The sequence below is a fragment of the Peptococcus simiae genome (assembly GCF_046097595.1).
GTDB classification, from domain to species: Bacteria; Bacillota; Peptococcia; order Peptococcales; family Peptococcaceae; genus Peptococcus; species Peptococcus simiae.
Map to the genome: position 1 here is coordinate 1 of NZ_JBJUVG010000001.1, position 115,343 is coordinate 115,343.

Sequence of the window (115,343 nt, forward strand, 5' to 3'; positions counted from 1 at the left end):
ATGATTTACCTTGTTTGGCCTGTTTAGTTTATTAAGCGCATGAGCATCCGCTCATGCGTTTTTTATTTGCCATTATCCGGTTTGTTTCTCTGTAGACCGCCGCATCCACCACCTGGCGGTGGTGGCCGGCTGGTGTCGCTGGCGCGACTGCTGACGCACCAGCTCCGGTCTCAAGGAAAACCCGCAGTAACGAACTTACTGTAAAAATTATATTTACCTTGTTTGGTCTGTTTCATTTATTAAGCGCATGAGCAATCGCTCATGCGTTTTTTATTTGCTTTTTCCGGGTCACCTTTCTGCAGGCCACCTGGTTTGGCTATTGCCTGCTAATACTGCTAGGAAAAACTGGCTATTTTGCCTAATTGGTAATAGAATAAACATACAATACTTTACCCGCAAGTCTTGGAAGGTGGTTGTATGAAAAAAAGATGGATTTTTTTCCTGGCCTTGCTGGGGCTAGGCCTGGTGTTGGCAGCTGTGACTATGTTTGCCGGTGTTCTTGCTGATAAGCGGGCCGAGCGTGCAGAAGCGACCAATATGCCTGCTGCTGAAAAGGCTGCTGTGGAAGAAGTGGCTGTGGATTTTATCAGGTCCTGTTTTGTTGAAGGATCCAATCAAGCGGATCCTGAACCCTATTTGGCCCAAGAGGCCAGCGCCCTTCGCCGGCTGCTGACGATTCGCCAGGCCATACAAGTGGGCAGGAGTGAAAGAAACCCGTCCATAACTGATTTTCAAGTAGAAGACCTTTTGTCGAAGCCCCTTGCCGGAGACAGGGCAGAGGTCCAGGTGAGGGCTACGAGCTATTGGGGTGACCCTGACCTTCCGGAGGAGCGGGGTGGACAGGAATGTCACTACCGATTAGAATTAGTCCGGCGACAGGACCGGTGGCAGGTTTTAAAAGCCCTGACAGATGACACAACAGCCGGCTTTACCCACCCGGATTTTTTCTGCAATCCCGAGGCCTTTGAAGCCTACGATATGACTCATTATGATCAAGACATCCAGGACCTGGATCTGGAAGCTATCCTTGCAGACCTGGATGGGGCATAGGCTAGGTGAATGATAAATGGGCTCTTGAGAAAGGGTGTAGCCGGTCAGGCTGCGCCTTTTTTGATGGGAAATCCCTTGGCTGCAGGATTCGGATTGATTTGCGCCTTGCAGGATAGGGGGCGGTAAGGTATTCTAGGGTATAGATGGAGGTGAGTGTATGACTTGGGGTATTATTGGAGCCGGCAAGGCCGGGACGGTTTTGGGCCGGTACCTGGCTGCCTATGGGCTGGCGCCGGTTGGGTATTACAGCCGGACTAAAGCCCATGCGGACCGGGCGGCCGGCTTGACCGGAAGCCGGGCCTTTACGGACCTGGCGGGCCTAGCCGCGGCCTGTGACCTTTTGGTGGTTGCCACGCCGGACGGCGTCATCCCGGCTATGGCGGAAGCCCTGGCCCCCTACCTGGGCGAGGGACACATCCTGGCCCACTTGAGCGGGAGCCTGTCCCATGCGGTCCTGAAACCGGCAGGGGCAGCCTGGCAGGCGGCCAGTCTCCACCCGATCATTGCCTTTTCGGCGGTGGACATGGACCTGGCCCCCCTGGAGGCGGCGGTCTTTAGCCTGGAAGGTGACCGGGCGGCCTGCGACCGCTTGCGGGCCCTGATGGAGGCGCCCGGTAACCGACTGGTTGAAATCAGCGCAGGAGATAAGACCCGCTACCATGCGGCCTGTGTCATGGCCAGCAACCTGGTTTGCGGCCTTTACGGGGAAGCGGCCCGGCAGCTGGAAGCCTGTGGCTTTGCCCCGGACCTGGCCCGGGCCGCCCTGGCCCCTCTCTTTATCCATAATGCCCAAGCCCTTGCTGACCAAGGCCCGGCAGCGGTGCTGACCGGCCCAATGGAGCGAAATGACCTTTCGACCGTTAGGGCCCACCTGACAGCGCTGGCTGACGATTCCCGGGGTCTGGCCGTCTACCGCAGCTTATCCCTAGCCGTATTGCCGCTCCTCCGGGACCGGGACCCCGGGCGGGATACGACTCACCTGGAAAAGGAGTTGAGGAGCAATCATGCCAACAACGGTTCAGACCTTTGCTGAAGCCAAAGGTAAGAAGAGACCCTTGACGATGCTCACTTGTTACGATTATTCCACTGCAAAACTCATGAACGATGCCGGCATAGACAGTATCCTGGTCGGCGATAGCCTGGGCAATACCATCCTGGGCTACCCCAATACCCTGCCGGTGACCATGGAAGACATGATCCACCATTGCAAGGCGGTGACCCGGGGCGCCCCGGACCTCTTAGTGGTCTGCGACATGCCCTTCCTGTCCTATGAAACCAGCGTCTATGACGCGGTGACCAATGCCGGCCGCCTGATCAAGGAAGGCGGTGCCGACGCAGTCAAGCTGGAAGGGGGCCGGGCGGTGGCCGAGCAAATCCGGGCCATTGTGGCCGCTGGCATCCCGGTCCAGGCCCATATCGGCCTGACGCCCCAGTCCATCCATGCCTTGGGTGGCTTTAAGGTCCAGGGAAAGAACCTGGATGCCGCCCTGGACCTCATTGCAGATGCCAAGGCCGTCCAGGCCGCCGGGGCCTTCAGCGTGGTCATTGAATGTGTGCCCGCCCCCCTGGCCAAGGCCATTACTGACTTATTAGATATTCCCACCATCGGGATCGGCGCCGGGCCCGACTGTGACGGCCAGATCCTGGTCTACCAGGATATGCTGGGCATGTACACCGACTTTGTGCCCAAGTTTGTCCGCCCCTTTGCCCATATTGGAGAGGCCATGACCCGGGCCTTCCAGGACTATGCCCGGGCCGTTCGCGACCGGTCCTTCCCTAATGCATCTGAACAGTTTGATATGGACCAAGCCTTGGTGGACCAAGCCCTGGCCCAAAGCCAGGAAAGCGAGGCCCAACATGACTGATTTTCCCATCCCTGTTGTCCATTCCCTTGACGATTTACGCAGCCTTATGGCCGATTGGCGGAAAAGCCGGTGCAGCATCGGCCTGGTCCCCACCATGGGCTACCTCCACGAGGGCCATGTGAGCCTGATTGACCGGGCTGCCGCCGATAATGACCGGGTGGTCGTCAGCGTCTTCGTCAACCCTACCCAGTTCGGCGCCGGCGAAGACCTGGAGGCCTACCCCAAGGACCTGCCCAGAGATGTGGCCCTGGCCGCCCGTCATGGGGCTGCCGCCGTCTTTGCTCCGGCCCCGGAAGACATGTACCCGGCCGGCTACAGCACCTATGTCAATGTGGAAGGGGTGAGCGCTGAGCTCTGCGGCCGGTCCCGGCCCATCCACTTCCGGGGGGTGGCAACGGTTTGCACCAAGCTCTTCCTCCTGACCGGGGCCGACCGGGCCTATTTTGGGGAGAAAGATGCCCAGCAATTGGCCGTCATCCGCCGGCTGGTGGCCGACCTGGCCATTCCGGTGCAGATTGTCGGCTGTCCCATCGTTCGGGAGGCCGACGGTCTGGCCAAGAGTTCCCGGAATGTCTACCTGACCGCCGAAGAGCGGGCGGCGGCCCCCATCCTCCACCGGGCTCTGGAAGAGGCCCGGGAAAAGATCCAGGCCGGGGAAAGAGACGCCCGGACCATCATTGCCTTCCTGGAGGACCGGATCAGCGCCGAGCCCCTGGCGGAGATTGACTACATCCAGGCCGTCCACCGGGATACCATTGTGCCCATCGACCGGCTGGAAGGGCCCATCCTGGTGGCCCTGGCTGTCCGTTTCGGCAAGGCTCGCTTAATCGACAACTTCAGCCTGGACCTCTAAGCCTGCGGCCAGCCGCCTGACCATAAAAACGAAAATATGTTCCGATTGACTTGCTACCGGACTTTCCCCTGGGTTATAATAAAAGCCTAGGAGGGGAGTCCGGTGCGTTTTTTTTATAATGAATCCATGGATCCGTATTTTAATCAGGCCTATGAGGAATATATTTTTAACCACTACCGGGAGGGGGTCAACTTCCTCCTCTGGCGGAACGGGCCCGCTGTGGTTTGCGGCGCCGGCCAGTGTGTGCCGGCCGAAACCAACCTGACCCTGGCCGCCCGGGAAAAGGTGGCCGTTGTCCGGCGGCCAACCGGCGGCGGCGCTGTCTACCATGACGCCGGTAATGTCAACTACACCTTTATGGCCCCGGCTAGAGGCAAGCACATTGACTACGCCCGCTTTTTACAGCCGGTGGTGGCCATCCTCCGGGCCCTGGGCATTGAGGCCCGGATGGATGGCATTAGTGAACTCATGCTTGGTGATTATAAAATCAGCGGCAATGCTCAGAAAATCGCCGCCGATCGGGTCTGGCACCATGGCACCCTGCTCTACGATACAGACCTGGATAAGCTCCGCCAATTGGCCAATGGCAAGCGGGTCTTTGTCGATAGCCGGGCCACCGCCTCCCGGCCGGCCCCGGTGACCAATATCCGCCAGTGGATGGCCGAGCCTTTTACTGATACCGAGGCCTTCATGCAGGCTTTCCTGGCCGAGTTGGACCGGACTTACGGTCCCCTGACCAGGGTTGAATTAAGCCCGGACGACCTGGCCGCCATCCGCGACCTGGCCGAGCAAAAGTACCGGACCTGGGCCTGGACCATTGCCCGGGGCCCGGCCTTTACCTTCCGCCGGATGTTCATCTGGCGGGGTGCCCCCTTGACGGTGACCTACCGGGCCAAGCGGGGCTGTATCGAAACCATTTCATTTGAGCCGAACCATCCGGAAGCGGCCCTGGCCTTACGGGGCGTCCGGGTGAAGCGGCATGACCTGGCCCGGGCCCTGGAGGCCTTCCCAGACCTGGATGGCCTGGCGCCGGAATTATTTTAGGAGGGGAAGAGATGGAAACAGTAAAAATGCCACAATTAAGTGACGATATGAAGGATGCCCTTTTGTGTGACTGGCTGGTCGAGGAGGGCGCTGACTTTGCTGCCGGCGAAGCCCTTTTCGAAGTCGAGACAGACAAGGTCGTCGCCCAAATCGAATCGGACCGGGCCGGGACCCTGGTCCTTCAGCTGGTGGAGGCCGGTGACCGGGTGGCCTATGGGACCGACCTGGCCGAGGTAAACTACCATGACTGAAAAACCCGCCTGGCTCAAAGTTCGTTATAAGCCGGCTTCAGTGGATCGTTTGACTGCAAACTTACAGGCCAAGGGCCTGCATACCGTTTGCCAGGAGGCCCACTGCCCCAACCGGGGGGAATGCTATGAGAGCGGCACAGCCACCTTTATCCTCCTGGGCGATGTCTGCACCCGGAACTGCCGCTTCTGCCAAGTCGGCGGCGGCCGACCCCAGGCGCCGGATTCGGAAGAACCGGCCCAGCTGGCCGAAACCGTCAGGGACATGCAGCTGGACCATGTGGTCCTCACCCAGGTGACCCGGGATGACCTGGCCGATGGCGGGGCCGCCCATATGGCCCGGGCCGTCCGAGCCATCCGCCAGACCAACCCGGCGGTCAGCATTGAAGTCCTTATCAGCGACCTGGGCGGCGACCCGGCCGCCCTGCAAACGGTTTTAGATGCCAAGCCGGACGTCCTCAACCACAATGTGGAAATGGTCCCCCGCCTTTACCCGACCATCCGGCCCGGGGCTAAGTACGACCGGTCCCTGGAAGTCCTGGCCCGGAGCAAGGACCGGCTACCGGACGGCCTGACCAAGAGCGGCTTTATGCTGGGCCTGGGCGAAAGCGATGATGAAGTCCGGGCCCTCCTGGCGGACCTCCGCCGGGTCCGGTGTGATATTGTGACCATCAGCCAGTACCTCCAGCCCAGCCCGGCCCACCAGCCCGTTGACCGCTATGTGACCCCGGAAGCCTTTGAAGCCTGGGCCGAAGCGGCCAGGGCCCTGGGCTTCCGCTATGTCGTCTCCGGCCCCCTGGTCCGGTCATCCTACCGGGCCCTGGCCGCCTATCGGGCCGGGAGGGAGGCCTAATGCGTTACCTAGACAGCCCGGGCCTGGACCCCTACCGGCACTTTGCTACCGAATACCACTTCGCCACCGCCGTACCCCTGGAAGAACCGGTGGTCATGCTCTGGCGGACAGAACCCACCCTGATGATCGGCAAGTACCAAAACACCGCCCAGGAAATCAATACCCGCTATGCCGCTGACCATGGCCTGCACATTGTCCGCCGGCCCTCCGGCGGCGGGACTATTTATACAGACCCCGGGGCCGTCCAGTTTGGCTACATTGTCCCCGACCATTCAGAGCAAATCAGCTTTGACCACTTTATCCGGCCGGTCTGTGCGGCCCTGGCCGAACTGGGCGTCCAGGCCGATTTCAAGGGCCGGAATGACCTGACCGTTGCCGGCCGCAAAATCAGCGGCAACGCCCAGTATAAGATCAAAGGGACTACCGTCCACCATGGGTCCATCCTGGTGGATACGGATATTGAAGTCATGACCGCCGCCACCACCGTCGACTACGAAAAACTGGCCTCCAAGGCCATTTCCAGCGTTCGCGACCGGGTGGCCAACCTGTCCGAATTTCTCCCGGCGGGTACCACCATTACCGATGTCATGGCCTGTCTTCGCCGCCATCTCTGCGGCGGTGGCCCGGTCATCGCAATCAGCCCGGCGGATGAAGCCGCCATTGCCGACCTGGCGGCCAACCGCTTTGCGGCCCCGGACCATACCTATGGTAAAAACCCGGCCAGCCAAATCGTCAAAAGCCGCCGCCTGGCCGGTGGCCGGCTCCGTCTGGCTCTGAGCCTGGACAAGGGCCTCATCAGCGATTGCCAGGTCGGTGGGGATATTTTCGCCACCGAAGCCGCCGACCGGCTGCCGGATGTCCTCCGGGGCCTGCCCCTGGAAGAAGGCCCCCTGCGCCGGGCCCTGGTCGCCGCCCAGATGGACCGGGCCTTCTACCGGATTAGCATTGATGACCTCATTGACCTCTTATTGAGTTAATACAAGCCGACCGGCATAAAAATACCCCTAACGGATCTGTCCGCTAGGGGCTTTTTTGAGCCGGTCGACTTTGACTTTTATTTACCGAATGACATCTTCTTTTTTGACCTGGGCAATGACCATGACCAGGGCCACCGCAATGAGGGCGGCATTCCCTAAAAAGGCCATATGGAAGCCCTTCAGGGTGGCCAGGGTGGTCCCCAGGTTGCTATTGGCCATGGTGACCATGGTCATAATACTGATAATGACCGCCGTCCCTAAAGAGGCAGCCACCTGGCGGAGGGTGGCGGAAAAGGCGTTCCCGTGGCTAATGAGCTGCTGGGGCAGGGCGTTTAAGCTCCAGGTGTTCAGGGGGCTCATGACCAGGGTGATCCCCACCACCCGGGCGGTATAAATCATGGACAGGTACCAGAAGGGGGACTCTGCCGTAAAGGTCAGGAAGAGGAGGGTGGCGGCCAGTTGGACGATAAAGCCTGTAATGGCCAGCCCCCGGAGCCCCCGCCGGTCAAAGAAGGACCCAATGGCCGGTGAGGCAAAGATAGAGAAGATAAAGGCCGGCAGCATGACCAAAGAGGACTTAAAGGCCGAATAGCCCAGTACCTGCTGGAGGTAGATCGGCGTGGCAATGGTCCCGGCAATCATCCCGGCGTTGACCAGCATACTGAGGAAGGTCCCGATGCTGAACTGCCGCTGGCTAAAGACATCCACCCGGAGGAGGGGGTGGTCAATCCGTTCCTGCCGGCGGAGGAAGAGCCAGGTCACAACCAGACCAAAGGCCGTCCCCCCGATGACAATCGGGCTCAGCCAGCCCCGGGTCCCGGAAATGGAAAAGGCATAGAGGAGGGCCCCAAAGCCCAGGCTGGATAAAAAGATGGAAGGAATATCCAAGACCGGCCGGGAGGTTTTGCCCCCCTTGGGCATAATGACCAGGGACAAGAGGATATCCCCCAACAAAAAGGGCACCAAGACCAAAAACATCCGGTTCCAGCCATAGCTATCAATGACCAGACCGGCCAGGGGCGGGCCAACCGCCGGCGCCGCACTGAAGATAATTCCCACATAGCCCATGGCCACCCCCCGCTTGTGGGAGGGGAAGATGGCCATAACAAAGTTAATGATGAGGGGCATCAAGATCCCGAAGGCCATCCCCTGGAGGACCCGGGCCGCCGCCAACTGCCAAAACTGGCTGCTGACCCCGGCCAGGAGGGTGCCGGCGGTAAAGATGGCCATGGCCGTTAAATAGAGCTGACGGAAGCGAAAGCGCTCGGTCAAGTAAGCGGTGATGGGGATCATAATCCCATTGGTTAAAAGGAAGATTGTCGTAAACCACTGGCCCTGGCTAGCGGTAATCCCCATGGTCCGCATAATGGACGGCAGAGCCGGCGATAAAATCGTTTGGTTCAGAGAAGCGATAAAAACCCCTAAAAGGCCCAGGCCCAGGGATAATTTCTCATCTTTACTGAGGGAAAAATGACTCAAATAAAAGACCCCTTTCTCATCCTTGGATGCATCTAAAAAATACAGCTAAAAAACCTTACCTCGGCTGCCTCCGGGTAAATTAAAGCAAAAAAAACAGCCCTATCTACTCAGCTTCCTGAGTACCAGCGCAGCTATGGTTATTCACCTACCGGCCGCGGCAGTCCGCCGGCCAGTAGCCTTATCTGTCAGCAATATATAATTATATCGAATCACCGAGAGAAGGTCAAGGGACGCACGAAGGCTTCTTTTCTTGTCATCAAAAGGAGACTTTACAAGCTCCAGTAGGGCTGCCAAAATGTGGGTATATAGATGGTATTAAAATGGCTTTGTTTAAAAAGGAGGAAGACAAATGGGTATATCTATAGGCTTAATGCTTGTCGCCGGGATTGTGCTCCTCGGCGTCTTACTGGTCATCTGGGGGATCGGCGTCTACAACCGTCTGGTCAAGGAAAGGGAGCTGGTCCGCAATGCCATGGGCCAGATTGCCGCCCAGATTGAGAGCCGCTGGGACGCCCTCAAAAGCTTAATCGAAGCGACCCGTCAGTACGCCGGCCATGAAGCGGACACCTTTAAGTCCGTCACTGAGGCCCGGAGCCGGGTCACATCCCAATCCACCGTCGCTGATGTCGAGCAGGATAACCAGCTCTTCGGCCGGGCCATGGCCAATATCAACGCTGTGGCTGAAGCCTACCCGGACTTAAAGGCCTCATCTGTTTACCAGCAGTCTATGGGCGCCGTCGACAAGTACGAAAACCAGGTCCGCCAATCCCGGATGGTCTACAACGACACCGTCACCAAGTACAACCGGACCATCCAGCAGGTCCCGAGCAATATCATTGCCGGCATCTTCAACTTCAGCCAGGAACGCTACTTTGAAAATAGCCCTGAAAAGGCAGAGACCCCCTCATGGAACGCTTGAGGGAACTCTGTCGCCGTAGCCTGGCCCTGGGCCTGGTTGGCCTCTTGACCCTCGGCCTCCTGGCCCTGGGGGCCCAACCGGCCCGGGCCAATGACCTGACCGACTGGCAGCTGTCCGTCGTCCTTCAGCCGGATGGCAGCGCCCAAGTGACCGAACGCCGCCAACTGACCGTTGATGAGGGCACCGAGGCCTACATTGCCCTGGGCCAGCTCCAGGGGGCCAAAATTACCGACTTCCGGGTGGAAGAAAACGGTCAGCCCTTTACCGACCTTGGCACCGCCTGGGATGTCAATGCCAGCCGGGAAGAAAAGGCCGGCAAAAGCGGCATCATCGAAAAAGAAGACGGGGTGGAACTCTGCTGGGGCCTGGGCGCCGACGGGGACCATACCTACACCGTTCACTACACCGTCCACGGCATTGTCCGCCAACTGACCGACGGCCAGTCCATGTTCTGGACCTTCTACAATTCGGATACCAACACCCCGCCGGAGCGGGCCAGCCTGGAAGTCCGGGCCCCCTTTTCCATGACTGCGGACAATACCAAAATCTGGGGCTTTGGTTTTGAAGGCCAGGTCAACTTTGACCAGGATGGCCGGGTCATCGGCCAGGCCCAGTCTCCCCTGAGCCCGTCCAACCACATCACCCTCTTATTCCAGTTTCCGGATAACCCCTTCCAGCCCGGCCTGACCCAGGACATGACCCTGGCTGACCAGGAGGCCCAGGCCAAGGAAGGTTCCTCTTACGGCAGCAGCGAAGAGGAGGGGGGCGGCGGCTTTATGGATGGCCTGGGAGCGCAAATCCTGGCCATTGGCGGCGCCTTCGGCTTCTTCCTGTTGAGCAGCCTCTTCCGCAAGAGCGGGCAGGGCGGCAGCACCGGGTCCAACAACCCCTTCCGGATTGATGTCAAGGATGTCCGGGCCCGGAACAAGGACAAGTACTACCGGGACATCCCCTATGAGGGCCCCCTGGAAGACATCGTCAATATGCTCCGCCCCTTTGACATGGCCCAAATCGAGGACCTCTTCAATGCCTACCTCCTGACCTGGTTGGCTGAAGGGCGGATTGGCCACCAAACCGTTGAGCGGGGCGTTTTCCGCAAGCGGGACGAGACCACCATCGTCGTAGACGCCGGCTATACCGGCAACCGGGCCCTGCCCCGCCTGGAGGCGGAATTTTATGACATGGTTGTTTCCGCCGCCGGCCAGGATGGCATCCTGGAGGCCAAGGAATTTGCCAAATGGTCCCGGCGAAATGCCGGTGACCTGGAAGCCTGGTGGGACCGGGTGGAAAGCCACTCCCGCCGGGCCATGAACCAGGCCGGCTATGTGACGGTTTACGAAAGCCGGAAATTCCTCTTCCGGACCAGCCACATCGGCCTGACAGAGGGCGGGGCCGGCCTGGTCGACCGGCTCATCGCCTTCAAAAACTACCTGGAGGACTTCACCCTCCTAGATGAACGGGAAATCACCGAAGTTGGCCTCTGGCAGCAGCTCCTCATCTGGGCCGGCCTTTACGGCATGGCCGATGAAGTGGCCAAGGCCCTGGAAGACCTCTATCCGGAGCTCGCCCGTCAAGTCGATATCGATTATACCGACATCATCCTCTTACACCACTTTTCTGCCGGCCTGGGCGATGCCTACCGGGCTGCAACCGCCCCTGACCTGACCGCCTCATCCGGCGGCGGAGGCTTTACCTCCATTGGCGGCGGCGGTGGCGGCTTTGGTGGAGGCGGCGGCGGGGGAACTCGCTAGCCGTCCGCGCCCAACCGGATACCTGAGAGGCCGCAAGGCCTCTTCTTTTATACATTTTACGCAACATCTTACGCAGACCCATTTCTCATAAGGAGGTTTATCCTTGACACAAGCATATGAAAAATACGGCTTTACCCTGATCGAAGACCGCCCCCTCCCGGAACTGGCCGGCCGCGGCCTCCTGCTCAAGCACCAAAGCGGGGCCCAGCTTTTGGCCATCCTCAATGATGACGATAACCAAACCTTCGGCATTGGCTTCCGGACCCCCTCGGATAATTCCACCGGCGTGGCCCATATCCTGGAGCACTCCGTCCTCAACGGCAGCCGGAAATACCGGACCAAGGAACCCTTCATGGACCTGGTGAAAAGCTCCCTGGCCACCTTCCTGAACGCCATGACCTTTTCCGATAAAACCATCTACCCGGTCTCCAGCCGCAATGATAAAGACTTCACCCACCTTATGGATGTCTACCTGGACGCCGTCTTTAACCCGGCCATCTATGAGACCAAGGAAATTTTCCTCCAGGAAGGCTGGCACTACCACCTGGAAAAGCCCGAAGGCCCCTTAACCTACCGGGGCGTCGTCTACAATGAAATGCGGGGCGCCCTGTCCGGGGCCGATGCCCAGGTGCAAAACGCCATCCTGGAAGCCCTCTACCCGGACACCGTCTACGGGAAGGAAAGCGGCGGGGACCCCTATGAAATCCCCGACCTGACCTACGATCGGTTCCTGGACTTCCACCGCCACTACTACCACCCCTCCAATGCCTACATCTTCCTCTACGGCCAGGTCGACCTGGACCGCCGGCTGGCCCATATCCATGAAGAATACCTGTCCCATTACAGCCCCCTGGATGTGGACAGCCGCCTTCATCTCCAGGCCCCCTTCCAGGCCCCTAAAGAGGCGGAAGTCACCTATGCCGCCGCCCCGGAAGAGGACAAGGCCGGCAAGGATCAACTGGCCTACGCCCTGATTTTCGGTACCCGGACCTCCCTGCGGGATATGTTCCTGGCTGACCTTTTAACCGATGCCCTCATCGATAGCCAGGCCGGCCCCATCCGCCAGGCCCTCCAGGAGGCCGGCATCGGCGCCGACGTCCAATCCTTCTCCTCCGATGGCATCCAGATTCCTTTCGGCATCATCGCCAAGGATACCGATGCCGCCCGGAAAGAGGACTTCGTCCGGGTCATCGAAGACACCTTCCGCCGCCTGGCTGACGGGGGCCTGAACCGGGACCTCCTCCTGGCCTCCCTCAATAAAATCGAATTCGCCTACCGGGAATGCCAGGGCTTTGGCACCCGGGGCGTCGTTTACTACATCAATGCCTTTGAAAGCTGGCTCTATGACGGGTCTCCCTTTGATGCCCTCCACTATGAGGCCCCCCTCAAGGCCCTCCGGGAAGACATTGAAGCCGGCCGCCTAGGTGAGGAAATCCGCCGACGGATTTTAGACAACCCCCATAAGGTCATCCTGACCGCCCGGCCGGAAGCCGGCAAAACTGACCGACGGGATGCCGCCGTCGCCGACAAGTTGGCCGCCTACAAGGCCTCCCTATCCCCGGCGGAAATCCAGGGCCTGGTTGATGAAACCCACCGGCTCATCGCCCGGCAGAACCGGGCCGACACCCCGGAAGAAAAGGCCACTCTGCCTGTCCTCACCCTGGATGACGTCGACGCCGGCATCCCCCGAGTGCCCACGGAAATCGTCCCCCTGGAAGAGGGGACCCTCCTGACCAATGACGTCTTCGCCTCCGGCATCCTCTACCTGAATATCTACTTCTCCGCTGCCCACATCGGCGCCGAGGACCTCTGCGACTACGCCCTCCTCACCGCCCTCATCGGCAGCATGGATACCGCCCGCTACACCTACCGGGACCTCTCCACCCAGGAGTACCTCATTAGCGGCGGGCTCAGCATCAGCCCGGCCATTTACAGCGACTTCAAAGACGGCAGCCGCTGCTACCCCAAGCTGGCCGTCAGCACCCGGCTTTTGGGCACCGACCACCTGGATGCCGTCCTGGACTTAATCTATGAAGAACTCTACCAGACCAAGCTCACCGACAAGGCCCGGCTCCATGAAGTCATCAAAATGCTCCGCCTCCGGACCGAAGCCGGCCTCCTCCGGGTGGGCCACCAGGTGGCCGCCGCCCGGGCCATGAGTTATATCTCCGCCCAAAGCGCCTACGCCGAGCGGATCGCCGGCCTGGACCTCCTCTTTGCCCTCCAGGACCTGGATGACCACTTCGATGAGCAGAGCGACGCCCTCATCGACCGGCTCACCGCCCTCTACGCCCGCCTGGTTGACAAGCGCCAGGTGGTCCTGGGCCTGACCGGCAGCGCCGAAGACATCGCCGCCGCCCGGGGACCGGTCCAAGACTTTATCCGCCGCCTGCCCGTCAATGAGGCCCCCCGGGCCGACTTCCTGCCGGCTCCGGTTGTTAAAAACGAAGGCCTCAAGACGGCCGCCGGCGTCCAATACGTGGCCCAGGCCGCCCCGGTACAAGCCCCCGGTGGCTATACCGGCAGCTGGGAAGTCCTGGCCAACCTCATCAGCAATGAATACCTCTACAATGAAATCCGGGCCAAAGGCGGCGCCTACGGCCAAGGCATCCGCTTCTCCCGGAAGGGCTACATGAACCTTTACTCCTACCGGGACCCCAACCTGGAAAAAACCGTCGACGTCTACACCGGCCTGCCGGCCTGGCTGGCCCAGCTGGACATGGACGCCGCAGGCCTGGCCCCCTTCATCATCGGCACCCTGGATAAGTTCAACCCCCAGCGGACCCCTGCCGGTAAGGGACTCCTGGTCCTCCGTCTCTTCATCAGCGGCCAGACCTACGAAGACATCGAAGCCAGCCAAGAGGAGGCCCTGGCCACCGATCCCGCCAGCCTCAAGGCCCTGGCCCCAGCCCTGGCCGAGGCCCTGGACCAAGCGGTTATCTGCGTCATCGGTGGCGGCACCGCCATCGACCGGGCCAAGGACCACTTCGACCAGATCCGTAACCTGGAAGGCTAAAGGATGGTTTGAAGACGAACCACTTGCCATCAAAGGCAGAAAAGCACGTCCGCATCTTTGCGAGCGTGCTTTTTTGTGTGTCAAAAAGAGGGAGGGCTAGCGGTATAGGGCTGCTTTTAAATATCAATGCTAGGATAACTGAGCACCTGAAGGCTTCGACATGGCCTCTTTTTCCTGTGTCCTTCCTCAAGGTTTGGTTGGTTCACTCGCCTAATCGATGCTTGTCCCTGTCATCATCTCCTTACATCAAGATTCTAAAAAAGCCTTTACTTGAACTCCTTTTATAAATGATGAAATGAAATGGATCCCCGGTTTTAATTCGACCATGGTCGGGTATGTTTTTATCGGCCCAATCATTGACCTATTCGGCTAATGGGTCTCATAAATAACCCTATAGTTGGGTCCGGTAAGTGCTGTTTAGCACAAACTGCCGGCGGTTATAGGATAAGTAGACACAATCATTGGAATGATCCTCACTTCAGGAAAGGAAGACCCTCATGAATGTGAACTTGAAAGATAGCTACAAACTCTACATCAATGGCGAATGGCGGGAGGCCGAAGGCGGCAAAACCGTTGCCACCAGCAACCCGGCCACCGGAGACCACCTGGCCAATATCGCCGAAGCCTCTGAAAAAGACGTTGATGATGCCGTCAAGGCCGCCCGGGAAGCCTTTGCCAGCTGGCGGCACACCCAGCCTGCCGAACGGGCTGCCATTCTGAACAAAATTGCCGATATTATCGAAGAAAACGCCGAACTCCTGGCCACCGTTGAAACCATGGACAACGGGAAGCCCATCCGGGAAACTTCCAGCATTGACATCCCCTTTGCCGTCGAGCATTTCCGTTACTTTGCCGGGGCCATCATTGCTGACGAAGGCAAGGCCAGCGTCCTCCAGGGCCGCTACCTGTCCCTGATCCTGCGTGAACCCATCGGGGTGGTCGGGCAAATCGTCCCCTGGAACTTCCCCTTCCTCATGGGCGCCTGGAAGCTGGCCCCGGCCCTGGCCGCCGGCGATACCGTCGTCTTTAAGCCTTCTTCCACCACCAGCCTGTCCATGCTCGTCTTCACCGAACTCATTGCCGACCTCCTGCCCAAGGGCGTCTTAAACGTCATCACCGGTAAGGGGTCCACCGCCGGTGACTTCGTCAAGAACCACCCCGGCCTGGATAAACTGGCCTTCACCGGCTCTACCGAAGTCGGCCGGGACATTGCCGAAGCCGCTGCCAAGCGCCTCATTCCCGCTACCCTGGAATTGGGCGGTAAGAGCGCCAACATCATCTTTGACGATGCCGATATGGACAAGGCCCTGGATGGCGTCCAGCTGGGCATCCTCTTTAACCAGGGCCAGGTCTGCTGTGCCGGTAGCCGGATCTTTGTCCAGGAATCCATCTACGAAGACTTTGTTAAAAAAGCCGTTGAAAAATTCCGGGGCTTAAAAGTCGGTAACCCCTTAGATAAGGACACCGCCATGGGGTCCCAAATCAACGCCGGCCAGATGAAGAAAATCCTCGAATACATCGAAATCGGCAAGCAGGAAGGAGCCAAGGTCGCCTGCGGTGGGGAACAACTCACCGGCGGTGAATATGACAAGGGTGCCTTCCTGGCCCCGACCCTCCTGGTCAACGTCAGCAATGACATGCGGGTGGCCCAGGAAGAAATCTTCGGGCCGGTTGGGGTGGTCATCCCCTTCAAGGACGCCGACGATGTCATCCGCATGGCCAACGAAAGCGTTTACGGCCTGGGCGGCGGGGTCTTCACCCAAAACATCACTCGGGCCCTGAAAGTCGCCCGGGAAATCGAAACCGGCCGGATTTGGGTCAACACCTATAACCAAATCCCCGCCGGGGCCCCCTTCGGTGGCTACAAGGAAAGCGGTATTGGCCGGGAAACCCATAAGATGATCCTCGACCAGTACAGCCAGGTCAAAAACATCATGATCGACCTGTCCGATGCCCCCAGCGGCTTCTACGATGCAGATAGCGAAGATTGCTGCATTGTGAACGGCTAAGCCCCAGCACCCATACCCCTTAAAAGTTTCCGCCTTCGGGCGGGAACTTTTTTCTGTTGGGCCCGCCTTGTACTTGACCGGCCCATCCGCTAAAATAGAATACAATGAAAGCAAGTGCCGGCCTTTCCGGCTGCCGCTTAAAGGAGCTGCCTATGATAGAAGAGAAACATTCCCCCGGCCTGGGGAATTATAAGGAAGGGATTGTCCTCTCTGTCTGGACCCTGGCCCTCAACCTCCTCCTGGGCGTCATCAAACTGGCCGCCGGGATTTTGGGCCGGTCCAGCGCCATGATTGCCGACAGTATCCATTCCTTTTCCGACTGCGCCACCACCGTAGCGGTCATTGCCGGCCTGAAAATAGCCTCCAAGTCAGCCGATGCCGACCACCCCTACGGCCATGAAAAATACGAACTCATCTTTGCCAATATCCTGAGTATTATCCTGGGCGTCACCGCCATCAAAATCGGCTACGATGCCCTCCAGGTTATCCTGACCGGCAGCTATGGGGTCCCCGGCTGGGCCCCCCTGGCCGCTGCGGTTTTTTCTATCCTGGTCAAGGAAGCCATGTACCGGGTCACCCTCCGCAAGGCCAGGAAAATCGGGTCTGTCGCCATGGAGGCTGACGCCTGGCATCACCGGTCCGACGCCCTGTCCTCCGTCGGGGCCTTCGTCGGCATTCTCGGTGCCCGCCTGGGTGCCCCCATCCTAGACCCCCTGACCGGGTTGGTCGTTTCCCTCCTGGTTTTAAAAGTCGGCATCGACCTCTACCGTAAAAGCGTCTTCGGCCTGGTCGACTCTTCTACCGATGAAAGCACTGTTGCCGAAATCAACCGGCTCCTGGAAGGCGTCGATGGTATTCTGGCCGTCAGCAGCCTAAAGACCCGGGTCTTTGGCGCCTCCGCCTATGCCGACGTCACCATCAAGGTCGACGGACAGAAGAGCGTAGAGGAGGGCCATGACATTGCCACCCTTGCCCACAACCGCATAGAAGCCAACCTGCCCCAAATCAAACATATCATGGTTCATGTTGAACCCATGACCCCCAACCATGACGCATAGGCCGGCCTGCCGGTCTTTTTTCTTGCCCCCGGGGTTTAAGGCCGCCGGGACAGGTTCATATCAATAGATATCAATCACCAGATAGAAAGGGAGGGGAGACCTTGTCTGACGAATCCTGCATCATTACTGAGCCCCGGCGCAAAAGCGCCCTCGTTACGGCCATTATCCTATCCAATGTCATCACCATGCTCAATGCCGGCTCCGTGAATATCGCCATGCCGGTTATGATGGAATCCTTCCAGGCCAACTTGAACCAGGTCCAGTGGATCATGCTGGCCTATATCCTAACCCTGGCCTGTGCCATGCCCCTGGTCACCGCCTTGAGTGACCGGTTCAGCTACCGCCGGCTCATCCTGGCCAGCCTGATTATGACCGCCATCCTATCCCTGGCCTGCGCCCTGGCCGCCAACCTCTGGGTCCTCATCATCCTCCGGGCCTTAAACGGCTTCTTCGCCGGTATCATCATGAGTTCGGTTATGGCCCTCATCTACCGCTATATGCCCAAGAATGAACGGGCCGGCCGCTATGCCACCGTCCTCATCGTCCAGAGCATTGCCTTTGCCATTGGCCCGTCCTTTGCGGGCCTCATCATGCAATGGACCAGCTGGCGGGTCATCTTTGTCCTGCCCGCCCTCATGGTCCTGCCCACCTACTTTGAAGCCCGCCACGCCCTGCCGGTTGAAAGGGTCACCGGCAAGGCTCCGCTGCAAATTGGCGGGGTGGCCCTGGTGTCCCTGGCCACCGGCATGCTCCTTTTGGCCTTTACCTTCTTAGAATCCTGGGGCTTCGCCAACTGGCGCTTCTGGGCCATGATTGCCGGGGCCATCGGCCTGGTGGCCTACTTCATTATCCATAACCGGAAAAACCCCCACCCGGCCCTGGACTTCAGCCTCTTTAAGCTGTCCAGCTTTGCCCTGGCCGTCTTCCTATCCATGATCCTGTCCACCGTCATCGGCATCACCGCCTCTGTCCTGGCCGTTTACGTCCAGAGCGTCCGCGGCTATGCTCCCTTCTTCTCCGGGGTCGTCCAGTTCGCCCCCTCCATCATCATGGCCGGGGCTAATACCCTGGCCAAGCGCCTCTATGGCAATGCCTCCACCACCGCCATGGTGGTGAGCGGCTTCTGTGTCGCCGCCCTGGGCAATGCCCTCATGAATACCGTCGGCATGGACCGGTCCCTCATTATCCTGTCTGCCATCCTGACCATCCGCTATGTGGGCATCGCCTTTGTCCGCCTGCCCATTTCAGACGTGGGCATGAGCGCTGTGCCCCAGGATAAGGTCAGCCATGCCTCGGCCTTTATCAACTGGGTCAACCAGCTCTCCCAGGCCATTTCCACCAATATCCTGACTGTTATCTTCACCTTCCGGGCCAATACCCTCTTCCACCAGTACGGCGGCAGCGGCCAGGCCCTGCCCGGCAAGGAAGGCTACGCCGAAGCGGCCCTGTCCGCCTTCCACACCGTCTTTACCATCATGGCCGGGCTCATGCTCCTAGGGGCCTTTTTCTCCCTCTTCATGGTCCGGGCCGCCAACCGGGACAAGGCCCGCCACCGGGCTGCCGAACAAGGCTGACCCGCTTGTATTGACAAAGAGATACCGCCTGTGCTATTTTTACTAAATGACAATTACCCCACGCTAATCCACCACCACTACAGGGAGGATATATGAAAAACCAAGCCATCGCCTTACTCTGTGCCGGCTGCCTGGCCCTCAGCGCCTGTGCCGGCCCGGCCGCCTCGCCGGAAACCAGCAGCCCGGCCCCAACCGAAGCGGAAGCCCCCCAGGCCATGCCCATCGAATATACCGATTCCGGCTACACCAATGCCCCCATCCAGGCCGATGCCGATATGTACGCCATGGATACCGTCATGCACTTCCGGGTCTATACCGAAAATAAAACAGATGCGGAAAAAGCCATTAACGCCGCCATGGATGAAATCAAACGCCTGGATGCCCTCCTGTCCACCAACCATAAGGACGCCGAACTGGCCATCTTAAACAGCAAGGGCGAGGTAGACCTCTCCGATGATTCCGCCTACCTCTACGACCGGTCCCGGGAAATCAGCAAGCTGACCGGCGGCCACTTCAACGTGGCCATCTATCCCCTGGTCAAGGCCTGGGGCTTCACCACCCAAAAATTCCAAGTCCCCGACCAGGCCACCATCGATAAGCTCCTGCCCCTGACAGATATGTCCCTGGTCCACTTCGATAAAGATAAAAAGACCATCCGCTTTGACAAGGAAGGGATGGGCGTCGACTTTGGCGGCATCGCCAAGGGCTACGCCAGCCAGCGGATCATGCAAATCTTTGCCGATAACAAGGTTGTCGGCGGCCTGGTCAACCTGGGCGGCAACACCCAGCTCTTCGGCACCAAGCCCGATGGCGCCGACTTCAACGTCGCCATCCAGGACCCCAAAAATGAAGAAGACTTCGTCGGCATCGTCCAGCGGAGCGACTGCGCCATCATCACCAGCGGCATCTACCAGCGCTACTTTGAAGAAAACGGCCAGCGCTACCACCATATCATCGACCCCGCCACCGGCAAACCGGCCGATAACAGCCTGGCCTCAGCCTCCGTTATCACCGCCGACGGCACCACCGCTGACGCCCTGGCCACCGCCCTCATGATTATGGGCAAGGAAGGGGCCATCGCCTTCTGGCAGGCCCATAGCGACCTCTTTGACATGGTCCTGGTCGATAAAGACAACCGGGTCTCCATCACCCCCGGCCTGGTAGAGGACTTCACCACCCCGGACCGTCCCGCCCCGGAGGTTATCCCTGCCCATGCCTAAGTCCAATAAAAAATGGCTCATCGCCATTATCGCCATCCTGGTCATCTCCGGCATCGCCGCCTACGGCGTCAGCCACTGGCAGACCGGCGGTCACATCGCCAAAGTCTACCTCAATGACAAGGTCATCCGCACCATCGACCTGGACAAGGTCAAAAAGACCTACACCTTCCGGGTCGATGGCCCCGACGGCCACTATAATATTATAGAAGTCAGCCCCGGTGCCATCCGCATCAAGGAAGCCAACTGCCCCGACCAAATCTGCGTCAACCAGGGCGCTATCAGTAACGGCGTCGAACCCATCGTCTGCCTGCCCCATAGGCTCATGATTAAAATCGATGACCAGGTGGTCGCTGACCATAAGCATGACCACGCCGGCCATGACCACCGGCACGATGACGACAGCCAAAGCGCCGAAAAAGCACCCACCATTGACAGCGTGACCAAATAGGAGGACCCATGACCGTCAAAAGATTGGTCACCATCGCCATGCTCACCGCCGTGGCCCTGATGATCTTTGTCATAGAAGCCCAAATCCCGCCCATCCTGCCGGCCATTCCCGGCATCAAAATGGGCCTGGCCAATATTGTTTCCCTCTTTACCCTCTTCTGGCTGGGCCGGAAGGAGGCCTTTATGGTCCTCATCGTCCGCATCCTCCTGGGGACCATCTTTGCCGGTACCGGCGTTACCCTCCTTTACAGCCTGGCCGGCGGCCTCCTGTCCTTGGGCGTCATTGCCCTCTTTTACCGGGCCTTCTCCCTGGAAGCCCTCTGGATTCCCTCAGCCATCGGCGGCGTCCTGCATAACATCGGCCAGCTGGCCTGCGCCTGCTGGATCATGCACACCTGGGCCGTCCTGGCCTACCTGCCCGCCCTCGTCTTCGCCGGCACCCTAAGCGGCCTCTTCACCGGGCTCATCGCCGGCCGGCTCATCCGCCACCCCGCCTTTCACAAAAATTTCCAGGATTAACCCCAAGCGAATCGTATTTTACGGTTCGCTTTTTTATTTAGGCAAGAACCCGCCCTCTTGCCACCGGCCTTTAACCAGGTCCATAAATAATATTGATAGGAAAAATAAGGCCCTTCTTCTACAAAATAAAGGGTGGAAATATTAAGCTTCTACACCTTTAGACCCGGACCCATCCGGATAATAAATTAAGCTAACAATTATCCTATGACCAGGCGTCATTATGAAAAGGAAAAGAAAGCCTTTGATAAGCCAAAAAATAGCCTCGTCATTTCCAGGGAATAGAAATATCCGGATATCAATAAAAAAGAAACTGGCGAGGAACTGAAAAATTCCTTAAACAAGTTGACAGAAAAGGAATTCCTGTAAAAAAAGGTGTAAATATGAAAAAAAAAAAACATATTATATATTTGAGGCGTATCTAAGAGGATAGTATACTCAGATTAGTTAGGTTAAATAAAAGTACTTTTAGGATGTCTGAAAGAAGTGAAAGTTAACTGAGAGAAGATAAGCTACAAACACTAAAAACTATCATGAACTTTATAAGGCCCATCTTAAAGAATAGAGGCCATAGGTAAGGTGTGGAGAAGGCTGACTTAAGTTCGGGATAAAGGTAAAACCAACGATCGGTGATACCCGGGAGGTGAAAAAAGGATTTATAGAGCTAGTTAACTATATTCCATAGAAAAATGTAGCATTGTAAAAAGGAAAAGAGTGGTTAGAAACAATGAAAAAAAAGATAAAGAAGGGCCGCCTGGCTGTTCTGGTTGTCTTACTCCTACTCGTGTCCCTTTCTCCGGCATTTGCGGAAACAACAGTACCTTTTCCGCAAAGCGACGCAACCGGTGACCACAAATGGCGGGTAGAAGAATGGTGGCAAAGTGGACAAAACAGAGAGAATTACGCCTATGTTAACTACATTGATGGCGAAATTCGGTTGCGAAATTCATTTTTTGATGAACCTGCAGCGAATTATGTCAATATCACGAGAAAAATTGACGAAAAAAACCACCAAATTCACTGGGCCGTTGAATTTAATAAGGCGGAAAAATACGCCGGTGGTTATGCAGGATCAGGTATTCAGCATGGATTATTTTTACCTAGGTATAAAAGTATATCTCCTATAAAAGTACAAACAATCCATAATGGAAATGATAAATATCAAGAATACACCTATCATGTTAATAATTTCAACAATGAAAAACCTGCCGGGAACACAAATAATTTTTATACCGATAATTTCTTTAATAATGGGTCGGGGAAAAATGTTCACTGGGGCATGGACATCAAAAACGATACATTAGGATTTTGTACGATTGGTCGTGGGAAATGGGCAAATAACCATGCAGACCAAAAGGGTTGGTATAGGGACCTGGACAGGATGTTTGGGACGTCTATGGCAGACTCCATGTTTTCGGGGATGATGAGAAGTAATATCCACGATAAAGAATGGATGCACGCCGTTTGGACCTTTACCACCACCCACGACGCCGATACAGATTTAAATAATGTCCCGCTTCTTGCGAGAGTATCAAGTAAATTAAGGAACTTTGTCAACCACCAAGTCCATATTGTAGGACCTGTCGGGGTCAAAGGCTATATGAATCTTACCTATGACAGGAATTATTGGGTAAAAGACAAGGCCAACCTTGACGAGGCAGAAAGAAGACACCTACCATTAGAAGTGCAAGAAGATAACGTTAAGAAAGCGCCGGAAGTCATTAAAGGTTTAGTTGATAATCCAAGTACAAAATGACATTAGAAGAACAAGGCAAGGGAAGAGACAAAAGATATTTTGTCAACGTCACCTATGCCGATGGCTCCCATGACAAAATTGATGTTACCAAAAACGTCAAAGAAAAGCGGAAACTCATCCCGGGCTCGGAAAACAATCCGCCGGAACTACAAAACTATTGGGTTGGACAAGAATATGTTAAGGTCTTCCTGGATGGAAATACCGGCGATGTAAAACGGGATGACAAGAAAAAGCCGGAAAAATTCTATTATATCCTAAAAAACACGCCTATCACCCGTGACCTGTTAAAAGAAGTAGGGGAAAAGGAAAACTATAAATTCCTCTACTGGTCCTTTGACAAGAACGGTAATGATAAAGACATCTTCAAAGACCCCAATACACCGCAGGATAAAAAGGACGACAAATTTACCGTAGATCGTGAAAAAACCATTTACGCCGTCTACCGTCCAAACCTCCAAATCGTCCTCCACAATAACAAGGGCGGCAATGAAGAGAAAACCAGGGTCATTGATGTGACGCCGGACATGTTTAGAGACGGGGTTAAGATTCCCTCTGCCTTCTATTCCGTAGAAGAAGAAAGAGAACACCCGGACAGCCTGGGAGGCGACTTCAAAAAAGATGACCATACCTTTATGGGCTGGACCCTTGAACAAAATTTTGGCGATAAAATCCAGTTTGGCCCCCATATTCCCCATGATGCCAACTTTACAGCCTCTAGGCACTTTGGGAAATATTCCTTAAGCGAATTAAAGCAAGGGCTTAATTTGAATGCAAACACGCAAAATGGTGCAGGCACCTACAAATACCCGGTCTACTTGCCTAATGGCTTTAAGCTCACCTTTGACGGCCAAAAGCCGGAAGACGTCATCAAAGAAGCAGCAAAGAACGAGGGGAAAATCGACTTATACGCCAACTACCGCCCCTATATTACGGTAACAGCCTATAAGTACTTTAAGCAATACGACGCTGATAAAAAAGAATACTCAGATGACCCTGCTATCAAAAAATCAGCCGTCGACATGGGGCTGATTTTTAGAACAGCGGTCACCGACTATTCGGATCCCACAGTCCACTCCGGGGCCAACTACCATACTTTGAACCCGGTGAACTACAACAACCAATCTGTTTTAAAAAGATACGACCCCAACAACTCACCAAATCCCACCTGGAAAGTTCCCGGCTTCGACAAACACGGCCTGAGACTTTCCTATGCCTTGGTTGAAGTGCCGGACAAAACCAAGTATGACAACTTCGGGAACAACTGGGCAAACCTTGGGGTAGAAGTTTTCGCCAGAATCCCGGACGGCACCGGCAAATTGAATATGGACCCCAGAGCACCAAGAGCACCGCAACAACACAACGGAACCGGACTTATTGACTACAACGCTCCCCAAGGAGAAAAAGAAGTTGTGCCCAAGATCCAATCCGTCAGCATTAGAAATGGGGACGATATTGACGCCTACACGGCAGCGACAACACGTTACACTGTGCATAGGGATAACAAAAAATTCGAACCAATAGGTTACAATATAACCGTTTATAATGTACCTGTAGCCGTGCCCAAGCCCGAAGTGGATGAAATCACCCACAAAGACAAGTTCTTCACTATGAAATATGAAGAAAACACAGTCAAGGGCAAGTCTCCTGTTGATAAAGTTGAATTTATTTACAATGGAGCGTCCTACACAGCGGAAAGGGAATACACACAGGGACAAGGCAGTGGAACAACTGAAAAGACCTACAAGGACACCTGGACTGTTAAAAAAGATGGACGGACACAAGATGTATTTAAGGCTGAGTTTATCGACGACAAGAAAAAACTAAAGATTTCCTTCAAAGATGACAAGGATTTCTTCAAATACTACAAAGATCCCTACAATGAAGACAACGACGCCCAACTGCAAAAAGACACCTTATTGGTAATCAACTATAAGGGTAGTGCAAAATCTGCGGAAACGGTGGTCTACTTCAGAGCATTGATCGATGCCAACAAGTTGGTCAATATCGTTCAAGAACATAACGAGTATAAAGAGGGCGCGAATAATGAAGATTGGTACACTGTTGTAAAGACCCAAATTTCCAACCCGGTTCTCAACGAAGCAAAACAAGGGACCAGGTACCTTTTAGTGACGGAAGACTTCATAGAAACCAATAACCTAACCAAAAAAAGTGCATTAAAAGAGTATATGAAGCAACACGATAAGGACTTTAAAGCCGATAACACCCACAAAGAAAAAAGTCAACAGACCTATTTCAACTTCCAAGGCGACACCTACACCCTGATGGAACAAAAACAAGCGGGTCAATCCATCACCTTCAGGATACCGAAAGAGGCCTCGGAAGCATTGCACAACAAGAAGCTGAGAATTATTTCCATCGAAGAGAAAAAGAATCCTGCCCTTTCCGATGCCTTTGTCGTTTTAGACACCAAGGCAGAATTTGATGGAACTCCAACAGCCGCCACCGGATCCTACGGCATGCGGGTTAACCTAAAAGGCGCCGTCAAGCAAAGCGACTTTTACGATAATCTCAAGCTGGCCATAAAATCCGGCCCGGCCGAGGAAACCGTGTCCCTTTACAGGCCGGCCTTTGACCTGCAGGATATTATTCAAAAAAGCGACACACTTACCCTGTCCTTCCGTGACAAGTTTGGTAACTACGCAAAGACAAGCGTACAACCGACAGCAACGACCCAACTGCAAGTCAAAGTTGTCCGTCCTATGAAAAATTCAAACGTTCTTTACGTTAATGGCATCACATCCGGTGCAAAAGCAACCGCAACCTTAATCAAGCCCAGCGAAAGCCCCCTTGTTGTGACAAGCCACCAAGATGGAAAATTCGTCTTTAATAAAAAATTCGAAAAGAACGATCGAATTAAAGTGGAAGTTACAAACGGACAGGGCAAAACCAATCCCTACATGGTCGTAGTAAAGTAAGGAGGAAGCTAAGATGAAAAAAAGAATAGTTGCCTTGGTTATGGCGCTTTTGCTTATGTCTTCCTCTTTTGCTGGTGCAAGTCCTTACGACGACTTGAGCAAAAATGGCACGACCATCACGCAAATGATGAAGATGGCAAAATTCGTCGGCAAAGACAGGTCTGCCGACCGAGTATCCGGCTGGACCAATTACCAAGTAAAGGTTAAGGTGACCGCCGAAGACGGTGTTTGGGACCTTTTAAAAGACAAAAAGCTTAACTTAAAGCTAAAGTACACCTATGATGGCGTCCTGAAAGACCCATCCGGAACGAATACATCTTTTGAGACCAATGCTCCTACCGAACGAGATGCAAAGATTTCACTGCCAAAAGACTTAACCGACCTGGACGCCTTAAACCTGGTGGCAGACTTTGAGAACCCCAACGATTCAAACTATGACCCGGATTGTCCAGTAGTCTTGGAAGAAACAACAGGCCTTAGTGATGGAAGTATCATCACCAAAGAAATCCACCTCATGAAAGCACCTGTGACCAAGATGAAGGTAAAATACACCGGACTCTATGGGAATGACTTAACCGTCAATGAAATCAGAAGATACATTCCGGTAGGTATCTTTGTCCAATTTAACCAAGAGGGCGCAGACTATGTTCAACTGCCCCAAAAACAAGGGCCCTTCAATCCCATTCGGGAAAATGAAAACATAGGGAAACTTGTCCTGGATAAATATGGGGCAAAAGACAAAGAGTTAAAATTAAACCTTGGTCTTTTGTACAATAAAAAAATCAACCCGGCAACAAAGGATAAAATCGTCAACGACGTCGACGGTAAGGGCTTTATCTTAAAAACCGATTTAACGAAAAAGACAAGTGACCTAGTTCAAAACGGCGCCATCAACCTTGAAATCGCAGCCGTGCCTGAAATTGCTGAAGTACCATTGGACGGAGACAATCCAAAGGATAAGCCCAGTACCGACTATGTAAGACTTACCTTTGACACTGCGGGTAAACAAGAGAAGACAAACAAAGAAGTCCAAGGGAAATTCACCAACGAAAGTTATAAGGACAAAACCAAACTCTATCTTGATGTCAAAAAAGACACCGAATGGAGAAAGATCAAAGCCTTCCTTGAAGCCTACACCGTTGAAGGGAATGGCAAAGAAGAATTTGCAGACTGGAAACTTGCAGATAGCAGCCAAAACACTTGCCAAGCCCCCAGTGAAACCGATCCAAAAAAAATGGAACCGATTCCAAATTGCAAAGTCGATACCTTTAACGATAGCGACAGAATCGGCGAAGATAAAACCTTCAACGCCCTGTATAAGTATCGTGTAAGCTCAAAAGACGTGGAAGTATCCTTTGACGGAGCCACAGTAAACGACGATGCCAACGCACCGAGAGACGGCGAAGAAATCGTAAAAGGTAAAGTAACGCCAAAAGATTCAGCTGCCATCCTTCCCGGAGCAAAAGTAGAAATTAAAGTTTCTGACGGTCAAAAAGACGTCGTCATCGGTACCACCACCGTGGGCGAAGACGGCACCTTCTCCGCTGGAACCAACCGAAAACTCAAAGCCGGCGAAACCGTTAAAGTCGTCGTTACCCTTGTCGGGGCCGATGAAGCGGCGCAACCGGTAGAGAAAAAAGTAGGACTAAACCCCGATAAACTGAACACCATTCTGCCGACCGCCGATAAAGTCTTAGAAAACTTCAAAGGCAAAGAAGGCATAAATGAGGGAAAATATAAAGAATTAGATGGTTTAGTAAAAGATGCTTATGACAAGTTAGTCAACAAGGCACAAGATCCAAAAGACCAAATCAATCAAAAAGCCAAAAAGGCAAAAGAGCCAACCGCAGAAAATCAAAAAGCGTTGGATGAAGCCCACCAAAAGATCGAAGCGGCACTTAAAGCACTTAATTCCAACAACTTGCCGAAAATCGAAGGCCCCGGTTACAAAGAAATCTTTAAAGGCGGAGACTTAGGTTTAGACAAGGTGGTCGTTGATGTACAAGCCACAGGTGAGCAAACAGTAGCGAACGGCTACGTCATCCTAAAAGACGGCGACAACGTTAAGGCGAATACAACGGCTCAACCACCGGTGCAGGAGTATATTGACCTTGTAAAACTTCCAAAAGATGGAAACGAACAGGACAAAAAATACTACACCCTAAAAGTTGAAAAACAAAAAGTGACTGACGCCGGAACAACCTGGGAAACAGTTAATGCAAGCGACATTGCAAACATCAACAACACCCCGGGAACCTACAAAGTCACCTACACCATCGAAGACAACAAGGGCGCAACAGCTACCCATATTATGGATCTTTCTGTCAAAGAACTTAAAGACGCCGTGCCACAAAAACCGGGAGGAATCAAGCCAAATGTACCGGCAAACTTTGTAAAAGTCGAATTTAAAGCCGACGACGCATCACACACCGGCGACAACGCACGTGGAACCATCTCTAAAACAGAAACCACCATTTATTGGGTCGATCCTACTAAACAAGTAGAGTTAGTAGCACCCTTTGTCCAAGTAAAAGACGGTTACAAACACACCGGTTGGGATAAAACTTTAACCGATACATTTGCAGCCGCGACAGACATCACTGCCCAATACAAGGCAAAAGTAGTCGATGGCAAAGACCAACCGAAAAAACCCGGCTCAAATGAAGTTGATCCGGACTATGTGAATGTTACCTTCCAAGCCGGCGAAAATGGTAAATTTGAAGCCCAAAGTGGACATGAACAAGTGACCTCCTTCTGGGTCCTCAAGGATGAAAAGGTAACCTTCAATCCGCCGACACCAACTGCTAATGAAAACTACACCTTCAAAGTCTGGAACCCGGCAGTACAAGAAAAATACACCGAAGGCAAAGAGCACAAGGCGATCTACACCAGCAAGGTAGATATTTCCGATCAAAAAGTGGAAGGCTACCAAGAAGTAAAATTCGACGCTGGCACTGACGGTAACTTTGGAACAGATTCTGGAAGTCAACAAGCCATTACCGAAAAATCCGTTTGGGTAAAACCGGATACACTTGTAGACCTAACAGATAAAGCTCCACAAGTTACAGTTACAGCCAAAGACAAGTCCTTTACAGGCTGGAGCCAAAAACTTGTTGCAAGCTTTAAGAAAGTTGACGACCCAACGGTCATCAACGCTGTATATAAATCGACAGTTGTAACCGAAGACCCGAAAGACAAAGAACACTACGCAAAAGTAGACTTTGTTGCAGGTAACCACGGTAAATTTGAACAAAACGCCAAAACAACGTACTGGGTCATTAAAAAGGCGGAAGTTACTTTAACACCACCAAAAGTTACCCCTGACGGTAAGTGGACACAAAAAACAGGCGAAAATGCTTGGTCACCTCAAGTAGCCAAGAGCTACACAGAAGACACCGTCCACACCGCCCAATATACTTTTGGAGATAATACAAATGTAGTTCCACAAAAACCAGGTGAAGAAAAACCCAAGGTACCGGATAACTTCGTAAAAGTTGAATTTAAACCGGGAACGAATGGCATTATCTCAAGCGAAGAAACAACAGTATATTGGGTCAATCCGGTAGCTAAAAATGTTAAATTAACAGCACCAAAAGTAATTGCGACTCAAAACTACAAACACACAGGTTGGGATAAACCGTTAGAAGGCACATTTGCTCAAACAACAGATATCACCGCCCAATACAAGAAAAAAGTAGTTGAAGGCATAAACCAACCGACAAAGCCTGATCCAAACGATTCAGAAAAAACCATTCCCGATACAGATTATGTTAAAGTAACGTTTGTCCAAGGCAATCACGGTACACTAGAAGGAACAGCTATCTTCTGGATATTAAAAGACGAAAAAGTAACCTTCAACCCGCCGAAAGTAAAACCAGCGGCAGGATATGCCTTTGATAAATGGGAGAGTGCTTTACAAGAAACGTACAAGCAAGAAACAACCCATAAAGCAATCTACAAAGGTGACGTCAGCATTTCTGACACCGAAATTGCAGGCTACCAACAAATTACTTTTAAATCCGGTAATGATGGCAACTTTGCAGGTCAACAAGAGAAATCCATTTGGGTTAAACCGGGTATTCTCGTTGACTTAAGGAAGAAAGCTCCTGAAGTAACAGTTACTACTGAGGGTAAATCGCATATTGGTTGGGATAAAGATCTCGTTGATACATTTACAAAAGCTAATGAAACTACGGTAATCAATGCAGTCTACTCAGATTCAATCTCAAAAACACCTGTACCTGGCTGGACCGAAATCACCTTTAACCAAGGAGACCACGGTAAGTTTGCAGGCGGTGCCAAGAACGTTCTTTGGGTCAACCCCGATAAAGAAGTGAAGCTAAGCGACAAAGCACCTGTACCTGCTCCAGACGTCAACTACTCCTTCTTGGAGTGGAAAGATGGCAATGCAAAGGCAGACTTAACAAAAGCTGTTAAGTACATCGAAGCTAAAACCTTCACTGCAAGCTACGAATCTGATTTCTCTGATCGAGCAAAAGACAGCTTCGTAAAAGTCATCTTTAAACCGGGCAAAAATGGTCAGTTTGCTCCAAACTCAACCACTGAAACCTATGTCAGAAAAGACAAGGTGGTTGACTTGACAGAAAAAGCTCCGACCGTTATCTCCAACCAAAACTGGGGGCACACAGGCTGGAATCCGGCCTTAAAAGGCAGCTTCACAGAAGCGAGGGATATTACTGCCCAATACGTTGAAGGAAAATTTGATGAAAATAACATCGAAAAAATCACTGTCATCGCCCCGACAAAGATGGCCTATGGTGCTGGTGAAACCCTAGATTTAACCGGCATGAAAGTCATCGCCTTTGACAAGGCCGGCATTCAAACAACCTATGATGGGGAAGATGCAATCAACAAAGCCGGATTCAAAATCACTCCGGCAAATGGTGCAACCTTGACGGTTAAAGACCATGACAAGAAACCAATTGTCGTTACCAAGGGTGAAGGCCAATCTAAGTTAGAAGGTCAGACCCAAACAGTCCTGTTCGTTGATACCAACCTCTCTGCTAAACCGGAAGACGTTAAAGCCCTTAACCAAAACAAGGTTGTAGAAGGCAAAGTAACAGAACAGCCGAAAGAAACTACCACTGTAACCGGTAAGGTCGCACCCAAAGCAACAGTTACCATTACTAACGAAAAAGGTAAAGAAATCGGCACAGCGACTGCTGATGACCAAGGTAACTTCACCGCTGAAGTCGAAAAGCAAAAAGATGGTGCCAAAGTAACTGTTAAGGCTCAAGAAAAAGGCAAACAGCCTTCTGATCCGAAAGAAGCCACCGTTGCTCGTGATGCCAATAATGACGGCAAAGCAGACGCCGATGCCGATCAGAAAACCACCACCCCAACAGCCAAGGCACTCAATAAGGGCGAAAAGCCCGCAGCCACCACCATCACCGGTAAGGCTACACCGAATGCCAAGGTTGTTGCTAAGGTAGGCACTACCATCGTTGGCCAAGCAACGGCTAACGGCCAAGGTGACTACACCATCGAAGCTAAGCAAAACGAACAACCACTTGCTAAAGACACCGAAGTCAAAGTCACTGCTCAAGAAGAAGGGAAACTCGTCTCCAACCCGACAGCCACCGTCGTTAAAGTTGACAAAGACGGCAACGATAAGGCTGATGATGAAGAAGGCTTTGAAATTACCAAGGCTGCTAAAGTAGAAATCCTATCCAACCCGGATAAGATGGACTACCTGGTCAAGACCACAGACGGTAAGGCTGCGTTCGACACCGCCGGTCTGGTCATTAAACTGACAGACGCTACCGGCAAAACCGTCACTTACACCGCCGATGAATTAAAAAATCTTACAAATGAGATTACCCTTTCTCCGGCAGAGGGTGAGAAAATGGGCTTAACCGCTCAAGGTAAGACAAATACCCTTCCTTTCAAAGTTACAGTTGCTGGCACCAAAGCGACAGAAAAACCCTCTGTTACCGGCGGCAATGTCACTGTCAAACTTGACGCTGACGGCAACAATAAGGCAGACGAAGCTGAAGTAAGCGAAACACCTATCGCTACCGCTTCTAACATTGGTGATAACCCCGCTAAAACAACTGTTAAGGGTAAAGCACCTAAAAATGCTACAGTTACCGTCAAATACATGGATGGTACCCAGGAAAAATCTGTAAATGTTATAGCAGGCGATGATGGTGCCTTCTCAACTGAAATCCCCAAACAAGGGGCTGGAAAAGAAGTAACCATTATTGCCAAAGACGGCGATAAGAAAGACTCTGTACCGTACAAGACCATCGTCTTTGATGACAAGGATGGCAATGGTAAAGATGACGCAACAGACGGTTTCGACATCGCCAAGGCTGACAAGATTGAAATGGTCTACGACCCCGCCAAGATGAACTACCTCGTTACCGAAAAAGACGGCAAAGCTTCCCTTGAAACTAAGGGTATGCTCGTCAAAGTAACCGACAAGCTGGGCAAGGTTAAGACCTATACCGCAAAAGAATTAGCGAAGGATACGACAAACTTCACCGTTGCACCGGCTGAAGGGACTCAACTGGGTTTAGCAGATAATGATAAACCCATTAAAGTAACCTTGAAAGCAGAAAAGGCAACAACTAAGGAAGTATCCACTTCCAGAAACCTTTCTGTCAAACTGGATGCCAACAACAACGGCATCCCTGACGATCAAGAACAATTTGACCTAGCCAAAGCCACCAAGGTAGAAATTCTCTCCAACCCGGATAAGATGGACTACCTTGTCAAGACCAAAGACGGTGAGGCTGCATTTGACACCGCCGGCCTGGTTATTAAATTGACCGACGCAGCCGGCAAGACCGCCACCTATACCGGTAAAGACCTGGAAAAAGAAGGCATCAAGGATAAGATTACTCTTAACCCTGCAAATGGTATTCAACTGGGCTTAACCGAAGGTAAGGATTTCACTGTCACCGTTACCGGTGCCGATGCTCAAACGAAACCGACCGTCACTGCTGACAAGAAAATCACCGTCAAACTTGACGCTGATAACAGCGGCAAGCCCGATGTGGACGAAACCACAGCAGAACCTACCGTTATCGCCAGCAACAAGGGCGAAAAAGGCAAGGAAAGCTCGGCGACTAAGACCACTGTTGAAGTGAAGACGGCTCCTAAGGCCAGTGTCACCATTGAGTATCAAGATAAAAATGGCGAGAAGCAAACCATCACAGCCGATGCGGATGCAGTCGGTAATGTAACCAAGATCATCGAACCGAAACTTGACGCCGGTACCGAAATCAAAGTCACCGTCAAAGACGGTGAAAAGAAACCGGCCACCAAGACTGCCAACGTCTTCGATGACCTCGATAACGACGGTAAGCCTGATGACCAAGCAGGCACTACCGAACGTCCGGCAGCCATTGCCTCCAATAAAGGGAAAGCACCTGCCTTCACCACCATCACCGGTAAAACCGAACCAGGTGCTACCATTACCGTCAAGGTAAAAGAAGGCGAAGCCTACAAAGATGTAACCATTGAAAACTTCAACATTGATGGGGAGGGTAATTACTCCCTTGGAGCAAAATATAATGGCAAGCCGCTCGCTCACGGTGCAGATATCCAAGTCTTCGCTGCCAAAGCACCTAAGACCGTCTCTGCCCCGCAAACCACCACCGTCTTTACTGATAAAGACGAAAACGGCAAACCGGATGATGGTCGGGTTGACTTAAAAGATGTTAAAGATATCCAAGTGCTTGGTCCTGAAAAACTCGACTACAACGAATCGGATGAAAAGAACAACAAACTTGACCTGACCAAACTCCAAGTTCTTGTTACAGACAACAAGGGCGGCATAGAAATGTTTGACTATAACACCCGGTCCAATACCTTCAAGGACGTTCAAGGCAAAGAAGCGAAAGGCTTTGAAGTGAAAGTCGGTGACAAGACTGTCCAGCAAAATACCGAAGTAACTTCTGCCGATTACAACGGCAAGCCCATCACCGTTAAATATAGTGATGGTGGGAAGGCCGGGATCAGCCGGAACTTAACTGTCGTCAAAGACTACCAAAAACCTAATGTTGACAGCATCAACCATGGCGACAAGGTGGTTACCGTTACTGTGCCGAAAGATGATAAGATTAATAAGATTACCATCAATGACGGTCAGGGACACACCATTACCGTCACCAAGGATGCCAATGGCTGGAAGGATGGCAAGGGTCAATCCGTTGATTCTATTAGCGGCAAGCTGCAAATCAAGGTAGAAGAACCTGCCAAGATTGAAGAAGGGAATGTCGTTACCGTTACCACTGAAGACGGTCAAGGTAATAAGGCTGCCGCCCGAAAGGTTGTCAAAGCCCAAGCCACGACTGCTGTGCCGACAGAACTTCAAGCAGCTAACCAAGGTGCTACCCCGACGGAAACCGTTATCAAGGGTAAAGCACCATCCAAGGATGCTATCATCAAAATCTACAATAAGAATGGTGAAGTTACACCGAAGGGTAAAGTAACGATGAAGGAAGACGGTAGATTTGAAGTCAAGGTAGATAAGCAGGAGGATAATAGCGTCATCACAGTAACAGCCACCGAAACCGGCAAGAAAGAATCACCTAGGGCTGACGCTAAGGTCATCCGCGATAAGAACAGTGATTGGAAAGAAGACGGTGGTAACATTAAATTAAACGTGCCCAATGTCGAACCCATCAAAGCCGGTGCAGAACAAGTTGTTGTAGATAAACCGACAGATGATTCCATCACGACCATTATTGTCAAAGATCAAGCCGGTAAAACAGTAGAGATCAAAATGAATGGTGATACCTGGCCGGGCGAAAAGGATGGTAAAATTACCATTCCTACAAAAGACAAGTTAACCTTTGGACCGAACCAAACCGTTGAAATCAAAGTCAAAGACAATGAAGGAAACGAAGGGACCAAAACGTTAGCGACTCAACCGGCTGATTTAGAAGCTATGGAAAAACCGACTATCAATCCGATCTCAACGGACTCCACATCGATTACCGGCAAAACAGTTCCCGGTTCTAAAGTTATCGTCATCCTACCTGACGGTGCAGAAAAAGAAGCTTCCGTTAAATCGGATGGCAGCTTTAAGCTGGACTTAGAAAAACCTCTTGTGGATAAGTCGAAAGTCACCGTCAAAGCAACCAACCCACAAAGGGAAGGTGAAAAAACATCGACTGCCATTGTCGGTCTGAATATCACTAAGCTGGAAAAAACCGATAAAGAAGCAGATAGCGTTATCGACAAAGCTAAAAAAGCCGATCCGAAAAACTGGGATCTGGGAAAAAATCCTTACGATAAGAATTTAGATGACAAATCTAAAGCCGCCAAGGATGTTCTTGACAAAGCCAAGGACAAAAATCCCGATAATGATCCAACCCAAAGCCAAGTCAATAAAGCTGAAAAAGACCTGAGAGATGCCATCAACCAAAAAGACGCAGACGACAAGGTCAAGGTTGTCGAAAAAGTGGTCAAAGAAGGCGAAAAACCGACCCCTGAACAAATTGAAACAGCCCAAGAAGCCATTGACAAAGTAGTGGATGAAAAAGCCAAGAAAGACTTGCAAGATCGGTTGGATAAGGCGAAAACGGTGGATGAATTGGTAGATAAGTTGAAAGAAGTCCCAAAAGAAGAGGATGAAGGCTACCAAACTAAGCCAGCCGAGATCGTCAAAAAGCTAGAAGAAGCCAAAGATGAAGCAGAAAAACTTATAGATAAGTATAAAAATCCAACAAAAGACAATCCAAATGGCCAAGAACCTTCAAAAGAAGAGCTTGATAAGGCTAAACAGGGTTTGGAAGACGGTGTCAATGAATATAACAAGGAACAAGTTGTTATTAGCATCACCGAGCCTTCCGCTGATTCGAATCAGTTAGAAATTACTTCTCTACAACCTGAGGTGAAACTGACGATATATGTTGGGAACGTGGAGCAGCATTTCGCTGTACCCGTAGTAACAACAAATCTAGGTAAAGCCACAGTCAACCTAAATAAACCACTAGTGTATGGTCAAGAGGTTACAGTTGTGGGGTCGAAAGAAGGTTTATTGGATATGATAAAGACAGCAACAGCAAGATAACTTGAGGAGTTTTAACTCGAAAGTGATTTAACAGTAGCCTATTGTGCATTCACAATAGGCTTGCTGTTGATTTGAGAAAGAGAGGGAGCTATGCTTAAAAAACTGACGGCTTATGTGCTTGTCCTGTTAATGCTAGTCTCATCTTTGCCAGCTCACGTTTTTGCAGCTGAAAAGAAGGACAATAGTACTGAGGGAACACGCATTATAAGCGATGAAATCGTTGATATAGACGGGCAGCCCTATGTATCCTTTGACTTAAAAGGGATTAAAGGTAGTGAAATAATGGGCTATGGGCCCAGACCGAAGTCGGTAAATAACGATAGCAATTCGCCCCTATGGGGTTATGGGCTAAAGATTGTTTGGAACGGTAGAGGACAATCTGAACATCCATATCCAGAAGAAGGCATTACTATTAGGATGGTGCCATCAGGAGAAGAAAGCAATATACTTGCTACAGCACACTACCCCAAAAGCCTTGTGCCCGAAAATGGGAGGTCTACAGAATTTGTGCCATTTGTAGAGAATCCGGGCGCCGTTAATCTTGCTGAAAAAATGAGCGGGCGTACTAAACTTTTTATTCCTTTCAATTTATCCTACAACCCTGAATTGTATGTTGATGACGGTGGTGCAAAACAAATTGTGCTTACCTTAACGCAAAAAGTAAATCCCTTATGGAAAGCTGAGTGGCACGTTAAAGGTCAAGACAAACCGGATATAAGGGCTTTTTATAGAAATACTCAAACATTTGAAAAATCCGGGTTTAACCTTCCACAAGATGAAACGGTTTATACTATGGAGTCAACAAGTCCTAAGGGTATGTATTGGGATGGTACTAGTACCTGGAGTAATTACGATAGAAGTGATAAATCTTTTCATAAGGTTGTATTTGGCAATAAAGCAGATACAGGTGAAGATTTTCGGGATTACTCGGGTAAGATAGCAAAACGAGGACTGGAAATTAACATACCAGCGTCAACGCCGAATATTACAACAGGTTTTGGGAAGTATAACAAAGAGAATACGGATGGTTACCAAAAAGTAAATGGAATTAAGTACCTCTTAAATGCTTATCCTGAAAATCAGTTAAACCCAAAAGCCAGTGCGAAAAATCCCTTTACTGGTCAAGAGATGGCTCCCTATCGCATCATTAAGCGATACGCAGTTTATGATGCATTAAAAGTCCAATTTAATACAGGTAAGGGCTTCCTAAGTGATGCTGACAAAAAAGCAAATAAGAAAGAACAAGTCATTCCTGTTCAATTAGACGATAACCAAATCAAACGCCAAACCATTGAAGACAGCGATTATGCCGATAAAGAAGCAAAAACGGTCATGCAGCAAACCATTGGTTTGGATGAAAAAATCACCGGCAATGAATCCGGCCGTGAAGTTAAAGCGGCGGATGGCGAAAGTCTGGTACCGCCGGCAGCTGAAGCAGGAAAGCCTGCTAATGAGTTCAAGGGTTGGAATACAGACCCGAATGCCACTGCACCGATGACCGATGATGATCTGGAACAGGTTGTCTTTAAAGATGACACCACCTTCTACGCCATCTATGGTCCCAAAGACCAAGGCAAGCTCAATGTCAAATACGTTTATAATGACGGAGGCCAGGAAAAAGACATTGACGCCAAGTACCGGATGAAGGGCCAAGAGTACGCTTCAACCTGGGAAGGCGATTTTGGTACAGCTGTCGACTTACAAAAAGCATCTACAGTCAATGCGCCTAAATTTATTGGCTTTGTAGCTAGTGAAGTGAAATCCGATCCGGAAAATGCCCAGTTGAAATACCTTAAGGATAATCCGCAAACGCTTATTTTTGTCTATAATAAGCTGGATACTATCATCCCCGAAAAAACAGATGATGGGAATACCAATCCTAAGGTGGATCAAACCGTCAAAGACACCTATGTTAAGGTAACCTATAACAAGGGTGAGTACGGTAAGCTTTATGTCGGCGATACGGCACCGACAGATCAAAAGAAACTAGCAGATACCCTCGTTTACTATGTCAACCCCAAAGAAGGTATTCAGCTTAAGGATGTCGCAAAGGTCCACGCCAAAGCGGATAAAGACTATGTTGTGGACACAACCGCACCCTGGAAATTTGCGCCGGAGACTATTAGCTCGCTGGATCAAGTTGTTGCCAACAATACAGATCAAGAGGGGGATGATGTACAAACCGAAATCACCCTAACCGCCCAGTACAGCAAAACCCTGGCTAAGCAGTTTGCAGACAAACTGGAAGCCCAGGATATCAAGGTCTGGAAAGATGCCGATATCACCTGGAAAGATGGGGTCAAGTTAAAAGACGGTGCCCTTCAAGGGGAATTTGATAAGGCTAAGTTTAACGACATCAATACGCTTGAAAAAGATAAGGTTAAACTAAATGACCAAGGCCAATTGGTTGATGAGAAAGGTACTGCAATCACTGCAGACACGCTGAGAAGCTCTGCCAAGGCACAAAAAGATCCCTTCACCGGCGGTATCTTAGTGACCTTCTCGGATAAATCGTCCTTGGTTATCGAGGGGCAAAAGCTCTACGTGGCTGAGACCAAGGTCAAAGAAGGGGATGATAACAACCCGGCATCCGATAACCTGCCCGCCGATAAAATCAAGGCAGAGCTTAAACTGGGCAAGGGCACGCAGATTGAAGATGTTTTAGCCGGGACGGAAAAAGGCGCCCTTTACGCCACCTTCTACCTCAAACCCAATACCAAGTTGGATACCACCGACTTCCCGGCTGTTGAAGCCCAGCCTGGCTATAAAGAAGGCTCTGTGAAGTGGATGCCGGATAATGGAAATCTCGCGCCTCTAACGCAGGATACCGTATACACCGCGACGGCTACAGCCAAAACCATTGCAGAAAAGGTGGGCGATGATGTTACGGCTGTCTTTGTGCCGGTGGATATCGCCGTTTGGGAAGGTACAGCGGATACAGCCATTCCCTGGAAAGAGGGCGTAAAGGTTGCGGATACGGTCACAGACGCTGAGAAAAAGGTAGAGTTCCAAGGCTATTTAGACGGGGCGAAATCCGTTGAGGATGCCACGACACCCAAACGGACAGCGGCTAAAGCGGAAGGGTCTCCCTTTACCGGCACGTTAACAGTAACCTTTAGCGATAAGTCGTTTGTAGAGATTCCCAAGCACAATCTCTATGTTTGGAAAGTAAAAACCGAAAACAACGACACCAATAAAGACCAACCGAAACCCAAGCATGCCGTCCGGGTTTCCTTTGCCAAGGGGGCCGGCGTCACTGCCCTTGACCCTGCAAATAAGACCATGACCGTGAAGTCGGGCACCACCCTTGAAACAGGCGACTTCCCCACGGCCACAGTGGATACCGCCAAGGGCTATAAGACCCCTGCCACCTGGAAGGGCCAAGATGCCAATGCCGGGCTGACTGTTTCTGAGAATAATAAGGTCTTTACCGCAACGGCAGAAAAAGACAAGTCGACAGAAAACGTCATTCCCTATACACCGGCTGATCCTAAAAAACCGGCCGACCCTCAAGACAAGAACATTCCAACAGAAGATAAGGACCATAAGACCATTGATAAAAAGGATTACGTGGTCGTAGGCTTTAACGTGGCCCCTGAAAATGCCGGGACCCTTACCCTGGGTACTGTCGCTAAGCAACCGGCTATTGCGGCTTTGGTCAAGAAGGACACCCTCTGGTCAGCGGTCACCCTGCCGACAGCGACTGCGGCTAATAAGTACACCTTCTGGTACTGGAGTGATGCTCCGGCGGACAAGGTTGCTGACGGTCAGGTAAGAACCGCCCACTTTGTAACCACCGGGACGGAAATTGGCGAAAAAGAAAAGGATAAGCCTTTGCCGGCAGACTTTGTAAAAGCAACCATCGCCAAAGGTGACGGCGTTAAGAACGATAAGCTCTTCGGCAAGTCCTATGCCGTGAAAAAAGGCGACAGTCTCGCCAAGGGCAAATTCCCGACCTTAGCAGCTGAAGACAACTACAAAAATCCCAAGTGGTACCAAGGCGAAACAGCCGTTAAGGACAATCAGCCGGAAGCGGTTAAAATTTCTGCTGAAACCACCTTTACCGCCAAGGCTGTAAGCAGTGTCTTGGATAAGAATAACCTGACCGGCATTGAAGTGGTCAAAGACCCGACCACGATGACCTATACCGAAGGGGATAAGCCGAACTATGACGGTATCAAAGTCAAAATTACCGATAAAAACGGCAATAGCCTGACTATCGAAAAGGGCAAGTTGCAAGAATACGGCGTTACCCTGACGCCGACAGAAGATACGCCTTTGACTATCACAGATCATAATGGCAAACATTTGACCGCTCAAATCACGGTCAATGGCAAGCCTGTAACAGCTGAAAGTAAGGGGACCTTTACCGTCAACAAAGCCCCCTCCAAGGATCCAGTCATCACCCAGCCCACCGAAGGTGACAAGATCATCACCGGAAAGGGCGAGAATGGAGCAGAGATTGTCGTAAAAGGCAAAGACGGCAAGGAAATCGGTAAGACGACGGTTAAAGATGGTAAGTGGGAAGTTACCGTACCTGAAGGCAACGACCTGAAGACCGGCGACAAGATCACCGTCACCCAAACTGAGCCGGGCAAAGCACCTACCGATAAAGACACCACCGTCAAAGACAAAGAGAAATCCGCAAGCCCTGACATCACCCAACCCACCGAAGGCGACAAGACCATCACCGGTAAGGGCGTCAAGGATGCAGAGATTGTCGTAAAAGACAAAGACGGTAAGGAAATCGGCAAGACGAAGGTTAAAGACGACGGCAGCTGGGAAGTCACCCTGCCTGAAGGTAAAGACCTGCAGACCGGTGACAAGATTACCGTCACCCAAACTGAACCGGGTAAAAAGCCGAACCCGGTAGAAGTAACGGTCAAGGCGAAGAGAGCCCCCGGTGGCGGTGGCGGGACGGTAGTTATCCCGTCTCAACCGGATGAGAAGCCGGATGTAAAACCGGGCAATAAGCCGGGTGAAGGTGACCTGAACAAGGACGACCACTACCAATACCTGATTGGTTATCCCGATGGGACCTTTGGCCCCAACCGCGGCATGACCCGGGCAGAAGTGGCCACCATGTTTACCCGTCTCTTAAAAGACCGCCCGGTTAAAGGCGAAAGCTACACCAGCAACTTCACCGACGTCAATGCCGGTGACTGGTATGCCAATACCGTTGGCTATGCCGTCCAAAAGGGCATCGTCTCCGGTTACCCGGATGGGTCTTTCAAACCCAACCAAGCCATCACCCGGGCAGAATTCTCCGCCATTGCAGCCCGATTTGCCGGCCTAACCGATGAAAAAGACCTCACCTTCACCGACTTAGACGCCAGCCACTGGGGCTACAAGGCTATCCGCCTGGCAGCCAGCCATGGGTGGATCTCCGGTTATCCGGATAACACCTTCCGGCCGGCACAAGACATCACCCGGGCAGAAGTGACCTCCATCACCAACCGCATGCTCAACCGCTACGCTGACCTTGATTGGCTTGACGCCAACATGGATAAAGTCACCCAGTTCAGCGACGTCGCCCGCAGCGACTGGTTCTTCGAACCCATCATGGAAGCGGTTGTCAGTCATAATTTCACCCGTGATGCAGATGGCAAACATGAACACTGGACCGGTTTAAACAGCGAATCTTTCATTTAAGCCCAGCTTAAGCTCGGATTCCCCTTAACCGCAACCAAGTGTCAAATAAAAGGCTCCCGCCTGCGAGATCCGCAGGCGGGAGCCTTTTGTGCTTGGTGGCTTAGAGAGGGCAGGCTGACCCTTCCGGTCTTTTCTTCAGATCCAAGGACCTGCATGCGGATTTGGGAGAGGTGAGGCATCTGTGTATAAAAGAAAGAGCTATGACCGGCTCCCGGATTGGGAAAAGACCGGTGTCTAGGTCTTTGGGTTTAGAGCGGTCAATAGGCTATAATTAGCTGGAAAAAAGTCCAAAAGGCGTGTAAAAGGCCCCCTACTTTTGCTATACTATAGAAAGACCGGGCAGGTCAGCCTGCCCCTGCAGCCTAGTCTGCCAACCATCAATCAATTATGCCGACCCGCTCGGCTTAACCCCTTGTCAAGAAGAAACGGAGGAAAGAAATGAGTAAGCTTCAGATGGAGGAGCTGGAGGCCCATGCCGGCGAGATTCGTTCAGATATCCTACGCATGATCGCCCAAGCCGGAAGCGGCCACCCCGGTGGCTCCCTTTCTGCCATCGAATGTCTCACCTACCTGTACTTTTACGCCATGAACATTGACCCCCAGAACCCGGATATGCCTGACAGGGACCGGTTCGTCCTGTCCAAGGGTCACGCCGCTCCGGTCCTCTACGCTACCCTGGCCCACCGGGGCTTCTTCCCGGTGGAGGACCTCATGAGCCTGCGCCAACTGGGCAGCAAGCTCCAGGGCCATCCGGATATGCGCAAGGTCCCCGGCGTGGAAATGTCCACCGGCAGCCTGGGCACCGGCTTTTCAACCGCCATCGGCATGGCCCTGGCCGCCCGCCTGGATGGGTCCGACCGTCGCACCTTTGTCCTTTTAGGTGACGGTGAACTGGACGAAGGCCAGGTCTGGGAAGCCGCCATGGCCGCCAGCCATTACCGGCTGGGCCGGCTCATCGCCTTCGCCGATGTCAACGGCCTCCAAATCGATGGCTTCACCAAAGACGTCATGAACCCCGAACCGGTTGACGCTAAGTTCGCCGCCTTCGGCTGGGATGTCCAAGTGGTCGATGGCCACAACTTCCAGGCCATCCATGACGCCGTCGAAGGCGCCAGCGCCCAAGCCGGCGACCGGCCCCATATGATCGTCCTCCGCACCATCAAGGGCCATGGCATATCCTTCATGGAAAACGAATGCAAGTGGCACGGTACCGCCCCCTCTGAAGAAGAGTTGGCCCGGGCCCTGGAAGAATGCCTGAAAGGGGATAAGTAATGGATAAACAAGCTACCCGCGACGCCTACGGCAAAGCCCTGGCAGACCTGGGCCATATTCGTGAAGACATCGTCGTCCTGGACGCCGACCTGTCCGGGTCCACCAAGACAGCCCTCTTCGCCAAAGACTTCCCCGACCGCTTTTTCAACATGGGCATCGCCGAACAAAACATGATCGGCACCGCCGCCGGCCTGGCCGCCTCCGGCTACACCCCCTTTGCATCCACCTTCGCCGTCTTTGCCTGTGGCCGGGCCTATGACCAAATCCGCAACTCCGTTTGCTACCCCGACCTCCCCGTCAAAGTCTGTGCCAGCCACGCCGGCCTCACCGTCGGTGAAGACGGCGGGTCCCACCAGATGATCGAAGACCTGGCCCTCATGCGGGCCCTGCCCAACATGACCGTCCTCGTCCCGGCAGACGGCCCCGAAACCGCCCAGGCCGTCATCGCCGCCGCCGACCACCCCGGCCCCGTCTACATGCGGCTCGGCCGGCCCAAGGTCCCCGTCATCACCGACACCGCCGACCCCTTTGTCATCGGCAAGGCCGGCGTCCTCCGGGAAGGCATCGACGTCACCCTCGTTGCCTGCGGCATCATGGTCGCCCGGGCCCTGGAAGCCGCCGACCTCCTGGCCGACCGGGGCATCTCCGCCACCGTCCTCAATATGGCCACCATTAAGCCCCTGGATAAGGAAGCCCTCGTCCACTGGGCCGAAACCACCGGTGCCATCGTCACCGCCGAAGAACACAACATCCTAGGCGGCCTGGGCGGCGCCGTTGCCGAAGTCCTCGGCCAAGCCTGCCCCGTCCCCCTCGAAATGGTCGGCATCCAAGACCAATTCGGCCAAAGCGGCACCCCCGATGCCCTCTTGGAAGCCTACGGCCTCACCCCCCAAGCCATCGCCGATGCCGCCGCCCGCGCCATCGACCGCAAAAACTAAACCAGCTACCTGAAAAGGAAAAATCCGACACTTAGCCCCGGTAGACGCAAGCTGCGTCTACCGGGGTTTTTCTATGCCTGCCGGCTGCCCGGCAACAGCCGCTTTTGAAGCCGCAAAATGAGAAAAAGAATATTTATAGATAACGATTAAACTGCTTTATAAGAACTGCAAATCCGCATAAAAAAGAATTCCAGCGTTGCAAAACAGACAAAATGGCACTAATTAGTGGGTTAATAAGGAAAAAAATAAAATATCAATTTAATAGAAAAACTTGACGTCCTCTGGAAGTCCTCTATAATGGGATATGTAAGGGAATGAATAGTGTACATAAACGACCACTTCACTAGGGATTGCTGCTTGCGCGAATCCTTACAATAAGGTCTGCATCGTTCGCCTACAGGGCCTGCTTTTGCAAAAAAATAGAACTGACAAAAGCAGGTATGGTTTTTCTTTTCATGGCTGAGTGCAGATAAGTACATAGATAACTATCCATAGAAGGGGGATGATTCCATTGCGCCACTATGGCCACCACACCTACCTGTCTGCTATCAAGCAAAAGTACCTTTAGTCCGGCCCATAAGCCAAGCACCTTTATAGATTATTTTTAAAGAAAAGAGGAGATTAGATGCAAAGAAAAAAAGGAATGAAGCGAATCATTGCTTCATTGCTCACTGCAGCCATGCTGGCCGGCCTTGCTCCCCTAGATGCCCAGGCCGCCATCCCCGCAGATCCTGAAACTCAAGGCGGTATCGCCACCCGGGCCTTAGAACCGGCTGACTGGTCCATTACCGATAAAAACCAGGACGGTAAAAACTATTGGCCCCTCACCCATAACAACAAGTTGAGAACCATTTCCGGGGTGGCAGAGGGTTTAAAGACACCAACCATTAACTACAATGGTTACTTCACCCGCCCGGATGGCAAGACCGTCCTCCGTTTATCCTACAGGCAGTACCATGCGGCCACGACGGCTGTATGGCATACCATGTTGCTAAAAATTCAAGACGAATTAGCAGGCATGATTGATTTCAACGACCAAGGGACAGGCATCTACTATGGCGTATCAGGGACATCGGGTACAGGCTGGAAGAATGACTCTACAGACTATACAAGCGTCACCCAGTTTGGCAAAGAAGATACCGCAACGGCAGGGTCTAATAATGTTTATTCGGTGAGCCTTGTAGAAAACCACAATAGAGCGACCGCCCGTGCCTCCAATGAAATACCCATTAACTTGGTTTTAAAAGATGGCCTTGACATCTCTAAGCTCAGTCCGAAGAATGAGCAATACTTAGTTCAAATGCGTTTGACGGACTCTGATAAAAAAGACGTCTACACCGACGGAAACCTAGATAATGGCGATAGTCAACAAGCCTATAACTCCTATACCTTTGGTACAACCATTGGGGTAAAGAGTGGATTTGACAAAGGTCTCTTGAGATACCTCGAGCCTTCCAGTCCTCACTACCATAGTTCAAACTCGACTATCCACTACAATATGGAACAGGGCTATGTAGAGGTGCGTCATCATTTTAATAGAGAAGGTTTAGCTGCTGGGCAAAATCCTAATGGGTTTCCTATTGGCTACAGACAAGTTGTAGACAAGTCCTTCTACGATACGTTAAGGCCAGTTGGTAAAGATGGCACCGTCGCCTACATGTATCAAATGCTCTCCAATGGTGCTTTAAACAATGCCTTTAACGACGATGGAACGATTGAAAATCCAAACTTAGTTCAAGCCATCAAGAAAAGCGATCTTAACGACGCAGGAGATGGAACCGGCAGAGCTTTCCTTCAAGTGGTAGCATCCGACTTTAATACAGAAGCCCAGTATAAAGATAAGATTGTGTCTGTAAAGACATCGAATAGGATGAACGACATCTTTTCTGAAAGAACGAATCCCTCTACTATGAACTATGGTCATGGGATTATTATTCGCTACTATGTGGATAAGGAAAAGCTGGCGAATACCTTTGCTGAAGGCAATAACCTGTCCCATTCCGCCTTTTACTCTACCTTTATCTATGACAACTCCAAGGAAGGGACCGACACCTTTGATTTCACCTTAAGTGAAGATCTTGACCTAAAGGCAGGCGACAAGATTCACGTCCGCTTCGATCAGCCGGCTACGGACAAGGGTTGGGTCGTCAATACCGCTGGCCAGTCCAAAGAAAACAAGATGATGATCTATGTAGATGGGCCGGGAAATAAGATGGAGCTTCGGTCTAACTTTAAGGTCGATAGAGGTACAGACCATAGAAATTACACCTACACCGTTCAAGCTGAAGCGCCAATGAAGCTCAAAAAAGGCACCAAACTGACCTTGGCAGTCAACAAGGGTGTAAGAGATTTAAAATCTGCTGAAATATATTTCAACAATAACTCTGTCAATCCGCCTTTAGTCGACCGTACGGCGAAGAAGGTAACAAGCTATGTACCATTAATTCCGGATTGGCAAGATACCCTTTCGGCAGGCACCCTCGTTGCTACCGACTTCAAACCTGAAATCGACGAAATCTTTACTGACGATAACAAAATTGAAGGGTCTACCTACTATATTGGTGCTGAAATAAAAATGGTCGATAAAGACCGAACCCAAAAGTTTGAAGCGAGCAGAGACCAGGAAAAGGTAAAGGTCGGTGGCAAAGAATATGATGGCTACAGATTTACGACGCCTATCTCAACAGCTGAAAACAAATTCATTTTCCCGACCTTGGAAAAAGATACGCCAATCCTATTCACCAATAGAGATATTGAGCATATGGCTCTGGAGTCTAAACCGGAAGTGGTTGAACAAGTCCAAACTAAAGTTTTCTTCCACCACAATAACGGAACCAGAAACAAGGCGGAAGATGTCACCACAAAAATTGTTCCCTTAAACGCCCAGTACCGCTACAACTTTAAGTACAACGCAAAAGAAGAAAAGTTTGACTATACAGCCAATGCTAAATACCAGCCCAACGGTTTCCTGGGTTATAAAAATGGCGAAGAAACCACCGATAACCTTCGTAAGGTGACGGCCTCCCTTGGTGGTCAGGAGATAACCCAACTGGCTGACCATAATGGCCGTGCCCTTACAGGTGATGCCCTTAAATTGCGCCAAATGCCTGTAACTACCGGCGAAGGAGCAGAAGTCACCAAAGAAGGTAAAAAATTCCTCGGCTGGTCCACTAAGAAAAATACCACCCCTGAAGAATTTATGGCCGCTCAAGAATTAACCACTGTTGACCAGTGGAAAAACGCCTCTACCACGGCCTATAAGTTTACCGGTTACTCCCCGGTAGATACCCATAGACCGGTTTACGCCGTATGGGGGGACCTGTCTGTCATCCTTCACCACCCCTCAGGTGATGCTTCTAAAAATATCATCCTTCCGATTACCGAAAAGAACATCGTCAAGGAAGGCACTTCCAGCTACGCTTTAGTCAATGTGCCGGAAGTCTTCTACAGCCATGCTAATAGTTCCAATGTGGCAAATAAAGACTTTGCCTATCGGTATGATAAGGTTAGCGAGACGAGCGATGAGAAAAGGCCTAACACACAGACCCAATTCATCGGCTGGCAGCTCGGTAAAGCAGACGGCAGCCCCAACCTAGACAAGGTTAAAAACGGGGAGCACTTAACCGACTTTTTACCGAAGACCGTAACAGATTCTAAAGAATTCCCGCTGACCCTACTCCAGGATAAGAAAGGGACACCGGAGAACGAAGCGGAAACCGCTTACTTGCCCAACACCTATAAACTGAGAGTAGACGGCAATCTGGATAAAATGGGTAATATCGACCTTTATCCGGTGTATAGAGACTACGCTAAAATCCGTCTCCACAAGCAGTATACGCAACTAGAAAAAGACACTGGGGAATTTGTTTCTTTTACAGATAAGGATAAACAACATGAAGTGAAGTTTGGCCTTCTGTATAGAACTTACGTTACTGATTGGAACGACCCGACGGTTGCAGCTGCGGCCAACTACTACACCATTAACGTCAATGACTTCGGCTTAACAGAAGATACCCTCCTACCGACCTATAATCCTAAAACCACGCCGGAACAGACAGAAACCATTACCTACTATCCGGAAGGGTCGGATACGGCAAAAACTAAGGAAGTTAAATACCATGTCAGTTGGATGCTCCCTGTTTACGACAAATACGGTGAGCGTCTATCCTACGCCGCAGTCGAGGTAAAACCCGGTGAAGAAGACAAGTATAAAAACTTCAGCCAGAAATGGGAAAACCTTTCTGTCAACGTTTATGACCGTTTCCCCAGCCCGGACGATCCTGGGAAACTAGTCGCTAAAGGCCCTCGTGGCCCGGAAGATGATGGTAAGGGCCTGCCGAAAACCCAAACCATCTCCTTTGATAGAGGCAATGAGGTGGATACCTTTACCGCAGCTACTTATAGAGACACCGTCTCCGGCGCAACACCGAAAGGCCACGCTAAAGATAAGTTCCTAGGCTACCAAATTCGGGCATACAATATTAAGACCGATATCACCACCCCTGACCTGGACCCCATCTATGACGGTGATACCAAGTTGGTCATTAACTACAAGAACAAGATGGTCGATAAGGTCACCCTTAAAATTGGTGAATTCGAAACAGAAACGACCAAAAATGAACACGGTACCACTCAAAAAGATACGCCAAAAGACACAGCCAGAACGGTTACCCTTGAGAAACAAGGTGACGGCTCCTGGCAAGTGACCGACACTAAAGGCGCACAGCTAAAGGCGACCCTAGATGGCGATAAGCTAACGGTAGCCGGCTTTAACGGCGCAGAAGGCAGCCAAGACCTGGATGCAGAAGCCAAGCCGACTCAAAAAGTATTCGCACAAAACCATATCATTGCCAGCGGCCTTCACTCTGAATTTGCCGACTTCAAAATCAATCCTTTAACACCGGCCCAGGCTGTGGTGAATGCCCATCAAATTACACGGGATGCAGACTATAACACCCGTATCGAAATGAAAGTACCGAAGCTGGAAGCCGGCCCCTTAAACGAACCCCAGCGGGGCAATGCCAAATACCAGCTGCTCAGACTCATTGAAGATGGTATGACACCGATTGAACAGGCCAATACCTTTGAAGAAGGCGGTAAAACCTATGAAAAAATCGGCGCACCTGCAGAGTACACGGATAAGGAAAGTTTAATCTTTACCATTCCTAAAGCCGATACAGGTGATGAAAATGTTTCTGCTGACATCAAAGACCTCAATGTCCGGGATGAAGAAGCGTCCAAGATTAAAGAAACGGATAAGTTCTACATCCAATCCATTGAGACAGCCAAGCCATCCAGCATTTCTGCGAAACCCATCACCCTTGACCTGACCGGGGCCAATGTAACGGCTAAAGCGGAAGACGACAAGTGGCGCTTCTTTATTGACCTGGTCGCCCAAGACCTCAAATTTACGGACCGGGATGATACCAATATCCAAAAGGTTCACTTCAAAATTGGTGACAGCGTTGAAGAAGTAACCACAGACGAACGCTTTGCAGAACTCTTATCTGCACTGGAAAATGACGGCAACACCAATATGGATAATGTCCGCATCGTTGTCTTTGACAAGTATGGCAATAAGTCCTCTGAGATGCCTGCCTACAATGCTTCTAAAGTCATTGTTGTTGAAGCTGATAGACCTGTTCGGAATATGAAATTCGCTTCTGTAAAAGCACCTCTTGGTGCTATTGCAACAGTTAATGTTTATGACAATCAAGGGCGTCTGGTGGCTAAGGGTGAACAGGAAAATACCACCGATGACTTTGAAAACATCAAGCTCTATATAGTTGACGATGCCGGTGAAATGACAACAGAGCGCTATAAGGCTCAACGGGGTCACCGCTTTGACTATAAAGCCGTTATGAAAGATGATCCCACAGCCTATTCCAACCCCATGTCCTTCACCATTAATTAAGTCTCTAACTTGAAAATTTTATCCACTAAGATAGCAGTAAGTAAAAGAAAGGAGAAACATGAAAAAGAAATTTCTATCCTTTCTCTTGGTTTTGACTATGCTCCTTTCAGTAGTCACTCCGGTAGCGGCCAGCCCCTCTAATGGGGCTGCTGCCGGTACCCTGGAGATAGAGAAAACGGAAACACAAAAGCAAATCATCTTTGATATTACAGGCCATGCAAAAGAACAAGCCTATGACCAGGCGCCACAAAATGGCTTTAAGTTGTTTGGGGCATTTGGTCTAAGAGCCCTCCCTTCAAATCAAAACCTAGACCAGCAAGTGACCATCACCGCCAACCTCAACCTGGTCGGCTTTGCCGGTCAAGACTTTGACTGGGATATCCTAAAAGATAAAATCGGGTCTATGAAGTTGACCCCGAAGCTTATCTATGCTGGGGGGAGAGAGGTCCTTAAGGATTCTTTAACCGAGAATTTTTCTTTAAATAAGCGAACCCTTACTTTTGAGGTCGCAAGAGGAGAAATCGAGGCTGCACAATCAGTAGAGTTGGTTATGAGTCTTTCTGCAGATGCAGGTGATACCATAACGGATAATGTTGACATTAGAGCCTTTGAAACTCAAACAGCTACAAATGGCAATAAGACCATTAATATTACCGTAACTCAAATAGCTAACCCAACTATTTCTACTGCCTATAAAGATCCCTTTGGGCGAGATGTCAGCCCTCTACAATATAATCAGGAGCTTAAGGCAGTAGAAGGAAAGAATTTTAAATGGGTTGTTAATGGGCCTAATGCCCTCGATATGACCATCCCCCTGGAAAATAAGTCCCAGTCGTATAAAAGGGCCTTCGCTGAAGAATATGGGGCTAGACCTCTGAACAAGCCTCAAGGCGCTAAGATCACCATTGATGGTCAAGAAGCCGGCGAATTAAAGGCAGCAGGTGCAACCGAAAGCCAAGTGAAATTCGCCACAGAATATGACGTTATCACTGGCGGGAAAATTACCCTCACCTTCCTGCCAAAAGTTCAGGAAAAGCCTGACCCCAACCTCCCCACCCCGGAAGGTTACTATGAAATCACCTTTAAATCCGGTGAAGGCTACTTCACCAATAAAGACCTTAAAAACGAAAGCAAAACCTATATCGCAAAAGAAGGGTCTACCTGGGAACAATTTAAGGAAAAAGTGCCGGCAGCACCTACAGCCACCCATCCCTTCGGGTCTGCCTTTACCAAGTGGACCGACGCATCTGGTGCAGACTTTGACTTTGCTCAAGCAGCCGGGCCAATCGGCGGTAGTAAAGTCTACACTGCCAACTTTGCCAAGCAAGTCTTGGGCTTTAAAGTTACCCAAGACCCCACCAAGATGACCTACACGGTTGGCAACAAATTTGACCCCGCAGGCATGGAAGTTGAAATCACCTATGCCGATGGCAACCGGGTAAAAATTCCGGCGGATCAATTTGCAGCGAACAACATCGTCATTACCCCGGCCAAGGACATAGCTCTTGATAAGGGTCATAACGGGCAGAGAATTAAAGCCACCCTTAAAGATGGGGCGGGTCAAGATGCCAAAGATCTTGCCGAAGGCTATACCAAGGGTGCACTGACCGTAGAATCTAGCCTGACCGAAGGCGCAGATATTACCCTAACTCAACCCCGCCACGGAGACCAAACCGTTACTGGGACCATGACCCTACCAGCTTCTGCGACAGAGGCACAAAAAGCCGAGTTCAAGTCTCTAGTCGGTAAAGAAGTGACTGTCGGCACCGGTGATGTTAAAGCCGGCTATGGTATTGGGAAGGGCTATGTCACTTCAGTTACTGAAAAAGAAGGCAAGCTAACTGCCCACGTTACCGCTTATATCAACAAGGACTACATTAGCAACCCTGCTAATGAAGAATTGTATGGCGACTTAGCTGAAGACTGGAAAGCCCAAGCTGCTAACGGCAAGCTCCTTGCCGGGCAAGAGATTTTTGCTTATGTTAATGAACTTGGCATCAGCGGAAGCGTGCCCCAAGCAAAAGTTGCCCTTAACCCGGACAACCTCAACACCATCCTGCCCACCGCCGATAAAGTTCTTGAAAACTTCAAAGACAAAAAAGGCGTGGATAAGGATAAGTATGCGACCCTTAAAACAGCAGTTGACAAGGCCTATAATGATTTAGTTGGCAAGGCATCCAAGCCTGAAGACCAAATCAACCAAGCTGCTAAAAAAGCAAATGATCCTAGTGAAGCCAATCAAAAAGAACTTGATGCGGCTTATAAAACCATCAAAAAAGCCATTGAGGCCTTGACTGCCAATAACCTACCTGAAATCGAAGGCCCCGCCAATATGTCCATCATTAAAGGCGACGCCCTCGACTTGGACAAAAAGGTAGTCGTTGACGTAAAGGCAACAGAAAATCAAACCGCAGCTAAAGGCTTTGTCGTCTTAAAAGATGGCGATAACGTCAAAGCACAAACTAGTCCTAAAGTGGATGAAAAAATCGACTTAAAACAAACCAGCGGCAAGTACTATACCGTTAAAGTAACCAATGCCAAGGGCCAAACGGTTGACGCTGAAACCGCAAAAACAACCCCCGGCACCTATACCGTTACCTACACTGTAGAAGACAGCAAGGGCGCTACTGCCAGCCATGACATGACCCTTGTGGTCAAAGATGATGTCATCGAAGTCCCCGGTGAATTCCCGGAAGTCATTCCTGAAGGCTATGTCACCGTCGAATTTAAGTCCGGCGATAATGGCGGTCTCCAAGGGACGACGAAGTTCTTAGTGAAGAAAGATGCTGAGCAAGGTAAAGTCACCGTTCCTACCATCGTACCCAAGGCCGGTTGGGTAAAAGCTGATCCTGCCTGGGCTCCGGTTATTCCTGCAACCTTCGCTGCAAACTTTGCAACCACTGCCCGGTATAAGGCAGATGCTGATATCTCTGAAACACCTAAAGAAGGCTATTCCAAAGTCACCTTTGACGCCTTAGACAAGGGTAAAATTGGCAACGGCAGAACCAAGACCATCTACGTCAACCCGGCCAAAGCAGTTACCCTGAAAGCACCGACTGTTACAGCCAACACTGGCTATACCTTCAAGGCTTGGGATCCGGCTGTAGAAGGTGCTAAGATCTATGATAAAGACCAACTGATTTTAGCCACCTATACTTCAGAGGATCCGATTTCCGATACCGAAAAAGAAGGCTACATCAAAGTCTCCTTTAATGAAGGTAAAAACGGTAGCTTTACCGCTAACCCCCTGAAGAAAGACTTCTGGGTAAAACCGGACACCATTGTTGATCTTAGAGACAAAGCAGAAGCCCTTGGCGTAAAAGCCAATGCCGGCTACCGGTTCACCCAATGGGATAAGAGTTTAATTGTCAACTATCCGGCTAATACCGAAGCCCAAACCATTACCGCCCAATACGAACTAGACTCTGACTTCTCCGATAAGGAAAAGGCCGGCTACACCAAGATTACCTTCGCTGCAGGCGATCACGGGCAATTCGTAAACGGCGCTAAAACAGAACTTTGGGTCAACCCGGCTAAAGAATTAACCCTGCCGGTACCCGCTGTTATTCCAAATGCTGGCTACAGCCATACCGGCTGGAAAGATACCAATGGTACAGTGGATTTAACCCAAGCCAAGAAATACACTGCTGAAACCACCATTACCGCCACCTACGACTCCGATATTTCTGAAGAGAAAAAAGATAGCTATGTAAAAGTAACCTTTAATGCAGGTAAGAGCGGCAGTTTTGCTCAAGATGCCAAGACCGTCTTCTATGTGAACCCCAACAAAGAAGTCAACTTAAGCGAAAAAGCCCCGACGCCTGTAGCCAACAAAGGCCACGCATTTACCAGATGGGATAAACCCCTCGTTGATACGTTTAAAACAGAAACCACCATCACCGCCCTCTATGTATCTGAAGGTGATATTAAGACCGAAGAAACCGAAGGCTTTACCAAGGTAACTTTCGACAAGGGCGACCATGGTGAATTCGTTAAGGATGCGACCACTGTTTACTGGGTCAACCCGGATAAAGAGCTGGTCTTACCGGCACCGAGCATTGTAGCGGCTAAAGGCTACACCCACACCGGTTGGGACCCGGCCTTAACCCCGGCTAAGAAATACACCCAAGAAACAACCGTTAAGGCCACCTACCAAGCTGATACCTCTGATACTCAGGTCGAAGGCTTCAATAAAGTCACCTTTGAAACCAATGAAGCAGACGGTACCTTTGCTGGTAACACAACCACCAAAGATGTTTGGGTTAAGCCCGACACCATCGTGGACCTGACTGACAAGGCACCAACCGTTACCGCAAAAGAAGGTAAAACCCATACAGGTTGGGACAGAGAATTGGTTGGCACTTTTGCTAATGAAAGCAAAATCAAAGCCACCTACGCCTCTGATATCTCCGACAAACCTGTCGCCGGCTGGACCGAAATTACCTTCAACCAAGGCGACCACGGGAAGTTTGCAGACGGTGCTAAGAACGTCCTCTGGGTCAACCCCAAGAAGGCTGTTAAACTCAGTGAAAAAGCACCGGAAGTCGTAGCAGACACCAACTATTCCTTCGTAGAATGGAAAGATGGCCAAAATAAAGCGGATTTAGAAACAGCTACAACTTATACAGAAGCTAAAAGCTTTACCGCAACCTACGAATCCGACTTCTCTGATCAAGCAAAAGATGGTTTCGTACAAATCACCTTTAAACCGGGTGAAAACGGTCAATTCGCTCAAGGTGCTAAAACCACGACCTACGTCAGAAAAGACAAGGCCGTTGACCTCACCGAAAAAGCCCCGAAAGTTATCCCGAACCAAAACTTTGGTCATACTGGCTGGAAACCTGAGTTAAAGGGAACCTTCGATAAGGCAACAGTAATTGAAGCTCAATATGTAGCAGGGACCTTCGACATCAACAGCCTTAAGGAAATAACCGTCCTTGGTCCTACCAAGATGGCTTATGCTGAAGGCGAGAAAATTAATCTTGCTGGTTTAAAAATCATCGCTAAAGATGGAACGGGTATCCAAGAAGAATACGATGGTGCAGATGCGATTGCTGGAGCAGGCTTTACAATTAATCCTGCTAAAGAAACGGCATTAACCATTGCTGACCATAACGACCAACCTATTACTGTCAGTAAGGGTAATGTAAACGGTAGTACCGTCACCACCCTATCTGTTTCTAAAAACCAATCGGCAGAACCGAAAGACGTTCTTGCTAGAAACTTAGGAGAAAATCCGCAAAAAACCACGGTGACAGGTAAAGCACCAGCGGGGTCGACCATTAAAGTCACAGACCTTGACGGTAAAGACTTAACAGGTGGAAAAACCATCACCGTTCCACAAAATGGAGAATTTACAGTCGAACTTGACAAGAAATACGACGTCGGTACGCCTGTAAAAGTTACTTCCACAGAAGCAGGTAAAACGGAATCCGGTCCTATCGTCAAACAAGTCTTTGATGACGTGAATGAAGACGGCAAAGACGACAAAGACCAAAAATCACAACAACCGACGGACGTTAAAGCCATGAACCAAAACAAAGTGGTTGATGGTCAAGTAACGACAGAAGAAGAGGACAAGACAACCGTTACAGGTAAAGCTAAACCTGGTGCCACGATTAAGATTACCAATGCCCAAGGTGAGGACATTACTGGTAACCAAACGATCATTGCAGATGCACAAAATGGGTCGTTCACGGTAAAAGTGGATAAGCAAAATCCAAACGACATCATTAAGGTAACTGCAAAAGATACGGATAAGGCATTAACTTCTGACCCTGTTGAAGCAAAAGTCTTCCGTGATGCCGATAACGACGGCAATGAAGACGGCAAACGTGTCACCACCCGTCCGTCAGCATTGGCTAGAAATATTGGCACTGGCACGAATACACCCAAAACACCGGCAACCTTCACAACAGTCGAAGGGGATACGGAAAAAGGTGCAACAGTCACCATTAGCTATGAGTTCAACGGACAAGCTAAAACAAAAACCGTAAAAGCAGAAACCGAAGGCACAAACGGTCTTTACACCTACAAAGCAGAATTAGATGACCTACTTCCTGCTGGTACAAAAGTAACCGTGAAAGCCGCCATCGTCGGTAAATCTGACTCTCCGTCAACAGAGGCCTATGTCTTTGACGATAGAAACGACGACAAGACCGACGACAAGGTAGGTCAATTTGACCCTGCAACCATCTCTGCTTTACAAGTCTTAGGACCGAAAAAAGCCGGCTATACCGAAGGGGATACATTAGATCTCACAGGCTTAGAAGTCATCGCGACAGACGCCCAAGGCGTAAGCAAAACCTTTACCCTTGACGGCACAAGCCTTAAGGCAAAAGATAATACAACCCTTGACGGCATTACCATTAAAGTTGGTGAAACGACCGTTGACCTTGCCAATCTACCTGCATTGACGAACAAAGATCATAACGGCAAACCGATCACAGTCACTAAAGGCAATGTTACTGCAGACTCTGCCGTTCAACTGACCGTAGCAAAGCTTAACGCAACCGACAGACCTTCTGCGCTTGCATCAAACAAAGGCGAAAAGCCAACATTCACCACCATCACCGGTGAAGGCGAAGTTGGCGCAACAGTTATTGCAAAAGTAGATGGAACAGAAGTTGGTAGAGCAACGGTTGAAGCGAACGGTAAATATACCATTGAAGCTAAGCAAGCAGAGAAACCCTTAAAAGACGGCACCAAAGTCAGCGTCACCGCTAAAAAAGCACCAAAGGGTGAATCCGCTGTCCAAGAAACCATTGTCTTTACAGACAAAGACGGCAACGGCCAACCCGACTCCTCCCAAGCCTTTGACAAAAACAACGTTAAAGCTATGGAAGTCGTGGCATCGCCGAATCAAATGGTTTATGCCAATGGCGATAACTTAAAGTTAGCAGGCATGAAAGTTCTCTTAACTGATGGCAACGACAATAAGATGATTGTTGAATTTAGCCAGTTTGCTGAATACGGCATCAAGGTTGAACCAGTAGATAATGCAGAACTTTCCTCTAAAGATAAAGCGGATGGCGGTCATAATGGCTTAAAGATTAAGGCGACCAAAACCTTCAATAAAGATAACCAACAAGTAAAACTTGAAGGCGAAACGCCGACAGCCTTAACCGTAAACAAAGACCGTACCGCTCAACCGACAGACGTTACCGCAGCCAATATTGGCGAAGAAACAAAGACAAAAGTCCGTTTCAAAGCACCAACGGGTGCCACCATCAAGATTACTAAAGATGGAGCAACTGGCAACCTAATTGAAGGAACACCTGTAGCAGGTGATGGGGATAACGCCGGTTATCTGGTTGCAACCCTTTCAGAAAAACTTCCGGAAGGTACAAAGATTCAAATTACCGCAGCAGAAACCGGTAAAACGGAATCTGCACCTCAAGAAGCTACAGTTATTCGCGACAAAGATGGCAATTGGAAACCTGACACCAGTGCTAAACTGACCAAACCTGAAATTTCTCCCGTTAGGGAAAATGACGAAAAGGTCATTGTCGACGCACCTAATGCTGAAGACAAAATTCAAACCATCGAAGTCGCCGACCAAGCTGGCAACACAGTTACACTCGTTAAAGATACGACTGATGCGACCGGCAAGACATGGAAGGTTGGTGGTAGTGATCCAGAAGTGAAAATTAAGGCAAATTCTGATGGTAAATTAGAAATTCCCGTCAAAGGTAAACTGCCTTTAAATGACAGAGACACAATCAAAGTTACTTTTAAAGATGGTGAAAAGCCAACACCGAACGAAGTCTTTGATAAAGTGTCCGTTCAAAAGGCATCACAAAAACCGACCGTAGAGCCTGTATACTCTGGTGACAAGAATGTGAAGGTCGCAGATCCGACCATCGCAGACCCGACCGCTAAAACCATTAAGGTCAAAGTGAACGATAACGACTCCCTCGTTATCAAAAAACAAGACGACGGTAGTTGGAAGATTGAAAGCAAACCAGATGCCAAAGTTGAAGTCAAAGATGGCAAAGTCATCGTTCCCCTCGATCCATCGGCGAAGAAGGACGATACTATTAAGGTTTCGACCATCAACGATTCCAAAGTTGAATCACCAGCTGAGACGGTCACTGTAGTGGATAAACAACCTTCTACTAAACCTTCGGTTAATCCAGTAAAATCTGGTGATACGACAGTCGGTGGTACAGCAGGTCCTGGTGCAGATATCGTTGTTGAAGTCACATCAAAAGATGGCGGCGAACCAAAGAAAATTGTAGGTAAAGCAGATGGAGAAGGTAATTTCAAAGTATCGACAGACAAGCTAAACGATGGAGATACAATTGTCGTAAAAGCAACTGAACCTGGTAAGTCTGAAACAGTATCAGATACAGTTACGGTTGGCGTAGATACCACGGCTCTCGATAAAGCCATCCAAGACGGTAAGGATAGCCTTGACACAGAAAAGGGCGGCCGCAATGACGGTACTCCTGCTGATAAGGCCTTAGAAGAAGCGATTAAGGAAGGCGAACAGGTTAAAACCCAAGACCCTGCCGCCAGCCAAGATGAAGTCGATAAGGCTAAGGATAAGATTGAAAAGGCTATCGAAGAGAAAAAGAAAATGGATGCAGCTTTAGATGAACTCGAAAAAGCTAAAAATGAGCTTGATCAAACAATCAATGATGCTAAGGAAGATAAAAAGCCTAAGGATGAAATTAAAAAAGGCGAAAAAGCAAGTGAGGACGCTGGAACCGTCATTGATAGTAAAGGCAAAGATAAAACTGCGGATCAGGTGAAAGAGTTAGTCGAAAAAACGAAAGAAGCTAATCGTCTTCTAGGGTTGCCAGCTATTCAGATTACAGTAGATAGTGCGATATATGACAGTAAGGATATTATCTTTACGACTAATCCTGGTCGCTGTAACGTGGTTGTAACGATTACTCGCAATGACTTAACACAAGAAAGTTACGAAACAACAACTGGTGCAGGTGGAACAGGATCTATTAGTTTGGATAAACCTTTAGAATTCGGGGATGCTATAAAGATTAGTGCTACAAGAGTTACTGATTCAAGACCTACGCCGGATTATATAGATAACTCAACGTTAGCTATAGTTTAAGGGATTCCTAGATTTTTAAATTATACCCTAGGGCGAGATCACCTCGCCTTAGAGGTATTTTTAAGGAGGGCATATGGGAAAGAGAATTTTAAGTGTTCTATTGGCAATAACTATGCTTTTAAGCATGGTGCCTATGGATTTAGCATATGCAAAAGATGAGAGAAAACTAGATGTAATACCCATTAGCGCCAATGAATATATGATAAAGCTACCGGGTGTAGACTATACTATGGCGAGACAAAATCCACCTAAAGTTCCTAAAATGAATCCAGAGGATAACCCAGATGCATTTTGGCTCAGAGATATAAAGGTTGATATTTCTGATTTGGTGCTAGAGGCCACTGGGGTGGAAGAAGTTACTGTCACCGTAGTAGCAAAACTAATGGATTATAATAAGGAATATAAAGTTCAGAAAAAGGACTTTATTAATGGTGGTAAAGCGTTTGAAGCTCCGGTGCCAGATGATGAGTACTTCCCGGCAATTTTAGTTAAGTTCGATGATGGCAGAGATTCAAGATATATAGTTGAAGCAAAAAGTAAACCAACCAACACAGTGAATATTAATATTGACTTTTTAGGTCACACTGGTGTGCGTACTGAGTGGCACGGTAATACTGAAAAACCTGACGCCATGGCTAAATATATTGGTACATCAAACAGATTTGTAGAGTTTAATTTACCAAAACAAGATCAAAACAGTATACTACGGATGGGAAAACAATGGTTATGGAAAGATCATCCAAATCCTGTCTATTTAAATAATGTTTCAGAGGATATCATTAGGTGTAACGACTCTAGGACAGCTGCGGCTATCCACTTAGAAATTCAGGATGCGTTGCAAGGTCAACTAGCAAATTCAAGCTACTATTACCAAATTACAGGGAATTCCCTTAAGGGTTTCCATGCAACTATGCGTGAAAAAAATACCGTTACCTTTGATAAGGGCAAGGGTGAATGGAAAAACTCGGCGCCTGCCCCACAAGCCGCCGCCAACGGTTTAAAACTATCTGAATCCTTTATGGATGCACCGGATACGATTGGACCTGTAACGATTCCTGACGGCACAAAAGCTCTGACACCGCCGGCTGCTGAAACCGGTCAACCAGCTAATGAATTTAAGGGTTGGTCTGATACAGAAGATGGCAATGTGGTTGATATGGATACCTATGTCGTTAAAGGTGACACAACTTTCTACGCCATTTATGGACCAGAAGCGCAAGGCTATGCCAATGTTACATTCTGGGATAAGACGAACAACAAGGAAATCACTGATCCCACCTTACGTCTGGATGACGCTGCTAAGTATGCCAATCAAATTTCCGGCACCAAGGATAGCGTCATCGATATGACGCCTTTCACTACGGAGGAGGGCTATAAGGCACCAAGATTTGTAGGTTACACCTATACAAATCCTGAAGTTTCCGGGCAAGTTGGTCAAGATCAAAAGTATCACTATACAGATCCGGCCACCGCGACCTTGAAGCTAAACTACACGGCTCTTCCTGATATTGTTCCCGGGGATAAAGCTCAACCGGACGGTTATGTCAAAGTAACCTTCCACAGCGATAAGGAAACCGAAAAACGCGGTCAATTATACACGACGGACGAAAAGGCACTCGTTGATGAAATCGTTTATTACGTCAATCCTTATAAGGGCATTAAGCTGAATGATGCAAACCTGGTGGCCAATATTAAAGCTAAGGATGGCTATAATGTGAACACCACACAACAATGGAATGACGCAAATAACACCTTAGATAGCTTGGAAGTGCCGATTTCAGATGCTCAAAAATTCTATGACCTCTATGCCCAATACACCGAAACCACAGCCAATAAGTTCAAAGATAAACTAAAGGCTGAACCTATTAGGGTTTGGAAGGGCGAGGACATTACTTGGAAGAAGGGCGTTGCTCTTAAAACAGCAAACGCTGACCTGCAGGCAATTTTAGATGCGGATGCGACAAAAGTTACCGATTTAGGGACCGATGGTACTGTTGACGCTCCAAAAGCAGAAAGAACTGCTGCAGCTGCCAACTTACCGAACGGCACCAAGGGCAACTTAAAAGTCACCTTTGAAGATGGCTCCTATGTTGTCGTTAAAGATCAGGTTCTTTATGTTGCAGAACATAAATACGATAAGGACAAAGACAAGGATAAGTTCACTGAAGGAAACCTGCCTGCCGACAAACTGACCGTTAACTTTGTTATCGGGGAAGGTGTTACCGGTACCGGAAAAACCTTCTATATCAAACCGAATACCAATCTTGATAAAGATGCTGACCTTCCGGCCATCACAGCTAAAACAGATTACAAGGACGCCAAGTGGTATAAGGGCGATGCAAACTCTACAACAGAAGCACAAGATGCTGACTATACCGGCATTGCTGAATCTGTCACCTTTACCGCTAAGGCCACCCTTAAAGGTAACGGGACCGCTAAATTGGCTTACGCCGATGAGCAAGGTCAGACATTAGAACCTGCAACGAATAAAACTCTTCAAATTAAGGGTCAAAACTATGCACCTGAGCTTAGCGGCAAAGACGGCACAGAGATTACCTTTACCAGAGACCAAGCCCCGAAACTCTTGGGCTATGAACTGGTTGAAGGGAATGAGGCGGTAACCATTACTCCTGCTAAGTACCAAGAAGGTCAGGAAGCCACCATCACCCTGAAGTACAAAAAACTGGATGATGTGATTCCGGCAGACCCTGATAAAGGTGGTAAAGATCAACCGGAAGGCTATGTAGCCGTTAACTTCAAAGATGCTAAGGGTGCTAAAGTAGCTGGTAAAGACGCAGATGTCACCTTCTATGTCAACCCGCAAGCTGAAGTTAAAGTCGTTGAAGGCGATACGGCTACCTTAGTTGGCAAAGACGACAAGGTCCAAAATGTGCCGGCTGTCACTGCTGACGAAGGCTACAAGGTGGTTACCACCGGTGATAAAAAATGGCCTTACGATAACCATGACAAAGTTGGCGAACCGATTACCACACCGACTGACTTTACAGCCAATGTAGCTGTCCGTGGCAATGGTACCGCAACTCTGGCCTACCAAGACGTTGCCGGTAATGCAATTGATCCGACAACAGATGCCCTGAAGATTGACAAGGAAAATTACAACCCGACCTTAACCGGCAAGCACAATACGGCACTGCCGACTTATACGGAAGCCAACGCACCGAAAATTCGTGGCTATAAGTTTATCAGCCAGGAACCGACTGACGGCAAATATAACGAAGATACTCCGGCCACCATCACCCTGAAATACGAAAAGCGGGATGATATCATTCCGGCTAAGCCCGGTGAAGAAAAGCCGGATGGTTATGTCACCGTGACCTTCCAAGACGTTGCCGGTGCCAAGGTGGACGATAAAGACGCTAACGTCTCCTACTATGTCAACCCCAAAGCAGAGAAAAAGGCCCTTATTGAATTAAATGGCGATAAGTACCAAATCAAGGGTACCAAAGCCGATAAGAGCGAATTCACTGCTGACGTGCCGAAAGTCACTGCTGACGACAAGTACGAAGTTAAGTATACCGATGCTGATAAAAAATGGCCTTACAACAATGCTGACAAGCTAAATAAGGCGATTGAAGGCGACGTGACCTTTACCGCTCAAGTCGTTAAAATCGGCGAACCGACGGTTACCTATCCGGATGTGGATATCGAAAAGGGTAAAACCCAAGAAATCACCCCGGATGCCAAGGATAAACATGGCAACCCTGTTCCTGCTGATAAAATCGGCAAGGTAGAAGTTACGGAAAAACCGGATGGTGTCACCGTCACCCCGGCTGACAAGGGTGGTAAAATTACCGTTGATGTTCCGAAAGACTATAATGGTCCTTCTGAATTCACCATTAAGGTAAAAGTTGACCTGGATGGTACCCCGGTCACCTCTGAAATTAAGGTTAAAGTCAAACAACCGAGAACCCCCGGTGGCGGTGGCGGGACCATCGTTATCCCCTCTAAGCCTGACGTTAAACCCGATGAAGGTGACCTGAACAAAGATGACCACTACCAATACCTGATCGGTTATCCCGATGGGACCTTTGGTCCCAACCGCGGCATGACCCGGGCAGAAGTGGCCACCATGTTCACCCGTCTTCTGAAAGACCGCCCGGTTAAAGGCGAAAGCTACACCAGCAACTTCACCGACGTCAACGCCGGTGACTGGTATGCCAATACCGTTGGCTATGCCGTCCAAAAGGGCATCGTCTCCGGTTACCCGGATGGGTCTTTCAAACCCAACCAGCCCATCACCCGGGCAGAATTCTCCGCCATTGCAGCCCGCTTTGCCGGCCTAACCGATGAAAAAGACCTCACCTTCACCGACTTAGACGCCAGCCACTGGGGCTACAAGGCCATCCGCCTGGCAGCCAGCCATGGGTGGATCTCCGGTTACCCGGATAACACCTTCCGGCCGGCACAAGCCATCACCCGGGCAGAAGTGACCTCCATCACCAACCGCATGCTCAACCGCTACGCCGACCTGGCTTGGATTGACGCACACGATGCAGATGTCATCCACTTCAGCGACGTCGCCCGCAGCGATTGGTTCTTTGAACCGGTCATGGAAGCCACCATGGGTCATGACTTTACCCGTGCTGACGGCGAAAAAGACGAACACTGGACCGGTTTAAACGGTAAATCCTTTATCTAAGGCCTAGGCCCTAAAGGAAACCCTTAGACCTGACCAGCTGGTCAAATAAAAAAGCAACCGCTTGCGAAATGCGCAGGCGGTTGCTTTTTTCTATGTCAATAGTTGGGTTATTAATATCCCCTCTATACAAAAAGTGAAGTCATCCCTAACCGCCTCAAGCAGATTGAGGTGGTTTTTCATTATAGAATCGTTTTTATACCCTGGCAGGGTTGGAGGGCCGAGGTAAACTGCTTTAGACAGCAGTAGGGGCTTGGCATGGTATAGCTGGAATTGCTTATCCGGCTGGCTAAAGAGGCTCAGCCGGTTTTATTAACTGTCAGCTGGGCTGGCAGCAGCTGGAGACCTGGGCTGGGCAGGGCTGGTTGGCAATGGGTTGGCAATGGCCGGAAAGGGATTCAGGGGCTTGCGTCACAATCGACCGGACACCGGAAATGAATCACTTGATGGTGCCCTTAGGGGGGCCGACAAATCATAGCCCTTTACGCCCTTCTCTGCTTTTATTTACCGGTAGAATGGGGTATACTTAAGAGGTAAAATGCCTATTTTAGATACATTTATAAACATCTTTTTAAGTGCGGTTTTTTATATTGAAAGGAGAGGAGACTATGCAAGTGTTTGAAAACAAGCCGGGAGTCTGGGCCAAGAAGGCGGTAGCCTTTTTATTAATTGGCTTTTTACTCCTAGGTTCTTTTCCTGTGGAAGCCTTGGCCAGTAGCTTCCGCTACCATGATATTCCCAGCGAAAAGTCCAATTATATCAATGCCATGCCGGTTGACCGGCCGGCTAAGCTGGGAGCAGACCCCACCAGCCAAGCAGCGGCCAATGAGCAAATTGCTGATCCGGCCTACCCCAAGACCTATACCATTAGGGGGAACTTTAAAGTCCAGCGGGGGGACCGGCTGGAAACCAACTACCAGCCCTACATTGCCACGGTTGGTGATGAAAATCTGGTGACTGCAGCTGATAAAAAGAAAGTGAACCACCTTGAAAAGCTCCCTGAGTTGGATGGGTATTCTCGGCCAACACCAACCCTGGATGTGAACTATAAGTTCATCAAGGACAAGGCCCTGGCAAACGGGAAAAAAGTTGAGACCAACCCCAAGGACCCTATTTTTAACCAGGCTTTAGTCGCAGACCATGACTTTAAATATAAGTCTATCCAGGTGCCTATAACGATTAAGCACGTCTTTCAAGACCTCTACGATAAGGAAAAGTACGGGCCGAGACCAGGGGACAATGAACCCATCACCAGGGACCAGTCCGGCCAGGTGGGCCATGATATGGTGGTGACGCCACTAGACCAAAACGAACGACTAGGCTTTGAGCCTGAGGCCAATGTAATCACCGTCCGCGTGCCTGAAAACCCCAGAGACTTTGTCGTGGAATACCGGTATAACCGGGCGAAGTTTAACGTCTCCTACGACACTGCCGGCGGGTCAGATATTCCGGCCCGGGTCCTCTACTACGGGCAAACCATTCCTCAAGTGCAAGAACCGACTAAGGTTGGGGCCAAGTTTATGGGTTGGAAGGCCTCCCACGCCTTTATCTACAAGGACGCAGGCGGCCAGGCTGTTACCGTCAAGGCAGGGGTCCCTATTGCCAATAAAAAATCTGAATTTAAAGACGCTATGCCCGCCCACGACCTGACCTTTACCGCCGTTTGGGAAGACAACCCTCAGGCAGACTATACCGTCCTCTACTATACTGAAAAGCCTGACCACGACTTTGGCAGTAAAAATCCGGCCAACCTTCGGGAAAAATACGACTTCGTCGGGGCCAGGGTCATGCCAAATGCCCCTACCGGCTCTCAACCAAACTTGGAAGACCTCCTGCCCATCGGTGTAACCTTCCCCGACTTAGAGGGGAAATCGGCAGAGGTAGTCGCCAATAAAGAGGAACTAAAAAAATACTACACCTACAATGCCGATTTAACGAAGACCGCCAACGCCGTTCGAGAAAACAAGGGAGACGGGACGGCTGCCCAGGTCCAAAAGAAGGTCTCTTCTACGGGGAAGACCGTCTATGAGGTCTACTATGATAGGACCGTTTACACCTTAATCTTTGAAAAAATTAATATGTCTAGTAGGTTTAAATCTTTTGATCCAGAGATTACGGTATATGATAAAAAAACAGGTAATATCACCGTTTACGATTATAAGAATGGAAGTCCAGACCATGGCAATGAGCCCTACTCCATAACCGCCCGCTTTGGCGAGTCTTTAGCCAACAAGTGGGTGAGAGACGGGGATATGGGGGATGATTATACCAAAAACATCTTTAAGGGCGAGAAGATGGCCTATATCTCCAAAGGGTACCCAATCAGGAGATATTCACAAGGTTGGTGTATTAATAAAGTTAAAGGCTTTATCTATCGAGATACCCCACCCTATCGGTTGACCAAGGGCGAGTTTATCGACGTGGACAGGACCCTTACCAGCCCGTCTAGAGAAGATACTTCTGGTCAGCCAATATCCTATGCGGGTACAAATATTATTTCCATGGGCATTGCCGTGTCAGACGCGAACCAGTTTATGCCCCACCATGTGGACTTTCAGCTGGAGGATATAGACGGTGTCTTCCGCTTCCACCCGGAGCTCTACTACTGGAAGTCAGATACCAATAAGGACTATTCTTTTCCCGCACCAAGCCTTAAAGGTTTTACAGAGCCGGGTAAGCAAAGATCTGAAAAAGAGCTAACAGAAATAACTCTAAACGCAAAAAACAATGGTAGAGAAGAGGGTGAAAAGACCCCCTTTGCCTTCCAAGCAACACTTAATAAGAGTAATTTTTCTAATAATAATGGCTACATTCCCTTTAGGTACACCCGCAATGCCTACACCCTAAACCTAAACGCAGACCCAAGCCAGGTAAAAGAAGACGCTGCCTATACAGGGAAGCAATTTGCCGACGGGTCTCCTCAAAGTCAAGCCGTTAAATACCAAAAGCCTTTGAAAGACTTAACCCTTCCTGTCCTTACCCAGGCTGATGAACCTCAGTTTGTCAAGGACGCACGGGCAAAGGGCATAGAATACAGGTTTAAGGGCTGGGCCCTGGACCCTTCCGGGGTGAATTTTGTCCAAAAGGCTGTAAGAGATAAAGACGGATCTGTGAAATTAGTCAAAGACCCTAAGGCCAAAGAAACCATGCCTGACTACAACCTGACCTTCTATGGGATCTGGGGCGAGGAAGAGCCGGACTGGACCATTTCCTTTGACCCCAACGGCGGCACTTTGACGGAACTGGAACCGGAATACGTCGCCACCCACAAGGAAGGGGAAGAAGTCGAGACCACCATCGGCAAAAAAGACTACAAAATGCCCGAAATCGTCACTGAAGACGGCTACGACAGGAACCAACCGGGCAAGGTCCAAAAGGTCAAAGTTGGCCACCGGCTCACCATTAAAGAGCCCTCCTGGAAGCCGAAGCGGGAAGGCTACGACTTCCTCGGCTGGGAATTAGTTCGTAAAAAAGAAAACGGCACTGTGGACACCAAGTATAAAGATACCTACGGCGTACCGGAACTCTACGCCTTCCAAAACGAAACCGTCGCCGACGCCTACCTTAAGGCCATCTGGGTGTCTAACGAACTCGTCCCCATCAAGGCCGTCCACCACTTCTACGACCAGACAGGCAAGGTGGAAAAAAAACGGAAGGAAGAAAACCTGCCGGCTAAGCGGATCAGCTCATACACCTCTGCCGTCGCCACCCAGCAGGGGGCCAAGTACCTGGTCCTCAAGCATGATGATAAGGTCAATGAGCTGGAAGGAAATGCCGAGTACGAAGGTATTCTAGATAAGTCCGGCCGGAGAAACGCCTATTTCCAAACCATGCGGGTAGCTGACCCCTATTTGGAAACCGGCGAGAAAAACCCGGACGCCTTTAACGAATTCCACTTCTTCTACCGGGAGTTTAAGACCCGGAAGTACAAGGTCAACTACTTTGATGACCGAATCAAGGGAATTACCAACCCCACCGAAGACCAGCTACAAACCTATCGGATCATCAACAAAGCTGAGCCGGAACTGGTAGAAAACGGCAACCGCCACTACGATGCCCGGAACTACCGCCACATTCCCGGCTGGAAGCTGGTGAGCGATCCCCAGCAGCAACTCTTCTTTAACCTAGATGAAGAAGGCAACTTCTTAGGCATTAATGATACAGGTAAGGATGAAATTGCCTTCTATTACCAAGATGTCCGTGTCATTGAGCGAGACGATCCTAAGGCTGTTACCCCGGAAGGCTACCACCGGGTGATCTTTAAAATTGACCCGGACAAGCAGGGGGGTAACTTCGGTTACGAAAAGGACGAACAGGGAAATTATAAGAAGGATAAGGACGGCAATAAGATTCCAAGACTTCAAGTCGTCTACGACGTGATTGACGGTTTGTATTCCGACAATGTCCCTGTGCCTAAGGTTTTAGGCGAAGGGGAAACGGAACAGGCGGACAAAGTGTATATCAACGCCGACCCCGGCAAAAAATTCCTCTACTGGGATAATGCCAAACTCTTTAACGAAAAAACCGTCATTGGCCGGAACTACGAATTTACCGCCTACTTTAATTGGGCCGGCCTGCAAATTGACCCCTTGGTACGGACAGAAGCCTTAACAGATGTGAACGCTTTCGCTCCCACTGTAGATGACCTAAAAGGCGCCCTCTCTTGGGTCAAAGATGGCGTCAAAGGCCCCCTGCCGGCTGGTGTCAATGTCACCATTAATGAAAGCCCTGACGAGATTTACAATAAAGTCAAGGAACTTGGCAAGTCCGATTCGGTTGAAGACTTTAGAGAAGTCAATATATCCGCCACCGTTGACTACGGCAACGGGTCTCAGCAGGCCATTGAAATACCGATTAGGGTTTATAAAAACCGGTATGAAGCCTTAACCACCGGCGAAAAGCCCAAGTACCTGGTCGATGCGGAAAAAGTTGCCAGCCAAGAAGAAAAGGACAATGGTAAAAAAGACGGCGACCTCGTGGACATCTTAAAGGACGCCGGCGGCAAGTACGTCAAAGTCACCGTCAACCCCTCCGGCAAGCAGGGCGACAAGGATGCCAAGGTCTACTACGTCAACCCCAAGGCCTTGGTGGATATTCCTGAAATCACCTTGACCGATGAGGAAAAAGCCAAACTGGGCTTTACCCATTGGACGGCAAGCAATAAGGAATACAATGAAGGAAATAAAGAAAACGGCGTCTTTAAATTTAAGGACGGCGATAAGGCCAAGCGCTACCGGTTCACCAAAGATACTGTCATAACGCCCGGCTTTGCCCAGGATGTCGTCGAACAAACCGACCCCAACAAGAAGCCGCCGGTCCCCGAAAACTATGTTAAGGTTATCGTCAAGACGACGGACAAGGCGACGGATGCGACTCAATTTGAAAAGACCTTCTGGGTCAATGCAACCAAGGAAGTTGCTATCGAAGGAATAACCAATCCTGCAGGCAAGGCAGACCAAGATCTCGACCTTGGTGGAAAGACTGTAAAAGCCGACTACCTCTTTAAAAACTGGCAAAAGGTCCAAGCCGGCGAAAGTGACGCCGCCCTTGCCGATGTCAACCCGCCAGTAACGGTCAAGCTGGATAAACACCACTTTACCGACAAGGTTACCGTCATCGAAGCCAACTACAAAAAGTCTATTAAGGCGGCAGAAATTGCCGACCCCTTAAAGACAAGCCCCCTCCACACCCCTGAAGGCAAGACCCTTGAAAAGCAAGACTATATCGAAAAAATCACCCCCCAAAAAGGCAAGACGATTCAAGATATAACAATTGTTGAAGGGGCAGATACGTCTCAACCAGGTGATAAGACCGCTAAAGTTATCGTCACCTATACGGATGGCTCGACAACGGGAACAAATGAAAACCCTGTTAAGATTAAGGTTACCGTCCACGAAAAAGTTATTCCTGCAAAACCAGGCGGAGAAAGACCCGACGGAGCAATGGAAAACTACGTCAAAGTCAACTTTGTCGCAGGCACAGATAATGGGAAAGCGGCAGGCGTTCTTGAAGGAACCACCAGCTACTATGTCAGCCCGGAAGTTGACGTCAACTTAACGGATAAAGCGAAGAGCATTACCAAAACCCCGGCGGTTGGTTACTTGACGCAAGAAACCGAGCAATGGACCAATGCCAATGGCGATCCCCTCGCCTTGACTGGCAAGTTTACCGAAGCTGAAACCACCTTTATCTATAACTTCGTCAAAAACGACGACATTATCGAAAAGGTATCCGGTAAACCGGAAAACCCGCCGCAAGGCTATGTTACCGTCATCTTTACTGCTGGCGAAAATGGTAGCATTGAGGGTGGCGATAAGACCTACTACGTTAACCCCAAGGCTGGGATTAAGCTAAAAGTCTTAGGCGACAACGAAACGGCCGGCGATAAAGAACTGGCTGTGCCGACACCGGTTGCCGCTACCAACTACAGCTTTGACAAGTGGGTGGAAAATTTAGATCTGACGAAGGCCATTACTGGTAACCTCAAGCACGTCGCCCACTTTAGCAAGGGCAAAGTCACCCTAAGTTATAAGGCCGGCAGCGGCAGAGGAGATGCGCCGGCAGACCAAAGCGTCAATATTGGCGATACCGTCCAACTGGCCAACCAAGGCAGCTTGACAAAAGACAATGCCGAATTTGCCGGCTGGAAGTTCGACGGTGACGACACCATCTATAAAGCCGGCGAACGGATTTCCCTGACTGAAAGCAAAACCGCCACCGCCCAATGGACGCCAGTCAAACACACCGTCAGCTTCGACAGCAAGGGTGGAACAGAGGTAGCCAGCCAAGAAGTGGAACACGGCGGCACACTCCAAGCCGTTACCAAACCCACTAAAGACGACCTAGTCTTTATGGGCTGGAAAGAAAAGGGTAAAACAGGCGCTGCCGACCCCTACTTTGATCTAAACGCTGCCATTACTGAGGACAAGACCCTGGTAGCCATCTGGCAAGCACCTGTCCAAAAAATCGGCGAAAACGATCCAGTAGAAGCACCCTTTATCAAGGTGACTTTTAACCAGGGCGACCACGGTAGCTTGAAAGTTGCAGAGGCTACGCAAGCAGCCTTCTCCTATAAGGTTGCCAAGGACCTTACCTTTGATGACGCCCAAGCCAAGGGTATGGCCGTCCCCGCCATCGTTCCGGCCCAGTACTACAAGGCGAAAACCGAAAACAGCGGCTGGGACCAGGCCTTAGCCCTTAACAAGGCAAACATCGACTTCATCGCCCAATATGCCCCTGAAGCCGACGTCATTCCCATCAATCCGGACATCACGCCGGACGAAAAAATTGACGAAGACCGGCCGGAAGGTATGGTTATCGTGGAATTCGTGGTCGATGAAGAAAAGGCCTTTATGACCGAGAGGTCAAAATTCTACGTGGCGAAAGACAAAGAAGTCACCTTTAAAGCCCCGGTGGCCTACAATAAGGTCAAGGGTTTGGAGTTTACCGGTTGGGAAAATACTCCCCTTGACCAAGACGGCAAGTTGACCAGAACCTTTGCCCAAGATACCAAGATTCCGGCTAAAGGCATGGCCATGCCGGAGCTGGAAATCAAGTTACCGAATGCCGGCGAAGTAGATGTTCGTATCCTTAATGACTTGAAAGGGGCAACCGGCAAACTGGAAGTGGTCACCAATGGCCAAAGTGAGGTCATTGATAGCAAGGAAGTTACGGTGACCATGAGACGAGGCAGAAGAAAAGTAACCGAAAGCTATAGCTTGTTTGAAATAGGTCGGCCCCTCCAGTCCGGTGAGCTTATCCGCTACTGGGCTGAGAAAGATGGCATCCGATCTGGTATGAGAGAATTCACGATTAAGTAAGGAGGATACTTTGATAAAGAAACTATTAGCCTTTGGGCTAGCCTTTGCCCTCTTGGCACAAACCCTTGTGCCAAGTCTGGCCTGGGCCGGTAATGAGAATCCACCTACAAAAGCGGTGAATCAGCTCATTACGCTAGGAAAGCTGGATAGCAAAAATTACCCCAAGTTGGACAATAGGACCATACTAGAGATTCAACGACAGGCGAGAGATCAAAGAAAGGCTCCGCACAGGCAGCAGGGTGCCGGTATGTTGGGGGCAGACAGCCCCTATCTACCAGGTCAAAACCCGACTGATGCGGACAAGGCCGCAGCCTATGGTAATGTCCATGTTAACTTTGCCACTGAAGGCTTAACGAACAAGGGCGTGATGCAGCCCTTCCAGTGGAAAGAAATTTTTGGTCAAGATACCAACGGCAAGCCCAGCAAGGCTAAGATCATCTTTCTACAAAAAGATGCAACGACTAATGCTGAAATCAACCGTTTTATCCTGGAAATTGACCAAGCCGGTAAGCATACCTGGACCGACCAGTATGGCAAGCCTGCCAAGCTCCCCCTCTACTCGACGGCACTTGAGCCTTACCGGTATGAGGTGGCCTTGGACTACCAGACCTCTGATAAGATTACCTTTTTAACCATGGAAATCGGGAAGAGCGATAGTAAAGCCACTTTTAAAAAAGATAGTGACGGTAAAATCGTTGCGGATATCCCCTTAAGCATCACCTTGGGGCAAGTGGCGTCGACGAAATTTACCAGCGAGTGGAGAACGAGCGTTGAAGAAGCTGATCGCCCGCCGGTAGAAGGTTTGTTTGATAATGATGCAAGCAAGGGGGATATTGCTGATGAAACAGGCTTCTTTAAATTCCCGAAGAACGATACTGGTAAAACCATTCTAAGAAACGATGAAAAACCAATTGATGAATACAATGGCTTTGACGAGTTCTACGGGAATGACCTAAGGACCGTCCCCATCGTTAAAGTCGTAGAAGGATTTGACCTTGATACCGATTCAGCCACCTACACCCTAGACGAAGCGAGTAAAACCATCACATCACTTGATGGTAAAAAGTTCAAATACGACTTCGCCTACGATGTCATCAATGGCGGTAAGCTGACCATGACCGAAGTTATCCCGGTGACCTTCGATGCCAACGGCGGCACCTTTGGCCCGGGTGCCGAGCAGAAGGTCATTCAAGAGGTTGAGTATGGTCAGGATGCAAGCTCTGTTGAATCACCAACGCCTACAGAAGGAAAGACCTTTATTGGCTGGGGGGATAGACCGGACGCTACAAATCCTGTTGATCAAGAAACAGCCTTTAAAGGCATCACCGGTGCCAAAACCTTTTATGCCATCTATACGGAAGACGTTATTGAGCAACCGGGGAAAGATAAGCCGGGCAATGTCCCCGATGGTCACGTCAAGATAACTGTTCAGCTAACGGACAAGGCAGAGGTCAAAAATGACCAAGGCGACCTCTTAACGGGCGAGGACTATAACAAAGCCATTACCCGGATTTTTTGGGTAAACCCGGACAAACAAGTTACCCTTCCGGTAGCCAAGCCAGCGGGAAAAACAGTTCCGGTTTCAGAAAGCAACCCGACTGAATATCGCTGGGATTTCAAAAATTGGACATCAGATGAAAAACCGTCTAGAGCCTGGACCACTGATATTGACCAAGGTATTAAAGGACAATTTGAGGCAGCGGAGACACTTATTACTGCCAACTATGACCAAGTCATTATCGATAATGGCGACTTAGTCGCTGGAGAGATAACGGTTCCGGAATCCTTTAAGACAACAGATGACGCTTGGATGAATAACTTTGTCCCAAAGGCAGATGACTTAAAAAGTCTGGTTCAATTAAAGGGTACTGATGGGCAGGTTGGTCAGTTACCAAGTGATGCTACCTTTGAATTTGTTCTAGGCAAAAATAGTTCCGGTCAACCATACGGAAGCCTTGATGAGGAACTCTACGACAAGTTAAAGGAAAAAGCCAATCCAAAGGACGAGCCGACCCGCAGAGAGACTGTTCAGGCAAAAGTAACCTTTAAAAACGGTCAAGTTAAAGAAGTAGCCATCCCTATTCAGGTGGTTAAAAACATCTATGAAGCCAAGACCTTAACAGAAAAGCCCTACTATGTACCTGATGGCTACGTCAAAGTTACCGTGAATCCGACGACAAAAGCGACGGACCCGCAAAAGACCTACTTCTATGTCAATCCGAAAGCCAAGGTTGTCATCCCCGGGAAAGACCCTACAGGTAAGGACGATAACGTCTTCCTCAAATGGACCCAAAAGGCCGATGGGTCGACGAATGAACCGACGGATATTACCATTGCCGGGGATGTACGCAATCAATTTAAGGTTGCCACGACGATAACGGCACAATACGTTTCTGATGTCATTCCTCAAAAAGGAGACAAGAAGCCCGGTAACGTACCGGATACCTTTGTGAAAGTCACCCTTGTGCCGACCGATAAGGGAACCTTAGAAGGACCCCATGTCTTCTGGGTCAATCTGGACAAGGCGGTGACCATCCCTCTTGGGCAGCTGACGCCCAAAAAGGGATGGACCCTTGACAAATGGACCACCGGTGAAAACCGGAAGGTCATTGATTTAACCAGGGCACATACCTTTACTGAGGCGGAAACAGTCATCACCGCCCGGTACAGCTATGACCCCCAGGCCATTAAGGACCTGGAGCCGCAAAAAGTACCGGTGCATACTCCCGAAGGTAAGACACCAAGTCCGGAAGATTATAAGGGGAAAATCACGCCTCCCGACGGTAAGACCATCGCATCGGTTAAAATTGTCGAAAATCCAGATGTAACAAAGCCCGGCGATGCTACTGCTAAGGTCATCATTACCTACACCGATGGGTCCAGTATCGGCAGCCAAGAAGACCCAGTGGATATTCAAGTTAAGGTTCATGAAAAAGTCATCCCCTCGCCTGACGGCAAAAAACCGGAAGGGGCCTTGGATAATTATGTCAAGGTGATTTTTCAAGCCGGGACAGGCGGGTCTTTAGAAGGCACCCTGACCTACTATGTCAGTCCGGAAGTGTCGGTGGATATGACCGAACAGGCCAAGACCATTAAGAAAACCCCTGCTGTTGGTTACCTGGCCCAGGCCGGTGAGGCTGAAACATGGACCAATGCAGAGAATAAGACCCTGCAAGGGACCTTTACCGATAAAGAAACCATCTTCATCTATAACTTTGTGCCAAACAAGGATATTATCGAAAAAACGCCGGAGACGCCGGATCAGCCGGCAGGCTATGTGACGGTGACCTTTAGGGCCGGTGACAAGGGCCAGCTGGTAGGGCCGGCGGGTCAAGAGACGGCGGTTAATGAAAGAGTCTTTTACGTCAATCCCAAGGCCGGCATTAAGTTGAAGGTCTTAGAAGAGGGCGAGCAAGCCGGCGAAAAAGAATTAGCTGTGCCCAAGCCCCTGGCCGAGGAAAACTACGGCTTTGACAAGTGGGTGGAAGACTTGGATTTAACCAATCCGATTACCGGCAACCGAGAGTATGTGGCTCACTTCAAGCTGGGTCAGGTTACCCTCACTTACACAGCCGGTGAAGGCACCGGGACGCCGCCGGCTAAGGTCACCGCCAAGCATGGGGCTACCGTCCAATTGGCCAATGCTCCGGGCCTGAGTAAGGTTAACGCAGTCTTTGCCGGCTGGAAACTGGATGGCGAGGACAAGGTTTACCCGGCCGGTGAATCCATCGTCCTGGATCGGGACCGGACGGCCACGGCCCAATGGACCCTGGACAAGGATGTCATCCCCCAAGAGGGGACTAACAAGCCGGAGAACGTGCCGAATACCTTTGTAAAGGTCACCTTTGTTCCCACGGACAAGGGGAACTTAGAAGGACCAAGTGTTTTCTGGGTCAACCCGGATAAGGCAGTGACCATCCCGGTGCAGACGCCGGTGGGCAAGCAGCACTTTACCTTTAAAGAATGGAAACTTGGCGGGGAAACTTACCAGCCGCGGACACCGAAGACGTTCAAGGAAGATACCACCGTTACCGCAACCTATGTAGAAGCGGCAGACATTATCCCCTATGATCCGGCTGAGCCTATGACTAAGCCTGATGGTTATGTTCGGGTGAGCTTTGCCGCTCAACCGGGGCTCAGCCTGGAAAATATCCACCACTACTATGTGAAGAAGGGTGCCGGGATTACCCTGGGCCATGCCGACCTGGTTAAGCCGGGGGTTCAAGCCAGTACCGGTTATATCTTTACGGATTGGGATACAGCGGATACGATGCTTGTCGATAAGGATATGACCGTTACCGCCTTGGCTCAGGCCCTGCCGGATGTCCAGGAAAAAACCGAGGACCAACCCGATAAACCGGATCCGGCCTATGTGACCGTTACCTTTACGGAAGATAACAGCGGGAACGGCCAGGTGACCGATAAGGTCTACTATGTCAACCCGGACAAGTATGTCCGGCTGATGCCGCCAACAGGGGCAGACATTCAACCGAGTGTCGGCTATGTATTCGGGGCCTGGAGTCAGGATGCCCGACAGGCGACCAATTACAGCAAGGATACCACCATCACCGCCTCCTTTAATAAAATTGGTGATGTCATCCCCGAGAAGGACGTCGCCCAAAAGCCTGACGGCTATGTGACTGTCAGCTTTAAGATTGCCGGTGGAGGCGGGGAGATTAAGGCCGGCGAGACGATGGCCTACTATGTGAACCCCGCTGCTGAAGTCAGCCTAGAGGCGCCGGCGGTATCGGCCGCTACCGGCCATGCCTTTGATACCTGGACACCGAACCCGGCTGCGGCCCGCCAATATGCAGAAGATACGACCATTATAGGGACCTTTGCCGGCTACCCGGATATTGTACCCGGCAAGGATGAGGGCGGCCAGCCCAATGTTAAGCCGGAGGCCTATGTCACGGTGACCTTTGTGACCGGCAGCCTGGGCCAGCTGGAAGGGGAGACGGTTTATTATGTCAACCCGGATGCCGGCAAGGTCCTAGGCGACCTGACCAAGCCGACCATAAAGGCCAAGAGCGGGGTCAAGGCCAATGGCTGGAACCGGAAGGATTCTCTGGCCATCGTGGAGGACCTGATTGTCGTGGCCGAGTATGACTTTATCCAGGAAAAACCCCAGCCCGGTGGTGGCTCCGGCGGCAGCTCAGGCTGGATTATTCCTCCACCGAAGCCGGACAAGCCTGAAGTCCATCCCGGGCCCAAGCCTTCTGAATCAGACTTGAACAAGGCCGACCACTACCAGTACCTGATCGGCTATCCGGATGGGACCTTTGCCCCCAACCGGGGCATGACCCGGGCGGAAGTGGCTACCATGTTCACCCGGCTCCTAAAGGACCGGCCCATAAAATGGAAGAAGTATGATGCCGGCTTTAGTGATGTCAAGCAGGGCGACTGGTACGCCAATACCGTTGGTTATGCGGTCCAAAAGGGGATTGTCACCGGCTACCCGGATGGGAGCTTCAAGCCCAACCAGCCCATTACCCGGGCTGAGTTTTCGGCCATTGCTTCCCGGTTTGCAGCCCTGACCGATGAAAAGGAAATTACCTTTATTGACCTGGGCGCAGACCACTGGGGCTACCGTGCCATCCGGCTGGCTGCCAGCCATGGCTGGATTTCCGGCTACCCGGATGACACTTTCCGGCCGGACCGGGCCATCACCCGGGCGGAAGTGACCTCCATCACCAACCGGATGCTGAACCGGTACGGGGACTTGGTCTGGATCGACAGCCATCCGGACCTCATCATCCATTTCTCCGATGTGGCTCGGACAGACTGGTACTATGAACCCATCATGGAAGCCACCATGGGCCATGACTTCACCCGGGACGCTGATGGCAAGCATGAGCACTGGACCGGGATCAATTGGAAGAGCTTTATTTAAGGGGCCTTCAAATCCCCTGAGGGATTACCCTGGCCCCCGACCAAGAGGTCAAAGACAAGGCTCCCGCCTGCGAATGCCGCAGGCGGGAGCTTTTTTGCTTTGTTGGGGTGGCTTGCGCTTCATTTCTTATCGCATTATGCGACACCAAGACTTTTAATATTCAAGGTGGTTCATATCGGTCAGAAAAAACGGCGAATATTCAATGCAAGAAGTCAGGAAAGTATTAAAAAGCAGGTGGAAGACATACCACGGCTATTGTTCTCTTCTATCGGCAGATTATCCTATACAAGGGCATCACTTACCCTGCCTACAAAATGGCCTGTCAGAGAAGAAATGAATTTTAATGAAATGTCGGCTAGGGGTACGCTCAAGCCCTAGAAGGGGATAGCTATGACCTGGATGATGGTTTTGATCCGCTTGAAGAGGACTTACCGGATTCTAATGCGGATTTGGGGTAAAATGGCTATAAATGAAATGCGGATTTGAGACGGGTTTGTCGCTAAGTAAAAAAGAGCTATACCTAAGGGCTGCGTGATGCAGGCCTGGGCATGGCTCTTTTGCTATTTGTCTGTGCTTTAAGCGAATGTCTGCCGGCGGGCTTTTTCTTCCTGTAATTTTTCTGCCATTAAGGCGGCCAGGGCTTGGACGTCTTGGTCGGCCAGGGCTTCTATATAGGCCCCGCGGTCTTCCTTGGAGATGATGACCGGGGCGGGGAGGTCCCGCATGGATAAAAATAAGAGGAGGAGGCGGCCTGTTCGCCCGTTGCCATCGCTAAAGGGGTGGATTCGTTCAAAGTGAATATGGCTGTCGGCTAAGATATGGAGAATGTCCGCTTCAGAATGGGCGTTGGCCAGTCGGTGGCTGGTATTGTCAACCCATTGTTGGACCAGGTAGGGGACTTGGCCGGGTGGGGCCGTTTGGAAAGTGGCGCCGATGATGGCGTTGTCAGTTGACTTGAAATGGCCGCTATCTGCCTGGAGTCGGTCAGTTAAGGCGGCGTGTAGGGACAGGATAAGGGAAAGGGAGAGGGGGGCCTGGTCATCTAAGGCATCAAGCAGAAGCCGGAAGGCTTGTTTGTGGTTATCTATTTCGTAAAATTCTCGGATACTTTTGTGGCTGCCGGGCAGACTGCTTTCCAAGATAATAACTACCGTTTCCGGCAGGGAAATGGTATTCCCCTCCAGGGCCGTTGAGTGGTGGGCCAAACGGACGAGGATATCACTAAGGTATTTTTGGCTATACATGGACGCCCCTCCTTCTTTTGTTGGCCTTATTATAGCACATTCTGACCCTAAGCCTTTAGGCGGTTTTCCCTTAGGCTACATTGCTGGGGCGGGTTTGGCCGGATGAAAAAGAGCCCGATAGGGCTCTAGCTTTCTGTAAGTGGAGGCGGGTAAGTCCTTGGCCCCTTTACTTGCCGCTGAGGACCTCGGTCAGGATGGCGCAGCCCTGGCTGAGGTCTTCTTCGCTGATGGACAGGGGCGGGAGGAGGCGGACTTTGTCTTTGGCGGTGAGGACCATGAGGCCCTTGTCCAGGCAGGCGGCCAGGACGTCGGCGGGCTTTTGGTCTTTGAGGGTGAGGCCGATCATGAGGCCCAGGCGGTCGATTTTTTCGATGGACGGACAGGGGGTCAGGCTGTCTTCAAGCAGCTGGCCCTTGGCTTCGACAGCGGCCAGGAAGGCGGGCTGGGCGATCCGGTCGACCATGACTTTGGCGCCGGCGCAGGCGATGGGGTTGCCGCCAAAGGTGGACCCATGGCTGCCGGTGGAAAAGTGGTCCTTGAGGGCGGCGGTGGTCAGGCAGGCCCCGATGGGGAGGCCGCCGCCCAGGCCCTTGGCCAGGGTGATGATGTCCGGCTGGATGTCGTAATGCTGGTAGGCGAAGAGCTTACCGGTCCGGCCGATGCCGGTTTGGACTTCATCGACAATGAGGAGGAGGTCCTTATCCCGGCAGAGGGCGGCCAGACCCTGGAGGTAGGCGCGGTCCAGGATATGGACGCCCCCCTCCCCCTGGACGCACTCGACCATGACGGCGCAGGTGGCGGGGGTGATTGCGGCTTCCAGGACGGCGAGGTCATCGGGGGGAACGTAGCTAAAGCCCGGCAGGATAGGCATGAAGGCTTCATGCATAGAAGGCTGGCCGGTGGCGGACAGGGCGGCCATGGTCCGGCCATGGAAGCTATCGGTCAGGCTGATGATATCGGCCCGGCCGGGCCCATGGCGGTCAAAGCTGACCTTCCGGGCCAGCTTGATGGCACACTCGTTGGCCTCGGCTCCGCTGTTGGCGAAGAAGATGGCGTCAAAGTCGGTTTGTGCGGTCAGGGTTTGGGCCAGGGTGGTGGCCGGCAGGGTGTAGTAGAGGTTAGAGGTATGCTGGAGCTGGCCGGCCTGGTCGCTGACGGCCCGGACCCATTCGGGGTCACAAAAGCCCAGGGCATTGACGCCGATGCCACTGGTAAAGTCGATGTAGGTCTTACCGTCCAGGTCGGTGGCGGTGGCGCCCCGGCCCCGGACCAGGACGGCGTCATAGGGGGCGTAGACAGGGAGCATATGGGCATGGTAGCTTGCTTTCAGGGTTTTGGTATCCATAGGGACCTCCTAAATAACCATGGTACCAATCCCGTCATCGCTCAGGAGTTCTAAGAGGATGGCGTGGGGGAGGGTACCGTCTAAAATATGGGCTTGCTGGACGCCGCCGGCCAGGGCGTCCAGGCAGCAGTTGATCTTGGGGATCATGCCGCCTTGGATAATGCCGGCGTCGATGAGGGCAGGGACGTCTTTTTGGGAAAGGACGCTCAAGAGGCTGGCCGGGTCGGACCGGTCCTTGAGGACGCCCAGGACGTCTGTCATGAGGATGAGCTTTTGGGCGCCACAGCCGGCGGCGATGGCCGCGGCGGCATGGTCGGCGTTGACATTGTAGACGTCGCCGGCCGGGCTGCCGGCAATGGAGGCCACGACCATCATGTAGCCGGCGTCCAGGCCGTCATGGAGGATTCGGCAGTTGACGGATTCAATATCGCCGACATAGCCCAGGTCCACCGGGCCCCGGTGCTTTTGGGCCTGGAGGAGGCAGCCGTCTAAGCCGCAAATGCCCAGGGCCTGGCCACCGGCGGCACCGACCGCCCGGACCAGGGTCTTGTTGACGCCGCCGGCCAGGACTTCCTGGGCCACCTGCATGGTGGTGGCATCGGTGACCCGGAGGCCATCCTGCCAGGAGGACTGGTGGCCGATGGCCTCCAGGGCCCGGTTGATGAAGGGACCGCCGCCATGGACCAGGACCAGGCGCATGCCCATGAGCTGGAGCAGGAGGAGGTCACTCATAACCGACTGCATGAGGCTGGTATTGACCATGGCCCCGCCGCCGTACTTGATGACGATGGTTTTCCCGGCAAAGTCCTGGATATAGGGGATGGCTTGGACCAGGACTTCGGCCCGGGTTTGGGGATCCAGGCTGCCGGCGCTAGACTTCATAGGCGGCATTGATATCCACGTACTTTTCAGTCAGGTCACAGCCGTAGGCCTCTGCCCGGCCATCCCCCAGGCCCAGGTTGATGACGAGGGTAACAGGTGTCTGCTCAAAGAGGGGGCTGACTTCCCGGCGGCTCAGGCCGGTGGCCCGGCCCCCTTGGCAGACGGTGGCTGACCCGGCAGGGGTCTCCAGGCGGATATCAATCCGGTCCGACCGGATGGGGGCGCCGCTGTAGCCACAGGCGGCGATGATTCGGCCCCAGTTGGCGTCGCCGCCGTAGATGGCGGTTTTGACCAGGGGAGAGGTGATGACCGACTTGGCGACGGTCTTGGCGTCGGCTTCGGTCGGGGCCCCCTGGACCTGGCAGATGATGAGCCGGGAGGCCCCTTCGCCATCGGCGGCGATGGCCTTGGCCAGGTGGATGCAGAGGGCCTCCAGGGCGTCGGCAAAGGCCTGGTAGGCCGGACCTTGGCTTTGGATTTCAGGTGCGCCGGCCAGGCCGGAGGCCATGATGGCTACGGTATCGTTGGTAGAGGTGTCGCCATCGACGCTGACCATGTTAAAGCTACGGTCTACAGCGGCCTGGAGGGCCTTTTTCAGGAGGGCCGGGCTGATGGCGGCATCGGTGCTGATGAGGGCGTGCATGGTCCCCATATTGGGGTGGATCATCCCGCTGCCCTTGGCGATGGCACCTAGGGTAATGGTATGGCCCTCCCGGCTGTAGCTGAGGGCAGCCGCCTTGGGCTGGGTATCAGTGGTCATAATGGCCCTGGCACAGGCCGCACCGCCGGCCTTGGACAGGGCGGCGGCCAGGTCCGGGATGGCGGCGGCTACCGGGGCCAGGTCCAGGGATTCGCCGATAATCCCGGTCGAGGCCGGAAGGACCTCTTCAGGGGGGCAGGCCAGGGCTTGGCCCACAGCGGTGCAGATGCCCTCGGCTACCCGGTAGGCGTCCGGGGTGCAGCAGTTGGCATTGCCACTGTTATCAATAAAGGCCCGGGCTTGGCCTGAGGCCGCATGGGCCCGGCAGAGGGTGACGGTATCCGATTCCACCAGGTTTTTGGTAAAGACAGCGGCGGCGGTGGCGGTTTTTTCGCAAACAATCAGGGCCAGGTCCGGGCTGCCGTCGGCCTTGATGCCGGCCGATCCGGCTGCAGCGGTAAAGCCCAGGGGACTGGTGATGGTCCCTGCTTCTATCCAGTGGTGCATGGTATCCCTCCTAAAAGGCCGGTGGCAGGTGTAAGAGGCCGGTGGTTTCCGGCAGGTCGAAGATGATGTTCATATTCTGGATGGCCTGGCCGGCTGCCCCCTTGACCATGTTGTCAATGGCGGAGACGGTGATGACCGTATTGGTGTGGGGGTCAAAGTGGACCGAGACATCACAGAGGTTGGAATAACGGACCGAGGCAATATTGGCCACAGCCCCTTCAGGTAGGACCCGGACGAAGGGCTCATCGGCGTAAAATTGCCGGTAGAGGTCGTGGAGGGCCTGGGCGGTCCGGGAATTGGCCAGGGTCATGTAGCAGGTGGCCAGGATGCCCCGGTTGACCGGGATCAGGTGGGGGACAAAGGTCACCTCGGTGATGTGTCCGGCCAGTTTGGTCAGGGTCTGTTCCATTTCCGGGGTATGGCGGTGGCTGGCAATCTTGTAGGGGTGGCAGCCTTCGTTGATGACCGGGAAGTGGGTGCTTTCGGTCAGCTGGCGGCCGGCGCCGGTGATCCCGCTTTTGCAGTCGCAGGTGATGGGGTAGTCGACCAGCCAGTGGTTGACCACCAGGGGGGCGACGGCCATGGGGACGGCGGTGGTGTAGCAGCCCGGGTTGGCCACCAGCCGGGCCCCCTTGATGGATGCGCGGAAAAATTCCGGCATCCCGTAGACCGCTTCAGCCTGGAGGGCCGGGTCTTCCCAGCGGTGGCCGTACCATTTTTCATAGGCGGATTCACTTTCGAGGCGGAAGTCGGCGCCGAGGTCAATGAATTTTTTACCGGCGGCCAGGGTCTTTTTGGCCAGGGGCTGGGAAAGGCCGGCCGGCAGGGCGGCAAAGACCACATCGGACTTGTCGATGACCTCGTCTTCGCCGGTGCAGACCACATCGGTAAACTGCTCATAGGCCGGGTAGACCTCGGCCAGGCGCTTGCCCTCATAGCTGACCGAGCTGGCCCCTGCAATGGTGACTTCCGGGTGGTCCAAGAGCAAGCGGGCCAACTCGGCGCCTGCATAGCCGGTTGCTCCAATAATTCCTGCTTTAATCATAAGTATCCTCCTTATTTGGCACGCTTGCCGGTTGCTTTAATAGGTATTGGGTATATTATACACGCGGAATGAATAAAGTCAAGCAAAAGTTGAATAAATATACATTTCTATACAAGAAATAGACCGTCGGTTGATGGGCTTTTTGCCCCGGCCCGGAGGTCTATTTTTCTTTTCCGGGCAAAAAAGGCGGAAAAACCCGATATTTAGGCATTTTCGGCCCGGCCCGGCCGGCTTATACAAATAAGAATTTCAAATGGTTGGCAAAAGGTTCATTTTTAGGTCCTTACCAAGAATTTGCCGGGGCCGGGAGGGGTCTTTACATGGCTTTGTTATAGTTAAATACGTTGGGTGATAAAATTTATAAGTATACTGGCAGGTGTCAGTGTACCCAAACTTTTATGAGGAGGAAATCAAATGCTGGAACTTGTTCATGTTGAGAAGTCTTATGATCGTAATCCGGTCTTGAAGGATATAAATTTAAGCATTGATGATGGCGAAATTGTATCTATCTTAGGGCCGTCCGGTTGCGGCAAAACAACTTTATTGAATATTATTCTAGGTATCACCCCCATTACATCCGGGAAGCTCATCTACAACGGGACGGATATCACCAAGTTACCGATGGAGAAGAGGGGCTTTAACATTGTCTTTCAGGACTACGCTCTTTTCCCCAACCTGGATGTCAAAGGCAATATCCGCTATGGCTTGAGAAACAACCCCAACATCTCAACCCCCCAGGAAGTGGAGGACCTGATTGACCTTTTAAATTTGAGGGAACACCTGGATAAATCCATCCACCAGTTGTCCGGGGGCCAAAAGCAGCGGGTGGCCCTGGCCCGGACCATGGTCATGAAGCCCAAGGTCCTGCTCCTGGACGAACCCCTAAGCGCCCTGGACGGGATCATCAAGGAACAAATTAAGGAAAGAATTCACACCATTGCCAAGCAGTTCCAATTGACGACCATCATCGTCACCCATGATCCGGAAGAGGCCCTGACCCTGTCCGATAAGGTCATCATCTTAAGCGATGGGCGGGTGGAACAATACTCATCCAGTCAGGATATTATTACCAATCCGCAGACGGACTTCGTTAAAGACTTCATTATCCAGCAGTTACAGGTCAAGCGGAGCAATATCATAGGCCTTTTTGACGAACGTGCTGTTTAAGAGGGGCTTATGAAGAGAAAAATTACCATACGGCTATTAGCTGTTATCTTTATTATCTTCTTTGGTCTGGCCCTCTTCTATCCCATGTTGGTCGCCTTCATGCGGGCCTTCATCGCCGATGGCCAGCTGAGTCTGGACCACTTCCGGGCGGTTTTTGACAAGATGCCCATTGGTGAGGTCTTTATGAACTCCTGCCTGGTAGCCCTGGCGGCGGCCTGCCTCTCCGTCTTTTTGGCGGTGAACCTGGCCTATGCCATCAACTACACCCGGATGAACAAGCAGCTCAAGAAACTGAGTGCCATTGTGGTCATGGTCCCCATGCTCCTGCCGACCATTACCTATGGCTTTGCGATTATCTATTCCATCGGGAACCAGGGGATGGTGACCCGGCTTTTTGGGGTCGATGCCCCGAACTTTTACGGCTTTTCCGGCCTGATGTTGGGCTACACCATCTACACCCTGCCGGTGACCTACCTCATGGTCAACAATGCCATGAAGTACATTGACAGCAAGTACATCCTGGTCTCCCGACTCATGGGCGACAACAAGCTCAAGACCCTCTGGATTACCCTCCTGGTCCCCCTGATTCCCAGTGCCATTTCGGCCTTTATCCAGGCCTTCTTTATGTCCTTTACGGATTACGGGATTCCATCTTATATCGGCGGGAATTACGAGGTCATTGCCACCACCCTCTACAACCAGATGCTGGGGACCATCCCCAACTTCAACCATGGGGCGGTGACGGCCATCTTCATGCTCTTGCCGGCGATTTTAAGCATGATTTTACTTTACTTCTTAGGCCGGGACGACATTGCCTATGAGTCGGTCCAGAAGATGGAGGTCGAAAAAAATACGCCGCGGGACGCCTTCTTTAGTTGCTATTCTGTCCTGCTCATGCTCTTTATCCTGGTTATTTTTGTACCTATCTTCATTGTGCCCTTTACCCAGTCCTGGCCCTATAATATGGGCTTCACCCTGGACCACCTGGCTTCGGCCTTCAAGGACAGCGGGGTTATGCGGTCCTACCGGAACTCTATTATGATTTCCGCCATTGTGGCCGTTTTAGGGACCCTCCTGGCCTACCTGGCTGCGGTGGCCACGGTTCGGAGTAACCTGAACAAGGGGATTAAGAACGTTATCAACGTCCTATCCATTATTTCCAATACCATTCCGGGGATGGTGCTTGGTCTGGCCATGTTGCTGGCCATTAACGGAACCATCCTCAAGGGGAGTTTTATCATCTTAATTGTGGCCAATATCGTCCACTATTTCTCCACCCCCTACCTGACCCTGAAAAATACCCTGGCCAAGTTATCTCGGTCCTGGGAAACGTCAGCGGCCCTTATGGGGGATACCTTCCTGGATACGATTGCCCGGATCATTACCCCGAACATTCTCTCATCCCTCTGGGAAGTGGTCAGCTACTACTTCATTAACTCCATGGTAACGGTGAGCGCGGTAATCCTGCTCTACTCCACCAGAACCATCCTGATTACGACAAAGATTAAAGAGCTCCAATACTACAACAACTTCAACGAGGTCTTTATTTTGTCCATCATGTTATTCCTGACCAACGTACTTGCCCGTGTCGTCTTTAACTACCTATCCGAAAGAAAGAAAGCAAAGGGAGGAAATGCAGCATGAAAAAGAAATTAGTGGGGATTTTACTGTCCCTGTCTTTACTGGTATCCCTGGCCGCCTGTGGTGGTGGCGGGAGTGATAAGGTCATTATTTACTCCAATGCCGATGAGGAAGCCATCCAGGTGATTGAAAATGTCTTAAATGAAAACGGCTATGAGGGCCAGTATGAAATCCAAACCTTCGGGACCTCCGAGCTGGGCGGTAAGCTCCTGGCTGAAGGGACGGACATTGAAGCCGATATGGTGACCATGTCCTCCTTCTACCTGGAAAGTGCCCAAGATGCCCACGATATGTTTGTGGACTTCACTTGGGATGTCAACACTGAAAAAGAAACCCCGAAATACATTGCACCGCTGACCGCCCAGGAAGGGGCCATCATCGTTAACGAAAAAATGGCTGAAGAATCCAACCTGGACCTGCCCAAGTCTATTAAGGACCTGGCTGACCCCAAATACCAGGACCTCCTGGCTGTGGTCGACATCGATTCCTCTTCTACCGCTTGGCTCATGACCCAGGCTTTAATTGAAACCTACGGGGAAGAAGAAGCCACCGATATCTTAGCCGGCATTTATAAAAACGCCAACAACCACATCGAGGCCTCCGGGTCCGGCCCCTTAAACAAGGTTGCCAGCGGCGAAGTGCCCCTGGGCTTCGGTTTACGCCACCAGGTCTTACAAAAGGCCAATGAAGGCATCCCTGTGAGCATTATCGATCCGGAAGAAGGGAACTTCACCCTGTCTGAATCCCTGGCCATCATCAAAAAAGACAACCAGGAAAAAATCGATAAGATGCAGGAAATGACCAAGCTCATCATTGAAAAAGGCCGCCCTGAAATTCAAAAGGTCTACCCGGGCGTCCTCTATCAAGGGGAAACCGCCCCAGCCGGCCAGGAATCCAATAACTTAAAGACTTTCTCCAAGCCCTTAACCGCAGAACTCTTGAAAGAACACCAAGACCTGTCTACCAAGGCTAAGGGGTTGGCCCAAGGTAAATAGGAGGATTTAATGGAAAAGAAGTATAAATTATTGACCCCCGGCCCGCTGACCGTGTCTGACACGGTCAGGGCGGCCATGGATTTTGACTACTGCACCTGGGATGACGACTATAAGCAGGTCACCCAGTGGATCCGGAAGACCCTCCTGGACATTGCCCAGGTATCCGATGCGGTCTACGATACGGTCCTCTTGCAGGGCAGTGGCAGCTATGCGGTAGAAGCCAGCCTGTCATCCTTCCTGGACCCGGCGGCTGATAAGCTCCTGGTGATTTCCAATGGGAAATACGGAGAACGGATTGTGGAAATGGCCCGGTGCCAGGGACTCAACCATGAGGTCTACGCCCTGGACTATGACCAGGTGCCGGCGGCCGACCGCGTCACGGAAATCCTGGACGGGGACCCGGCCATCAGCCATGTTTTCATGGTCCATAATGAGACCACTTCGGGGATTTTAAACCCCTTGGAAGAGATTGGCCAAGTGGTCCAGTCCCGGGGTAAAGTTTTTATGCTTGACGCCATGAGCAGCTTTGGGGCGGTGCCCATTGATATGGAATCCATATCTGTGTTGGTAACATCCGCTAATAAATGCTTGCAGGGCGTGCCCGGATTTGCTATCATACTTGCGAAAAAAGACCTCCTGGAAGGCGGGCAAGGGAAGTCCCGGAGTGTGGTCCTGGACTTGTGTGCCCAATATGCAGAGATGAAAAAGGAGGGGAAGTGGCGGTTCACTTCTCCGACCCATACAGTCATGGCCTTCCGCCAGGCCCTGGAAGAATACTTGGCCGAAGGCGGCCTGGAAGCCAGACACCAGCGGTATGCCAATAACCAGAAGGTCCTGAGTGCAGGCATGGAGAAGCTCGGCTTCAAGCCCTATGTCAGTGCCGACAAGCAGGGGCCAATCATTACCAGCTTCCTGTACCCGACAGAAGGCCGGTTCAACTTCAATGATATGTATGCCTTCATGAAGGACAATGGTTATGTCATCTACCCGGGTAAGCTGACTGATGTTGAGACCTTTAGAATTGGGAATATCGGCGAGCTCTACCAGGAAGATATGGAACAAGTGGTAGCACTCTTTAAAACGTATATGGAGGAACGATACGATGCGTAAATTTGACTTGATTGTATTTGACTGGGCAGGGACCACGGTAGACTATGGTTGCTATGCCCCTGTTTTGGCCCTGGAAGAGGCCTTTAAAAAACATGGCCTGACCCCGACCCAGGAAGAACTCCGCAAGCCCATGGGGATGGGCAAGTGGGACCATATCAACACCATGCTGGGCTATCCTCGACTGAACCAGGCCTGGGAGGAAGCCAACGGAAGTAAGGTCGATGACAGCGCTGTCGATGCCATCTATGCCAGCTTTAATGAGAAGGTTTTGGAAGAACTGGGCAAGAAAGAATTCAGCCAGCCCAAGCCCTATGTCCTTGAAACGGTGGAAAAATTAAGAGCTGATGGCTACAAAATCGGCGGGACCACCGGCTATACCCGGGAAATGATGGACCTGGTCATGCCCGGGGCCGAAGAACAGGGCTATACCGTTGACTGTGCCGTCACGTCTGAAGATGTAGATGGCCTGGGCCGGCCCTACCCCTATATGATTTTTAAGCTCATGGCCCACTTCAAAATTGAAGGGGTTGACCGGGTCCTGAAGGTCGGAGATACGGTGGCGGACATTAAGGAAGCCAAGAATGCCGGGGTCACTGCCGCCGGCATCATCGAAGGCAGTTCTGTCATGGCCATGCGGGAAGCGGACTTCAACCAGCTTGACCCGGCTGACCAGGATGAGCTGAAGGCTAAAGCGGAAAAAGAATTTAAGGATGCCGGGGCAGACCTGGTCTTCCAGAACTTTGCCGATATGTACGACTATTTAAAAGAAGACTAAGCGGATAATCAAATGCCGGTGGCCCAGGGCCGCCGGCATTTTCTATTACTGTCTGCGATATGGATAGGGACGCAAAAGGCCCCCGGTCAAAGAGACCGGGGGCCTTGTATCGTTAAACCATGGTGTTGCGGAGCTCGCCAATGCCTTCAATCCGGGAGATGACTTCATCGCCGGGCTGGAGGAACTTGGGCGGGTCAAAGCCGGCGCCGACGCCGGCCGGGGTCCCGGTGAGGATGATGTCACCGGGCAGGAGGGTGGTCCCCCGGGAAAAGTCGGCCAGGATGCTGGGGATGTCGAAGATCAGTTCATCGGTCCGGCCATGCTGGCGGCGGTCGCCATTGACAAAGCTTTCAATGGCCAGGGCCGGCGGGGTGGGCAGGTCGTCCCGGCTGACAATGACCGGGCCCAGGGCACAGAAGCCGTCCAGGCTCTTGCCGTGGAACCACTGGCGGTGGGCTGTTTGCAGGTCCCGGGCCGAGTAGTCATTGCCGACGGTGTAGCCGAAGATATGGTCCCAGGCGGCTTCCGGGGCAATGTCCTTGCCCTCCTTGCCGATGATAAGGGCCAGTTCTACCTCGTAGTCGGCTTCAGCGGTGGCCCCGCCGGAAATATGGACCGGGTCCTGGGGGCCGGTAAAGCGGGAGATCATCTTGGAGAAGTAGATGGGGTAGTCAGGCTTGTCCATGGGCATGTCGATGAGGCTCTTAATTTCGTTGACGTGTTCCTTGTAGTTCTTGCCCAGGCAGATGACATTACGGAGGGCCCGGGGAAAGGGGGCCTGGAGGCTGACAGCGGCCAGGTCAAAGCTTTCGCCGGCGGCCTGCCAGTCTTCAATCGGCAGGTCTGGGAAGTGGCGGACCAGGTCCAGGAGGTCCCGGATGCCCTGGGCGGCAGCGGGGCCGGTGAGGTCACAGACCCGGTCAGCGGTGAGGGGGCCGAAGCCGGTTTGGCCATCAGGCCGGTTAAAGGTTGCCCATTTCATCATTATTCCTTCTTTCTGGGTGGGGCGCAGTTAGATATATAGGGTGGTCTGGCGGTCAGACCGGTTGAGGTAGTCGTTGAGGTCGACCGGTTGGGCCGGGTCGATGAGGTCGCCGTCGGTCAGGCGGAAGGCCTCCATGCTGGTCCGGCAGGCCAGGAGGTTGACGCCGGCGGTCCGGGCCCGGTCCAGGGCGGCTTGCAGGTCGGGCTGGCTGGGCTTATTGAGGCTGCGGCGGAGGCAGCCGGCCAGGCGGTCGGTCGGGTCCATATGGAAGCGGGCCAGGAAGTCAGCGGCCCTGGTCAGACCGGTGGTCAGGTCGTTGCTTCCGGCAAAGGGGCCGGCATCAGGGGACTTGGCCAGGGACCGGATGGCCCAGTAGGCAAAGACGGTATCCACCGGGACGCCCTGGGCCCGGGCGCTGGTGGCCAGGGTCAGGGCAGTGGTGATTTTCTTGGGGTCGGCCGTGTAGAGGACGAAGGCCAGGCCCCGGGGGGCTTGGTCGGTCCGGCCGGCGGGGGTAACGGTCAGGGTGGTGGTGCCATTGGCCCGGCTTTCTTCGATAGAGGCGCCCTGGGCGGTGCAGTAGCGGCGGACTTCTTCAACCTGGCTGTCCGGGAGGACCAGGCGGAGGGGTTGACCGGCCGGGGCGGCAGCCAGGTGACGGGCCGCCTCCAGAATAGGCTCAGGACAGCGGAGGCCGGTCAGGTCCAGGCTGGTCGGGGCTGTCTGGTCGGCCGGCCCGGGGGCCGGTGCAGCCGGGAGGGGCCGGGCCTTGAGCTGGTTTTTCAGGCCGCTGTAAAGGCGGAAGCCGCCGCCCAGGTTGACCACGTCAAAGCCCTTCTGGGTCAGGAGCCGGGCGGCATAGTAGCCCCGGAGGCCGATGGCACAGTGGATGTAGATGGGCCGGTCCTTGGGCAGGTCATCGAGCCGTCCCCGGAGGTCATCCAGGGGGATGAGGGTGGCTTCCTTGATGTGGCCGGCCTTGTACTCGGCCGGAGTCCGGACATCCAGGATATAGGCCCCGTCAGCGGCCAGGTCATCCAGGCAGGTGGCCGGCTGGATGGCCAGGCCATCACGGACATTTTGGGCCACATAGCCGGCAAAGTTAACCGGGGCCTTGGCGGTAGAGTAGGGCGGGGCATAGCAGAGTTCCAAGTCGGCCAGGTCATAGACGGAGAGGCCCCCGTAGATAGCGGTAGCGATGATATCAATGGTCTTGTGGACCTCTGAATGGCCGACGCACTGGGCGCCGTAGAGGGCCCCGTCTGAAGGCCGGTAGAGGACCTTGAGGAGGAGGCTATTGGCGCCGGGGTAGTAGCCGGCGTGGTCAGAGGGGTAAAGGTGGAGGGCCTGGTAGGGGAGGTCCATTTTCTTTAAGGTCTTTTCATTATTGCCGCAGGAGGCGGCGGTCAGCCGGAAACATTTTAAGACTGAAGAGCCCAGGGTGCCCTGGTAGGCCACCTCCCGGCCACAGATGTGGTCGGCGACCAGCTTGCCCTGGCGGTTGGCCGGGCCGGCCAGGGGGACTAGGGTGTCATAGCCCAGGACAAAGTCCCTGACCTGGATGGCATCGCCGACGGCATAGATGTCCGGGTCAGAGGTCTGCAGCTGGTCATTGACCAGGATAGCCCCCCGGTCGCTCAGGTCCAGGCCGGCGGCCTTGGTCAGGTCTGATTCCGGCCGGACCCCGATGGCCAGGACGGTGAAATCGGTTTCTAGGCTGGACCCGTCATTTAAGTGGACGGTCCGGCCCTCATCGGCAAAGCCGGTGACCTGGGTTTCCAGGCGGAGGTCAATACCCTGGCTCAGGAGCTCGGTATGGAGGGGGGCCACCACTTCCGGGTCCAGGGGCCCCAGGACCTGGGGTGACCCTTCAAGGAGGGCCACATCCAGGCCTCGTTCGCGGAGGTTTTCGGCCACTTCCAGGCCAATAAAGCCGCCGCCAATGACGGTGGCATGCCGGGCCTGGGGGATTTCCGCCAGGATCCCGTCCATATCGGCCAGGTGCCGGAGCCGGTGGATATGGCTGGCGCCGGCCAGGCCCTCAATGGGTGGGCTGACCGGTTCGGCTCCGGGGGAGAGGACCAGGACATCGTAGGCCTCGGTATAGGTCCGGTTGCCGGCGGTGTCTTGGACGGTCAGGGTCTTGGCTGCCCGGTCAATGGCGGTAACGGTGGCATGGAGGCGGACATCCAGGTTAAAGCGGCTGTGGAGCGATTCGGGGCTTTGCAGAATCAGGGCCTCACGCTTGGCAATGGCCCCACTGAGATGGTAGGGGAGGCCGCAATTGGCAAAGGAAACGGCATCGCCCCGTTCCAAGATGAGGATTTCTGCTTCTTCATCCAGGCGGCGGAGGCGGGCAGCACAGGACGCGCCACCGGCAACGCCTCCGATAATAATCACTTTTTTAGACATGATTCCTCCTTGTGGGTGGGCAAGATGGTGTGGGATTTTGAAAAAATAGGCTTTTTTTCGGCTGAATTGTCTGTATTATAGCACAGTCATGAAAGGCTGGACAAGCCGGGGGAAAAGGGGTATAATACTAACCATAAGAAATACTTATCTAATAAAAGCCGGAAGAGACCCTTATTCACCAAAGAATAGGTTATACTTTATATAAGGAGAAACTATTGCTTTGTTGGCGCCGATCTCTTCGGCAAGTGCCTTCGCATTGGAGCGGGAAACCGTCCTGCTTATGAGACCATTCTTCCAAAACGAGTAAACGAGGTGGAAAAGATGTCTGAAGAAAAATTCGATGTTATCGTTATTGGCGGTGGTCTAGCCGGTTTGTCAGCAGCTTATCGACTAGCCAAAGCGGAAAAAGAAGTGCTGGTAATTGAAAAGGGGCCCCATTGCGGGTCAAAAAACGTGTCCGGTGGCCGGCTTTATACCTATGCCCTGGATGCCCTCATGGGGGACGAGTGGAAGGGTAAGGCCCCCCTGGAACGGGAAATCACCCGGGAAATGCTCATGCTCATGACCGATGATGAAGCCATGACCATTGATACCTCCGTCCATGCCCAGCATGGCCAATCTTACAGTGTATTGCGTAACCATTTCGACCGCTGGCTGGCTGACCAGTGCGAAGAGCTTGGGGCCATGGTCATTGGCGACTCGACCGTAACGGATTTAATCCGGCGGGACGGGAAGGTTTGCGGCGTTGTGGTCGGTGAAGAAGAACTGGAAGCCGACCTCATTATTGACGCCGAAGGGGTCAACCCCCTGGTGGCTGAGCGGTCCGGGGTCATTGCCCCTATTAAACTGGAAAATATCGCTGTCGCTGCCAAGTATGTCATCCGCCTGGATGAAAAGGTCATCCGGGACCGGTTTGGCCTGGAAGGGGATGAAGGGGCAGCCATGCTCGGCATGGGGAGCGCCAATAAGGGTATCTTTGGCGGTCTCTTCCTATATACCAATAAGGACAGTATTTCCATCGGCTTGGTCCAGGATTCCAAGACCTGGAAAGAGCACGGGGAACACCTGCCGACAGCCATCGAAGACTTGAAAGAGCACCCGGTCATCGGTAAGTACCTGGAAGGCGGGGAAGTGGTGGAATACACCGCCCACCTGATCCCTGAAGGGGGCTTTGACAGCTTTTCCGAATTCTGCGGCGACGGCATCCTAGTGGCCGGGGACGCCGCCGGCCTCTGTATGAACCGGGGCTTTACCGTCCGCGGCATGGACTATGCCATCATGAGCGGGATTGCCGCTGCAGAAACGGCCATCAGCGCCCTGGAAGAAGGCATCTTTACCAAGGACTTCTTAAAGAGCTATGAAAGCCGGCTGCAAAAGACCGTCCTGGAGGACTTCAAGACCCTCCGCAAGGGCCATGGCTACATGGCCGGGTCCAACAAGCTCTTCACCACCTATCCAAAAATGGCCATTGATGTCATGCATTCCCTCTATAATGTAGACGGGGCACCGGCCGAACCGGTCATGACCTTGCTCCGCCGGAACCTGAAAGGCATCAATCTGACCGGGATTGCCAAAGACTTACTGAAGGGGGTTCGTTCCTTATGATGAAACGGATGAATATGGATGACCGCCTGGCGGCCACCCGGTTTGACAGTGATGACGCCAATGCCCATATTGTCATTGACAAGGAAGCCTGCCGGACTTGCAGCCACAAGGCCTGCACCTACAGCTGCCCGGCGGAACGGTATAAATGGGACGAGGAAAATGATGTTATGACCTTTGACCATGTGGGCTGCCTGGAATGTGGGAACTGCCGGCTGGTTTGTGAGCGACTCAATGAACGCCGCCCCGGCTATGACTGGAATTACCCCATCCATGGTAAGGGCTTCATCGCCAAAGAAGGCTAATCAATCTATAGAAAATAAGCTAAGGATAACGTCGGGCTCACCTGGCGTTATTTTTTTGCGCCGGTTAGCGGGTGACCAAAGCTAAAAAAAGATGACAAAAGAGGGTATAATGGCCTAAAAGCGCATTGGATAGGGGCTCGGCCCCGGAGAGGGGGAGCAAATGATTCCTAAGCTACTGGTGAACGCAGGTAAGTTGGGCCTAAAGATGGCCGTCAGCCACCTGCCCGAAGTCAAGCAGGTGGCTGATGAGACCCGCAAGCATGTCAAAACCCACCTGGATGAAACCGTCAAGGTGCCGGACCTGGTTCGGAAGGGTTTTCCCTTGACCCTTGAGGAGGCGGAAAGGCTATTGACCAATGTCGGCCTGGAGATCCTCCCGGTGCCCCTAAAGCCGGTGGAAGCGGCGGTGGCCTATGCCGATGACTTTGCCGGCCAGGTGGTGGCGGTCAATCCCAAGCCGGGCAAGCGGGTGGCCAAGGGGACCCTGGTGGTGGTTCGCTACCTGCCGGAGGAAGTCCTCCTGGCCAGCCAGGACCTGGCCGCCGCAAAAGCCCGGGACAAGGCCGACCGGAAGGCCGCCCGGGCCCAGCGGATTGCCCAGCGGAAGGACCGGTTGGCCGACCTCATGGCCGATGGTAAAAGCAAGGCCGGTGGGGTGACGACCAAGGCCAAGGAAGGCCTGGACCAGGTGCTTCGTAAGGATAAAGAGGGCCAATAAAGCTAAAAAAGATGCCTGAAGGCATCTTTTTTTTTACTCTTTTTGCTTTTAGTCAGGCGGGCCGGGGTGCCCGGTCGGTAACCCCGGTTAACGAAATAAGGGTATAGCGGGAGCTATTTTTTGTTGCTATACTAAATTCGACGAATAGAGTTAGCTGTTTCTAACCAAGAGCCCGGCATATGAAAGGAGAGGTTATGCGGTACTTATTTTTTCTACTTGGCAGCCTGGCCCTGGCTTGTGGTACCCTGGGAATCATCCTCCCGGTTTTGCCAACGGTTCCCTTTTACCTTTTGGCGGCGGCCTGCTTCGGAAAAAGCTCTGACAGGTTTCATCGGTACTTTACCCAGACGGCCTTTTACCGAAATTACTGCGCAGCTTACCTGGAAAAAGGCGGTATGACCCGGCGGCAAAAGATAAAGATTTTACTGTTGTCAACGGTCCTTCTGACAGCAGCCATTATTTTTGCCCCCTATGTTCAGGTAAGAGTGGGCCTGATTATACTCATGGCGGTGAAGTACTATATCTTCGCCTGCCGGATCCCTACATTGAAAGAGGAAAATGCATGAATACGAAGCGGTTGATTAAGGCAGTGGCCGGAACCCGGCGGTATATCGCCCTGGCGGTTGGGATGCAGGTCCTGGCCCTCTTGGTGAATATTGGGATGATCTTTGTTTTAGCGGACTTTGTCCAGGCCCTCCTGGCCGGCCGGGTCCGGCTTGGACCGGTGGTCTTGGCAGTGGCCGGGGCCTTCCTGGTCCGGGCCTTGAGCCAGTACGTCCAGACCTGGGCCAGCTACCGGTCTTCGATGGCGGTTAAGCAGCGGCTCCGCCTGGCCCTTTTTGACAAGGCCTACAGCTATGGGGTTGCCTACAGTGGTTACATTTCCCCGGGCGAACTGGTCCAGATTGGGGTAGAGGGGGTAGAGCAGCTGGATAACTACTACGGCCGCTTCTTGCCCCAGCTCATCTATTCCCTCTTGGCACCGGTGATCTTATTTGTGGCCCTGGTCCAACTCAATGTCCAGGTGGCCCTGGTTTTCGTGGCCTTTATCCCCATCATTCCCCTGGCCATCTTCCTGGTACAAAAATTGGCCCAGCGGGTGATGACCAACTACTGGGGGTCCTTTATCGGCCTGGCTGACCGCTTCCTGGATAATGTCCAGGGCTTGGTTACCCTGAAACTCTACGGGGCAGACGAGGCCCGGAATGAAGCCATGAATAAGGAGGCTGAGGCCTTCCGCCTGGCTACCATGCGGGTTTTGCGGATGCAATTGTCCAATATCGGGGTCATGGACCTGGTTGCTTATGGGGGCGCGGCCCTGGGGACCTTTATGGCTATTTTTGCCCTTTCCCAGGGGGCCCTGTCGGCGGCCGGCTGCCTGGCCTTTATCCTCCTGGGGGCGGACTTTTTCCTACCCCTGCGGCAACTGGGGGCCTTCTTCCATGTGGCCATGAACGGCCTGGCGGCAGTGGACCGGCTCTTTAAGGTCCTGGACCGGCCGGCTGCTGCAGAAGCCGCCTTGGAACCGGCTCCGGCCGGCCTGGCTCTGGAGGTCGATGGTGTGGACTATGGCTATACGGCCGATGTCCCGGTCCTGAAGGATATTCACTTAAAGGTACGCCCCCACGAACTGGTGGCCCTGGTTGGGCCCTCCGGTTGTGGCAAGTCGACCCTGGCCGGCCTCCTTTGTGGCGAATACGAGCCCAACCGGGGGATCATCCGCTATGGCTTTGGCGCCGGTGAAAACCGGGCAGCGGTCCTGGCCAAGCGGATTGGCCGGATTGATGCCCAACCCTGGCTCTTTAATGAAAGCGTCCGGGCCAATTTACAGATGGCTGACCCGACAGTCAGTGAGGCCAAGATGTGGCAGGTCCTGGAAAAGGTCCGCCTGGCCGACCGGTTACGGGCGGCCGAAGGCCTGGATACCGTCATTTGCGAGGGCGGGGGCAACTTCTCCGGCGGCCAACGCCAAAGGCTGGCCATTGCCCGGCTCTTATTAAAGGAAGCCGATCTCTATATATTTGACGAGGCAACGAGTAATGTAGATGCAGCCAGCGAAGCGGTGATTATGGAGGTCATCAAGGACCTCTGCCGACAGGCAACGGTGGTCATGATCACCCACCGGCTGCAATTGACCCTGGAAGCGGACCAGGTGGTCTTTATGACCAAGGGCCGGATTGAAGAACAGGGAACGGCAGAAGCCCTATTAGCCCAAGAGGGGGCCTTTGCCAAGATGTATACAGAACAAAGACAGCTGGAAACCTATGGCAGTGGCCGGGCCCAGACCCGGGAACGGGTCGGAGCGCCAATCCCCCCGGTAACGCCTCAGTTGGCTGATGCAGCCGACAGTCCGGCTGAAGCATGGGGCTATTACGGCCAGTTGCAGAGACAAGGAGTGATGTAATGGCAAGGCAGCAATTATCCTGGCCGACCATGGCCCGGCGGCTTTTAGGTATGACCCGGCCCCTGGTGAAAACCATGGGGGTGGCCATCACCGCCGGGAGCCTGGGCCACCTGGCGGCAATTGCCATTCCGACCCTGGGGGCCTGGGCCCTGGTGGCGGTGGTTCAAGGCCAGGGCCCCTCCCTGGGGGCGCTGGCAGCCGGCTTTATCGCCCTGGGCCTCCTAAGAGCCCTCCTTCATTATATTGAACAGTTGGCCAACCATGATATGGCCTTTCGTATCCTGGCGGTCATCCGGGACCGGGTCTTTAAGGCCCTCCGCCGGCAGGCACCGGCCGGGTTGGACAAGCATGACAGCGGGACCCTGGTTTCCGTCATCACCAACGATATTGAACTCTTAGAGGTCTTTTATGCCCACACCATTTCACCGGTGGCCATTGCAGTCATCGTCTGTACGGCCATGACCCTCTTTTTTGCCAGCTTCCACTGGGCCTATGCCCTCCTGGCCTTAGCTATCTACCTCCTCCTGGCCATTGCCATCCCTATTATTACCGCCAAATTGGGCAGGGACCCCGGCCGTCAGCAGCGGGGGGACCTGAGCCGGTTGAACAATATCCTCTTGGACAGCTTCCGGGGGATCAGGGAGTGTGTTCAGTTTGGTCAGCAGGAAAGCCGGCGGTCTCTTTTGGCCGGGGCCGGCGACCGGCTGGCCCGGTCCGTTTGGCAGCTGCAGAAGACCGAGTCTTTTAACCGCTGCCTGTCCCTGGGCCTAATCCTGTTGAGCTACGGGGCCTTCTGGGCCCTGGCCGGCTACCTTTACCGGGCCGGTCTTGTGGACTGGGGCCAGGTGGTCATCCCGGCCGTTGCCTTTATGTCGGCCTTTGGGCCGGTCCTGGCCCTGGCTAACCTGGCTAATAACCTGCTTCTGACCTTTGCCTCCGGGGAAAGGGTTTTGGCGGTCCTGGATGACCTGCCGGAAACGGAAGAAGTTAGTGGAGATAATATTTATGAATTTGACAAGTTGACCATGGATAACTTATCCTTTTCCTATGATGGTCAACCTGTTTTAAAAGATTGGCAGCTGAGTCTAAACGCTAACGAAATCGTCGGCCTAACCGGGCCTTCCGGCTGTGGGAAGTCCACAGCCCTCAAACTGCTCATGCGCTTTTATGACCCCAGCCAGGGGGCCGTGACCTTAAATGGCCAGGACCTGCGGACCGTTGATTCGGCTGCCTTGCGCCGGATGGAAAGCTACATGACCCAGGAAACCCACCTTTTTAATGACAGTCTCCTGGAAAATGTCCGCCTGGCCAACCTGGATGCCAGCGATGAAATGGTCTATGCCGCCTGCCGGAAGGCCAGGATTCATGACGTGATCATGGCCTTCCCCGAGGGGTATGCGACCGGGGCCGGCCGCTTAGGTAACCGGCTGTCTGCCGGTGAACGCCAGCGGATTGGTCTGGCTCGAGCCTTCTTACATGAGGGGGCAGTGGCCCTTTTTGACGAGCCGACGGCCAACCTGGATAGCTTAAATGAAGGGATGATTTTGAAGGCCATCCGGGAGGAAGGGGCCAAGCGGGCGGTCATGATTGTTAGCCACAGGCCCTCTACCTTACGCATTGCTGATCGGTTAATTGAGGTTGATACTGACTAAGCCCATTTAGAAAGTCGTGGTCGTATGTTTGATATATCCTTAACCAACAATCAAAAACAATATCTTCTCTACCTTTTGGAGTCCGACCGGGAAGAATCCCTTCCAACTATATCGACAGCCTTTAACTGCAGTAAGGTCAACAGTAAGAAGATCATCGATCGGATGGTTAAAATTGGCCTGGTCTATAAGGAACGGAATATTATCTACTTGTCTGACCTGGGCCGGGCCATTGCTGAAGAAAACCGCCTGGAAAGGGATGAGATGGCTGTGGTTCTCCAGGCCGGCCTGGGGATTGAAGAAAAGTCTGCCCGGGAATTGGCCAATTCCATGCTTATGGAGGAATCCAGTAGTATGCGGGCCCGGCTCCTGTCCATGGCCCGCTACTTTGTCCAGGTCGATAACCGGCAGGGGACCAGCCTGTCTTCTGATGAAATGGCCAAGATCCTGGGGCCGGGGGTAAGCCGGATTTACTTTGTGGTCTTCCAGGAAGAAAACCATCCTGATGATGTCTTTGTCCCCCTGTCCATGGCCTTGCGGGGCCTCTACCGGGATGTCGAGGTAACCATTTCCCCGGATGACGACCAGCACCTGATCACCTTCCGGGTGAAGCCGATTGAAGAAGCCTACAAGGGCAACCAATATTCCTGTAAGCCTAAGCTTCTCGTTTATAAAGATGAAGGCAGGGAAACCATCATCCCCATTGGCGATACTGTCAGTATCCCCTTCCACCTGATTAAGACCTGGTATTACACAGGGGGAGGGATTTTGCAGGCAGCCTTGGAATTGTGTGCTATTCCGGATATTAATATTGACCACCGCCACTATGCCAAGTTTGTCTTCACTATCAATCTTTTCAATTTGGCCTAGGTCAAGACCGTCATATCCGACCGGGTATGACGGGTATTTTTGGCGGATGGGTTAGCTGCTGTTAACTAAAGGTAACAGAAAAACAATTGAAAAAAGCGTTGATTTGTTAGCGGAGGCTAAATAGAATACGACTATAAGAAAGGAGGGTGACATGGCAGTTTATTGGTTCAAAAGATGGGCCCTGGTCCTGGTGGTCGTCTGTGGCTTGGGGCTTAGCCCCTTGCAGGCGGCTGACCTACCGGCAGACGGATGCTACCGGGTGCCGGTGACCCTCTTACATGCAGAAAAGGATAAGCCCTCGATGGGGGCCCAGGGTTTGACCCCTGAGGCCCTGGTGGAGGTCCGGCAGGGCACAGCCAGCCTTTACCTGGAGACCCAGGTGATCAGCGTCACCGGCCTGACCACCTCCCTGAGCGCCTGTCACTACCTGGAAGGGGGGGCTTACCGGCCGGCTGAGCCCTTGGATTATACCCTGGAGATCCCCGGGGTCAAGGGCCTGCGGCCCCGCTACTTCCGCTTGACCTATAGCCCCCGGCCGGGCCCCTTGCCGGTTTTGGTCAACCCTCAAGTGGTCTTTATGGGCGGTGGCCCCCTGCCGGCCCGGCTACAAGTGGACTGGTCAGGGGCCCGGGCCGTAGATTCGGGTGCGCTGGAGGCCTTAGCCAAGGCAGAGGGGGCCCCAAGCGCGGGGCCAATGACCCTGTCGGCTTCAGGCCTTTCCCTGGATGTGCCGGCCGGGCAAAGCCCCCTGCCGGACCTGACCGTCCGCCTCCTAGCCTTAAATGACCTGGAGGCCCAGCAGGCTGCCCTTGGGGTGGCCGAGGCCCGGGGCTGGCAGGTGGCCCTCTTTTATCCCTTGGACCGGGTGGCCCCGGGCGATGTGACCCGGCTTGACCAGGTTCGAGAGGCCTACCCCATGAAGGGGGCGACCCTCTACCTGCCCAAGGCCTACCCCCAGGCGACGGTCTACCGGCTCCAGGGGGCAGACCGGCAGGCCCTGGCCCTGGAAGATGTCGGTGACCAGTGGTTGGTCCATTGCGACCTGCCGGCCCAGCTGGTCATGGTGCCCGGGGCCGGGTCGACGACCCCGGCTCTCGGCGCAAAGACTAAGGGGGGCCCCGGCGGCAAGGCCAAGGCCGGACAGGCAGGGGCAAGGGCTGGCACCAGCCGCCAGGCGGCCGGGGCCAACCCTGCGAAAGCCAGCGGCCTCGTCCAGGCCGCTAAGGCCAGCGCCGGGCCAACCGGGCAGACAGCCGGGGCGGTGAATCGTCCGGCCGCCCTGGCCGCCGGCGAGGCCGGTGACCAGCCCACTGAGGCGGACCCGACGGCCGATAGCGAAGACCAGGTAACCAGCCGGGAAAATGGCCCGGTGATCTTTACCCTACTCTTTATCTTTTTCCTCCTGGTGGGGGTAGCCCTCTTGCTGGTTAAGCGGACCTATCCGCTTTTGAAAAATGAACTGGATCGATTGATGTACTTACGAGCCTTTGAAAGGGGGTTGCGCAGGCGTGAAGACAAGCATTAAAGGATACTTGTGCGGGATTCTTCTCCTCCTCCTGCTGCCGGCCCTGGCCTGGGCAGCCGAAAGTGCCGATGTGGGAATCCAGGCCAGCTATGCCCACCCTCTGACCGGGGCCATTGAAGACAGTGGCAATAACGAAGCCATTGGCCAGGGTATGGTGACCTCCGTCTTATCCCCCGGCGGTTTTTATGAAGTGGACAATGCCGGCAACCGCTGGCTGACCCTCCGGCTGAATATGGCCGACCACTTGGGCGATGTGTCCTTTTCCGTCCAAAACCGGGGCGCCGGCGGCTTTACCGGGGTAGAGGCCCTGGAAGTGGGCCGGACCGGGACGACTGTTGACTATATGATTGCCGTGCCCGGGCCGGATGCGGTTCTCCGAATTGAGGCCTTTATCCAGGATATGGGCCGGTCGGTCATTTTTTACGGCCTGATGGACGGGAACCTGACCAACCGGCAGACCGATGGCGCCGGCCAGGCCGCCGGGACCAGCAGCGGGACTGGCTCAGCCGGCAAGAGCCAGGCGGCGACCGGCCAGGCCAAGGCCAAAAAGACCGCTGCCGGTACCCCGGCCAAGGCTGGTAGCCCTGCCGGCAAGACCGGGAAGACCGAGACCAAATCGCCCGAAGAAGGGGAGGCCCTGGCTGATGATGTGGGCCTGTTGACAGCGGATAGCCCTGAATTACAAGACCGAGAGGGACAGGCCGCCCCCTGGGGCCTCTTGACCCGGACCCTCTTCATGGCCCTCGTGGTTACCCTGGTCCTGGTCACTGCCGGCGGCCTTTTAGGGGCCCTGGCCCTGGTGGTCGGCGTCCGTTTTCTTCGTCGCTACAATGACGGAAAGGAGGCCATGCTCTATGAGGCAGAAGACCGTTTGGGCTAAGGCACTGGTCAGCCTGCTCATGGTGGTGGTCATGACCGCCGGCGTTTTCTGCGCCTATAGCCGCAGCCACCCGCCGGTGGCCCTGGGCCAGGAAACCGGGTCAGCGACCGGCAAGGAAACCCCTGAACGGATCGTGGTGACCTCTATGGCTACAGCCTATATTATGGAAAAATTGGACCTTCAAGTCGTCGGCGTCCCCGACAGCCAGGTTGACCCCCTACCGGACCGGTACCGGGGTGTGACCTCTGTCGGGGCCCCCATGCAGCCGGACCAGGAAGTCCTTTCGGCCTTGCAGCCGGATTGGGTGATTTCCCCGGCCAGCCTTATTGGCGACCTGAAGCCCATTTATGAGAAATTAAACTTAACGTACGGCTTTATCAACTTAAATACAGTGCCCGGGATGTACCAGAGCATCAGTGACCTGGGCCGGCTCTTTAACCGTCAGCAGGAAGCGGCCGCCCTGGTGGCAGACTATGACCGCTTTATGGCGGACTACCGCCAGCGTCACCCGGCGGGATCCGGCAAGAAGGTCCTCATCCTGATGGGCCTGCCCGGGTCCTATGTGGTGGCCACAGACCAGTCCTATGTGGGCAGCCTGGTCAAGTTGGCCGGCGGGGAGAATGTCTACCCCGATGCCAGCCAGCCCTTCTTAAATGTCAACGTGGAAGACATGTTGAAAAAGGACCCGGATTTGATTTTTTGCACCGCCCACGCCCTGCCTGACGAAGTCATGGCCATGTTTCATGAAGAATTCCAAACCAATCCCAACTGGAAACACTTCCGGGCCGTTAAAGAGGGACGGGTCTATGACCTGAACCATAACCGGTTTGGCATGAGTGCTAAATTTAATTATCCGGAGGCCTTAAGTGATTTGGAGGGATACCTGTATGCGTGAAAAAACAGCCTTAACGCCTGACCAGGTCGGTAAACGCCGGCGGCTGGGCTTGCGAATTGGGGCCTTTACCGGGACAGCCATCCTCCTGGTGGTCCTGACCCTGGTCTCTACCACCGTGGGCAGCTTGAATGTCAGCCTGGGTGAGCTGGTCCATGGCCTAGCCAGTGGCGGCGATGAAGCAGTCCGGACCGTTATGGATGTCCGCCTGCCGCGAATTATCATCGCCCTCTTTGCCGGGGCCGCCCTGGCGGTCTCCGGGACCCTGCTCCAGGCGGTCATGAAGAACCCCCTGACCGACCCCGGCATTATCGGGATTTCATCAGCCTCGGCCCTGGTCGGGAGTCTGGTGACAGCCATCTTTCCCTCTCTATTTTTCGGTGTCCCCCTCTTATCGATTCTTGGGGGCCTCTTCGCCTACCTGGCCATTTATTCCCTGGCCTGGGATGGCGGCGTCCACCCGACCCGGCTCATCCTCGTCGGGGTGGCCCTGAATATGACCTTCACCGGCATTGGCCAGGCGGTGACAGCCGCCTTTGGCGGTGGGGTCAATATGACCGGGACCCAGTCGATTGTCAGTGGCCACATTGCCCAGAAGACCTGGGATGATGTCCGGCTCTTGGTTATTTACGTCGGCATTACCCTGGTGGTGGCCCTCTTTTCGGCCCGGGTCTGTAACCTCCTGGCCTTGGACGATAAGACCGCCCGGGGCCTGGGGATCGCCGTAGACCGAAACCGCTTTTGGGTGGCCCTGATCGCCATTATTTTGGCTGCAATCACTAGTTCAACGGTAGGCATTGTGGGTTTTTTAGGGCTCCTGGTCCCCCATATTGCCCGCCTTTTGGTGGGAAGCGACCACAAGGTCCTGATTCCTTACGCCATCCTCCTGGGGGCCCTCTTTATGCTGGCCAGTGACACCATCGGCCGGGCTATTTTTTACCCCTATGAGGTGCCGGCGGCTGTCATTATGGCGGTGGTCGGTGGGCCCTTCTTTATCGCCTTACTGAAGATTGGAGGGCAGACCGATGAATATTAGGCACCTATCCTTTGCCTACGGCAACCACCTGATCCTAAAAGACGTGAGCCTCTCCTTTGCGCCAGGGAAAATCACCACCCTGCTGGGGGCCAACGGGTCTGGGAAGTCGACCCTCTTTAATTGTTGCACCCGGCACCTGCGGCCTCAAAAGGGGATTATTGACCTGGATGATGTGAATATCTTCCATTACAAGCAGAAGGACTTTGCCCGGAAGGTGGCCATCGTCCACCAGCAAAACCGGATCACCGGCGATATTACCGTCCGGGACCTGGTCAGCTATGGACGGAGCCCCTACCTCAAGCTCATGGCCCGCTATGGCGAGGACGACGAGCGGGCGGTAGAGGAGGCCCTCAGCCGGACCAACCTCCAGGAAGTGGCCGACCGACAGGTCTTTGCCCTTTCCGGTGGGCAACGCCAGCGGGTCTGGATTGCCATGGCCCTGGCCCAGGAAAGTGAATACTTATTTTTAGACGAACCGACCACCTACTTAGACGTCCGCTACCAGGCTGACCTCCTCCACCTGATTAAGGACTTAAATGCCCGCCTGGGGTTGACAGTGGTCATGATTTTACACGACATCAACCAGGCCGTCGATATTTCAGATGAGCTGATTGGCCTGAAAAAGGGCCGGGTCCTTTTTCAGGGCCGGGCCCGGGATGTGATCACATCCGAAGCCGTTACCCGGCTCTACGACACCCCCCTGGAGGTGGTTAACCACTATGGACGGACCCTGGTTTTATCCCCCCATATCGGACACCAATCAATTTAAAGGAGCGACAACCCATGAAAGGACTCATTGCTTACTCATCCCTGACCGGGAATACGGCCAAGCTGGCCGACCGTCTGGCTGCCGGCCTGGCGGACCTAGGTGACTGGACCCTGGCAGATATCAAGAAGGGGGCAGATGCCTCCGGCTATGATTGCATCCTGGCCGGCGGCTGGATTGACCGGGCCTGGCCGGATAAGGCGGCCAAGGCTTGGATAGAGGACCTGCCGGCAGACCTGCCCCTGGGTATTTTTGTGACCATGGGGGCCCTGCCGGAAAGCCCCCATGGCGACCGGGTCAAGGAAAATCTGGCCAGTCTCCTGGCCAGCCATGGGACAGCCCTAGGCATGGCTGTCCTGCCCGGTGTCGTTGAAGCTAAGCTGCTCGACCGGGTCCGGCAGATGCCGGCCCATCTTTTAGGTGAGAATGGAGAAAGCATCAAGCAACAAATGGTCGAAGCCGGTGAACAATCCCGGATGCCGACTGAAGAAGAGTACCAGGCAGGTGTACAGGTATTTCGTGAAGCCATCCAAGGGTGGCTCGATCAGAAAGGAGACTTACAGTGAAACGTGCCATAGCGATCTTACTGACCCTTTGCATGCTCCTCAGCATGCTGCCCAGCCTACCTGCCCGGGCTGCCGGCGACCGGCTAGCCCCGCCAAGTGATGTGGTCTTTTCAACCAAATCCGGTGAACTGGAAATTGGTTTTGCCAACGAGCCGCTAACCGCAGAACAAAAGGCCTGGTTGGCAGATGTTGGCGATGTCGAAATCAATGGTGAACATTATAAGGAAGCCAATCAAAACTACTCCTTTGTCAGAGAGGAGGACCGGCTGATCATCAGCAACCATAACTTCGTCCTGCCGGAGAATACGGTTAGAATCTTAGCCGGCCAATACACCGCCTACAGCCAGACCTACCCCCATCCGACCATTCAAAAAATGACTGATGGCCTAAGCATTGATGGGGTGACCCTGGCCCAGGCTGGCGATGATCTGAAAACCAGCGACTGTGTTTCTATCCGCCTGACCCATGACTACAATACAACGGGGAATGCGGGCATCTATACCCTCATCAAGCACGGTTTAAAGAGCATGACCATTGACGGTAAAACCTTTAACGCCGAAGACTCCCAGGATGGCCGTCAGAGTTTCTTCCTGAAAAATACGGTCCTATCCATGTATGACCAAACGCCGGACGGGAAAATAGCCGTGGCCCACTTCAAAGGGAGAAATGACCACCAGGTCATTATGACCTTTGCCGACGGCAGTGAATTAAAGTATGAAGACCCGGGCTATGTGGCCCCGGAAGGCAAAGAGGAGCCGGCCCCGGCTCAGGCCCTTGACCAAAATACCGGCGGCATGGCTGCCGGCTGGGGATTTGTCAAATTTGAACAGGCCGCCAACAATTGGAACGGGGCCAAGATGGAAAGTGACCTGCCCCAGAACCAATGGTATGACCACTATATTAAAAATATCCGTTGCGTTTTCATCGATGACCAACACATTGCTGACCGGCAAGAAATCCCCGGGGATGTGACCCTGCAAAATGACGTTTTAGCCTTTGCCACCTATGGCCGGGTCTTTAACGGCGAACCCCACAAGATGGTCATCGTCTTCAAGGACGGCAACACCATCACCCATATCGATGCCGGTTATCAACCGCCCCAAAAACCGAAAGACTTAGCCCAATACCTGAAAGATAAGCCGACCATCAAGGATGAGCCCTCTAACCCGTCTACCGGCGAGGTCTCTCAAAAGTACATCTTTGATGTGGCCAAGTTTGAAAAGGGCTGGGGCGATCCGGAAATCACCGTTAGCTTTAAGGGCTTTGGAAACGAAGCGAAAGCCAAAGAGGTGATCCGGGATATGCAGACCTTCACCGTTAATGGTAAAAGCTACCGAAACCCGGACCTATGGACTGCGTCCTATAAGGGGCTCATCTGTAATGCCCAGGCGGTCATCACCCCCCTTTACGGGAAAGACAAGCTGGACCTGACCTTCTTCTGGAAGGACGGGACCCAGTCGACCATCAGCCAGGCCATCACCCCGGTTGAGGACCCCAAGGGACCGAAAAAACCGGAAAAACCCAAAGCGCCTGAGCTTTCAACAGAAGATCAAAGCCTGGAGGATGATGACGGAGAAGTCCAGGTGACGGCCCCGGCCGGCGCCCTGCCGAAAGATGTCAGCCTCTCTGTGGTAGCCAAGACCGCCAAAGAAGTGCTGGACGGGTCCAGTGCCTATGCCAAGGCCGTTGCCGACAAGGCCCTGGTCACCGCCTTTGATATTTCCTTCAGTTCAGGCAATAAAGAAGTCCAGCCGAAAAAACCGGTATCAGTCAGCCTGCCCCTCGGGACCCATGACCCCAAGACCCTGGTGGTCTACCATATCAACAAAGAAGGCCAGGCTGAGAAAGTCGACCCCATTAAGGTAACAAATAACCGAGTGAACTTTTCTGCTGACCACTTCTCCACCTATGCCCTGGCCAGCGGGAAAAAGGAAACCGCTAAGCCGGACCAGCCCAAGGGCAAACTGGCTGAGACCTACCCCATTGAACGGGTGGCCCTGGAAAAGGCCTCTTGGGGCGACAGCAAGTACATGCGGATTTACCTGAAAAACTATAAGAAACCCAATGATAAAGAAAGCCGAGAAGCCATAGAAAAGGCCTTTAAAGAGGCGACCCTGACCTTAAATGGCCAAGACTTCACCGGCCTTACGGCTACCACCGGGTTTGAAGCGATTGAAATTAATGAATTTGATGAAATTGGCCCGCAGTTGAAAAAGGCCTGGGAGGCCGCCGGTGATAGGGCTAAGATTAAGGTCACCTTTGCAGACGGCAGCCACTGGCAAAACTATGAAGAAGTAGCTAAGACCACAGCGGACAAACTGGCTATTACCGGCATCCAGGAAAAAATGGACTGGCAGCAGAAGGTAGACAGTATCGTCCTCCAAAGCGAGGTCGCCAAGAAGCTTTCCAATGAAGAAAAAAATGCCCTGGGCCAGGAATTATCCAAGGCCAGCTGGCTGGTCAACGGTGAGACCTTCCAGGACCAGGCCGTTGGCTACACCAATGGGATGGTAGAGGGCTATGAAGTCTACAGCGTCAATACCGCCTTCTATGAAGCCTATGCCAAGCAGTCTCCGGCCTCTATCAAGGTCACCTTCGCGGATGGCAGCAGCTGGGATAACGGCGTTGGCGCAGGAGACCCTGATGCTAAAAATGAATACGACTTAACCGACCGGTTGCCGGATGGTGACTATACCCTTTCCTTTGATGTTACCAAGCCGGACGGCAGTGCCAGTATGTTGGCGGGCTTCCTAGACCAGAAGGCCAAGCTGACTGTTGAAAAAGGCAAGAAGACGGTCACCTTCTTAATGACCTCCAATGCCCAGCTGCTCATAGATTTTGCCATTAGCCAAGAAGGGAGCTTTGTTGCCGCCCAGGACGCCGTTTACGGCAAGGCCGAAGAGGGCCGGAAGACCTATACCGTCCCCGTCGATGGCCTGGACCAGGTCTATGACCTGGCCATCCTGAATAAAATGATGGGTGGGCAGGACTCCGATAAAGGCCACTTTGACAAGTACACCAAGGCCAAGCTGGCCTTTAAAACCCCGGTCCTTAAGGGCTGGAAGGGCTTTGACCTTGCAGACAAACCGGCCATTGACCAGGCCAAGAATGACGAGAACCTCCGCCTTAAACTCATCGACCAACGGGTGGATACCAATGGCGACGGCAAGATCTCTAAAGAAGAATTGCAGAAGGCCAAGGGCAAACTGGACCTGAGCAATGAAAAAATCGGTCCGACCCCGGATGTCTCCATCCTTAAAGACCTGGGCCCCGGGGTGACGGAACTCTACCTGGATGCCAACGGGATTGAATCCCTGCCGGACGGTTTCTTTGACAAGATGACCGGCCTTGGCCATCTCAGCTTGAGTGGGAACAAGTTAACCAGCCTGCCCAAGGATGCCTTTGCTAAAAACACCAAGCTGCACACCCTCTGGATGGAAGGCAATGGCCTGATCGCCTTAGACCCGACCCTCTTTGCCAATAACCCGGGCCTCCTGGAACTGGCTATCTCCAGAAACCGGATCACCAGCCTGCCCAAGGGGCTTCTGGCCAATAACAGCAAGCTGCAAAAACTCTATGCCAGCGGCAATGGGCTGACCGACATCGACGAAGAAACCTTCGGGCAGATGAAGCGGTTAGAAGAACTCCAACTGGGCGATAACCGCCTGGCCCAGCTGCCGCATTCCATCAGCAGGCTAGCCCGGCTGGCCGAACTGAACCTGGAAAACAACCGATTGACCGGCCTGCCCCAGGGCATGGATAAGCTCAGAAACCTCTATAAGGTCAACCTGAGCAACAACGCCATCAAGGCCCTTGATGAATCCTTCTGGCTCCGGATGGCCCGTAATTCTTCCGGCCTGCAGAATAAGTACCCTAATCTGGATGTCAGCGGGAACCTTCTAACGGCCATTCCCTTCGATAAGATGCTGGACCAGGGGGCTAAGTTTAACAAGTTTGACGTCAGCCGGAACTACCTGCCGGCAACCCTTAGTCCAGAAGAAGCGGCCAAACTCCAGCGCCTGGGCATCACCATTGGGGATGGGATGGAAAACTTCTACTACCCTCAGATGACGGCCCTAGCCCCGACCTTAACAGCTGAAGCCGGGACCTTAACCCTCCAGCAAGACCTGGATATGCTGCAAATGGCCCTGTGGAAGTTTAAGGATGTCCGGGATTGGGGCAGCTTCCTAGATCCGGCCAGCTACCTGGCCTTCGTCAAGAATAAACTCTACAAGAAACACCACATCACCACCATCAATGACCACCTGGGCATTGCCCAAATCTTAAATAAGATGGGCATGGACTGGCAAATCCGTACCATTATTGAAAAACAGGACGGCGACAGCTACCGGGAAATCAGCAACGCCCTTCTGAGCAATGAAGGCCACAACGGCCAGGTCAGTGATGTCGACCCGGTTGACGACCGGACCTTCACCTTTGCCGATCCCGACATGAAGGCCGGTGACCACTACCGGTTAACCCGGATTTTAACCAGCAAGACCGGGACCGCCGCCTATACCGAGAGCCTCCGCTATTCTGTAGAGGCCACCGCTGCCGGGGAAGAACCGGCACCCCAGCCTGAAGCGGCAAGCGCCTGGACCGTACCCATCCAGGTCTTAAAGGAAAAGGGCAAGATGCCTTCCATGGCCGCCAATGTTTTCTCCAAAGCGGTTGAAGTGGTAAAAACCGCTGACGGTTACGCCACCACCATTACCTTTAAACCCCTCAGTATGGGTGGTCTTACCGGCTATATGCAGGATCTGGACCTGTATGAAACGGTAGATGACCAGACCCTGGGTAAGGTCCGGGCCCTCCCCTTGACCAATATCAAGAAAGACGCCAAGGGCCTGACCGCAGTGACCTTCATGAGTCAGGAAAAACCCCAGGACCTTTACTACGGGACGGTTTACTTCACCATAGGTGAACCGAATGGTAAAAACACGACGGACGCGAATGTCCGCCTGGTCCTCAATTGGGACCAGGCCCAAGCTACGAAATGGTCCCCGGTAGATCAAGAAAAAACGGTTGCCAAGGCGGCCCTAGAAAAGGCCATCGCCCAAGCGGAAGCGAAACTGGCTGACGGGAAGACCTACACCGATGCTAGCAAGCAGGCTGTTGAGAAAGCCCTGACCAAGGCCAAGGCCGCCCTGAACAAGGACACCGCCGCCATGAAGGCGGCCACCGGTGACTTAGACCAGGCCGTGGCTCAGCTGAAAGAGAAGCCAACAGGGCAACAAGTGCCCATTCAAGTCTTCAAGGCAGATGAAGACGTGCCTTCTATGGCCTCCGGGGCAGTTGAACCGGAAGCCCAAGTGACCCAAGTCGAGGACGGTTGGCAGGTGGACATCACCTTTAAGCCCATGTCCGTTGGGCCCTTAAAAGGTCACCTGGAAGAGGCCTTTGTCTATGACAACCTGGCCGACATGACCTCTAAAAAGGCCAAAGAATTGCGCAAACCCGTTACCGTTGTCGATAGCTACACAGACGCCGGCAAGAGCTATCCTAAGACCATCCGGGTGATGACCAAGGACAAACCGACCACCATCGGCCTAGCCGTCGTCGTAGACATGATGAAGGCCATGGGTGGAGACGGAGAAGCCAACATGCGGGTAGTTCTCAACTGGCCCGGCGATGAACCGGCCGTTGACCAGGAAAAGGTCGCAGCCAAGGCGGCCCTAGAAAAGGCCATCGCCCAAGCGGAAGCGAAACTGGCTGACGGTAAGACCTACACCGATGCCAGTAAGCAGGCCGTTGAGAAAGCCCTGGCCACTGCCAAGGCCACCCTGGACAAGGACACCGCCGCCCTGAAGGCCGCCAGCAGCGCCTTAAATAAGGCCGTCAGCAGCCTGAAAGAAAAACCGGTTATTGACCAGGATAAGGTCAAAGCCAAAGCTGACCTAGAAAAGGCCATCGCCCAGGCGGAAGCGAAACTGGCTGATGGTAAGAATTATACCGATGCCAGCAAGCAGGCCCTTAAAGAGGCCCTGGCAGCAGCCAAGGCCACCCTGAACAAGGACACCGCCGCCATGAAGGCCGCCGCCAGCGCCTTAAATAAGGCCGTCAGCAGCCTGAAAGAAAAACCGGTTATTGACCAGGATAAGGTCAAAGCCAAAGCTGACCTAGAAAAGGCCATCGCCCAGGCGGAAGCGAAACTGGCTGATGGTAAGAATTATACTGATGCCAGCAAGCAGGCCCTTAAAGAGGCCCTGGCAGCAGCCAAGGCCACCCTGGATCAAGACACCGCTGCCATGGATGCTGCCCGTCAGAGCCTGAACCGGGCAGTTAAAGGGCTGGTTGTCGCTTCAAAACCGGCGCCGGAAGAGCGGTCCTTAAAGGTGAAGGCTTTTATCCGCCATGCCAGCAAAGACCAGGCCTCTATGGCCAACCGGGCCTTTTATCCGGAAGTGGACGTGGTTGAAAAGGGAGATGAAGCGACCTACACCCTCTACTTTAAGACCATGACCCTCCAAGGGCTGGAAGGCCACATCACCAGCGTTAGCGTTGATGGGGAAACAGCAGAGGCTGTAGCCGGCCGCGACAGCACCTATGCCTATGGCTTCCGCTTTACCCGGCCCAGCCAGAAAGAAAAGGAACTGAAATTAACCTTTAATGTAGACATGATGGCCGGCGTCAGCCAGGATGCCATCCTGGTTCTGGACTGGTCCGGCAAGACCAAGCCGCCGGTGGCCGGCCCCAACCAAGTGGACCCGGCAGCCGACCAGGACAAGGAAGCTCTAAAAGATAAGGACCTCAAAGCCTTGGTGGCAGAAGCCGAGGGACTTATCAAGGATCCCAAGTACGCAGATAAGGACTTGAAGGCCCTCAAGGCCGCCGTAGAAGAGGCCAAGGCCGCTCAGTCGGAAAAAGAAGAAGACAAGGCTAAGCAAGCCTTGATTCAGGCCATCAGCGACCTGAAAACGGCCGGCCAGAAGAAGGCTGACCAGCCGCCGACCAACCAACCGACCCAGCCGGCGGCCAAGGCCTTCAGCCTGACCCAACCTAAGGGTGGTTACATCAGCGGCTATCCCAACGGGACCTTCCGCCCCGACCAGTTGGTCAACCGGGCAGAAGCAGCCGCCATGCTGGCTCAATTTGTCCTGACCCAGCAAAAGGCCAACCAGCTGCCCAAGGATGCCCTGGCTGACAGCTGGTATACCGACAGCCTGCGGACCCTCATCGGCGCCGGCCTCTTATCCGGCTATGAGGATGGGACCGCCAGACCGGACAAGACCATGACTCGGGCAGAGATGATCGCCCTCATCGGTCGGATGAAGGGCCTGGCACCCCAGGCCGCTCAATACACAGACCTGACCGCCGGGCACTGGGCCTACCAGGCCATTGGCGGGGCCCAAAAAGCAGGGATTGTGGCCGGTTACCCGGACGGCAGCTTTAAGCCGGACCAGGGGGTCAGCCGGGCAGAAATGGTGGCCATGGTCAACCGGGCCTTTGGCTATACCGGAACGACTACCGGCCGCGCCTTTACAGACTTAACACCGGGGCACTGGGCCTATGGAGAGATTCAAAAGGCTGCCCGTGCCTAGGGGTGGCAGATTGCTTTATGAAGGAGAAGGTATGAGAAAAAAACTGACAAGTTTTCTGCTTGCAGCTGCTTTGGTGGCCTCGGCGATGCCGATGCCACCGGCAGCGGCAAGGGCGGAAGATCCGGCAGTTACAGCCTTAAATGAACAACTGGACGGTCACTTTAAAAAGGGCGATACCATTACCCTCCTGGTTGCCCTGAATGAAGACCAGTCCCACCGGGGGCAGACCAGTGTCCCTGTCGAAAGGCGAACCGAACCGGACCAGATGGCACCACAAATGGCGTATGCCCAGGCAGCCCGGGAAGACCTCTTTGCCCGTTTGGACCGGGCCGGTATTGCCTACAAGGTTCAGGAAACCTATGACATGGCCTTTACCGGGGTTGCCCTGGAAGTCAAGGTGGGCGATGCCCGGAAGGTTGCCGCCCTTGAAGGGGTCAACTGGGTAGAGGCCTCCCTGCTCAGACAGGCGCCGACCCTCAGCCGGCCCCAGATGGCCCAGCGACAGGACCTATCCAGTAATAAGATGGTCGGTGCCGACCAGGCCCAGGCCAACGATTACAATGGCGAAGGGGCCCTGATCGCCGTCATCGACTCCGGCTGTGACCCCAACCATGAAGCCATGAGCCCGGTCAATGCCTCTACGGCCCATTTTAAAAATGCCCAGGAGGTTCAGGCCTGCATTCAAAAGAATAAATTGGCAAACGGGGCCTATTTCAGCTCCAAGATCCCCTTTGGCTACAACTACGCCAACCGGAGCACCGGGATTAAAGAAGACGGGGTAGACATGAGCCACGGCATGCACGTGGCCGGGATTATTGCCGGCAACAGCGACAAGCTCAGGGGGATTGCCCCGGAAGCCCAGCTGGCTATCATGCGGGTCTTCGGTGGGGGCCTCTTTGGGAATGGGACCAATGCCGAACTCTACACCAAGGCCCTGGAAGACGCCATTAAAATGGACGTGGACTCGGTCAACATCAGTATCGGGTCCCCGGCCGGCGCCGAAAGCAATGTGGCCCCGGTCACCACCGAAGCCCTGCAAAATGCCCAACGGATGGGGATTGTGGTCTCCATTGCCGCCGGCAACAACGGCTTTTACGGCAAGGACGCCGGTAAAGACCAGCTCCCCAGCGCCGATAACCCGGACTACGGCCTCCTGGCTGACCCGGCCGTTGCGCCCTATTCTATGGCAGTGGCCTCTGTGCAAAATATGCAGGTGGCCAGTAAGGGCTTGCGGATTGTCAATGACGCCCGCACCCTCCACTACCAGCCCAATGCCGTAGGGAAACTGGCCACCGGCCATATCCCCATCGTCGATGCCGGTTATGGCCACACCGAAGAATTCCCGGCCAAGCCGGCACCGGGGACCTATGCCCTGGTCCAACGGGGATCGGCCGCTCCGAATGAACAGTTCGACTTCAGTGCCAAAATCAACAATGCAGAAAAAGCCGGCTATGCCGGGGTTATCATCTTTGACAATGAAGTCAATGCCCCCCTCTTTATTATCGAGGCCCCGGGCACGAAGATTCCGGCTGTCCTCATCAACAATATGGATGGCCTCTACCTCCAGGAAAAAATCCGCGAGACCGCCGGCAAGGCCCTGGTCTGCTTTGACCAGGACTTCGTCTTTGCCGACCAGCCCGGCGGTGGCGAATTATCCGATTTCTCCAGCTGGGGGATGACCCCGGCCGGGAACCTGAAACCGGATATTTCCGCCCCCGGCGGTGGGATTTTCTCCGCCTACAATGACAGCCAGTACGGCAACATGGATGGGACTTCCATGGCCGCTCCCCACGTAGCCGGCGGCCTGGCCCTGGTCAAGCAACGGGTGGAGAAAGACTTCCCCGATGTGAAGGGGGCAGCCAAGTACCAGTTGGTGAAAAACCTGCTGATGAGTACCGCAGCCCCTCATAAGTCTACAGAAACCAATGCCTACACCTCACCCCGTCAGCAGGGGGCCGGCCTCATGCAGGTGAACCGGGCCCTGGAGGCGGACGCGGTGATTGAAGGGACCGGTGGGGTTAGCTCCATCAATATCGGTACCGACCTCAAGACCAATGACGTGACCGTTCCCTTTACCATCCGTAATTATGGGACCAAGCCGCTGACCTACCGGGTCTACGGGGTCCTCAATACGGACAGCGTCAAGGACGGGAAAATGGTCCTGACCCCCCGCTTCTTAGCGGCCAGTGAGAAGGAAGAGGTGACGGTAGCAGCCGGTGGCCAAGCCCAGCTAACGATTAGCCTGGCTGTGCCTGAAGATATTGACCTGCCGGCGGAAATGGCCAATGGCTACTTCCTGGAAGGCTTTGTCTTTGCCGAAAGCAGCGACCCGTCCCAGCCTAGCCTGGGCGCCCCCTTCGTGGGCTTCCACGGCAGCTATAGGGACCTGAATATCTTAGAACCCTCTATCTATGACCTGGCCGAAACGGCCAAACGCCCCTACTACTATGATATGGGAGAGGAAAAGGATGCCTTTTATACCCATATCGGGGCCAAGATTGGTAACGAAGATGTTGTTTTAGGCCAGCTAGCCGGGTCCAGCAAGGCCAACCCCCGCTTTGACCGGGAAAAAATTGCCTTTTCACCGAATGGTGACGGAGCTGCAGAAAAGGCCTACTTCTACGGGACTTTCCTGCGGAACTTTACCGGTCTTGAGCTGACCGTTCGGGAAGGGGATGCCGATGGTCGGGTCATCCGGCAGATGAAGAACCTCGATGACCGCGGGGTCAAGAACTTTTTCATCCATCCAAATATGGGCTTTATGCCGGCCCAAAATATGACCACCAGCAAAGACCACTGGGCCTGGGACGGGACCGATGGCATGGGTGGGTCCCTGCCCGATGGTCGCTATGACCTGGCGGTTCAAACCTGGGGCGAGGGGATGGACCTGAATGGCCCCGGCCAGACCCTTCACTTCCCCCTGATCCTTGACCGGGT

General features: G+C 52.8%; 55 protein-coding genes and 1 pseudogene (1 of these 56 running past the window's edge). 48 read left to right on the forward strand and 8 right to left on the reverse strand.

The features are described 5' to 3' along the window. Positions 1-417 precede the first annotated feature (417 nt). The 8 genes from ACKQTC_RS00005 to ACKQTC_RS00040 all read left to right on the forward strand — a co-directional run bounded on the left by ACKQTC_RS00005 (position 418) and on the right by ACKQTC_RS00040 (position 6,890). Complete coding sequence (locus tag ACKQTC_RS00005) at positions 418-1,050, forward strand: hypothetical protein (protein WP_408976400.1); 633 nt, start codon at positions 418-420, stop codon at positions 1,048-1,050. A gap of 157 nt (positions 1,051-1,207) precedes the next feature. Then, the gene (locus ACKQTC_RS00010; protein WP_408976401.1) at positions 1,208-2,083 is read left to right on the forward strand and encodes a Rossmann-like and DUF2520 domain-containing protein; all 876 of its coding nucleotides are present in this window, start codon (positions 1,208-1,210) and stop codon (positions 2,081-2,083) included. Next, positions 2,055-2,915, forward strand: a complete 861-nt coding sequence (gene panB / locus ACKQTC_RS00015) for a 3-methyl-2-oxobutanoate hydroxymethyltransferase (protein WP_408976402.1) — start codon at positions 2,055-2,057, stop codon at positions 2,913-2,915. The genes ACKQTC_RS00010 and panB overlap by 29 nt, the downstream gene beginning before the upstream one ends. After that, positions 2,908-3,768: a pantoate--beta-alanine ligase gene (panC, locus tag ACKQTC_RS00020; protein WP_458295176.1), complete on the forward strand. Its 861-nt coding sequence runs from the start codon at positions 2,908-2,910 to the stop codon at positions 3,766-3,768. Before panB ends, panC begins: the two co-directional genes overlap by 8 nt. Before the next feature lie 102 nt (positions 3,769-3,870). Then, entirely contained in the window at positions 3,871-4,812 is a 942-nt protein-coding gene (locus tag ACKQTC_RS00025) for a lipoate--protein ligase family protein (RefSeq protein WP_408976403.1), read from the forward strand. 11 nt (positions 4,813-4,823) lie between these two features. Further along, complete coding sequence (locus ACKQTC_RS00030; RefSeq protein ID WP_408976404.1) at positions 4,824-5,063, forward strand: lipoyl domain-containing protein; 240 nt, start codon at positions 4,824-4,826, stop codon at positions 5,061-5,063. Beyond that, positions 5,056-5,913 (forward strand): lipoyl synthase, encoded by an 858-nt coding sequence (lipA, locus tag ACKQTC_RS00035; protein WP_408976405.1) that lies wholly within the window; start codon positions 5,056-5,058, stop codon positions 5,911-5,913. The genes ACKQTC_RS00030 and lipA overlap by 8 nt, the downstream gene beginning before the upstream one ends. Next, positions 5,913-6,890, forward strand: a complete 978-nt coding sequence (locus ACKQTC_RS00040; RefSeq protein ID WP_408976406.1) for a lipoate--protein ligase — start codon at positions 5,913-5,915, stop codon at positions 6,888-6,890. Before lipA ends, ACKQTC_RS00040 begins: the two co-directional genes overlap by 1 nt. An 81-nt stretch (positions 6,891-6,971) precedes the next feature. On the opposite strand, the gene ACKQTC_RS00045 is transcribed toward ACKQTC_RS00040, so the two are convergent. Next, a complete protein-coding gene (locus ACKQTC_RS00045; protein ID WP_408976407.1) occupies positions 6,972-8,369 on the reverse strand; it encodes an MDR family MFS transporter in 1,398 nt (465 codons plus the stop codon). A 349-nt stretch (positions 8,370-8,718) separates the two neighbouring features. Here ACKQTC_RS00045 and ACKQTC_RS00050 point away from each other — a divergent pair, with 349 nt between their 5' ends. From ACKQTC_RS00050 to ACKQTC_RS00145, 20 genes and pseudogenes are all read left to right on the forward strand, one after another. Further along, the gene (locus tag ACKQTC_RS00050) at positions 8,719-9,288 is read left to right on the forward strand and encodes a LemA family protein (protein ID WP_408976408.1); all 570 of its coding nucleotides are present in this window, start codon (positions 8,719-8,721) and stop codon (positions 9,286-9,288) included. After that, complete coding sequence (locus ACKQTC_RS00055) at positions 9,276-11,039, forward strand: DUF2207 family protein (protein WP_408976409.1); 1,764 nt, start codon at positions 9,276-9,278, stop codon at positions 11,037-11,039. Before ACKQTC_RS00050 ends, ACKQTC_RS00055 begins: the two co-directional genes overlap by 13 nt. A gap of 103 nt (positions 11,040-11,142) precedes the next feature. Then, entirely contained in the window at positions 11,143-14,055 is a 2,913-nt protein-coding gene (locus tag ACKQTC_RS00060; protein WP_408976410.1) for an insulinase family protein, read from the forward strand. A gap of 497 nt (positions 14,056-14,552) precedes the next feature. Then, a complete protein-coding gene (locus tag ACKQTC_RS00065; protein ID WP_408976411.1) occupies positions 14,553-16,064 on the forward strand; it encodes an aldehyde dehydrogenase family protein in 1,512 nt (503 codons plus the stop codon). A gap of 104 nt (positions 16,065-16,168) precedes the next feature. Then, entirely contained in the window at positions 16,169-17,122 is a 954-nt protein-coding gene (locus ACKQTC_RS00070; protein ID WP_408976412.1) for a cation diffusion facilitator family transporter, read from the forward strand. 101 nt (positions 17,123-17,223) lie between these two features. Next, complete coding sequence (locus tag ACKQTC_RS00075) at positions 17,224-18,696, forward strand: MFS transporter (protein WP_408976413.1); 1,473 nt, start codon at positions 17,224-17,226, stop codon at positions 18,694-18,696. 92 nt (positions 18,697-18,788) lie between these two features. Then, positions 18,789-19,916: an FAD:protein FMN transferase gene (locus tag ACKQTC_RS00080; RefSeq protein WP_408976414.1), complete on the forward strand. Its 1,128-nt coding sequence runs from the start codon at positions 18,789-18,791 to the stop codon at positions 19,914-19,916. After that, positions 19,909-20,364: a NusG domain II-containing protein gene (locus ACKQTC_RS00085; RefSeq protein ID WP_408976415.1), complete on the forward strand. Its 456-nt coding sequence runs from the start codon at positions 19,909-19,911 to the stop codon at positions 20,362-20,364. Before ACKQTC_RS00080 ends, ACKQTC_RS00085 begins: the two co-directional genes overlap by 8 nt. 8 nt (positions 20,365-20,372) lie before the next feature. After that, positions 20,373-20,882, forward strand: a complete 510-nt coding sequence (locus ACKQTC_RS00090) for a Gx transporter family protein (protein ID WP_408976416.1) — start codon at positions 20,373-20,375, stop codon at positions 20,880-20,882. Positions 20,883-21,606: 724 nt separating this feature from the next. Next, positions 21,607-22,635 (forward strand): hypothetical protein, encoded by a 1,029-nt coding sequence (locus ACKQTC_RS00095; RefSeq protein WP_408976417.1) that lies wholly within the window; start codon positions 21,607-21,609, stop codon positions 22,633-22,635. Next, positions 22,632-25,571: a hypothetical protein gene (locus ACKQTC_RS00100; protein WP_408976418.1), complete on the forward strand. Its 2,940-nt coding sequence runs from the start codon at positions 22,632-22,634 to the stop codon at positions 25,569-25,571. The genes ACKQTC_RS00095 and ACKQTC_RS00100 overlap by 4 nt, the downstream gene beginning before the upstream one ends. A gap of 13 nt (positions 25,572-25,584) precedes the next feature. After that, positions 25,585-35,619: an Ig-like domain-containing protein gene (locus ACKQTC_RS00105; protein WP_408976419.1), complete on the forward strand. Its 10,035-nt coding sequence runs from the start codon at positions 25,585-25,587 to the stop codon at positions 35,617-35,619. Between the two features lie 1,128 nt (positions 35,620-36,747). Further along, complete coding sequence (locus ACKQTC_RS00110) at positions 36,748-41,271, forward strand: S-layer homology domain-containing protein (RefSeq protein WP_408976420.1); 4,524 nt, start codon at positions 36,748-36,750, stop codon at positions 41,269-41,271. A gap of 432 nt (positions 41,272-41,703) precedes the next feature. After that, a pseudogene (locus tag ACKQTC_RS00115) lies at positions 41,704-42,543 on the forward strand (transketolase); the annotation flags it as partial. Further along, the gene (locus ACKQTC_RS00120) at positions 42,543-43,481 is read left to right on the forward strand and encodes a transketolase family protein (RefSeq protein ID WP_408976421.1); all 939 of its coding nucleotides are present in this window, start codon (positions 42,543-42,545) and stop codon (positions 43,479-43,481) included. The pseudogene ACKQTC_RS00115 and the gene ACKQTC_RS00120, both read left to right, overlap by 1 nt. A gap of 625 nt (positions 43,482-44,106) precedes the next feature. Further along, positions 44,107-49,395: a hypothetical protein gene (locus ACKQTC_RS00125; RefSeq protein WP_408976422.1), complete on the forward strand. Its 5,289-nt coding sequence runs from the start codon at positions 44,107-44,109 to the stop codon at positions 49,393-49,395. Between the two features lie 58 nt (positions 49,396-49,453). Continuing rightward, positions 49,454-58,474, forward strand: a complete 9,021-nt coding sequence (locus tag ACKQTC_RS00130) for an Ig-like domain-containing protein (RefSeq protein WP_408976423.1) — start codon at positions 49,454-49,456, stop codon at positions 58,472-58,474. A gap of 910 nt (positions 58,475-59,384) precedes the next feature. Continuing rightward, on the forward strand, positions 59,385-63,134 hold the full coding sequence (locus ACKQTC_RS00135; protein WP_408976424.1) for an S-layer homology domain-containing protein: 3,750 nt from the start codon (positions 59,385-59,387) through the stop codon (positions 63,132-63,134). A gap of 605 nt (positions 63,135-63,739) precedes the next feature. Further along, positions 63,740-70,951, forward strand: coding sequence for an InlB B-repeat-containing protein (locus ACKQTC_RS00140; protein WP_408976425.1), 7,212 nt, complete (start codon positions 63,740-63,742; stop codon positions 70,949-70,951). Positions 70,952-71,198: 247 nt separating this feature from the next. Then, entirely contained in the window at positions 71,199-76,844 is a 5,646-nt protein-coding gene (locus ACKQTC_RS00145; RefSeq protein WP_408976426.1) for an S-layer homology domain-containing protein, read from the forward strand. 575 nt (positions 76,845-77,419) lie between these two features. Here the strand turns inward: ACKQTC_RS00145 and ACKQTC_RS00150 are convergent. The 5 genes from ACKQTC_RS00150 to argC all read right to left on the reverse strand — a co-directional run bounded on the left by ACKQTC_RS00150 (position 77,420) and on the right by argC (position 82,567). Beyond that, on the reverse strand, positions 77,420-78,088 hold the full coding sequence (locus ACKQTC_RS00150) for a Fic family protein (RefSeq protein WP_408976427.1): 669 nt from the start codon (positions 78,086-78,088) through the stop codon (positions 77,420-77,422). Between the two features lie 166 nt (positions 78,089-78,254). After that, complete coding sequence (locus tag ACKQTC_RS00155; protein WP_408976428.1) at positions 78,255-79,433, reverse strand: aspartate aminotransferase family protein; 1,179 nt, start codon at positions 79,431-79,433, stop codon at positions 78,255-78,257. Between the two features lie 9 nt (positions 79,434-79,442). Further along, entirely contained in the window at positions 79,443-80,315 is an 873-nt protein-coding gene (argB, locus tag ACKQTC_RS00160) for an acetylglutamate kinase (RefSeq protein WP_408976429.1), read from the reverse strand. Next, a complete protein-coding gene (gene argJ, locus ACKQTC_RS00165; protein ID WP_408976430.1) occupies positions 80,305-81,522 on the reverse strand; it encodes a bifunctional glutamate N-acetyltransferase/amino-acid acetyltransferase ArgJ in 1,218 nt (405 codons plus the stop codon). The genes argB and argJ overlap by 11 nt, the downstream gene beginning before the upstream one ends. Before the next feature lie 10 nt (positions 81,523-81,532). Continuing rightward, the gene (argC, locus tag ACKQTC_RS00170) at positions 81,533-82,567 is read right to left on the reverse strand and encodes an N-acetyl-gamma-glutamyl-phosphate reductase (RefSeq protein WP_408976431.1); all 1,035 of its coding nucleotides are present in this window, start codon (positions 82,565-82,567) and stop codon (positions 81,533-81,535) included. 414 nt (positions 82,568-82,981) lie between these two features. Here argC and ACKQTC_RS00175 point away from each other — a divergent pair, with 414 nt between their 5' ends. Genes ACKQTC_RS00175 through phnX form a run of 5 tightly spaced genes read left to right on the forward strand, consistent with a single transcriptional unit; the run spans position 82,982 to position 88,255 of the window. Further along, positions 82,982-83,734 (forward strand): ABC transporter ATP-binding protein, encoded by a 753-nt coding sequence (locus ACKQTC_RS00175; protein WP_408976432.1) that lies wholly within the window; start codon positions 82,982-82,984, stop codon positions 83,732-83,734. Between the two features lie 9 nt (positions 83,735-83,743). Then, complete coding sequence (locus tag ACKQTC_RS00180; RefSeq protein WP_408976433.1) at positions 83,744-85,378, forward strand: ABC transporter permease subunit; 1,635 nt, start codon at positions 83,744-83,746, stop codon at positions 85,376-85,378. Beyond that, positions 85,375-86,370: an extracellular solute-binding protein gene (locus ACKQTC_RS00185; RefSeq protein WP_408976434.1), complete on the forward strand. Its 996-nt coding sequence runs from the start codon at positions 85,375-85,377 to the stop codon at positions 86,368-86,370. The genes ACKQTC_RS00180 and ACKQTC_RS00185 overlap by 4 nt, the downstream gene beginning before the upstream one ends. 9 nt (positions 86,371-86,379) lie before the next feature. Beyond that, positions 86,380-87,480, forward strand: coding sequence for a 2-aminoethylphosphonate--pyruvate transaminase (locus tag ACKQTC_RS00190; protein ID WP_408976435.1), 1,101 nt, complete (start codon positions 86,380-86,382; stop codon positions 87,478-87,480). Then, the gene (gene phnX / locus ACKQTC_RS00195) at positions 87,473-88,255 is read left to right on the forward strand and encodes a phosphonoacetaldehyde hydrolase (protein WP_408976436.1); all 783 of its coding nucleotides are present in this window, start codon (positions 87,473-87,475) and stop codon (positions 88,253-88,255) included. Before ACKQTC_RS00190 ends, phnX begins: the two co-directional genes overlap by 8 nt. Positions 88,256-88,367: 112 nt before the next feature. Here the strand turns inward: phnX and ACKQTC_RS00200 are convergent, their stop codons facing one another. Then, positions 88,368-89,240, reverse strand: coding sequence for a fumarylacetoacetate hydrolase family protein (locus ACKQTC_RS00200; RefSeq protein WP_408976437.1), 873 nt, complete (start codon positions 89,238-89,240; stop codon positions 88,368-88,370). A 27-nt stretch (positions 89,241-89,267) separates the two neighbouring features. Continuing rightward, entirely contained in the window at positions 89,268-91,652 is a 2,385-nt protein-coding gene (locus ACKQTC_RS00205; RefSeq protein ID WP_408976438.1) for an FAD-dependent oxidoreductase, read from the reverse strand. 321 nt (positions 91,653-91,973) lie between these two features. On the opposite strand from ACKQTC_RS00205, the gene ACKQTC_RS00210 reads away from it, so the two are divergent. The 15 genes from ACKQTC_RS00210 to ACKQTC_RS00280 form a co-directional block, all read left to right on the forward strand. Then, entirely contained in the window at positions 91,974-93,257 is a 1,284-nt protein-coding gene (locus tag ACKQTC_RS00210) for an FAD-dependent oxidoreductase (protein WP_408976439.1), read from the forward strand. Beyond that, positions 93,254-93,559 carry a ferredoxin family protein gene (locus tag ACKQTC_RS00215; RefSeq protein ID WP_408976440.1) on the forward strand — a complete coding sequence of 102 codons (306 nt, stop codon included), beginning with the start codon at positions 93,254-93,256 and terminating at the stop codon, positions 93,557-93,559. The genes ACKQTC_RS00210 and ACKQTC_RS00215 overlap by 4 nt, the downstream gene beginning before the upstream one ends. 160 nt (positions 93,560-93,719) lie before the next feature. After that, positions 93,720-94,277 (forward strand): PASTA domain-containing protein, encoded by a 558-nt coding sequence (locus tag ACKQTC_RS00220; protein WP_408976441.1) that lies wholly within the window; start codon positions 93,720-93,722, stop codon positions 94,275-94,277. Positions 94,278-94,471: 194 nt separating this feature from the next. Beyond that, positions 94,472-94,843: a YbaN family protein gene (locus ACKQTC_RS00225; RefSeq protein ID WP_408976442.1), complete on the forward strand. Its 372-nt coding sequence runs from the start codon at positions 94,472-94,474 to the stop codon at positions 94,841-94,843. Next, complete coding sequence (locus tag ACKQTC_RS00230; protein ID WP_408976443.1) at positions 94,840-96,681, forward strand: ABC transporter ATP-binding protein/permease; 1,842 nt, start codon at positions 94,840-94,842, stop codon at positions 96,679-96,681. Before ACKQTC_RS00225 ends, ACKQTC_RS00230 begins: the two co-directional genes overlap by 4 nt. Beyond that, positions 96,681-98,333, forward strand: a complete 1,653-nt coding sequence (locus ACKQTC_RS00235; RefSeq protein WP_408976444.1) for an amino acid ABC transporter ATP-binding/permease protein — start codon at positions 96,681-96,683, stop codon at positions 98,331-98,333. The genes ACKQTC_RS00230 and ACKQTC_RS00235 overlap by 1 nt, the downstream gene beginning before the upstream one ends. Before the next feature lie 24 nt (positions 98,334-98,357). Then, positions 98,358-99,200: a hypothetical protein gene (locus ACKQTC_RS00240; protein ID WP_408976445.1), complete on the forward strand. Its 843-nt coding sequence runs from the start codon at positions 98,358-98,360 to the stop codon at positions 99,198-99,200. Positions 99,201-99,351: 151 nt separating this feature from the next. Beyond that, on the forward strand, positions 99,352-100,725 hold the full coding sequence (locus ACKQTC_RS00245) for a hypothetical protein (protein WP_408976446.1): 1,374 nt from the start codon (positions 99,352-99,354) through the stop codon (positions 100,723-100,725). After that, entirely contained in the window at positions 100,709-101,605 is an 897-nt protein-coding gene (locus tag ACKQTC_RS00250; protein WP_408976447.1) for a heme-binding Shp domain-containing protein, read from the forward strand. The genes ACKQTC_RS00245 and ACKQTC_RS00250 overlap by 17 nt, the downstream gene beginning before the upstream one ends. Then, entirely contained in the window at positions 101,580-102,500 is a 921-nt protein-coding gene (gene isdE / locus ACKQTC_RS00255; RefSeq protein ID WP_408976448.1) for a heme ABC transporter substrate-binding protein IsdE, read from the forward strand. Before ACKQTC_RS00250 ends, isdE begins: the two co-directional genes overlap by 26 nt. Continuing rightward, a complete protein-coding gene (locus ACKQTC_RS00260; RefSeq protein ID WP_408976449.1) occupies positions 102,493-103,533 on the forward strand; it encodes a FecCD family ABC transporter permease in 1,041 nt (346 codons plus the stop codon). The genes isdE and ACKQTC_RS00260 overlap by 8 nt, the downstream gene beginning before the upstream one ends. Beyond that, positions 103,523-104,302 carry an ABC transporter ATP-binding protein gene (locus ACKQTC_RS00265; protein ID WP_408976450.1) on the forward strand — a complete coding sequence of 260 codons (780 nt, stop codon included), beginning with the start codon at positions 103,523-103,525 and terminating at the stop codon, positions 104,300-104,302. The genes ACKQTC_RS00260 and ACKQTC_RS00265 overlap by 11 nt, the downstream gene beginning before the upstream one ends. A 14-nt stretch (positions 104,303-104,316) precedes the next feature. After that, complete coding sequence (locus ACKQTC_RS00270) at positions 104,317-104,865, forward strand: flavodoxin family protein (RefSeq protein ID WP_408976451.1); 549 nt, start codon at positions 104,317-104,319, stop codon at positions 104,863-104,865. Continuing rightward, on the forward strand, positions 104,862-112,406 hold the full coding sequence (locus ACKQTC_RS00275; protein WP_408976452.1) for an S-layer homology domain-containing protein: 7,545 nt from the start codon (positions 104,862-104,864) through the stop codon (positions 112,404-112,406). The genes ACKQTC_RS00270 and ACKQTC_RS00275 overlap by 4 nt, the downstream gene beginning before the upstream one ends. Positions 112,407-112,437: 31 nt before the next feature. Continuing rightward, a protein-coding gene (locus ACKQTC_RS00280; RefSeq protein WP_408976453.1) for a S8 family serine peptidase crosses the window boundary here: on the forward strand, positions 112,438-115,343 show its 5' end (the start). 3,448 nt of this gene lie beyond the right edge of the window; 2,906 of the gene's 6,354 nt are visible here — the first part of the coding sequence; it begins with the start codon at positions 112,438-112,440; its stop codon lies off the right edge, out of view.

Excerpts from the sequence above, each read along its gene's own strand:
- ACKQTC_RS00005 (WP_408976400.1), top strand. The coding sequence starts at position 418 with ATGAAAAAAAGATGGATTTTTTTCCTGGCCTTGCTGGGGCTAGGCCTG.
- ACKQTC_RS00010 (WP_408976401.1), top strand. The coding sequence starts at position 1,208 with ATGACTTGGGGTATTATTGGAGCCGGCAAGGCCGGGACGGTTTTGGGC.
- panB (WP_408976402.1), top strand. The coding sequence starts at position 2,055 with ATGCCAACAACGGTTCAGACCTTTGCTGAAGCCAAAGGTAAGAAGAGA.
- panC (WP_458295176.1), top strand. The coding sequence starts at position 2,908 with ATGACTGATTTTCCCATCCCTGTTGTCCATTCCCTTGACGATTTACGC.
- ACKQTC_RS00030 (WP_408976404.1), top strand. The coding sequence starts at position 4,824 with ATGGAAACAGTAAAAATGCCACAATTAAGTGACGATATGAAGGATGCC.
- lipA (WP_408976405.1), top strand. The coding sequence starts at position 5,056 with ATGACTGAAAAACCCGCCTGGCTCAAAGTTCGTTATAAGCCGGCTTCA.
- ACKQTC_RS00040 (WP_408976406.1), top strand. The coding sequence starts at position 5,913 with ATGCGTTACCTAGACAGCCCGGGCCTGGACCCCTACCGGCACTTTGCT.
- ACKQTC_RS00050 (WP_408976408.1), top strand. The coding sequence starts at position 8,719 with ATGGGTATATCTATAGGCTTAATGCTTGTCGCCGGGATTGTGCTCCTC.
- ACKQTC_RS00055 (WP_408976409.1), top strand. The coding sequence starts at position 9,276 with ATGGAACGCTTGAGGGAACTCTGTCGCCGTAGCCTGGCCCTGGGCCTG.
- ACKQTC_RS00065 (WP_408976411.1), top strand. The coding sequence starts at position 14,553 with ATGAATGTGAACTTGAAAGATAGCTACAAACTCTACATCAATGGCGAA.
- ACKQTC_RS00070 (WP_408976412.1), top strand. The coding sequence starts at position 16,169 with ATGAAAGCAAGTGCCGGCCTTTCCGGCTGCCGCTTAAAGGAGCTGCCT.
- ACKQTC_RS00080 (WP_408976414.1), top strand. The coding sequence starts at position 18,789 with ATGAAAAACCAAGCCATCGCCTTACTCTGTGCCGGCTGCCTGGCCCTC.
- ACKQTC_RS00085 (WP_408976415.1), top strand. The coding sequence starts at position 19,909 with ATGCCTAAGTCCAATAAAAAATGGCTCATCGCCATTATCGCCATCCTG.
- ACKQTC_RS00090 (WP_408976416.1), top strand. The coding sequence starts at position 20,373 with ATGACCGTCAAAAGATTGGTCACCATCGCCATGCTCACCGCCGTGGCC.
- ACKQTC_RS00095 (WP_408976417.1), top strand. The coding sequence starts at position 21,607 with ATGAAAAAAAAGATAAAGAAGGGCCGCCTGGCTGTTCTGGTTGTCTTA.
- ACKQTC_RS00100 (WP_408976418.1), top strand. The coding sequence starts at position 22,632 with ATGACATTAGAAGAACAAGGCAAGGGAAGAGACAAAAGATATTTTGTC.
- ACKQTC_RS00105 (WP_408976419.1), top strand. The coding sequence starts at position 25,585 with ATGAAAAAAAGAATAGTTGCCTTGGTTATGGCGCTTTTGCTTATGTCT.
- ACKQTC_RS00110 (WP_408976420.1), top strand. The coding sequence starts at position 36,748 with ATGGCTCCCTATCGCATCATTAAGCGATACGCAGTTTATGATGCATTA.
- ACKQTC_RS00120 (WP_408976421.1), top strand. The coding sequence starts at position 42,543 with ATGGATAAACAAGCTACCCGCGACGCCTACGGCAAAGCCCTGGCAGAC.
- ACKQTC_RS00125 (WP_408976422.1), top strand. The coding sequence starts at position 44,107 with ATGCAAAGAAAAAAAGGAATGAAGCGAATCATTGCTTCATTGCTCACT.
- ACKQTC_RS00130 (WP_408976423.1), top strand. The coding sequence starts at position 49,454 with ATGAAAAAGAAATTTCTATCCTTTCTCTTGGTTTTGACTATGCTCCTT.
- ACKQTC_RS00135 (WP_408976424.1), top strand. The coding sequence starts at position 59,385 with ATGCGTGAAAAAAATACCGTTACCTTTGATAAGGGCAAGGGTGAATGG.
- ACKQTC_RS00140 (WP_408976425.1), top strand. The coding sequence starts at position 63,740 with ATGCAAGTGTTTGAAAACAAGCCGGGAGTCTGGGCCAAGAAGGCGGTA.
- ACKQTC_RS00145 (WP_408976426.1), top strand. The coding sequence starts at position 71,199 with ATGTTGGGGGCAGACAGCCCCTATCTACCAGGTCAAAACCCGACTGAT.
- ACKQTC_RS00150 (WP_408976427.1), bottom strand. The coding sequence starts at position 78,088 with ATGTATAGCCAAAAATACCTTAGTGATATCCTCGTCCGTTTGGCCCAC.
- ACKQTC_RS00155 (WP_408976428.1), bottom strand. The coding sequence starts at position 79,433 with ATGGATACCAAAACCCTGAAAGCAAGCTACCATGCCCATATGCTCCCT.
- argB (WP_408976429.1), bottom strand. The coding sequence starts at position 80,315 with ATGAAGTCTAGCGCCGGCAGCCTGGATCCCCAAACCCGGGCCGAAGTC.
- argJ (WP_408976430.1), bottom strand. The coding sequence starts at position 81,522 with ATGCACCACTGGATAGAAGCAGGGACCATCACCAGTCCCCTGGGCTTT.
- argC (WP_408976431.1), bottom strand. The coding sequence starts at position 82,567 with ATGATTAAAGCAGGAATTATTGGAGCAACCGGCTATGCAGGCGCCGAG.
- ACKQTC_RS00175 (WP_408976432.1), top strand. The coding sequence starts at position 82,982 with ATGCTGGAACTTGTTCATGTTGAGAAGTCTTATGATCGTAATCCGGTC.
- ACKQTC_RS00180 (WP_408976433.1), top strand. The coding sequence starts at position 83,744 with ATGAAGAGAAAAATTACCATACGGCTATTAGCTGTTATCTTTATTATC.
- ACKQTC_RS00185 (WP_408976434.1), top strand. The coding sequence starts at position 85,375 with ATGAAAAAGAAATTAGTGGGGATTTTACTGTCCCTGTCTTTACTGGTA.
- ACKQTC_RS00190 (WP_408976435.1), top strand. The coding sequence starts at position 86,380 with ATGGAAAAGAAGTATAAATTATTGACCCCCGGCCCGCTGACCGTGTCT.
- phnX (WP_408976436.1), top strand. The coding sequence starts at position 87,473 with ATGCGTAAATTTGACTTGATTGTATTTGACTGGGCAGGGACCACGGTA.
- ACKQTC_RS00200 (WP_408976437.1), bottom strand. The coding sequence starts at position 89,240 with ATGATGAAATGGGCAACCTTTAACCGGCCTGATGGCCAAACCGGCTTC.
- ACKQTC_RS00205 (WP_408976438.1), bottom strand. The coding sequence starts at position 91,652 with ATGTCTAAAAAAGTGATTATTATCGGAGGCGTTGCCGGTGGCGCGTCC.
- ACKQTC_RS00210 (WP_408976439.1), top strand. The coding sequence starts at position 91,974 with ATGTCTGAAGAAAAATTCGATGTTATCGTTATTGGCGGTGGTCTAGCC.
- ACKQTC_RS00215 (WP_408976440.1), top strand. The coding sequence starts at position 93,254 with ATGATGAAACGGATGAATATGGATGACCGCCTGGCGGCCACCCGGTTT.
- ACKQTC_RS00220 (WP_408976441.1), top strand. The coding sequence starts at position 93,720 with ATGATTCCTAAGCTACTGGTGAACGCAGGTAAGTTGGGCCTAAAGATG.
- ACKQTC_RS00225 (WP_408976442.1), top strand. The coding sequence starts at position 94,472 with ATGCGGTACTTATTTTTTCTACTTGGCAGCCTGGCCCTGGCTTGTGGT.
- ACKQTC_RS00230 (WP_408976443.1), top strand. The coding sequence starts at position 94,840 with ATGAATACGAAGCGGTTGATTAAGGCAGTGGCCGGAACCCGGCGGTAT.
- ACKQTC_RS00235 (WP_408976444.1), top strand. The coding sequence starts at position 96,681 with ATGGCAAGGCAGCAATTATCCTGGCCGACCATGGCCCGGCGGCTTTTA.
- ACKQTC_RS00240 (WP_408976445.1), top strand. The coding sequence starts at position 98,358 with ATGTTTGATATATCCTTAACCAACAATCAAAAACAATATCTTCTCTAC.
- ACKQTC_RS00245 (WP_408976446.1), top strand. The coding sequence starts at position 99,352 with ATGGCAGTTTATTGGTTCAAAAGATGGGCCCTGGTCCTGGTGGTCGTC.
- isdE (WP_408976448.1), top strand. The coding sequence starts at position 101,580 with ATGAGGCAGAAGACCGTTTGGGCTAAGGCACTGGTCAGCCTGCTCATG.
- ACKQTC_RS00260 (WP_408976449.1), top strand. The coding sequence starts at position 102,493 with ATGCGTGAAAAAACAGCCTTAACGCCTGACCAGGTCGGTAAACGCCGG.
- ACKQTC_RS00265 (WP_408976450.1), top strand. The coding sequence starts at position 103,523 with ATGAATATTAGGCACCTATCCTTTGCCTACGGCAACCACCTGATCCTA.
- ACKQTC_RS00270 (WP_408976451.1), top strand. The coding sequence starts at position 104,317 with ATGAAAGGACTCATTGCTTACTCATCCCTGACCGGGAATACGGCCAAG.